At 59.8% G+C, this 112,154-nt stretch carries 109 protein-coding genes, 1 tRNA gene, 1 pseudogene and 1 riboswitch (1 of these 112 cut by a window edge); of the genes and pseudogenes, 53 read left to right on the forward strand and 58 right to left on the reverse strand.

Features of this window, described 5'->3' with window-relative positions:
• The 4 genes in view from purC to dapA are tightly spaced (at most 28 nt apart) and all read right to left on the reverse strand, a layout consistent with a single transcriptional unit that may run on beyond the window.
• Positions 1-76 carry the 5' portion of a phosphoribosylaminoimidazolesuccinocarboxamide synthase gene (gene purC, locus ACP3TY_RS18245; protein ID WP_077571533.1) on the reverse strand. Its footprint begins 638 nt before the window's first position, so the window shows 76 of its 714 coding nt (coding positions 1-76); its start codon is at positions 74-76; its stop codon lies off the left edge, out of view.
• Positions 77-104: 28 nt separating this feature from the next.
• Positions 105-866: an MBL fold metallo-hydrolase gene (locus ACP3TY_RS18250; protein ID WP_159814173.1), complete on the reverse strand. Its 762-nt coding sequence runs from the start codon at positions 864-866 to the stop codon at positions 105-107.
• Positions 867-872: 6 nt separating this feature from the next.
• Entirely contained in the window at positions 873-1,988 is a 1,116-nt protein-coding gene (gene bamC, locus ACP3TY_RS18255; protein WP_053118076.1) for an outer membrane protein assembly factor BamC, read from the reverse strand.
• Positions 1,989-2,005: 17 nt separating this feature from the next.
• Positions 2,006-2,884, reverse strand: a complete 879-nt coding sequence (dapA, locus tag ACP3TY_RS18260) for a 4-hydroxy-tetrahydrodipicolinate synthase (protein WP_007911392.1) — start codon at positions 2,882-2,884, stop codon at positions 2,006-2,008.
• 328 nt (positions 2,885-3,212) lie between these two features.
• On the opposite strand from dapA, the gene ACP3TY_RS18265 reads away from it, so the two are divergent.
• A complete protein-coding gene (locus ACP3TY_RS18265) occupies positions 3,213-3,773 on the forward strand; it encodes a glycine cleavage system protein R (protein WP_426618137.1) in 561 nt (186 codons plus the stop codon).
• A 10-nt stretch (positions 3,774-3,783) separates the two neighbouring features.
• Positions 3,784-4,257: a peroxiredoxin gene (locus ACP3TY_RS18270; protein WP_426618138.1), complete on the forward strand. Its 474-nt coding sequence runs from the start codon at positions 3,784-3,786 to the stop codon at positions 4,255-4,257.
• Positions 4,258-4,365: 108 nt separating this feature from the next.
• On the opposite strand, the gene ACP3TY_RS18275 is transcribed toward ACP3TY_RS18270, so the two are convergent.
• Positions 4,366-5,436, reverse strand: coding sequence for an AI-2E family transporter (locus tag ACP3TY_RS18275; protein WP_282356012.1), 1,071 nt, complete (start codon positions 5,434-5,436; stop codon positions 4,366-4,368).
• Between the two features lie 33 nt (positions 5,437-5,469).
• Positions 5,470-5,709: a sulfurtransferase TusA family protein gene (locus ACP3TY_RS18280; protein WP_053118067.1), complete on the reverse strand. Its 240-nt coding sequence runs from the start codon at positions 5,707-5,709 to the stop codon at positions 5,470-5,472.
• Between the two features lie 98 nt (positions 5,710-5,807).
• On the opposite strand from ACP3TY_RS18280, the gene ACP3TY_RS18285 reads away from it, so the two are divergent.
• On the forward strand, positions 5,808-7,241 hold the full coding sequence (locus ACP3TY_RS18285) for a M48 family metalloprotease (RefSeq protein ID WP_053118065.1): 1,434 nt from the start codon (positions 5,808-5,810) through the stop codon (positions 7,239-7,241).
• 82 nt (positions 7,242-7,323) lie between these two features.
• Here the strand turns inward: ACP3TY_RS18285 and ACP3TY_RS18290 are convergent, their stop codons facing one another.
• The 4 genes from ACP3TY_RS18290 to rpoE form a co-directional block, all read right to left on the reverse strand.
• The gene (locus ACP3TY_RS18290) at positions 7,324-8,757 is read right to left on the reverse strand and encodes a DegQ family serine endoprotease (protein WP_212545212.1); all 1,434 of its coding nucleotides are present in this window, start codon (positions 8,755-8,757) and stop codon (positions 7,324-7,326) included.
• 209 nt (positions 8,758-8,966) lie between these two features.
• On the reverse strand, positions 8,967-9,929 hold the full coding sequence (locus ACP3TY_RS18295) for a MucB/RseB C-terminal domain-containing protein (protein ID WP_053118061.1): 963 nt from the start codon (positions 9,927-9,929) through the stop codon (positions 8,967-8,969).
• 8 nt (positions 9,930-9,937) lie between these two features.
• Positions 9,938-10,525 carry a sigma-E factor negative regulatory protein gene (locus ACP3TY_RS18300; RefSeq protein WP_053118059.1) on the reverse strand — a complete coding sequence of 196 codons (588 nt, stop codon included), beginning with the start codon at positions 10,523-10,525 and terminating at the stop codon, positions 9,938-9,940.
• 30 nt (positions 10,526-10,555) lie between these two features.
• Positions 10,556-11,137 carry an RNA polymerase sigma factor RpoE gene (gene rpoE / locus ACP3TY_RS18305; RefSeq protein WP_003172477.1) on the reverse strand — a complete coding sequence of 194 codons (582 nt, stop codon included), beginning with the start codon at positions 11,135-11,137 and terminating at the stop codon, positions 10,556-10,558.
• 558 nt (positions 11,138-11,695) lie between these two features.
• Here rpoE and nadB point away from each other — a divergent pair.
• Positions 11,696-13,312, forward strand: a complete 1,617-nt coding sequence (gene nadB, locus ACP3TY_RS18310) for an L-aspartate oxidase (protein ID WP_426618139.1) — start codon at positions 11,696-11,698, stop codon at positions 13,310-13,312.
• On the opposite strand, the gene ACP3TY_RS18315 is transcribed toward nadB, so the two are convergent.
• Both ACP3TY_RS18315 and ACP3TY_RS18320 read right to left on the reverse strand, forming a co-directional pair.
• Positions 13,281-13,733: a protein YgfX gene (locus ACP3TY_RS18315; RefSeq protein WP_426618140.1), complete on the reverse strand. Its 453-nt coding sequence runs from the start codon at positions 13,731-13,733 to the stop codon at positions 13,281-13,283. The genes nadB and ACP3TY_RS18315 overlap by 32 nt on opposite strands.
• Complete coding sequence (locus ACP3TY_RS18320) at positions 13,717-13,971, reverse strand: succinate dehydrogenase assembly factor 2 (RefSeq protein WP_053118052.1); 255 nt, start codon at positions 13,969-13,971, stop codon at positions 13,717-13,719. The genes ACP3TY_RS18315 and ACP3TY_RS18320 overlap by 17 nt, the downstream gene beginning before the upstream one ends.
• Positions 13,972-14,121: 150 nt before the next feature.
• On the opposite strand from ACP3TY_RS18320, the gene ACP3TY_RS18325 reads away from it, so the two are divergent.
• Together ACP3TY_RS18325 and ACP3TY_RS18330 are read left to right on the forward strand one after the other, a co-directional pair.
• The gene (locus tag ACP3TY_RS18325) at positions 14,122-15,063 is read left to right on the forward strand and encodes a YgfZ/GcvT domain-containing protein (protein ID WP_426618141.1); all 942 of its coding nucleotides are present in this window, start codon (positions 14,122-14,124) and stop codon (positions 15,061-15,063) included.
• Positions 15,064-15,097: 34 nt separating this feature from the next.
• The gene (locus ACP3TY_RS18330; RefSeq protein ID WP_426618142.1) at positions 15,098-15,919 is read left to right on the forward strand and encodes an HDOD domain-containing protein; all 822 of its coding nucleotides are present in this window, start codon (positions 15,098-15,100) and stop codon (positions 15,917-15,919) included.
• Positions 15,920-16,041: 122 nt separating this feature from the next.
• On the opposite strand, the gene ACP3TY_RS18335 is transcribed toward ACP3TY_RS18330, so the two are convergent.
• Both ACP3TY_RS18335 and ACP3TY_RS18340 read right to left on the reverse strand, forming a co-directional pair.
• The gene (locus tag ACP3TY_RS18335; RefSeq protein ID WP_282355984.1) at positions 16,042-17,427 is read right to left on the reverse strand and encodes a sensor histidine kinase; all 1,386 of its coding nucleotides are present in this window, start codon (positions 17,425-17,427) and stop codon (positions 16,042-16,044) included.
• Positions 17,420-18,091: a response regulator gene (locus ACP3TY_RS18340; RefSeq protein WP_053118046.1), complete on the reverse strand. Its 672-nt coding sequence runs from the start codon at positions 18,089-18,091 to the stop codon at positions 17,420-17,422. Before ACP3TY_RS18340 ends, ACP3TY_RS18335 begins: the two co-directional genes overlap by 8 nt.
• Before the next feature lie 236 nt (positions 18,092-18,327).
• On the opposite strand from ACP3TY_RS18340, the gene ACP3TY_RS18345 reads away from it, so the two are divergent.
• The 5 genes from ACP3TY_RS18345 to ACP3TY_RS18365 all read left to right on the forward strand — a co-directional run bounded on the left by ACP3TY_RS18345 (position 18,328) and on the right by ACP3TY_RS18365 (position 23,752).
• The gene (locus ACP3TY_RS18345; protein ID WP_426618143.1) at positions 18,328-19,620 is read left to right on the forward strand and encodes an OprD family porin; all 1,293 of its coding nucleotides are present in this window, start codon (positions 18,328-18,330) and stop codon (positions 19,618-19,620) included.
• Positions 19,621-19,716: 96 nt separating this feature from the next.
• Positions 19,717-20,694, forward strand: a complete 978-nt coding sequence (locus ACP3TY_RS18350; protein WP_053118042.1) for a Bug family tripartite tricarboxylate transporter substrate binding protein — start codon at positions 19,717-19,719, stop codon at positions 20,692-20,694.
• 56 nt (positions 20,695-20,750) lie between these two features.
• Complete coding sequence (locus tag ACP3TY_RS18355) at positions 20,751-21,209, forward strand: tripartite tricarboxylate transporter TctB family protein (RefSeq protein ID WP_008083560.1); 459 nt, start codon at positions 20,751-20,753, stop codon at positions 21,207-21,209.
• 1 nt (position 21,210) lies between these two features.
• Positions 21,211-22,725: a tripartite tricarboxylate transporter permease gene (locus ACP3TY_RS18360; protein WP_400646629.1), complete on the forward strand. Its 1,515-nt coding sequence runs from the start codon at positions 21,211-21,213 to the stop codon at positions 22,723-22,725.
• The gene (locus ACP3TY_RS18365) at positions 22,718-23,752 is read left to right on the forward strand and encodes an AbrB family transcriptional regulator (protein WP_426618144.1); all 1,035 of its coding nucleotides are present in this window, start codon (positions 22,718-22,720) and stop codon (positions 23,750-23,752) included. The genes ACP3TY_RS18360 and ACP3TY_RS18365 overlap by 8 nt, the downstream gene beginning before the upstream one ends.
• Positions 23,753-23,897: 145 nt before the next feature.
• Here ACP3TY_RS18365 and ung read toward each other — a convergent pair whose 3' ends face one another.
• On the reverse strand, positions 23,898-24,593 hold the full coding sequence (gene ung / locus ACP3TY_RS18370; protein WP_053118204.1) for a uracil-DNA glycosylase: 696 nt from the start codon (positions 24,591-24,593) through the stop codon (positions 23,898-23,900).
• Positions 24,594-24,725: 132 nt separating this feature from the next.
• Between ung and ACP3TY_RS18375 the strand changes: the two genes are divergently transcribed.
• The gene (locus ACP3TY_RS18375; protein ID WP_426618145.1) at positions 24,726-25,838 is read left to right on the forward strand and encodes an enoyl-CoA hydratase/isomerase family protein; all 1,113 of its coding nucleotides are present in this window, start codon (positions 24,726-24,728) and stop codon (positions 25,836-25,838) included.
• A gap of 58 nt (positions 25,839-25,896) precedes the next feature.
• Here ACP3TY_RS18375 and ACP3TY_RS18380 read toward each other — a convergent pair whose 3' ends face one another.
• Positions 25,897-26,304: a hypothetical protein gene (locus ACP3TY_RS18380; protein WP_212550568.1), complete on the reverse strand. Its 408-nt coding sequence runs from the start codon at positions 26,302-26,304 to the stop codon at positions 25,897-25,899.
• Positions 26,305-26,621: 317 nt separating this feature from the next.
• Positions 26,622-26,722, forward strand: a riboswitch (guanidine-I (ykkC/yxkD leader).
• A gap of 63 nt (positions 26,723-26,785) precedes the next feature.
• Between ACP3TY_RS18380 and ACP3TY_RS18385 the strand changes: the two genes are divergently transcribed.
• From ACP3TY_RS18385 to ACP3TY_RS18465, 17 genes and pseudogenes are all read left to right on the forward strand, one after another.
• On the forward strand, positions 26,786-27,853 hold the full coding sequence (locus tag ACP3TY_RS18385; RefSeq protein ID WP_426618146.1) for a putative urea ABC transporter substrate-binding protein: 1,068 nt from the start codon (positions 26,786-26,788) through the stop codon (positions 27,851-27,853).
• 18 nt (positions 27,854-27,871) lie between these two features.
• The gene (locus ACP3TY_RS18390) at positions 27,872-28,687 is read left to right on the forward strand and encodes an ABC transporter permease (RefSeq protein WP_077571513.1); all 816 of its coding nucleotides are present in this window, start codon (positions 27,872-27,874) and stop codon (positions 28,685-28,687) included.
• Positions 28,684-29,472: an ABC transporter ATP-binding protein gene (locus ACP3TY_RS18395; protein WP_426618147.1), complete on the forward strand. Its 789-nt coding sequence runs from the start codon at positions 28,684-28,686 to the stop codon at positions 29,470-29,472. Before ACP3TY_RS18390 ends, ACP3TY_RS18395 begins: the two co-directional genes overlap by 4 nt.
• A 25-nt stretch (positions 29,473-29,497) precedes the next feature.
• Positions 29,498-30,223 carry an urea amidolyase associated protein UAAP1 gene (locus ACP3TY_RS18400; RefSeq protein WP_042704882.1) on the forward strand — a complete coding sequence of 242 codons (726 nt, stop codon included), beginning with the start codon at positions 29,498-29,500 and terminating at the stop codon, positions 30,221-30,223.
• A gap of 11 nt (positions 30,224-30,234) precedes the next feature.
• Positions 30,235-30,876, forward strand: a complete 642-nt coding sequence (locus ACP3TY_RS18405; protein ID WP_426618148.1) for an urea amidolyase associated protein UAAP2 — start codon at positions 30,235-30,237, stop codon at positions 30,874-30,876.
• 253 nt (positions 30,877-31,129) lie between these two features.
• Positions 31,130-34,777 carry an urea carboxylase gene (uca, locus tag ACP3TY_RS18410; RefSeq protein ID WP_426618149.1) on the forward strand — a complete coding sequence of 1,216 codons (3,648 nt, stop codon included), beginning with the start codon at positions 31,130-31,132 and terminating at the stop codon, positions 34,775-34,777.
• 24 nt (positions 34,778-34,801) lie between these two features.
• Positions 34,802-36,574: an allophanate hydrolase gene (gene atzF / locus ACP3TY_RS18415; RefSeq protein ID WP_426618150.1), complete on the forward strand. Its 1,773-nt coding sequence runs from the start codon at positions 34,802-34,804 to the stop codon at positions 36,572-36,574.
• 216 nt (positions 36,575-36,790) lie between these two features.
• Positions 36,791-38,278 carry a sensor domain-containing diguanylate cyclase gene (locus ACP3TY_RS18420; protein WP_426618151.1) on the forward strand — a complete coding sequence of 496 codons (1,488 nt, stop codon included), beginning with the start codon at positions 36,791-36,793 and terminating at the stop codon, positions 38,276-38,278.
• Positions 38,271-38,501: a cysteine-rich CWC family protein gene (locus ACP3TY_RS18425; protein ID WP_053118015.1), complete on the forward strand. Its 231-nt coding sequence runs from the start codon at positions 38,271-38,273 to the stop codon at positions 38,499-38,501. Before ACP3TY_RS18420 ends, ACP3TY_RS18425 begins: the two co-directional genes overlap by 8 nt.
• A 33-nt stretch (positions 38,502-38,534) precedes the next feature.
• Positions 38,535-39,227: a pseudouridine synthase gene (locus tag ACP3TY_RS18430; RefSeq protein ID WP_426618152.1), complete on the forward strand. Its 693-nt coding sequence runs from the start codon at positions 38,535-38,537 to the stop codon at positions 39,225-39,227.
• 318 nt (positions 39,228-39,545) lie between these two features.
• On the forward strand, positions 39,546-40,430 hold the full coding sequence (locus ACP3TY_RS18435) for an alpha/beta fold hydrolase (protein ID WP_053118011.1): 885 nt from the start codon (positions 39,546-39,548) through the stop codon (positions 40,428-40,430).
• A 158-nt stretch (positions 40,431-40,588) separates the two neighbouring features.
• A tRNA-Gly gene (locus ACP3TY_RS18440) sits at positions 40,589-40,662 on the forward strand.
• Between the two features lie 268 nt (positions 40,663-40,930).
• The gene (locus tag ACP3TY_RS18445) at positions 40,931-41,248 is read left to right on the forward strand and encodes a helix-turn-helix domain-containing protein (protein ID WP_159814210.1); all 318 of its coding nucleotides are present in this window, start codon (positions 40,931-40,933) and stop codon (positions 41,246-41,248) included.
• Positions 41,241-42,506, forward strand: a complete 1,266-nt coding sequence (locus ACP3TY_RS18450; RefSeq protein ID WP_426618153.1) for a type II toxin-antitoxin system HipA family toxin — start codon at positions 41,241-41,243, stop codon at positions 42,504-42,506. Before ACP3TY_RS18445 ends, ACP3TY_RS18450 begins: the two co-directional genes overlap by 8 nt.
• A gap of 225 nt (positions 42,507-42,731) precedes the next feature.
• Positions 42,732-42,912: pseudogene (locus ACP3TY_RS18455) on the forward strand (type II toxin-antitoxin system HicA family toxin).
• A 36-nt stretch (positions 42,913-42,948) separates the two neighbouring features.
• The gene (locus ACP3TY_RS18460) at positions 42,949-43,356 is read left to right on the forward strand and encodes a type II toxin-antitoxin system HicB family antitoxin (protein WP_426618154.1); all 408 of its coding nucleotides are present in this window, start codon (positions 42,949-42,951) and stop codon (positions 43,354-43,356) included.
• A gap of 72 nt (positions 43,357-43,428) precedes the next feature.
• The gene (locus tag ACP3TY_RS18465) at positions 43,429-44,157 is read left to right on the forward strand and encodes a class I SAM-dependent methyltransferase (protein ID WP_426618155.1); all 729 of its coding nucleotides are present in this window, start codon (positions 43,429-43,431) and stop codon (positions 44,155-44,157) included.
• A 222-nt stretch (positions 44,158-44,379) separates the two neighbouring features.
• Here ACP3TY_RS18465 and tam read toward each other — a convergent pair whose 3' ends face one another.
• On the reverse strand, positions 44,380-45,195 hold the full coding sequence (gene tam / locus ACP3TY_RS18470) for a trans-aconitate 2-methyltransferase (RefSeq protein ID WP_426620497.1): 816 nt from the start codon (positions 45,193-45,195) through the stop codon (positions 44,380-44,382).
• 139 nt (positions 45,196-45,334) lie between these two features.
• Between tam and ACP3TY_RS18475 the strand changes: the two genes are divergently transcribed.
• A complete protein-coding gene (locus ACP3TY_RS18475; RefSeq protein ID WP_426618156.1) occupies positions 45,335-45,745 on the forward strand; it encodes a low affinity iron permease family protein in 411 nt (136 codons plus the stop codon).
• 180 nt (positions 45,746-45,925) lie between these two features.
• Here the strand turns inward: ACP3TY_RS18475 and ACP3TY_RS18480 are convergent, their stop codons facing one another.
• The 4 genes from ACP3TY_RS18480 to fos form a co-directional block, all read right to left on the reverse strand.
• Positions 45,926-46,429: a DUF4142 domain-containing protein gene (locus ACP3TY_RS18480; protein WP_426618157.1), complete on the reverse strand. Its 504-nt coding sequence runs from the start codon at positions 46,427-46,429 to the stop codon at positions 45,926-45,928.
• A gap of 74 nt (positions 46,430-46,503) precedes the next feature.
• A complete protein-coding gene (locus tag ACP3TY_RS18485; RefSeq protein WP_082341401.1) occupies positions 46,504-46,662 on the reverse strand; it encodes a KGG domain-containing protein in 159 nt (52 codons plus the stop codon).
• 168 nt (positions 46,663-46,830) lie between these two features.
• Positions 46,831-47,469, reverse strand: coding sequence for a LysE family translocator (locus ACP3TY_RS18490; RefSeq protein ID WP_426618158.1), 639 nt, complete (start codon positions 47,467-47,469; stop codon positions 46,831-46,833).
• A gap of 60 nt (positions 47,470-47,529) precedes the next feature.
• Entirely contained in the window at positions 47,530-47,946 is a 417-nt protein-coding gene (gene fos / locus ACP3TY_RS18495; protein ID WP_401242510.1) for a fosfomycin resistance glutathione transferase, read from the reverse strand.
• A gap of 164 nt (positions 47,947-48,110) precedes the next feature.
• On the opposite strand from fos, the gene relB reads away from it, so the two are divergent.
• Both relB and ACP3TY_RS18505 read left to right on the forward strand, forming a co-directional pair.
• Positions 48,111-48,350: a type II toxin-antitoxin system RelB family antitoxin gene (gene relB / locus ACP3TY_RS18500; protein WP_426618159.1), complete on the forward strand. Its 240-nt coding sequence runs from the start codon at positions 48,111-48,113 to the stop codon at positions 48,348-48,350.
• Complete coding sequence (locus ACP3TY_RS18505; RefSeq protein ID WP_426618160.1) at positions 48,340-48,624, forward strand: type II toxin-antitoxin system RelE/ParE family toxin; 285 nt, start codon at positions 48,340-48,342, stop codon at positions 48,622-48,624. The genes relB and ACP3TY_RS18505 overlap by 11 nt, the downstream gene beginning before the upstream one ends.
• 7 nt (positions 48,625-48,631) lie before the next feature.
• Here ACP3TY_RS18505 and ACP3TY_RS18510 read toward each other — a convergent pair whose 3' ends face one another.
• Positions 48,632-49,546, reverse strand: a complete 915-nt coding sequence (locus tag ACP3TY_RS18510; RefSeq protein ID WP_426618161.1) for a LysR substrate-binding domain-containing protein — start codon at positions 49,544-49,546, stop codon at positions 48,632-48,634.
• Positions 49,547-49,623: 77 nt separating this feature from the next.
• Between ACP3TY_RS18510 and ACP3TY_RS18515 the strand changes: the two genes are divergently transcribed.
• Positions 49,624-50,109 (forward strand): DMT family transporter, encoded by a 486-nt coding sequence (locus tag ACP3TY_RS18515; RefSeq protein ID WP_282358342.1) that lies wholly within the window; start codon positions 49,624-49,626, stop codon positions 50,107-50,109.
• Between the two features lie 72 nt (positions 50,110-50,181).
• On the opposite strand, the gene ACP3TY_RS18520 is transcribed toward ACP3TY_RS18515, so the two are convergent.
• The 5 genes from ACP3TY_RS18520 to ACP3TY_RS18540 form a co-directional block, all read right to left on the reverse strand.
• Positions 50,182-51,177, reverse strand: coding sequence for an IS110 family transposase (locus tag ACP3TY_RS18520; RefSeq protein ID WP_426618162.1), 996 nt, complete (start codon positions 51,175-51,177; stop codon positions 50,182-50,184).
• A gap of 303 nt (positions 51,178-51,480) precedes the next feature.
• Positions 51,481-52,812 carry an MFS transporter gene (locus tag ACP3TY_RS18525; RefSeq protein WP_053117988.1) on the reverse strand — a complete coding sequence of 444 codons (1,332 nt, stop codon included), beginning with the start codon at positions 52,810-52,812 and terminating at the stop codon, positions 51,481-51,483.
• 168 nt (positions 52,813-52,980) lie between these two features.
• Complete coding sequence (locus ACP3TY_RS18530; RefSeq protein WP_426618163.1) at positions 52,981-53,907, reverse strand: hydroxymethylglutaryl-CoA lyase; 927 nt, start codon at positions 53,905-53,907, stop codon at positions 52,981-52,983.
• Positions 53,904-55,097 (reverse strand): CaiB/BaiF CoA transferase family protein, encoded by a 1,194-nt coding sequence (locus tag ACP3TY_RS18535; protein ID WP_053117984.1) that lies wholly within the window; start codon positions 55,095-55,097, stop codon positions 53,904-53,906. The genes ACP3TY_RS18530 and ACP3TY_RS18535 overlap by 4 nt, the downstream gene beginning before the upstream one ends.
• A 229-nt stretch (positions 55,098-55,326) precedes the next feature.
• Positions 55,327-56,229: a LysR family transcriptional regulator gene (locus ACP3TY_RS18540; RefSeq protein WP_053117982.1), complete on the reverse strand. Its 903-nt coding sequence runs from the start codon at positions 56,227-56,229 to the stop codon at positions 55,327-55,329.
• 223 nt (positions 56,230-56,452) lie between these two features.
• Here ACP3TY_RS18540 and ACP3TY_RS18545 point away from each other — a divergent pair, with 223 nt between their 5' ends.
• A complete protein-coding gene (locus tag ACP3TY_RS18545) occupies positions 56,453-57,697 on the forward strand; it encodes an aminotransferase class I/II-fold pyridoxal phosphate-dependent enzyme (RefSeq protein ID WP_426618164.1) in 1,245 nt (414 codons plus the stop codon).
• Between the two features lie 15 nt (positions 57,698-57,712).
• Positions 57,713-58,879, forward strand: a complete 1,167-nt coding sequence (locus tag ACP3TY_RS18550) for an MFS transporter (RefSeq protein WP_426618165.1) — start codon at positions 57,713-57,715, stop codon at positions 58,877-58,879.
• Here the strand turns inward: ACP3TY_RS18550 and yiaY are convergent.
• On the reverse strand, positions 58,876-60,024 hold the full coding sequence (yiaY, locus tag ACP3TY_RS18555) for an L-threonine dehydrogenase (protein ID WP_426618166.1): 1,149 nt from the start codon (positions 60,022-60,024) through the stop codon (positions 58,876-58,878). The two genes, ACP3TY_RS18550 and yiaY, sit on opposite strands and share 4 nt — an antisense overlap.
• A gap of 156 nt (positions 60,025-60,180) precedes the next feature.
• Here yiaY and ACP3TY_RS18560 point away from each other — a divergent pair, with 156 nt between their 5' ends.
• Positions 60,181-61,200 (forward strand): DUF4917 family protein, encoded by a 1,020-nt coding sequence (locus ACP3TY_RS18560; protein WP_426618167.1) that lies wholly within the window; start codon positions 60,181-60,183, stop codon positions 61,198-61,200.
• Between the two features lie 97 nt (positions 61,201-61,297).
• Here the strand turns inward: ACP3TY_RS18560 and ACP3TY_RS18565 are convergent, their stop codons facing one another.
• Positions 61,298-61,840 (reverse strand): helix-turn-helix domain-containing protein, encoded by a 543-nt coding sequence (locus tag ACP3TY_RS18565; protein ID WP_008076856.1) that lies wholly within the window; start codon positions 61,838-61,840, stop codon positions 61,298-61,300.
• Between the two features lie 106 nt (positions 61,841-61,946).
• Between ACP3TY_RS18565 and ACP3TY_RS18570 the strand changes: the two genes are divergently transcribed.
• Together ACP3TY_RS18570 and ACP3TY_RS18575 are read left to right on the forward strand one after the other, a co-directional pair.
• On the forward strand, positions 61,947-62,729 hold the full coding sequence (locus ACP3TY_RS18570; RefSeq protein WP_116254492.1) for an aldolase: 783 nt from the start codon (positions 61,947-61,949) through the stop codon (positions 62,727-62,729).
• Between the two features lie 23 nt (positions 62,730-62,752).
• Positions 62,753-63,634 (forward strand): dihydrodipicolinate synthase family protein, encoded by an 882-nt coding sequence (locus ACP3TY_RS18575; RefSeq protein WP_426618168.1) that lies wholly within the window; start codon positions 62,753-62,755, stop codon positions 63,632-63,634.
• Between the two features lie 295 nt (positions 63,635-63,929).
• Here ACP3TY_RS18575 and ACP3TY_RS18580 read toward each other — a convergent pair whose 3' ends face one another.
• The 3 genes from ACP3TY_RS18580 to ACP3TY_RS18590 form a co-directional block, all read right to left on the reverse strand.
• Entirely contained in the window at positions 63,930-64,274 is a 345-nt protein-coding gene (locus ACP3TY_RS18580) for a YegP family protein (protein ID WP_159815797.1), read from the reverse strand.
• 171 nt (positions 64,275-64,445) lie between these two features.
• Entirely contained in the window at positions 64,446-64,751 is a 306-nt protein-coding gene (locus ACP3TY_RS18585; RefSeq protein WP_426618169.1) for a ribbon-helix-helix domain-containing protein, read from the reverse strand.
• Between the two features lie 13 nt (positions 64,752-64,764).
• Entirely contained in the window at positions 64,765-65,346 is a 582-nt protein-coding gene (locus ACP3TY_RS18590; protein WP_426618170.1) for a DJ-1/PfpI family protein, read from the reverse strand.
• 282 nt (positions 65,347-65,628) lie between these two features.
• On the opposite strand from ACP3TY_RS18590, the gene ACP3TY_RS18595 reads away from it, so the two are divergent.
• Positions 65,629-66,519, forward strand: a complete 891-nt coding sequence (locus tag ACP3TY_RS18595) for a DMT family transporter (RefSeq protein ID WP_212545246.1) — start codon at positions 65,629-65,631, stop codon at positions 66,517-66,519.
• A gap of 190 nt (positions 66,520-66,709) precedes the next feature.
• Here ACP3TY_RS18595 and ACP3TY_RS18600 read toward each other — a convergent pair whose 3' ends face one another.
• The 4 genes from ACP3TY_RS18600 to ACP3TY_RS18615 all read right to left on the reverse strand — a co-directional run bounded on the left by ACP3TY_RS18600 (position 66,710) and on the right by ACP3TY_RS18615 (position 70,223).
• The gene (locus ACP3TY_RS18600; protein WP_426618171.1) at positions 66,710-67,927 is read right to left on the reverse strand and encodes a class I SAM-dependent methyltransferase; all 1,218 of its coding nucleotides are present in this window, start codon (positions 67,925-67,927) and stop codon (positions 66,710-66,712) included.
• A gap of 168 nt (positions 67,928-68,095) precedes the next feature.
• A complete protein-coding gene (locus ACP3TY_RS18605) occupies positions 68,096-68,713 on the reverse strand; it encodes a TPM domain-containing protein (RefSeq protein ID WP_426618172.1) in 618 nt (205 codons plus the stop codon).
• A 33-nt stretch (positions 68,714-68,746) separates the two neighbouring features.
• Positions 68,747-69,499 carry a TPM domain-containing protein gene (locus tag ACP3TY_RS18610; protein ID WP_426618173.1) on the reverse strand — a complete coding sequence of 251 codons (753 nt, stop codon included), beginning with the start codon at positions 69,497-69,499 and terminating at the stop codon, positions 68,747-68,749.
• A gap of 115 nt (positions 69,500-69,614) precedes the next feature.
• Complete coding sequence (locus tag ACP3TY_RS18615) at positions 69,615-70,223, reverse strand: LemA family protein (RefSeq protein ID WP_053117924.1); 609 nt, start codon at positions 70,221-70,223, stop codon at positions 69,615-69,617.
• A gap of 262 nt (positions 70,224-70,485) precedes the next feature.
• Here ACP3TY_RS18615 and bglX point away from each other — a divergent pair, with 262 nt between their 5' ends.
• Positions 70,486-72,777 (forward strand): beta-glucosidase BglX, encoded by a 2,292-nt coding sequence (gene bglX / locus ACP3TY_RS18620; protein ID WP_426618174.1) that lies wholly within the window; start codon positions 70,486-70,488, stop codon positions 72,775-72,777.
• Between the two features lie 125 nt (positions 72,778-72,902).
• Here the strand turns inward: bglX and ACP3TY_RS18625 are convergent, their stop codons facing one another.
• From ACP3TY_RS18625 to ACP3TY_RS18665, 9 genes are all read right to left on the reverse strand, one after another.
• Complete coding sequence (locus ACP3TY_RS18625) at positions 72,903-74,060, reverse strand: phospholipase D-like domain-containing protein (RefSeq protein WP_426618175.1); 1,158 nt, start codon at positions 74,058-74,060, stop codon at positions 72,903-72,905.
• A 1-nt stretch (position 74,061) separates the two neighbouring features.
• Complete coding sequence (locus ACP3TY_RS18630) at positions 74,062-74,652, reverse strand: YceI family protein (RefSeq protein WP_212545252.1); 591 nt, start codon at positions 74,650-74,652, stop codon at positions 74,062-74,064.
• Between the two features lie 156 nt (positions 74,653-74,808).
• Positions 74,809-75,579, reverse strand: a complete 771-nt coding sequence (locus ACP3TY_RS18635; RefSeq protein ID WP_426618176.1) for an IclR family transcriptional regulator — start codon at positions 75,577-75,579, stop codon at positions 74,809-74,811.
• A 59-nt stretch (positions 75,580-75,638) separates the two neighbouring features.
• The gene (locus ACP3TY_RS18640; protein ID WP_426618177.1) at positions 75,639-77,096 is read right to left on the reverse strand and encodes an amidase; all 1,458 of its coding nucleotides are present in this window, start codon (positions 77,094-77,096) and stop codon (positions 75,639-75,641) included.
• A complete protein-coding gene (locus ACP3TY_RS18645) occupies positions 77,093-78,403 on the reverse strand; it encodes a citrate-proton symporter (RefSeq protein WP_053117911.1) in 1,311 nt (436 codons plus the stop codon). The genes ACP3TY_RS18640 and ACP3TY_RS18645 overlap by 4 nt, the downstream gene beginning before the upstream one ends.
• A 78-nt stretch (positions 78,404-78,481) precedes the next feature.
• Positions 78,482-79,657 (reverse strand): M20 aminoacylase family protein, encoded by a 1,176-nt coding sequence (locus ACP3TY_RS18650; RefSeq protein ID WP_426618178.1) that lies wholly within the window; start codon positions 79,655-79,657, stop codon positions 78,482-78,484.
• 273 nt (positions 79,658-79,930) lie between these two features.
• The gene (locus tag ACP3TY_RS18655; RefSeq protein ID WP_401242564.1) at positions 79,931-80,227 is read right to left on the reverse strand and encodes an amidase; all 297 of its coding nucleotides are present in this window, start codon (positions 80,225-80,227) and stop codon (positions 79,931-79,933) included.
• A complete protein-coding gene (locus ACP3TY_RS18660) occupies positions 80,224-81,297 on the reverse strand; it encodes a serine hydrolase domain-containing protein (protein WP_426618179.1) in 1,074 nt (357 codons plus the stop codon). Before ACP3TY_RS18660 ends, ACP3TY_RS18655 begins: the two co-directional genes overlap by 4 nt.
• A gap of 151 nt (positions 81,298-81,448) precedes the next feature.
• Positions 81,449-82,330: an acyl-CoA dehydrogenase gene (locus ACP3TY_RS18665; RefSeq protein WP_426618180.1), complete on the reverse strand. Its 882-nt coding sequence runs from the start codon at positions 82,328-82,330 to the stop codon at positions 81,449-81,451.
• A 153-nt stretch (positions 82,331-82,483) separates the two neighbouring features.
• On the opposite strand from ACP3TY_RS18665, the gene olsB reads away from it, so the two are divergent.
• The gene (olsB, locus tag ACP3TY_RS18670; protein WP_008080112.1) at positions 82,484-83,239 is read left to right on the forward strand and encodes an L-ornithine N(alpha)-acyltransferase; all 756 of its coding nucleotides are present in this window, start codon (positions 82,484-82,486) and stop codon (positions 83,237-83,239) included.
• Complete coding sequence (locus ACP3TY_RS18675) at positions 83,239-84,033, forward strand: lysophospholipid acyltransferase family protein (RefSeq protein WP_426618181.1); 795 nt, start codon at positions 83,239-83,241, stop codon at positions 84,031-84,033. The genes olsB and ACP3TY_RS18675 overlap by 1 nt, the downstream gene beginning before the upstream one ends.
• A 223-nt stretch (positions 84,034-84,256) precedes the next feature.
• On the opposite strand, the gene ACP3TY_RS18680 is transcribed toward ACP3TY_RS18675, so the two are convergent.
• Positions 84,257-84,841, reverse strand: coding sequence for an ACP phosphodiesterase (locus tag ACP3TY_RS18680; RefSeq protein ID WP_426618182.1), 585 nt, complete (start codon positions 84,839-84,841; stop codon positions 84,257-84,259).
• Between the two features lie 169 nt (positions 84,842-85,010).
• Between ACP3TY_RS18680 and ACP3TY_RS18685 the strand changes: the two genes are divergently transcribed.
• The 4 genes from ACP3TY_RS18685 (at position 85,011) to ACP3TY_RS18700 (ending at position 88,485) form a co-directional block, all read left to right on the forward strand.
• The gene (locus ACP3TY_RS18685; protein WP_016771327.1) at positions 85,011-85,313 is read left to right on the forward strand and encodes an ArsR/SmtB family transcription factor; all 303 of its coding nucleotides are present in this window, start codon (positions 85,011-85,013) and stop codon (positions 85,311-85,313) included.
• Positions 85,314-85,347: 34 nt separating this feature from the next.
• A complete protein-coding gene (locus ACP3TY_RS18690) occupies positions 85,348-86,514 on the forward strand; it encodes an MFS transporter (protein WP_426618183.1) in 1,167 nt (388 codons plus the stop codon).
• Positions 86,515-86,544: 30 nt separating this feature from the next.
• Positions 86,545-87,594, forward strand: a complete 1,050-nt coding sequence (locus tag ACP3TY_RS18695) for an alkene reductase (protein WP_401242582.1) — start codon at positions 86,545-86,547, stop codon at positions 87,592-87,594.
• Positions 87,595-87,780: 186 nt separating this feature from the next.
• On the forward strand, positions 87,781-88,485 hold the full coding sequence (locus ACP3TY_RS18700; RefSeq protein ID WP_426618184.1) for a hypothetical protein: 705 nt from the start codon (positions 87,781-87,783) through the stop codon (positions 88,483-88,485).
• Between the two features lie 232 nt (positions 88,486-88,717).
• On the opposite strand, the gene emhR is transcribed toward ACP3TY_RS18700, so the two are convergent.
• Positions 88,718-89,350 carry an efflux system transcriptional repressor EmhR gene (gene emhR / locus ACP3TY_RS18705; RefSeq protein ID WP_401242588.1) on the reverse strand — a complete coding sequence of 211 codons (633 nt, stop codon included), beginning with the start codon at positions 89,348-89,350 and terminating at the stop codon, positions 88,718-88,720.
• A 266-nt stretch (positions 89,351-89,616) separates the two neighbouring features.
• On the opposite strand from emhR, the gene ACP3TY_RS18710 reads away from it, so the two are divergent.
• From ACP3TY_RS18710 to ACP3TY_RS18730, 5 genes are all read left to right on the forward strand, one after another.
• Complete coding sequence (locus tag ACP3TY_RS18710; RefSeq protein ID WP_053117889.1) at positions 89,617-90,774, forward strand: efflux RND transporter periplasmic adaptor subunit; 1,158 nt, start codon at positions 89,617-89,619, stop codon at positions 90,772-90,774.
• A gap of 3 nt (positions 90,775-90,777) precedes the next feature.
• Positions 90,778-93,930: an efflux RND transporter permease subunit gene (gene emhB / locus ACP3TY_RS18715; RefSeq protein WP_212545262.1), complete on the forward strand. Its 3,153-nt coding sequence runs from the start codon at positions 90,778-90,780 to the stop codon at positions 93,928-93,930.
• A complete protein-coding gene (emhC, locus tag ACP3TY_RS18720) occupies positions 93,927-95,387 on the forward strand; it encodes an efflux RND transporter outer membrane subunit EmhC (RefSeq protein ID WP_053117884.1) in 1,461 nt (486 codons plus the stop codon). The genes emhB and emhC overlap by 4 nt, the downstream gene beginning before the upstream one ends.
• A gap of 375 nt (positions 95,388-95,762) precedes the next feature.
• The gene (locus ACP3TY_RS18725; protein WP_426618185.1) at positions 95,763-97,022 is read left to right on the forward strand and encodes an OprD family porin; all 1,260 of its coding nucleotides are present in this window, start codon (positions 95,763-95,765) and stop codon (positions 97,020-97,022) included.
• Positions 97,023-97,331: 309 nt separating this feature from the next.
• On the forward strand, positions 97,332-98,141 hold the full coding sequence (locus ACP3TY_RS18730; RefSeq protein WP_426618186.1) for a methyltransferase domain-containing protein: 810 nt from the start codon (positions 97,332-97,334) through the stop codon (positions 98,139-98,141).
• Positions 98,142-98,236: 95 nt separating this feature from the next.
• Here ACP3TY_RS18730 and pcaC read toward each other — a convergent pair whose 3' ends face one another.
• The 11 genes from pcaC to pcaR form a co-directional block, all read right to left on the reverse strand.
• Positions 98,237-98,629 carry a 4-carboxymuconolactone decarboxylase gene (pcaC, locus tag ACP3TY_RS18735; RefSeq protein ID WP_011332825.1) on the reverse strand — a complete coding sequence of 131 codons (393 nt, stop codon included), beginning with the start codon at positions 98,627-98,629 and terminating at the stop codon, positions 98,237-98,239.
• Between the two features lie 13 nt (positions 98,630-98,642).
• Positions 98,643-99,431: a 3-oxoadipate enol-lactonase gene (gene pcaD / locus ACP3TY_RS18740; RefSeq protein ID WP_426618187.1), complete on the reverse strand. Its 789-nt coding sequence runs from the start codon at positions 99,429-99,431 to the stop codon at positions 98,643-98,645.
• Positions 99,432-99,443: 12 nt separating this feature from the next.
• Positions 99,444-100,808, reverse strand: a complete 1,365-nt coding sequence (locus ACP3TY_RS18745) for a 3-carboxy-cis,cis-muconate cycloisomerase (protein WP_426618188.1) — start codon at positions 100,806-100,808, stop codon at positions 99,444-99,446.
• Between the two features lie 45 nt (positions 100,809-100,853).
• The gene (locus ACP3TY_RS18750) at positions 100,854-102,149 is read right to left on the reverse strand and encodes an MFS family transporter (protein ID WP_053117871.1); all 1,296 of its coding nucleotides are present in this window, start codon (positions 102,147-102,149) and stop codon (positions 100,854-100,856) included.
• Positions 102,150-102,411: 262 nt separating this feature from the next.
• A complete protein-coding gene (gene pcaG / locus ACP3TY_RS18755) occupies positions 102,412-102,978 on the reverse strand; it encodes a protocatechuate 3,4-dioxygenase subunit alpha (protein WP_426618189.1) in 567 nt (188 codons plus the stop codon).
• Position 102,979: 1 nt separating this feature from the next.
• A complete protein-coding gene (pcaH, locus tag ACP3TY_RS18760) occupies positions 102,980-103,684 on the reverse strand; it encodes a protocatechuate 3,4-dioxygenase subunit beta (protein ID WP_426618190.1) in 705 nt (234 codons plus the stop codon).
• 36 nt (positions 103,685-103,720) lie between these two features.
• Positions 103,721-104,926, reverse strand: a complete 1,206-nt coding sequence (gene pcaF / locus ACP3TY_RS18765; protein ID WP_426618191.1) for a 3-oxoadipyl-CoA thiolase — start codon at positions 104,924-104,926, stop codon at positions 103,721-103,723.
• Positions 104,923-105,702, reverse strand: coding sequence for a CoA-transferase subunit beta (locus tag ACP3TY_RS18770; protein WP_426618192.1), 780 nt, complete (start codon positions 105,700-105,702; stop codon positions 104,923-104,925). Before ACP3TY_RS18770 ends, pcaF begins: the two co-directional genes overlap by 4 nt.
• Positions 105,702-106,559 carry a CoA transferase subunit A gene (locus tag ACP3TY_RS18775; protein ID WP_053117863.1) on the reverse strand — a complete coding sequence of 286 codons (858 nt, stop codon included), beginning with the start codon at positions 106,557-106,559 and terminating at the stop codon, positions 105,702-105,704. The genes ACP3TY_RS18770 and ACP3TY_RS18775 overlap by 1 nt, the downstream gene beginning before the upstream one ends.
• A gap of 273 nt (positions 106,560-106,832) precedes the next feature.
• Entirely contained in the window at positions 106,833-108,179 is a 1,347-nt protein-coding gene (locus ACP3TY_RS18780; RefSeq protein ID WP_053117860.1) for an MFS transporter, read from the reverse strand.
• A 293-nt stretch (positions 108,180-108,472) separates the two neighbouring features.
• A complete protein-coding gene (pcaR, locus tag ACP3TY_RS18785; RefSeq protein WP_007917109.1) occupies positions 108,473-109,315 on the reverse strand; it encodes a pca regulon transcriptional regulator PcaR in 843 nt (280 codons plus the stop codon).
• Between the two features lie 646 nt (positions 109,316-109,961).
• On the opposite strand from pcaR, the gene ACP3TY_RS18790 reads away from it, so the two are divergent.
• Both ACP3TY_RS18790 and ACP3TY_RS18795 read left to right on the forward strand, forming a co-directional pair.
• Positions 109,962-110,162, forward strand: a complete 201-nt coding sequence (locus ACP3TY_RS18790) for a hypothetical protein (RefSeq protein WP_053117858.1) — start codon at positions 109,962-109,964, stop codon at positions 110,160-110,162.
• A 373-nt stretch (positions 110,163-110,535) separates the two neighbouring features.
• A complete protein-coding gene (locus tag ACP3TY_RS18795; protein ID WP_212550611.1) occupies positions 110,536-112,011 on the forward strand; it encodes an inorganic phosphate transporter in 1,476 nt (491 codons plus the stop codon).
• Positions 112,012-112,154 lie beyond the last annotated feature (143 nt).

The raw sequence follows: 112,154 nt of genomic DNA on the forward strand, positions 1-112,154 counted from the left end.
GGATCAAGCGGTCAGCGTCGTCGGTCTTGTAAACCGATTTGGCTTTGCCGCGGTAGAGTTCTTCACGTTTTTCCATGATGGGCTCCGCTTGCTAAGTAGGTGGGCTAGGCGATGTGGCGCCAGTCGAGCCCTGAATCTTGATCGGCCAGTTGCAGCCAGTCCGGGTCGCACCCGAGGGTGTCGACAAAACATTGCCGGGCCAGCTGCGGCATGTTGTTCTTGCTGCTCAGATGAGCCAGGACAAGGTGTTGCAAGCCCTGCCAGCCCAACTCGGACACCAGGAAAGCCGCCTGATGGTTGTTCAAATGTCCCAGCTCGCCGCCCACCCGCTGCTTGAGAAAGTACGGGTAGTGCCCACGGGCCAGCATGTCACGACAATGGTTGGACTCGATCATCAACGCATCGAGATCCCGATAACCGTCCAGCACCCGCTCGCAGTAAGAACCCAGATCGGTCAGCAGGCCGAAGCGCCGCTGCTCTTGATCACTGAAGACATACTGGGTCGGTTCCTGCGCATCGTGGGCCACGGCAATGACCCCGATGTTCAGTGCACCGATCTGCAGTTGCTCGCCGCCGGCCAGCAAGCCTGCGGGTTCAATCGGTTTGCGCATCCCGCGCAGTGTGCCGCGACTGAGGTAGACCGGCAGATTGTAGCGCCGAGACAGTAAACCCACGCCATGCACGTGGTCGGCATGTTCGTGGGTTACGAGTATCGCGCTCAGTTGCGCCGGGTTCACACCCAGACGCAACAGGCGTTTTTCGGTTTCCCGCAGGGAAAAACCACAATCCACCAGCACATACGTATCAGCACTGGCGATCAGCGTGCCGTTCCCTTGGCTACCGCTGCCGAGAACGGCAAAACGCATGGTTGATCAGCCCAGGTTGTCCTGAATCACGCTCAGCACTTTACGCGCCACTTCAGCCGGCGCGACGGTGTTGATGTTTTTCTCGACGGTCACCTGAATGTTCTCGCCAACCTTGCTCAGGCGAACCTGATAACGCTCGGCACGGGATTCAACTTCTTCCTTGGTCGGCGCACTGCCGAACAGGCTGCTGAAGAAACCAGGCTTGTCGTCTTTCTTCTCGGCTTTTTCGGCCAGGTTGATGTAGTACAGACCGAGGCTGCGGTTGATGTCTTCAACGCGCCATTCGCCTTGTTCCAGTGCACGGCCAACGCTCGACCAGGCACGATCCAGATCGGTACCGACGTTCAACACCGGGTTGCCGCTGCCGTCTTCGCTGAGGCTGACGCGGCTCGGCGTATCGAAATCACGCGACGCCAGCATCGACACCGAACCGCCCTTCTCGGAGATTCGGCTCATGCTCGCGAGCATGTCGTCGACCAGCGCGGCGTCCAGGCCAGTGTTGACCGAGCGGTTGGTGAAATCGACATCGGCGGTGCTGCCGGCAGGACGCTCGGCGCTGACCACGTAGATTTCACTGGTGTTGCGCTGCACGCCTGGCTCGATGCGCACACGGACGCGGGTTTCGCTGTCGGTAGCGACGCCGGCCGCGCTCAGGCGCTTGGCCATCGACGCGGACAGCTCATCGGAATGCTGCCAGGTGGTGGTGAATTCGCCGGTTTGCGGACGCTGTTCATCCAGACGGAAACCGTTGTCCTGGAAGAATTGCACCGCCACTGGCCAGACTTCGGCCGGTGGATGCTGGGCCATGACCCAACGCGAATCGCCGCTCTTCTGCAGCGAGTAGTCGGTGGCATCGGCGATGGCCGACAGTGGCTGAGGACGTGGAACCACGTATTCGCCCTTGGCGGTGTCATCAGCGACGTTGCGCGGGATCGGCAGCAGCGGATCCAGACGCTTGGAGGTGCTGACATCCGGTGGCAGTTGCATCGGTGCAGTCTGTTGCGCTTCCAGGTAATCGCTACCACGGTCACGGAAATAACCTTCCGGGCCCCAGACCCATCCGCAGCCACTGGTGCTGGAGATAATCAAGGCAAGTGCGGAAAGTCCGGCCATTCGCTTCATGCGTTGTACTTCCTCAATTAAACCAGGACGCTGCACTGGCGCAGGGCCGAGCGCAGCGTTTCATGACAAGGTGTGCTCAGCCAGGTCAGCGGCAAGCGGATGCCTTCGTGCATCAGGCCCATTTCAACCAAAGCCCACTTCACCGGAATCGGGTTGGCTTCGATGAACAGGTCTTTGTGCAGCGGCATCAGTTTTTCGTTGATGGCCCGTGCGGTGTCGGCGTCGCCTTTCAGCGCGGCCTCACACAGATCGGCCATTTCGCGCGGTGCGACGTTGGCGGTCACGGAGATATTGCCTTTGCCGCCCAGCAGGATCAGTTCAACGGCGGTTGGATCATCGCCGGACAGCACGATGAAATCTTTGCTCACACCATCGATGATCGCTTTGGCGCGTTTCAGATCGCCGGTGGCTTCCTTGATGCCGATGATATTCGGCACGGTGGACAGGCGAATCACGGTCTCGGCCTGCATGTCGCAAGAGGTGCGGCCCGGAACGTTGTAGAGAATCTGTGGAATGTCGACTGATTCAGCGATGTGCTTGAAGTGCTGGTACAAGCCTTCCTGAGTCGGCTTGTTGTAGTACGGAACGACCAGCAGGCAGGCATCGGCGCCGGCTTCTTTGGCGTTGCGGGTCAGCTCGACGGCTTCGCGGGTCGAGTTGGCGCCAGTGCCGGCGATGACCGGGATGCGCCCGGCAACCTGTTTGACCACGGCTTTGATGACGGCGATGTGTTCTTCTACATCAAGGGTTGCCGACTCGCCGGTAGTACCGACCGCGACAATGGCATGGGTGCCGTTCTTGAGATGGAAGTCCACGAGTTTGCTGAGGCTGTCCCAGTCAAGACGCCCTTGTGCATCCATGGGAGTGACCAGTGCCACCATACTGCCCGCAATCATGAAACCGCTCCTGCCGGAAAAAGAGAGCGGTAATGGTACTGGCGCCAAGATGCTTGCACAAGCGAAGTACTGCGCTGCCGCCATTCCCCTTGGCCGCGCTTTTCGCTACCCTTCAGACTTTGATCGGTACCGATCAGCTTGTACGCCGGGTTCCTGCCTCCCTTTTCGGCCTCCCAGACCCCGTTCCTGCGTCGCATCGACGCGCTCCCGCTATAGTGGAGCGAGCCGCGAGCGCTTGCCGGGTCTATTGCATGGACAGCCAGAACAGGCGCGCCCCGGCCGCTAGCGTCCGTCACCTACCGACCGCTCATCGCTTTAGGAATGCTGCATGTCCACCCCCACAGTTCGCGAACAATTCCTTGTCATCAGTGCCCTCGGCGCCAACCCCATGGAGCTGACTAACGTCCTGTGCCGCGCCAGCCATGAAAATCGCTGCGCCGTGGTCACCTCCCGTCTGACTCGCCACGGCGAGTGCAGCGCGTTGATCCTCGAGATCACCGGCAGTTGGGACGCCCTCGCCCGCCTCGAAGGCAGTCTGCCGAGTCTGGCGAAGAAACACGCTTTCACCGCCAACGTGGTGCGCAGCGCGCCGCTGGAAAATCGTCCACAAGCCCTGCCGTACGTGGCTTATGTGAGTTCGGCGTATCGCCCGGACATCATCAACGAGCTGTGCCAGTTCTTCATGGATCACAACGTCGAGCTGGAAAACCTGACCTGCGACACGTATCAGGCGCCCCAGACCGGCGGCACCATGCTCAACGCCACGTTCATCGTGACCCTGCCGGCCGGCACCCAGATCAGTTGGCTGCGCGACCAGTTCCTCGATTTCTCCGATGCGATGAACCTGGACGCACTGATCGAGCCTTGGCGCCCACAAAACCCAATGTAAGGAAGCTTTCATGGCCGTTGTCATCGACCAACCGGTTGCGGATTTCGAAGCCCCTGCCACCAGCGGGCAAACTGTCAGCCTGTCTGCGCTGAAGGGCAAACAAGTGGTGATCTACTTCTACCCGAAGGACAGCACACCGGGCTGCACGACTCAGGGTCAGGGCTTTCGTGATCAACATGAAGCGTTCAAGGCTGCCAACACGGAAGTCTTCGGCATTTCACGAGATAGCCTGAAGTCCCATGAGAACTTCAAGGGCAAGCAAGCCTTTCCGTTCGAGTTGATCAGCGACAAGGACGAGGCGGTTTGCCAGCTGTTCGACGTGATCAAGTTGAAGAAGCTGTACGGCAAGGAATACCTGGGCGTTGATCGCAGCACCTTCCTGATTGATAAGGACGGTGTGCTGCGTCAGGAATGGCGCGGTGTGAAAGTGCCGGGGCATGTGGATGCTGTTCTGGCTGCTGCTCAAGAGCTGAACAAGGCCTAAGATCAAAAGATCGCAGCCTGCGGCAGCTCCTACAGGAGTCGTGCCATCGCGAAATATGCGATCGGGTATCGAATCTGTAGGAGCTGCCGAAGGCTGCGATCTTTTGCTTTAAAGCAGCGGCGCCACTTCCGGTTCCTTGCGCGGCCAAGCATCCAACACTGCTTTAAACAGCGTCGCCAGCGGAATCGCAAAGAACACACCCCAAAATCCCCACAACCCGCCAAACAACAGCACCGCGCAAATAATCGCCACCGGGTGCAAGTTGACCGCCTCGGAAAACAGCAACGGCACCAGCACGTTGCCATCCAGCGTCTGGATGATCCCGTACACCGCCATCAAATAGATGAACTGATCGCTCCAGCCCCACTGGAACAACGCAATCAACAGCACCGGCACGGTCACCACCACCGCACCCACATACGGCACCACCACCGAAATCCCGACCAGCAACGCCAACAGCGCCGCGTAATTAAGCCCGAGCGCGACGAAAGCGATGTAGGTCACGCCGCCGCAGATCACGATCTCGATGACTTTGCCGCGAATGTAATTGGCGATCTGTCGGTTCATCTCCTGCGCGACCCGCGTAATCAACGCGCGCTCACGCGGCAGATAACCGCGCACCCACTCGCCGATCATGGCCCGGTCTTTAAGGAAGAAGAACACCAGAATCGGCACCAGCACCAGATAGATCATGATGTTCACCAGCAGCGGCAGACTCGACAGCGAAAACGTCAGCGCCCATTGCCCGAACTTGCCGATCTCGCCGCGCGCCGCTTCGATGGCTTGCAGCACTTGCTCGTCCGAGACCAGATGCGGATAGCGCTCCGGCAGCAACAGCAGCAGCGACTGCCACTTGGCAAGCATGCCCGGTAGTTCGTTGAACAGCGTGATCAACTGATGCCAGAGCAGCGGCATGACCACGACAATAAACAGCATCAACACGCCCATAAACAGCGCAAACACCAATCCCACGGCTACGCCGCCCGGCACGCGCAGGCGTTCGAGCGTGACCACCAGGCCCTGCATCAGATACGCCAGTACCATCCCCGCCAGTACCGGCGCGAGCATGCCGCCGAGGGTGAGCACGGCGGTGAAGGCAAGAATCAGCAACACTGCCAGCACCACGGCTTCTTCGTCGGAGAAGTAGCGCTGAATCCAGTCGCGTAACACTTTGAACATCAATAATCCTTAGGTTGTTTTACGCTGTTGGCTTCAGGCTTTTTTCAACCAGTAACGGTAAACGCCCGCGTCGTCTTCTTCGAGCAGCAGCGTATGACCGGCCAACTTGGCAAAGGTGCGGAAGTCGCGTTGCGAGCCGGCATCGGTGGCAATCACCTTGAGCACCGCGCCGCTGTGCAGTTTATTCAATTCCATTTTCGCCTTGAGCAACGGCAACGGACAATTCAGGCCACTGGCGTCCAGTTCCACGTCATGGGCTACAGCGTCAGTCATTGCGTCACTCCGATCGAGATAGTCGAGCTGCCTAGAATATCTGGTCGCAAGCCCGGTGTCCGGCTACAGTAAGGTCTTTGTCTTCTAAGGCTTTGTGCATGACTTTTCTGCGCCCTACCCTGCTGACGCTCGCTTGCCTGCTCGCCTCACCAGGCTTTGCCGACGATCTGCCGTCACTCGGCGACGCCAGTTCTGCCATCGTCTCACCGCAACAGGAATACCAACTCGGCCGGGCCTGGCTGGCGATGTTGCGCAGCCAGGTCTCGCAGCTCAACGATCCGCAACTCAAGGATTACGTCGAGTCCAGCGTGTACAAGCTGGTCGAGACCAGCCAGGTCACTGACCGACGCCTCGAATTCATTCTGATCAACAGCCCGCAGCTCAACGCCTTCGCGGCGCCGGGCGGCGTGGTCGGGGTCAACGGTGGTTTGTTCCTCAATGCCCAGACCGAGGGCGAATACGCTTCGGTACTCGCGCACGAATTGGCTCACTTGTCGCAACGCCACTTCGCGCGCGGCGTCGAAGCCTCGCAGCGTATGCAAGTGCCGATGATGGCCGCGCTGCTGGCCGGTATCGTCATTGCAGCGGCCGGTGGCGGTGATGCCGGAATCGCGGCCATCGCCGGCACCCAGGCAGCGGCGATTCAGTCGCAACGCACGTTCTCGCGCCAGAACGAACAGGAAGCCGACCGCATCGGCATCCTCAATCTGGAAAAGGCCGGTTACGACCCACGCTCGATGCCGACAATGTTCGAACGCTTGATGCGTCAGTACCGTTTCGACGCCAAGCCACCCGAATTTCTGCTGACTCACCCGGTGACAGAATCGCGTATCGCCGACACCCGCAACCGCGCCGAACAGGCGAAACCGGGCGGGATCGAAGACACGATGCGCTATCAGCTGATTCGTGCACGCGTGCAGTTGATCTACGAAGAAACCCCGGGCCTTGGCGCCAAGCGTTTCCGCGCGCAGCTGGATGAAAACCCGAAAAACGATGTGGCGCGCTACGGTCTGGCCATCGCGCAGATCAAGGGTGGACAGTTGAATGAGGCTCGCGAGAACCTGAAACAACTGCTGGCCAAATCGCCGAACGAGATCATCTACAACCTCGCGCAGGTCGATCTGGACATCACCAACAATCGCCTGCCTGACGCACAGTCGCGTGTCGACCGCATGCTCACGCAGTATCCGGGCAACTATCCGCTGAATCAGGTTCGCGTAGATTTACTGTTGAAGCAGAATCGCTCTGCCGATGCCGAGAAAGCACTGGAAGGTCTGTTGAAGTCGCGCCCGAACGATCCGGACGTCTGGTACCAAGTTGCCGAGACCCGTGGTTTGTCGGGCAACATCATCGGTTTGCATCAGGCGCGCGCCGAATACTTCGCGCTGGTTGGCGATTACCGTCAGGCGATCCAGCAACTCGACTTTGCCAAGCGTAAGGCGGGTAACAACTTCCCGTTGTCGTCTCGCATCGATGCCCGCCAGCGCGAGCTGATGGAGCAGGAGCGCATGATCAAGGACATGATGGGCTGAGTTTCATCCAGCGACACAAAATCTTCGGACACAAAAAAAACCGCCTCTTTCGAGGCGGTTTCTTTTTGACCTTGCCGCTGGTTTATTCAGCCAGTTTGAAGGTGATGAAGCTCGCACGACCCTGACGCAGAACGCGCATCGACACCGAACGATTCTTCGGCAACGCTTTGGCGATCTCGCCGAACTCCTTGGTGGAGCCGATGGCCTGGTTGTTCAGGTGCGTGATGACGTCACCCGGTTGCAGACCGATCAGGGCAGCTGGGCCGTCCTGCACTTCCTTGATCACCACACCACCTTTGAGGTCGTAGGTTTTCTTCTGCTCGGCGGTCAGCTCGCCCACGGCAACACCGAGACGATTGCTGGTGGTTTCAGCGCCGGACTTCGGCAGTGCATCCAGTTCTTTGTCTTCGTCCGGGATGGCGCCAACAGTCAGTTCGACGTTCTTGCGCTTGCCTTCACGAATCACTTCCAGATTGGCTTTGGCGCCAGCCTTCAGTGCGCCAACCAGGTGCGGCAGGTCAGCAGACATAACGATCGGCTGACCATTCATGCTCAGAATCACGTCGCCGACTTGCAGGCCGCCCTTGGCTGCCGGGCCGTCATCCTGAATCTGTGCAACCAGCGCACCGGCCGGCTTCTCCAGACCGAACGACTCGGCCAGATCCTTGTTCACTTCCTGGATGACCACACCCAACCAGCCACGGCTGACCTTGCCACCGCTCTTCAGCTGATTGGAAACGTCCATCGCCACGTCGATCGGGATGGCGAACGACACGCCCATGAAGCCACCGGAACGGGTGTAGATCTGCGAGTTGATGCCGACCACTTCACCGTTCAGGTTGAACAGCGGGCCACCGGAGTTGCCCGGGTTGATCGGCACGTCGGTCTGGATGAATGGCACGTAGTTTTCGTTCGGCAGACTGCGGCCGACGGCGCTGACGATGCCTTGGGTCACGGTGTGGTCAAAGCCGAATGGCGAACCGATCGCGACAACCCACTGGCCGGCTTTCAGATCCTGGGATTTGCCGAGTTTGAGTACTGGCAGGTCTTTGCCTTCGATTTTCAGCAGGGCCACGTCGGAACGCGGGTCGGTGCCGATCAGCTTGGCTTTCATTTCGCTGCGATCAGCCAGACGCACGAGAATTTCGTCTGCATCAGCGATCACATGGTTGTTGGTCAGGATGTAGCCATCCGGGGAAATGATGAAGCCTGAACCCAGCGACTGCGCTTCACGCTGACGACCACCACCGCCCGGCGAGCGCTGCTGAGGCGGCATGCCGCGCTCGAAGAACTCGCGCAGCATCGGCGGCAAGCCTTCCAGATCCGGCATCTGCTGGTTCACTTTGCGATCCGGCAGTTTCTGCGTGGTACTGATGTTCACCACGGCCGGCGACGCTTGTTCGACCAGTTGCGTGAAGTCCGGCAGGTCGGCTGCTTGTGCAGCAGGCACCGCCTGACCGAGCAATAGCACGGTGGCAAAAATGGACAGATAAGATTTCAAGCTAGGTATCGACATACAGCTCCCGTTACGACGAGCAGGTTTAAGCGATATGGAACAAGAATCACCGGCAACCACAGGCTGGCGCTTTTATTCCAGGAACAACTACAAGGCCAGAGCCGTGAGGCTCTGACCTATAAAAAATTTTCGGCTTATTTGCAAATGAAAATGCTCAGCAAACATTTCATCTCCGTCTCGACGAAGAAGTGGTAGTGACTGGAATCAGCTCACTGCTTGCTGGTGGCGGCACTGTCGTTTCGCATCGACAAGGCGATCCGTTCGGCGGTGCCGATTGGAATCTCGCCAACCACGGTCACCATCATTTCGCCTTCGGGTGTAGTCAGGCGACGGGAAACGGCAACGGTCGGGCCCAGTTGAGTCCGGGTGTCGGTGACGGTCGCGCCGTTCAACGGTTCAAGGAACACCGAAAAACGTGCCAGGCCATCGTCATACATCAGGCTGTTGACCTGTGTTTTGGTTTGCGGATCTTTGTGCGAGGTGCTGCTGGTCAGTTCGAAACCGGGCGGCAACCAGTCCGAACGCCAGACCTGGGCGGTCTTGACGGCGGAGGCCTTGTCGCTGTCCAGCGTCACAGCCTTGCAACCGGCATCGGCTTGCAAGTCTTTGTCGGACGGGACTTCGTCGGTATCGAGACTGGTGAACTGGAAACGTTCGAGCAACTGACCCTTGTCATTCAACAGCAATGACTTGAGCGGCAGGCCCGTCTGTTTATCCAGATGCAATTCAAAACCGTAACGGTGCTGATCGCGAGGCGTCAGTGAAACAATCACTGCATCGCGACCGGCCACGCGCGACTTGCCGATGACAGCAAGGTCATACCAGTTTTTCAGCTTTTTAGGATCCAGGGCACGAGCGGTCGAGTTGGGAGAATCCCCCAGCCCCGCGATCAGGGTGCCGCTGACGCATTGAGTGTGTCCATCAATGCGCACGACCTCCTGAGCCGAGCCGTCGAGCTGAAGCAAACGCTCGCGGACTTGACCGTTCTGGACGCGATGCCAGATGTTATGGGTAGAAAAACTACCGTTACGCTCGTAAACAAAAGTACCGTGAAAGCTTTGCTGCTGCTCGGCCTGGCCCAGACGGGTCAACCAGTCCTGGGCCTCATCGGCATGGGCTGGAACAATGAACCAGCCACTGAGCAGAAGCGAAAGTAGAGGTATGGCGCGCATGATCCTCCTTAACGGTTTTCCAGGCTTGCGGCACGTGCGTATGGCAGCGCGCTTTCAGTACCTTTCAATGCAGCCTGCTGAGCGTGCTGACGCAGGTAACCTGGCAGACGCTGATCGTGCCAGCCTGGCTGACCTTGCAGTACGCCGTTGGCCATAGGGCCAGTGGCTTCCGAGCTCTCGCTGTAGCCTGCCAGAACAGCCGGGCCTTTCACCTGAGGGGTGGCCAGGGTTGTCTGGTTGCTTTGCTGAGCCAGTTCAACACCAGCGATTTCGTCCTGGTTGTACAGGCGAACACCGGCCAGAACGGCAACAGTTACCGAGGCTGCAACAGCCAGACGGCCAAGGTTGCGCCATGGGCTGCGGGATACTTTGGCCGGAGCCGTTTCGTCTTCCAGCGCAGCAGACACTGCCGCAGCGATATCCAGACGTGGCAGCAGCAGATCCTTGTGCATGGCTGCCCGAGCGATCTGGTAACGAGCCCAGGTCTCACGGGTTTCGACGTCATCAAGTGCATTAATCACTCGACGCAATTCCAGTTCGTCCGCTTCGTTATCCATCACTGCGGACAGCGATTCCTGCAGGGCTTCACGACTCATGGCGTTCCTCTCTTGGCTATCGCCGCTGTCTCAGTTTTCCTGCAACAACGGCTGCAGGGCTTTATCGATGGCCTCCCGAGCGCGGAAAATCCGGGAGCGCACGGTACCCACCGGACACTGCATGACGCTCGCAATGTCCTCGTAACTCAGACCATCGAATTCACGTAAAGTTAACGCCGTACGCAAATCCTCTGGCAGTTGCTGGATGGTTCGATGGACGGTGCCTTCGATCTCATCCCGCAGCAACGCACGTTCTGGTGATTCGAGATCCTTGAGGCCGTGATCGCCGTCGTAGAACTCCGCATCCTCTGAACTTACATCGCTATCCGGCGGCCGACGACCGCGAGAAACCAGGTAGTTCTTTGCCGTGTTAATGGCAATACGGTACAGCCACGTATAAAACGCACTGTCGCCGCGAAAGTTTCCAAGTGCTCGATACGCCTTGATAAAGGCTTCCTGAGCCACGTCCTGGGCTTCATGGGTGTCGTGCACAAAACGCACGATCAACCCGAGAATCTTGTGCTGATATTTCAGCACCAACAGATCGAAAGCTCGCTTGTCGCCGCGTTGAACGCGCTCGACCAGCTGCTGATCCTCTTCCTGGGTTAGCATGAACACTCCTCGATAAGCCCGAAGGAGACTTGCATAACTAAACGACCAGACTTGCAAACATAGACTCGGGCTTTTCGCAAAAGTTCTCCCCCTCCAGGCAAGTTTCCTGCGGGCTCTGATTTGGCACGCACGAAAAACGCAGCACGGGATGAACCGGCTGCGCGAATAATCTTGTTATCGGTTTCGCCGGGCAGGAATCCAACCGCAGATTCCGCACTGAAGCCGACACGTCCCTTGTTTCTGGCACCGACTATTGATCTTGGGCCTTTGGCAAAAGTTCCAATTATTTATAGCCGTACCCACCCGACATTGGGCAACCCTGGGCGGAAAAAAGCTGTTTCAGCGCCGATACAGTCGTCTTTTCCCAAAACCGGCGAAAAAAACTTCCGACGAAGCACCCGGTTTTTCCCGTCACAGTAGTTTCACAATGCCATATAGGCCCGGCTATTGTGCCGCCCCACCCCTCTATATACTAGTGGGCTGTGTGGCTGACTTGACTCGCCGATCCAGGCGAATCGCGCCACCCCCGACCCGGGTCGCTTTGAGCGGAATCCTGTAATGAGCCAACAATTCCAACATGATGTTCTGGTCATTGGCAGCGGCGCTGCCGGTTTGAGTCTCGCGCTGACCCTGCCGGGTCATTTGCGCATTGCCGTATTGAGCAAGGGCGATCTCGCCAACGGTTCGACCTTCTGGGCCCAGGGTGGCGTTGCCGCCGTGCTGGACGATACCGATACTGTCGAATCCCACGTCGACGACACCCTGAATGCTGGCGGCGGTCTGTGCCATGAAGACGCCGTGCGTTTCACCGTCGAACACAGCCGTGAAGCCATTCAGTGGCTGATTGACCAAGGTGTGCCATTCACCCGCGACGAACAGTCCGGCACTGAAGACGGTGGATTCGAATTCCACCTGACCCGCGAAGGCGGCCACAGTCATCGGCGCATCATCCACGCCGCTGACGCCACCGGCGCGGCGATCTTCAAAACCCTTCTGGCCCAAGCCAAAGAGCGCTCGAACATCGAATTGCTCGAACAGCGGGTTGCCGTTGATCTGATTACCGAGCGCCGCTTGGGCATGGACGGCGATCGTTGCCTCGGCGCTTATGTGCTGAACCGCAAGACTGGCGAAGTCGACACCTACGGCGCACGATTCGTGATCCTCGCGTCGGGCGGCGCCGCCAAGGTCTACCTCTATACCAGCAACCCCGATGGCGCTTGCGGCGACGGCATCGCCATGGCCTGGCGTTCGGGCTGCCGCGTGGCGAATCTGGAATTCAACCAGTTTCACCCGACCTGCCTGTATCACCCGCAAGCGAAAAGCTTCCTTATTACCGAAGCCCTGCGTGGCGAAGGCGCCCATCTGAAGCTGCCCAACGGCGAACGCTTCATGTACCGCTTCGACAAGCGCGCCGAACTGGCCCCGCGCGACATCGTCGCCCGCGCCATCGACCATGAAATGAAGCGTCTGGGCGTCGACTGCGTCTATCTCGACATCAGCCACAAACCCGAAGAATTCATCAAAAGCCACTTCCCGACTGTTTATGAGCGCTGCCTCGGTTTCGGCATCGACATCACTAAACAGCCCATCCCGGTCGTCCCCGCCGCGCATTACACCTGTGGCGGCGTGATGGTCGATCAGCAAGGCCGCACCGATGTGCCGGGTTTGTATGCGATCGGCGAAACCAGTTTCACCGGCCTGCACGGCGCCAACCGCATGGCCAGCAACTCGCTGCTGGAATGCTTCGTCTATGCCCGTTCGGCGGCGGCGGACATTCTTGCGCAACTCGACGATATCGATGCGCCAAGCGCCCTGCCCGTCTGGGATGCCAGCCAGGTCACTGACTCCGACGAAGACGTGATCATTGCGCACAACTGGGATGAGCTGCGCCGATTCATGTGGGACTACGTCGGCATCGTGCGCACCAACAAGCGTCTGCAACGGGCGCAGCACCGCGTGCGTTTGCTGCTGGACGAGATCGACGAGTTCTACAGCAACTATAAAGTCAGCCGCGACCTGATCGAGCTGCGCAATCTGGCGCAAGTGGCGGAATTGATGATCAGCTCAGCCATGGAGCGCAAGGAAAGTCGCGGTCTGCATTACACCCTCGACTACCCGAATCTGCAGCCCGAAGCGCTCGACACTATTCTGATACCGCCCACCTACGCCGGCTGAACTTGAGCCGCACTCGCAGGCGTCGATGCACATCGGCGACCTGCGAATCTCGCGGCACACAGATCGATCTGACCCGCCACTCGCCGCGCAAACGAAAGCGCAGCACCACGATCAATGGCAGCGCCAGACTGTCCGGGCGCAGCTGCACCGCTTGCCAGCCATCCGCACGATTCCACAATTGCCAGCCATCGGCATCACGGCGCAATCCGCAGAATGCTCGTGGATGACTCAGCAGGATCTGCCGTGGCAACACCCAAACGCCATGCAGCAGACAAGCAGAAGCCCCGAGCAGATGGGCCCAGAGTGGAATAGATAGAAGAAACAACGAACCCAAGGCTAACGCCTGGGCCAACAGATACGCCGCCAGCAACTGCCGTGAGGCATGCCAGCGGCATTCGAACGTATTACTTGGGCTGGACACGATCCAGGATCATGCGAACCATGCGCTGCAGTTCCGGATCTTCAGACTCGCTGCGCTCCATGAACCAGCCGAACATGTCCTGATCCTCGCACGTCAGCAGACGCACATACAGATCGCGATCCACCTGATTCAACGTCGCGTAGACCTCCTTCACGAACGGCACCAGCAACACGTCAAGCTCAAGCATGCCGCGACGGCTGTGCCAAAAGAGGCGATTCAGTTCAACTTGTTCGACCATGGGGCCCTCCTCAAATTTGGCGGCAAGTATACAGCCCCCAAGCGGGTCGCACAGTCGGCTTTGGTCGGGCACCACCGATCCTTTATCAACTACCCATTTCAACAACGCACCCTTATGATGTGCCCCAGACTTTTTACCCTGCGAAGACCCATGGCCGATTCTGCTTTTTTCTGCACCCTGTCTCATGAAGGCGTTCTCGCGGTTCGCGGCGCGGATGCTGGAAAATTCCTGCAAGGCCAGCTGACCTGCAACCTCAATTACCTCAGTGACACCAAGGCCAGCCTTGGCGCGCGCTGCACGCAGAAAGGCCGGATGCAGTCGAGTTTCCGCATTCTGCTCGAAGGTGACGGCGTGGTGCTGGCGATGGCCAGTGAGTTGCTCGAGCCGCAACTGGCCGATCTGAAAAAATACGCGGTGTTCTCCAAATCGAAACTGAACGACGAAAGCGCCGCTTGGGTGCGTTTTGGTCTGGCGCACGCTGACGCTGCCCTGAGCAGCCTTGGTCTGGACTTGCCGGCAGAAACCGACAGTGTCGTGCGCAACGAAGGGTTGATTGCGATTCGCGTCTCGCCGGATCGCGCCGAACTGTGGGTACCGGCCGATCAAGCCGATGCAATCAAAACCAAACTGTCCGCCGCACTGCCAGAAGCCGCATTGAATCAATGGCTGCTGGGCCAGATCCGCGCCGGCATCGGTCAGGTCATGCCGAGCACCCGTGAGCTGTTCATTCCGCAGATGCTCAATCTGCAAGCCGTCGGTGGCGTGAGCTTCAAGAAAGGCTGCTACACCGGCCAGGAAATCGTCGCGCGCATGCAGTACCTCGGCAAACTAAAACGTCGCCTGTATCGCTTGAGCCTGGACGCGAGCGAACTGCCAGAGCCTGGCACACAGCTGTTCGCGCCGAGCCACAACAGCTCCATCGGTGAAGTGGTGCTGGCCGCCAACGCCGAGCAAAACATTGAACTCCTGGCGGTGCTGCAGGCCGAAGCTGCCGAAGCGGGCGATCTGCATCTGGGCAGCCTTGAAGGGCCTGCGTTGCAAGTGCTCGATTTGCCCTACGAACTGGATCGCGACCGCGAAATCCAGCGTTGATCGCAGCCTGGTTGCAACACCCTAGAGAGTCCAAATGAGCGAACTGGCGGAAAAGGTCCAACGGGATTTGGTTGAGGCCATCGATAACGATGACCTGGTTCTGCCAACGTTGCCGGAAGTGGCCCTGCAAATTCGCAAGGCTGCTGAAGATCCGGAAATCAGTGTCAGCGACCTGAGCAAAGTCATCGGTCGCGACACCGCACTGTCGGCGCGCCTGATCAAAGTGGTCAACAGCCCGCTACTGCGCGCCGCGCAGGAAGTGACCGACCTGCACACCGCAATCACGCGGCTGGGCATCAACTACAGCAGCAACCTGGCGATCGGTCTGGTGATGGAGCAGATTTTCCATGCCCGCTCCGAAGTGGTCGAACAGAAAATGCGCGAAGTCTGGCGCAGCAGTCTGGAAATCGCCGGAGTCAGCTACGCGCTGTGCCGCCGCTACACCCAGCTCAAGCCGGATCAAGCGGCGCTGGGCGGGCTGGTGCATCAGATTGGTGTGCTGCCGATTCTGACTTATGCCGAAGATCACTACGAGTTGCTGTCGGATCCGGTCAGCCTCAACCATGTGATCGAGCGCATTCATCCGTTGCTCGGTGACAAATTGCTGCGGGTCTGGGAGTTTCCGGAACGGCTGGTGGAATTGCCAGGGCGTTATCAGGATTTCAAACGCGATTCGACGCAGATTGATTATGTCGATCTGGTGCAGGTGGCGAATCTGCATTGCCGTAAAGGCACCGATCATCCGTTTGCGCGGATTGATCTGGCGAGTGTGCCGGCGTTCAGGAAGTTGGGGATTGATCCGGAGAACAGAGCGCTGTGCGTGGATCTGGAAGAATCGCGGTCGATGTTTTACTGATCTGATCCAGGACCGAGGCGCGCCCTTCGCGAGCAGGCTCGCTCCCACATTGGATCTGTGTCGTACACAAAACCCCTGTGGGAGCGAGCCTGCTCGCGAAGGGGCCATCAAAGGCGCCGCAATCACCCGGCAACAAAACTCACCCGCACCTTCAACCCCGCCTCCTCGCCATCATGCAGACTGATCTGCGCCAGATGCGCCCGGCAAATCTCGCCGACAATCGCCAATCCCAACCCTGACCCGGCCACCTGCTGATTGCGCCGGTAAAACCTTTCAAACACGCGATCACGCTCTTCCAGCGGAATTCCCGGCCCGTCGTCTTCAACCTCAAGCACCGCCGGCGCCGTCACGCGCAGAATCACATTGCCGCCCGGCGGTGTGTGCGCCAACGCGTTATCCACCAGATTGCTCAGCAACTCATTGAGCAACGTCGGCTCACCGCGCAACCACACAGGCTCGTCCGCTTCCAATGCCAACGCAACACCGCGTTTGTGCGCTAGCGGTGCCATGGCCATGCCCAACTCTCGCGCCAACTGGCTAAGGTCGAGTAACTGCGCGCCACCCTCGGCAATCGCCCGCGCACCGTTTTCAACACGGGCCAGCGACAGCAACTGGTTGGCCAGATGCGTCAGGCGATCGGTGCTTTGCGCTGAAGATTCCAAGGTCGTGCGCCACGTCTCGGGCTCGTTCGAGCGCAGGCCCAACTCAAGTCGCGCCTTCAGTGCGGCCAACGGTGTGCGCAACTCATGCGCGGCATCGGCAATGAACTGCGCCTGACGCTCGAACTGCACGCGCAACCGCTCGGTGAAATGGTTGAGCCCGCGCACCAACGGCCACAACTCATGCTGCACTTCAACCAGCGGCAATGGCCGCAAATCATCGGGCTGACGCTCTTCCACCGCCGTGCGCAGACGCTCCAGCGGGCGCAACGCCGCACTGACAGCAAACCAGACCAACAACAATGCGCCAATCGCCAACATGCCCAGACGCAGCAAAGTATCGGCGGCCAGACTGCGCGCCATGCTCACGCGCGCCTCGTCGGTTTCGGCCACACGGATTTCCGCCATGCCGTTCATGTTCGGTTCGGTAACGGCTTTCAGCAGGCTGACCACGCGTACGTTTTGGCCTTTGTAGGTGGCGTTGTAAAAACGTGCCAGCGCCGGATAACTGTCAGTTCGAGGCGTGCCCGGTGGCGGGCCGGGCAGATTCTCATAACCGGAAATCAGCTTCTGATGGATGTCGTTCACCTGGTAATAGATACGCCCGGCGCTGTCGTAGGCGAAGGTATCGAGGGCCACGTAAGGCACATCGGCACTGAGGCTGCCATCGCGTTGCGACAACCCTGCGGCGATGGTGCGCGCCGAGGCCAGCAGCGTGCGGTCGTAGGCAGTGTCGGCGGCTTCGCGACCGTTCCAGTAAGCGCTCAATCCGCTGGCGAGCATCAACACCACCAGCAACAACGCGAGGTTCCACAGCAACCGCCAGCGCAGGCTGCTGGGCTTATGCATCACGGCTTTCCAGCAGGTAACCGAGGCCGCGGAAGGTGACGATCGCTACGGGTTGACCATCGAGTTTTTTGCGCAAGCGATGCACGTAGATTTCGATGGCGTCGGGGCTGGCTTCTTCGTCGAGACCGAACACCTGCGCGGCCAATTGTTCCTTGCTCATCACGCGGCCCGGTCGGGCGATCAGCGCTTCCAGTACGGCTTGCTCGCGGGAGGTCAGCGTCAGCAATTCTTCGCCGAGACTGAAGCGTCGCGTGTCGAGATCATAGGCCAGCACGCCGCAGCGCTGCTGACGCTCGCCACCGAGCACACTGCGGCGCAGCAAGGCTTTGACTCGCGCCTCGAGCTCTGTCAGTTCGAACGGTTTGGCGAGGTAATCGTCAGCGCCGAGATTGAGACCGTGCACGCGATCTTTCACATCACTGCGCGCGGTCAGCATCAGCACCGGCAGGTTTTTGCCGCGTGCGCGCAACCGCGCCAGCACTTCAAAACCGTCCATGCGCGGCAGGCCGACATCGAGGATCGCCACGGCGTACTCCTCGCTGCTCAAGGCCAGATCAGCGGCCACGCCATCGTGCAACACGTCCACGGTCAGACCGGTGCTCTTGAGCGCCTGGGCAACACTTTCGGCCAGTTGCAGATGGTCTTCGACGAGCAGGACACGCATGGATTTTTACCTCGTTCAGGGATGGCCGACGCCACTCTTTGCCGCGGAGTTTACAGCCGCAACCGCCGCTGTGAAGCCCGAAAACCGTGAAAGTCAGCTGAAAGGTTAGTGAAAGGTTAGCCGGTTAGAGTCGGCCCACGGACAGTCCCGACTGCCGTCGCTGCTGCCACACAGCGATACGAAAAACGCCACGAAGCGTTTTCGACCAATAAGAACAATAAACGGAGTACACCCGCATGCCGTCCATGCAGCCTCAGGCATTCACGCCTGTTCGCCCTTCCCGTTTCAGCCACACCGCCCTCGCCAGTGCCGCCGCCCTTGCCGGTTTTTCGCCGCTGAGTTTTGCCGACTTCATTGAAGACAGCAGCGCCACCTTCGAAACCCGCAACATGTATTTCAACCGCGACTTCCGCGATGGCACCAGCGCCCAGCAATCCAAGCGTGACGAATGGGCTCAGGGCTTCATGCTCAATCTGCAATCGGGATACACCGACGGCACCGTCGGTTTTGGTGTCGATGCGCTGGGCATGCTCGGCGTCAAACTCGATTCCAGCCCGGATCGCACCGGCACCGGCCTGCTGCCGACCCACGATGACGGACGCGCGGCGGACGAATACTCCAAGCTCGGCCTGACCGGCAAAGTGAAAATCTCCGCCACCGAACTGAAAATCGGCAGCCTGATTCCTGAGCTGCCGATCCTCAAACCGAACGACGGACGCATCCTGCCGCAGACCTTTGAAGGCGGTTTGCTGACCTCCAAAGAGATCAAAAACCTGACCTTCACCGGTGGCCGACTGGAGAAGGCCAAGGATCGAGACAGCACCGATTTCGAGGACATTGCCCTCAACAACAAGAACAGCCGTTTCGCCGGTACCGCTGCCGGCAAGCACTTCGACTTTGGCGGCGTCGATTACAAGTTCACCGACAAAATCACCGGCAGTTACCACTTCGCGCAACTCGACGAAGTCTACAACCAGCACTTCTTCGGCCTGGTCGCCTCGCGGCCGATGGGCCCGGGCACGTTTGCCACTGATCTGCGTTTCGCCGTCAGTGATGATCAGGGCGCGGCCCGTGGTGGCGAGATCGACAACCGCTCGCTCAACGGTCTGGTCAGCTATGCACTGAGCGGCCACAAGTTCAGCGCCGGTTATCAACACATGTCCGGCGATAGCGCGTTCCCGTATGTCGATGGCAGCGACCCGTATCTGGTCAACTTCGTGCAGATCAACGACTTCGCCGGCGCGGAAGAACGCTCCTGGCAGGCACGTTACGACTTCGACTTCGCCAAACTCGGCATCCCCGGCCTGACCTTCATGAGCCGCTACTTGGGCGGTGACAACATCAAGCTCAAGACCGGCGAGGAAGGCAAGGAGTGGGAGCGCAACACCGAGATCAAATATGTAGTACAAAGCGGCGCTTTGAAGGATGTCGCCGTGCGTTTGAGGAATGCCACTTACCGTTCCAATTACTCGGCTCGCGATGCGGATGAAGTGCGGTTGCTGGTGAGCTATAGCGTTGCTCTTTGGTAATTGATTGAAATGTTGGGGGTTGAAAGATCAACAGATCGCAGCCTTCGGCAGCTCCTACACAAAAAGTCCTTACAACAAGAAATCGTGGAGAGACCAATGAATTTTTCACTGCGTAAAGTTGCTTTAGCGGCCGGCATGATGCTGGTGGCCGGGCAGTTGATGGCCGAACCGAAACGTCCGGAGTGTATCGCCCCGGCCTCGCCCGGCGGTGGTTTTGACCTGACCTGCAAACTGGTGCAGAGCGCACTGGTCAATCAGAAACTGCTGAGCAAACCGATGCGCGTGACCTACATGCCCGGCGGTGTCGGCGCGGTGGCGTACAACGCGGTGGTCGCTCAGCGTCCGGCCGATGCCGGCACGCTGGTGGCGTGGTCGAGCGGTTCGTTGTTGAACCTGGCCCAAGGCAAGTTTGGTCGTTTCGATGAAACCAACGTGCGTTGGCTGGCAGCCGTCGGCACCAGCTACGGCGCCATCGCAGTGAAAAACGATTCTCCCTACAAGACCCTCGACGATCTCGTTCAAGCGCTGAAGAAAGATCCAGGCTCGGTGGTGATCGGTTCCGGCGGCACCGTCGGCAGCCAGGACTGGATGCAAACCGCGCTGATCGCCAAGGCAGCCGGGATCAACCCGCGTGAGTTGCGTTACGTCGCCCTCGAAGGTGGTGGCGAAATCGCTACCGCCCTGCTCGGCGGCCACATCCAGGTCGGCAGTACCGACATCTCCGACTCCATGCCGCACATTCAAAGTGGCGACATGCGTTTGCTCGCGGTGTTCTCCGACAAGCGCCTCGACGAGCCGGAAATGAAAGACATCCCGACCGCTCGCGAGCAAGGCTACGACATCGTCTGGCCGGTGGTGCGCGGGTTCTACCTGGGGCCAAAAGTCAGCGACGAAGACTACGCCTGGTGGAAAGACTCGTTCGACAAACTGCTGGCATCCGACGAGTTCGCCAAGCTGCGCGATCAGCGTGAACTGTTCCCGTTCGCCATGACTGGCCCGGAGCTGGACACCTACGTGAAGAAGCAAGTTGCCGACTACAAAGTGCTGGCCAAAGAGTTCGGCCTGATCCAGTGATCGCCTCTGTCTAGCGGCTGCGTTCCCGATTGCGGGGACGCGGCACAGGAGCTCCCATGCTTATTCAACGCATTTTCGCCTCGGTGCTGTTGCTGGTCTGTGTCGGCCTGGCACTGATGGCATGGCCGTACCAAGCGGCTTTTTCCTACGAACCGGTCGGCCCGCGCGCCTTCCCGCTGCTGATGCTCGGTCTGATGGGCGCGGCACTGTTGTACATGGTATTTCGCCCGGCGCCGATCAAACACAGCGATGACGAGCCGCCACTGGATCGCGAAACCCTGACCAAGATTGCTATCTGCGTCGCCCTGCTGCTGGTGTTCGCCGGTCTGTTCGAACCGCTGGGTTTCATCCTCAGCAGCATCCTCATCGGCATTCCGATGGCGCGCCTGTATGGCGGTCGCTGGATGCCGAGCATCGTGGTGACCACGCTGATGGCCATCGGTCTGTACCTGCTGTTCGACCGTGTGATGGACGTTCCGCTGCCCCTTGGCCTGCTCGACGTGCTGGAGAACTGATATGGATACCCTCGGTTATTTGGGCCAAGGCTTCGGCGTCGCGCTGAGCCCGTACAACCTGGTCACAGCCCTGACCGGCACGCTGATCGGCACCGTCGTTGGCTTGCTGCCGGGCCTCGGCCCGATCAACGGCGTGGCACTGCTGATCCCGATTGCCTTTGCTCTTGGTTTGCCGCCGGAATCGGCGCTGATTCTGTTGGCAGCGGTGTATCTGGGCTGCGAATACGGCGGGCGGATCAGCTCGATCCTGCTGAACATTCCGGGCGAAGCATCGACGGTGATGACCACCCTCGACGGTTACCCGATGGCCCGCAAAGGTCTGGCCGGTGTAGCGCTGTCGTTGTCGGCGTGGAGTTCGTTCATCGGTGCATTTATCGCCACTTGCGGCATGGTGCTGTTCGCCCCGCTGCTGGCGAAATGGGCGATAGCCTTCGGCCCGGCGGAATACTTCGTGTTGATGGTGTTTGCGATTGTCTGTCTCGGCGGCATGGCCGGTGATCGACCGTTGAAAACCTTCATTGCGGCGTTGATCGGCCTGTTCCTGTCGAGCGTTGGCATCGACGCCAACAGCGGCGTTTACCGCTTTACCGGCGACAACATTCACCTGACTGACGGCATTCAATTCGTCGTGCTGGTGTTGGGCCTGTTTTCGATCAGCGAGATTCTGTTGCTGCTGGAGAAAACTCATCGCGGTCAGGAAGCGGTGAAAGCCACCGGGCGGATGATGTTCAACTTCAAGGAAGCCTCGTCGGTGTTCGTGGTGAACATTCGCTGCGGCCTGCTTGGCTTCATCATGGGCGTGTTGCCGGGTGCTGGCGCGACGCTGGCCAGCGCCGTGGCGTACATGACCGAAAAACGCATCGCCGGTGCCAGCGGCAAATTCGGTCAGGGTGATGCCCGTGGCCTTGCCGCGCCGGAAACCGCCATCGGTGCTTCGGCCTGTGGCGCACTGGTGCCGATGCTGACACTGGGTGTGCCAGGTTCGGGCACCACAGCGGTGATGATCGGCGCGCTGTCGCTGTACAACATCACCCCGGGCCCGCTGCTGTTCCAGCAACAACCGGACATCGTCTGGGGCCTGATCGCTTCGTTGTTCATTGCCAACATCATGCTGGTGATCCTCAACATCCCGATGATCCGCATATTCACCCGCATCCTTGCCGTGCCGAACTGGGCTCTGGTGCCGGTGATCGCGATCATCACCGGGATCGGCGTTTATGCGGTACACGCCACTACGTTCGACCTGTTCCTGATGGTCGGCATCGGCATCTTCGGTTACATCCTGCGCAAGCTCGACTTCCCGTTGTCGCCGGTACTGCTGGGCTTCATCCTCGGCGGTCTGATGGAGCAGAACCTGCGTCGTGCGTTGTCGATTTCCAACGGTGCGCTGGAGATCCTCTGGTCGAGCCCGATCACCTTCGGTGTCTGGGTGCTGACCGCGCTGATGCTGGCCTTCCCGCTGATCCGCATCTGGCGCAAACGTTCGGTCGCGCGTCGCGCCATTGCCGATGTTTGATCGCGCCTCACTGAAATCCTGGTGGGGAACCCCGCTGGTCGGTCTGCTCGGCGGTTACCTCGCCAGCCAGATCGGCTGGCCACTGCCGTGGATGGTCGGCTCGTTGCTGGCGATCATCCTCGTGCGCTGCCTGACGCCGTGGCAGCTCACCGAGATTCCTGGCGGCCGCAAGTGTGGCCAGTGGATCGTCGGGATTGGCATTGGCCTGCACTTCACCCCGGTGGTGATGGAGCAGGTGCTCAGTCATTTCGGCTTGATCTTCTTCGGTGCGCTGGTCACCAGTGTGTCGGCAGTGGTCGGCGTGTGGTTGATGCGCCGCACCGGTGAGGATCGCGCCACGGCGTTTTTCTCGAGCATGCCCGGCGGTTCCGGCGAGATGGTCAACCTCGGTGCGCGCAATGGCGCGATGCTTAGCCATGTGGCGGCGGGGCAAAGTTTGCGGGTGTTGGTGGTGGTGCTGTGCGTGCCGGCGGCGTTCAAGTATTTGCTCGGCGACGGCAACCCGATTTCTCATGCTGGCAGCGTCGATTGGCGCTGGCTGGCGATTCTGTTTCCGGCGGGCGGTTTGCTCGCTTGGCTTTGGCAGCGTTTGCGCCAACCCAATCCGTGGCTGTTCGGGCCATTGCTGGTGAGTGCGACGGTGAGCATCGCCTGGGATTTGCACATTGGTTTGCCGGATGGCGGCAGTCAGATTGGCCAGTGGTTGATTGGTAGTGGCTTGGGTTGCCACTTCAACCGGCAGTTCTTTCGGCGTGCGCCTTCATTCATGGGGCGGACGTTGATCGGCACGGCGCTGACCATGTTGATTGCGACACTGGCGGCACTGGGTTTGAGTGCGCTGACCCATCTGGATCTGCGCTCGCTGACGCTGGGCATGATGCCGGGCGGGATTGCCGAGATGAGTCTGACGGCGGAGACGCTGCAATTGTCAGTGCCGCTGGTGACGGCGATGCAGGTGATGCGGTTGTTGTTTGTGCTGTTTCTGGCGGAGCCGTTGTTCAAGTACTGGAATCGCAATCCCGAATAAAACCGAGTTGCCCCCATCGCGAGCAGGCTCACTCCTACATGATCGTTCCCACGCTCTGCGTGGGAATGCAGCCCGGGACGCTCCGCGTCCCAAGCGGACGCAGAGCGTCCATTGAGGCATTCCCACGCAGAGCGTGGGAACGAGATTACGCGACAGGCGGCAAGCGCCACTCAATCGGCGTTTCGCCATTCTGCTCAAGAAACTTGTTCGTCCGGCTAAAGTGCCCACACCCCAAAAACCCGCGATAAGCCGACAACGGCGACGGATGCACCGACGTCAGCACCAGGTGCTTGGTCGCGTCGATCAGCTTCTGCTTGCTCTGTGCATGCGCGCCCCAGAGCATGAACACCAGATGCGGTTGGCGCTCGCTGACCAGTTCAATGATCCGGTCAGTGAAAAACTGCCAACCCTTGTCCTTGTGCGCATTGGCGTTGGCGCGTTCGACGGTCATCGTCGTGTTGATCATCAACACGCCCTGATCGGCCCAGCTCTGCAGGTAGCCGTGAGTGGGAATGTCGATGTTCAGGTCGCGTTTCAACTCTTTATAGATGTTGACCAGCGACGGCGGCGCCGGCACGCCCGGTTGCACCGAGAAGCACAGGCCATGGGCCTGACCCGGGCCGTGATACGGATCCTGGCCGAGGATCACCACCTTCACTTTTTCCAGCGGCGTCGAGTTCAAGGCATTGAAAATCATCGGCCCCGGCGGGTAGATTTCCTTGCCGGCCGCCCGCTCCTGCTGCAGAAAATTGCGCAACTCTGTCATGTAGGGCTGGTCGAACTCAGCACGCAGTGCCTCCTTCCAGCTAGGTTCGAGTTTGATACGGTCGTCAGCAGTCATGGTCATACCCGGCAAAAACAATGGGGCGAACCCTAGGAAAGCCGACCACGCTTGTCAATTGATCTGATGCAGATCCGGCACTTTCCCCCACAACGATCATACTGATCGTTCAAATTCCCGATCGAGGTCACGATGAATCTGCACTTCGAAGAACTCACCGGCACCGACGGCGCCCGCATCGGTATCGCCAGCCTGGATGCTGAAAAGTCGCTGAACGCGCTGTCCCTGCCGATGATTAACGCCCTGAGCGACAAACTCGACACCTGGGCCAAGGATCCACAAATCGTCTGCGTATTGCTGCGCGGCAACGGCACCAAAGCCTTCTGCGCCGGCGGTGAAGTGCGCAGTCTGGTTGAAGCCTGCCGCGCCCACCCCGGCGAAGTGCCGCCACTGGCCGCGCAGTTTTTCAGCGCGGAATATCGATTGGATTACAACCTGCATACTTATCCGAAACCGCTGATCTGCTGGGGCCACGGTTATGTGCTGGGTGGCGGTATGGGCCTGTTGCAAGGCGCGAGCACGCGGATCGTCACGCCGAGCAGCCGTTTGGCGATGCCGGAAATCACCATTGGTCTGTATCCGGATGTCGGCGCCAGTTGGTTTCTCGCGCGGCTGCCGGGCAAGCTCGGTTTGTTCCTCGGCCTGACCGGCGCGCACATGAATGGGCGCGATGCGATCGATCTGGATCTGGCCGACCGCTTCCTGCTCGACGAACAGCAACCGGAACTGATCGAAGGCCTGCTGCAGCTAAACTGGCAGGAACAGATCGATCGGCAGCTCAACAGTCTGCTCAAGGCTTTGCAGCAGGAAGCCGTGGTGCAAATGCCCGAAGCGCAGTGGCTGCCGCGTCGTCAGCAGATCGACGAACTGCTCGACGTCAGCGACGTGGCCTGCGCCTGGAAAGCCATCAGCCTGCAACGCGACAGCAGCGATCCATTGATCGCCCGGGCCGCGAAGACCATGAGCGAAGGCTCGCCGCTGACCGCGCATCTGGTCTGGGAACAGATCATTCGTGCGCGGCATCTGTCGCTGGCCGAGGTTTTCCAGATGGAATACACCCTGAGCCTCAATTGCTGTCGGCACCCGGAATTCAGCGAAGGCGTGCGCGCGCGGTTGATCGATAAGGATCAGAAACCGCACTGGCACTGGCCGGACATCAACAACGTGCCGGACGCGGTGGTCGAGGCGCACTTTCACAAGGTTTGGGAAGGTCGGCATCCGTTGGCGGATTTAACCGCTTACTGAGTCAATCGCAGGCACAAAAAAAGCGGCGCTTCATGCGCCGCTTTCTGTTTGCGGGTGATTACCAGCGGTTGCCACGTCCGTTGTGGTCGCCGCGGCCGCTATGTCGGTCGTAGTTGCCACGACCGCGGCGATCATTGTCCCAACCGCCGCGACGGTGGCCGTCCCAGTTGCCGCGGTCATTGCCGTGCCAGCGACGGCTTTCGTAGTAGCGTGGGGCCGGTTGATAGTGGCGCGGCGCCGATTGGTAATAACGCGGTTGCTGGTAGTACCGCGGTGCCGGTTGGTAGTAACGCGGCTGGGCGTAATAGCGGCTGCCGCCGTTGTAATAAGTGCCGCCTGTGTTGTAGTAGGCCGGTGCCGGTGACGTGTAAACCTCGGAGCTGTAATACGAGTCCGCGTAGGAGTAAGGGGCGCAACCGGCAACGGAAAACATCAACGCAGCAAGCAGAAGAATTCGTCTATACATGGCGGCCTCCTGGACCGCGAGTTGGCCGCACCAGCGACGCTGGCAGGCGACAGTCATTTAATCGGTGACTGTCGAAAAATCAGACAGCGTTTTCCGAATCTGGTGCGACTCTGCAACAAGTTGAAACAAGTGATTGGTGCGGTATCCACGCTGCATCGCAGTGCATCGGCGCACCAACACAAAGCGCCGCCCCGTCCTCGCGTCAAATCCGATCCGACCCACAGCCCCGTGCCAGAGCGCTCTCCGTGACTTGGCACGCCTCTCGCTTTAGCAAACCCGTGCAGGAGTCATATCACAGGTTCGCGGCACCACAATTTGCAATGGCTGACTAGGGTTCCGGCTCGCAATCGCGAGTGGCTGGTCCGAGAGTTGGCGACCTCCAGTTGAGGTTACACGGCGGGACAAAAGCCCGGGAGACAAGCCACCGTTCGCGGTGCCGCGTTGCCTTCCTGTCCGCCCTTGATCAACTGGAGAATCCGCCATGACCCGACTACGTTTGCCCGCCCTGCTCGCCGCCGCGTTCGCCGCGCTTATCAGCAGCCAAGCCCCCGCCGCTCAGAAAGATCACTTCAGCGTCTGCTGGACGATTTACGCCGGCTGGATGCCATGGGAATACGCCGGCAGCCAGGGCATCGTCGATAAATGGGCGAAGAAATACGGGATCAAGATCGACGTCGTGCAGCTCAACGATTACGTCGAATCGATTAATCAATACACCGCCGGCCAGTTCGACGGCTGCACCATGACCAACATGGATGCGCTGACCATTCCGGCCGCCGGCGGCGTCGACAGCACCGCGCTGATCGTCAGCGATTTCTCCAACGGCAACGACGGCATCGTCCTCAAGGGCGACGGCAAAAAGGTCGCCGACCTCAAGGGCATGGACGTCAATCTGGTTGAACTGTCGGTCTCGCACTACCTGCTGGCCCGCGCGCTGGATTCGGTCGACCTCACCGAAAAAGACCTGAAAGTGGTCAACACGTCCGACGCCGACATCTCCGCCGCTTTCAACACCGACCAGGTCAACGCAGTGACGACCTGGAACCCGATGCTCTCGGACATCAAGGCCAAACCGGGCGTGACCGAAGTGTTCAATTCCAGCCAGATTCCAGGCGAGATCATGGACATGATGGTGGTCAACAGCGCCACCCTCAAAGACAACCCGGCGCTGGGCAAAGCGCTGACCGGCGCGTGGTTCGAAGTGGTCGAGTTGATGAACGCCAAGAACGCCGCGAGCAAGGCTGCGCTGGAGCACATGGCCAAAGCCTCGGGCACCGATCTCGCTGGATTCCAGGCACAACTCGACACCACCAAACTGTTCGCCACGCCAAGCGAAGCGCTGAACTTCGCCACCAGCCAACAGCTGCCGGAAACCATGCGCAAAGTCGCCGAATTTTCCTTCCAGCACGGCTTGCTCGGTGAAGGCGCAAAAGACACCAGCGCGGTCGGCATGGCCTTCGCCAACGGCGTGACCAGCGGCGACACCGGCAACCTCAAGCTGCGTTTCGATCCGACTTACGTGCAGATGGCTGCCGACGCCAAGCTGTAAGCCACGGAGGATTTGGCCATGCGCCTGATCAATCGCCACCCGGATCGCCCCAGTCGCCTGTTGTTGGTGATCCTGCCGTTCGCTCTGCTGCTGTTCGCCTATTTCATGGGCTCGGCCGAGCGCCTGGCGGACAACCCTAACGACAAACTGCTGCCCAGCGCCGTGCAGATGACCGATGCGGTCAAACGTCTGGCCTTCAATGCCGACAGCCGCACCGGTGACTACCTGTTGTGGCAGGACACCGCGTCGAGTCTGCGGCGCTTGGCCATTGGGCTCGGCATCGCTGCACTCGCCGGGCTGTGCCTGGGCATCGCCGCCGGCACACTGCCGCTGTTCGGCGCGCCGTTGTCGCCATTATTGACGGTGTTGTCGATGGTGCCGCCGCTGGCGATCCTGCCGATTCTGTTCATCGTTTTCGGTCTGGGCGAGTTGTCGAAAGTCATGCTGATCGTGATCGGCATCACCCCGGCGCTTGCTCGTGATCTGGAGCAGCGTGCCCGAGAAATCCCGGTCGAACTGCTGATCAAGGCGCAGACCCTCGGTGCTTCGACCTGGACGCTGATGCTGCGCGTGGTGTTGCCGCAGTTGCTGCCGCGCTTGCTGATCTCGTTGCGGCTGATGCTCGGCTCGGCGTGGTTGTTCCTGATTGCCGCCGAAGCAATCGCCTCCACTGACGGCCTCGGCTACCGGATTTTTCTGGTGCGGCGTTATCTGGCGATGGACGTGATTCTGCCGTACGTGGTGTGGATCACCCTCCTCGCCTGGCTGATGGATTGGGGCCTGAAATACCTGACGCGGCGGGCGTTCCCTTGGTATGAAGGGGCGGCCAAATGAGCTTCATCACCGTGAAAAACGTCTGGCAGCAATACGCCGATCAAGTGGTGCTCGAAGGCTTGAACCTGAATGTCAACGAAGGCGAATTTTGCACCTTGGTCGGCGCCTCCGGTTGCGGCAAATCGACCTTCCTGCGTCTGCTGCTCGGTCAAGAAACGGCGAGTCGCGGCGAGATTCTGCTCGACGGTCAAGCGCTGGCCTGCGAACCGGATGCCAGCCGTGGCGTGGTGTTTCAGCGCTACTCGGTGTTCCCGCATTTGAACGTGCTCGACAACGTCGCCCTCGGCCTCGAATTGCCGCGTGCGCCGCTGCTGGGGCGGTTGTTCGGCAGCGCCAAACGTGACGCGCGCGAACAGGCTGCGGCGCTGCTGCACAAAGTCGGCCTCGGTCATGCGCTGGACAAGTATCCGGCGCAGTTGTCCGGCGGCATGCAGCAACGGCTGGCGATTGCTCAGGCGCTGATCATGAAACCGCGCGTGTTGCTGCTCGACGAACCGTTCGGCGCGCTCGATCCGGGCATCCGTAAAGACATGCACGCCTTGCTGCTGGAGCTGTGGCGCGAGACCAGACTGACCGTGTTCATGGTCACCCATGATCTGTCCGAAGGCTTCAGCCTCGGCACGCGTCTGCTGGTGTTCGACAAGGTCCGCCTCGACCCGCACGCCCCCGGCGCCTATGGCGCACGCATCACCTACGACATCCCTTTGAACAGCGACCGCCGCGCCCAACGCGCCGCCGTCGACGCCCTGCCGTTGCCACTGGCAGGCGCCCTTCGCACCGCTTGAGAGGACTGCTCTGATGAATAAGCCGATGACTGATTCGACCCAACTGTTTCCACCGTTCGCCGAAGAAATGCTCCCCGGTGGCGGCCACCGTTCCTTCGTGTTGAAGCGCGGCCAATTGCTGCGCCTGACCGATCTGCGCGGCGGCGCCAACGTCAGCCTGACCCTGCTCAACGCCAACGAAAAAACCGAGAGGCTGAACCTGCCCGACAGCCTCAAATGCCAACACACCGCCAAGCTCACCAGCGGTCACTGCCTGTACTCGGACATGGGCCGCGTGCTGGCCGCAATCACTGCTGACACCTGCGGCTGGAGCGACAGCCTCGGCGGTGTGCTCTGCGCCGAAGAGGTCGCAGAAAAGTACGGTCAGGGCCGCTATCAGGAATTGCGCAACGGCTTCTTTCGCAACGGCACCGACAACCTGTTGGTGGAACTCGGCAAGTGGGGTTTGGGCCTGTCCGACCTGTTGATGACCCTCAATTTGTTCAGCCGCGTCAACGTCGATGAGGCCGGGCGTTTCCACTTCGTCGAGGGCAATTCCAAGGCCGGCGACTACATCGAACTGTACGCGCCGATGGACACGCTGGTGGTGCTCACCGCGCTGCAACACCCGATGGATCCGGCGCCGGAATATGCACCAAAACCGCTGAAGCTGAGCTGGATGAACGCCGACGCCAGCGTCGCCGAACACTGCCGCACTTCGCGCCCGGAAAATGAGCGCGGCTTTATCAACACCGACCGTTTGTTTGCCTGAGGATCGCTGCCATGTCAGTTGCTATCGCCACTTCGCAAAAACAACCCGACGCTGCGGTGTACCGCGCCACGATCCCGGTCGGTGAGCCGTGGCTGATGGAGGTCAAGGCCGGGCAGACCCTGCGCATCCTTGATCTGGAAGGTAATCAAGCGGTCGATACGTTGTTCTACAGCGTCGCCAATCCCAAGGAACGCTACGACGTGCAACGCACTTTGCGCCGGCAGAACAGCGTCTATCTGAGCACCGGCAGCGTGCTCTATTCCAACCTCGGCCACGCGATGCTGACCATCGTCGCCGACACCTGCGGACGCCACGACACCCTCGGCGGTGCCTGCGCGCAAGAGAGCAACACCGTGCGTTACGCCCTGGAAAAACGCTACATGCACAGCTGCCGCGACAACTACCTGCGCGCCTGTGTGCATGACGGGCGACTGGGCAAAAGCGACATCGGGCCGAACATCAATTTCTTCATGAATGTGCCGGTCACGGCGGACGGCGGACTGACGTTTGAAGACGGCATTTCGGCGCCGGGCAAGTATGTGGATTTGCGCGCGGAGATGGACGTGATCGTGCTGATTTCCAATTGTCCGCAGTTGAATAATCCGTGCAATGCCTACAACCCGACACCTGCGGAGCTGCTGGTATGGAACTGACTATCCGCCGTTTACGCCGCTTGCTTTTCGCCCTGTGCCAGGCGCGTTCCGGGCAGTGCATCAAATAACCGCTCCCCTGTAGGAGCTGCCGCAGGCTGCGATCTCTTGATTTTGCTTTTTGAAAATTCAAGATCAAAAGATCGCAGCCTGCGGCAGCTCCTACAGGTGCAGCGTGGATTTAAGTCATCCGGGACGGCCCGGATGTCTGTCAAAAAACGGCGGGACGGCCCGCTTCCCCTTCAGGGGTTATGCCATGTTCGAAAAAATCCTCATCGCCAACCGTGGCGCCATCGCCTGCCGCATCCTGCGCACCCTCGCCTCATTGCAGGTCAAAGGCGTGGCCGTGTATTCCGAAGCCGACGCCGCCAGCCTGCACATCCTGCAAGCCGATGAAGCGCACAGCCTCGGTGAAGGCGCCGCTGCCGGCACGTATCTGGCCGTCGACAAGATCCTCGCCATCGCCAAGCACAGCGGTGCCACGGCGATCCATCCCGGCTACGGGTTTCTGTCCGAGAACGCCGCGTTCGCCGAAGCGTGCGCAGCACAGAACATCGCCTTCATTGGCCCGACGCCAGAGCAGCTGCGCGTGTTCGGCCTCAAGCACACCGCTCGCGCCCTGGCCAAACAGCACGGCGTGCCGATGCTCGAAGGCACCGAACTGCTCGACAGCCTCGACGCTGCGCTGATCGCTGGCGAACAAGTCGGCTACCCGGTGATGCTGAAAAGCACCGCTGGCGGTGGCGGCATCGGCATGCGCGTGTGCCGCAGCGCCAGCGAATTGAGAGAATCGTTCGAGGCAGTCAAACGCCTCGGTCAGAACAACTTCAGCGACGCCGGCGTGTTCATCGAGAAGTACATCCAGCGCGCCCGCCATTTGGAAGTGCAGGTGTTCGGCGACGGTCGCGGTGAAGTCATCGCCCTCGGCGTGCGCGACTGCTCGGTGCAACGGCGCAATCAGAAAGTCCTCGAAGAAACCCCGGCACCAAACCTGCCCGACGGCATGGCCGAAGAGCTGTGCGCGGCGGCGATCAAACTGGCGAAAGCCGTTAACTACCGCAGCGCCGGCACCGTGGAATTCGTTTTCGACAGCGAGGCGCAGCGCTTCTATTTCCTCGAAGTGAACACGCGCTTGCAGGTCGAGCACGGTGTCACCGAACAGGTCTGGGGCGTGGATCTGGTGCGCTGGATGGTGGAGCTGGCCGCCGGTGATCTGCCGCCACTGAACGAGTTGTCTCGTCAGTTGAAACCCGAAGGCCATGCGATTCAGGCGCGGCTGTATGCGGAGGATCCAGGACGTGATTTTCAGCCGAGCCCGGGCCTGCTGACGGCTGTGCAGTTTCCGCCGTCCAACGGCATTCAACTGCGCATCGACACGTGGGTTGAGGCGGGTTGCGAGATCCCGCCGTATTTCGATCCGATGATCGCCAAGGTCATTACCTGGGCGCCCACCCGCGAGCAGGCACGGGCCGAATTGCATCAAGCGCTGGGCGACAGTCTGTTGTACGGCGTGGAAACCAACCGTGATTACCTGCGGCAGATTCTGCTCGACACGCCGTTCGCCAGCGGTGAGCCGTGGACGCGTTGTCTGGAAGGTCTGGACTATCGCGCCAACACTTTTGAAGTGCTCAGCGCAGGCACGCAAACCAGCGTGCAGGACTATCCCGGTCGCCTCGGTTACTGGGCGGTCGGTGTGCCGCCGTCGGGGCCGATGGACAGCCGCGCGCTGCGTCTGGGCAATCGCTTGCTCGGCAATGCTGAAGGCGCGGCGGCGCTGGAAATCACCATGAGCGGGCCGTTGCTGCGCTTCAATTGTGCAGCGGTGATCGCGGTGACCGGTGCGCCGATCGCGCTGACGCTTGAGGGTGACAGCGTGCCGATGAATACCGCCCTGCTGATCCCGGCGGGTGCGACGTTGCATCTGGGTAGCATCAGCGGTGCCGGGGCGCGCAGCTATCTGTGCCTGCGCGGTGGCTTGCAGGTGCCGGATTATCTGGGCAGCAAAAGCACTTTCACGTTGGGTCAGTTTGGTGGCCACGTTGGTCGCGCGTTGCGCGCGGGTGACGTGTTGCATGTGCCTGCTCTGACTGATCGCAGCAGCGGTCAACAACTGGCTGAAGAACACGTCACCGCGTTACCTGCGGTGCGGCAGATTCGGGTGATTTACGGCCCGCACGCTGCGCCGGAGTATTTCACTGAGAACTACATCGGCACGTTCTTTGAAACCCAATGGGAAGTGCATTTCAACTCGAGCCGCACCGGTGTTCGGCTGATTGGGCCGAAGCCGGAATGGGTACGCGCGGACGGAGGTGAAGCCGGGTTGCATCCGTCGAATATTCACGACAATCCGTACGCCATTGGCGCGGTGGATTTCACCGGGGACATGCCGGTGATCCTCGGCCCGGATGGCCCGAGCCTTGGCGGATTTGTCTGCCCGGTGACGGTGATCGAGGCGGATTTGTGGCAGCTGGGGCAGCTCAAGGCGGGCGATAAAGTCCAGTTCATTCCGATCGACCTCAAAACCGCCCGCAACCTCGCCCTGAAATGGGATCTCCACTGTGGGAGCGAGCCTGCTCGCGAACGCGATATTTCAGACAACTCAGTATTGATTGATCCACCGCATTCGCGAGCAGGCTCGCTCCCACAGGGTTTGGTGTCGCCTGTAGTGTTGTCGTTGGGTCAGGGGGATGTGCGGCTTGTTGCGCGTGTCTCTGGGGATACGCATCTATTGCTGGAAATCGGCGAGCCGGAGCTCAATCTCGTCCTGCGTTTTCGCGCCCACGCGCTCATGCAAGCCTTGGAACACAAAGCCCTGCACGGCGTGATCGACCTCACCCCCGGCATCCGCTCGCTGCAAATCCATTACCAGCCGGAGCAACTGCCGCTCGCCGATATCCTCGGCATCATCGCCGGCGAATGGGACGCGGTGTGCGCCGCCAACGACCTGCAAGTGCCGTCGCGCATCGTCCATCTGCCGCTGTCCTGGGATGATCCGGCCTGCCAATTGGCGATTGAGAAATACATGACCACCGTGCGCAAGGACGCGCCGTGGTGCCCGAGCAATCTGGAGTTCATCCGCCGCATCAACGACCTGCCGAACCTCGACGAAGTGCAGCGCACCGTATTCGATGCGAGCTACCTGGTGATGGGCCTCGGCGATGTCTACCTCGGTGCGCCGGTGGCCACGCCGCTCGATCCGCGCCACCGTTTGGTGACCACCAAATACAACCCGGCGCGCACCTGGACGGCCGAGAATTCGGTGGGCATCGGCGGCGCTTATATGTGCGTGTACGGCATGGAAGGCCCGGGTGGTTATCAGTTTGTCGGGCGTACCTTGCAGATGTGGAATCGCTACCGCGAAGTGGCGGCGTTTGACGGTAAACCGTGGCTGCTGCGCTTCTTCGATCAGATCCGTTTCTACCCGGTCAGCGCTGAAGAACTGCTGCGCATCCGCCGCGATTTTCCGCTGGGGCGCTTCGATCTGAACATCGAACACAGCCACCTCAACCTCGCCGATTACCAAGCGTTTCTCAGTCGTGAAGCCGAGGGCATCAGCGCCTTTCGCGCTCAGCAACAGGGTGCCTTCAATGCCGAACGCGAACGCTGGATCGCCAGTGGTCAGGCGCATTTCGACAGCGAAGAAGCGGTGGTCGAATCCTGCGAGGACGCGCTGCTGGCGGAGGGTGAACACAGCGTCGACAGCCACATCGCCGGCAATCTCTGGCAGGTGCAGGTCGAGGCTGGCAGCCGTGTTGCGGCCGGCGATGTGCTGGTGATTCTCGAGTCGATGAAGATGGAGATTCCGCTGCTCGCGCCGATGGCCGGCGTGGTGCGCGAGATCCGTGTGCAACCCGGTTCGGCGGTGCGTGCGGGACAACGGGTCGTGGTGCTGGAACTCGACTGAAGCCAATTGAATAAGGATCAACTCATGAATCTGCAACTCGATGTTCTGCGCCAGGCCTATCGCAATGGCGACACCACACCGCGTCAACTGCTGCCGACACTGCGCGACAAAGCAGCCGCGCTGAACCCGGATTATCACCTGTTCATCCACCTGCTCAGCGTCGCCGAACTGGAGCCGTATCTGGCGGCGCTCGATGGTCGTGATCTCGACAGTCTGCCGCTGTACGGCGTGCCGTTTGCGATCAAGGACAACATCGATCTGGCCGGCATTCCGACCACCGCCGCGTGCCCGGATTTTGCTTATGTGCCGGAGCGCTCGGCGACCATCGTCGAGCAACTGATCGCGTTGGGGGCGATTCCGCTGGGCAAGACCAACCTCGATCAATTTGCCACGGGCCTTAATGGCAGCCGCTCGCCTTACGGCGCCTGCCCGAACAGCGTATTGCCGGAATATCCATCGGGCGGTTCCAGCGCCGGTTCGTCGCTGGCGGTGGCCTTGGGCGTGGCGAGTTTTGCTTTGGGCACCGACACCGCAGGTTCCGGTCGGGTGCCGGCGGCGTTGAATAATCTGCTCGGATTGAAGGCCAGCAAAGGGCTGATTTCCACCGCCGGTGTGGTGCCCGCGTGCCGTACGCTGGATTGCGTGACCACGTTTACCGCAACGGCGCGTGAAGCCAGTCAGTTGCTGGCGCTGACGGCGAAACTCGATCCGCGCGATGAGTACAGCCGCCGCAATCCGTCGTGGAATGATGGCTCGGCGTTTGGTGCGCCGCGGCCATTTCGTTTCGGTGTGCCGCGTGCGCAGGATCTGCAGTTTTTCGGTTGTGTTGAAGGGCCGCTGTTGTTCGGCGATGCCATCGACCGACTCAAGGCCTTGGGTGGCGAAGCGGTTGAACTGGATCTGACGCCGTTCCTTGAAGCCGCACGTTTGCTTTACGAAGGACCGTGGGTCGCCGAGCGTTACAGCGTTGCCGGCGAATTGATGGAGCAGAATCCGCAAGCCGTTTTACCGGTGATCCGCGCCGTACTGGCCAAAGCCCCGGCGGTGAGCGGCGTGCAGACTTTCCGCGCGCAGTACCGGCTGCAAGCGTTGAAAGCGCTGTGCGATCAAGCGCTCGAAGGTCTCGACTGTGTACTGACGCCGACCATCGGCCGCCCGGTGACACTCGCCGAACTGCACGCCGAACCGGTGCTGCGCAATTCCGAACTGGGTTACTACACCAACTTCATGAACCTGCTCGACTACGCCGCCGTCGCCGTACCGAGCGGGTTTATGGCCAATGGATTGCCGTGGGGCGTGACGTTGTTTGGGCGGGTGTTTACCGATCAATATCTGTTGAGTGTGGCGGATGCGATGCAGCGTCAGCAGGACACTGCATTGCCGACGCCCGCGAACGTAGCGCGCAATGATCGTGCGCGAATCGTCGTGTGTGGCGCACATCTGCAAGGGTTGGCGTTGAACTGGCAACTGACGCAGCGCGGTGGGCGGTTGCTGGAAACCACGCTGAGCTCGCAGGATTATCAACTGCACGCCTTGGCCGGCGGCCCGCCATTGCGTCCGGGAATGGTGCGGGTGAAAGACGGCGGCGTGGCGATTGCGGTGGAGGTGTGGGAGTTGCCGAGCAGCGAGTTGGGTTCGTTTCTGACCGGGATTCCGGCACCGTTGGGATTGGGCAAGGTGCAATTGGCGGACGGGCGCTGGGAGAGTGGGTTTATCTGTGAGCCGTATGGTCTTGAAGGCGCCAAAGACATCAGCCATCTCGGCGGCTGGCGGGCCTACCTGAAAACCCTGGCCTGACCGCGCCCCCTGTGGGAGCGAGCCTGCTCGCGAAAGCGCAGTGCCAGACACTTCAATGTTGACTGACCCGGCGCCTTCGCGAGCAGGCTCGCTCCCACAGGTTCTTGTATAACCCTGCCGAAGACAGGAACGACCATTCGCGCCGCACATGGAGCAGTTATTTCCCCGCAGTCCCACTAGAATGCATGCCATCGGGCCACTGCCAACGGAACTGCCATGCCGCATCGATCTGCGCTGTACTCCCAACGCTCGCTGGTACTCACGCTGATCGCCCTGCTCGGCGCCGGTTTCCTTGCCACGTCCCTGCTGAGCTACTACGCCTCGCGCGCCTCGATCCGCGACAACATCGTCAACACCGAGCTGCCGCTGACGTCCGACACGGTCTATTCGGAAATCCAGAAAGACCTCGTCCGACCGATCCTGATTTCCTCGATGATGTCCCGCGACACCTTCATGCGCGACTGGGTGGTCAACGGCGAACAAAACCCCGAGCAAATGACCCGGTACCTCAACGAGGTCATGACCCATTACGGCGCCTACACCGCGTTTTTCGTCTCCAATAGCACCCTCACCTACTACCACGCCAAAGGCGTGCTCAAGCAGATCAAAGTCGAAGAACCGCGCGACGCCTGGTACTTCCGCGTGCGCGACATGAAGGATCCGTACGAGATCAACGTCGACCCCGATCTGGCCAACAAGGACAACCTGACCTTTTTCATCAACTACAAAGTCTACGACTACCACGAGCGTTTCATCGGCGCGGCCGGCGTCGGTTTGACCGTCGACGCAGTGATCAAGTTGATCGACAAATACCAGCAGCGCTATCAACGCAGCGTGTACTTTGTCGACACCTTCGGCCGACTGGTGTTGACCGGCGCCGAGGGCGGCCCGGAAGGCGCGCACATCGGCCAGAGTCTTGGCGAAATCGAGAGCATGAAAAGTCTGGTCAGTCAGTTGCCGAAACCGCACAGCGGCAGCTATGAGTATTCCGCTGAAGGCCAGGGACATTTTCTCAACGTGCGCTTCATTCCCGAGCTGAACTGGTACCTGTTCGTCGATAAACGCGAAGACGGTGCATTGAGCGAAATCCGTCAGTCGCTCTATCTCAATCTGTTGATCTGCTTGCTGGTGACGCTGAGCGTGTTGGCGTTGCTCAATCGCGTGATCAAACGCTATCAGCGCAAGATCCAAACGCAGGCAACCCTCGACAGCCTCACCGAACTGCCCAACCGTCGCGGCTTCGACCTGCTTGCCGCGCAAGCCCTGCACGAAGCACAACGCGAGACCAAACCGCTGACGGCGTTGCTGATCGACCTCGATCACTTCAAAGCGCTAAACGACACCTACGGACACATGGCCGGTGACCAGGTGTTGATTGGCTTCGCCCGCGATCTGCAAAGTTGCCTGCGCCACGCCGACATCGTCTGCCGTTGGGGCGGTGAGGAATTTATCGTGTTGCTGAAGGACACCGACGGCGACACCGGTCAGAACATCGCCGAGAAAATTCGTCAGCACGTCGAACAACAGGAATATGCCTACAACGGTCACACCCTGAATCTGACGGTGAGCATCGGCGCCACCACCCTGCAACGCGATGACACCTTGCACAGTCTGCTGTCGCGGGCCGATCATGCGATGTACCGGGCCAAACAAACCGGCCGCAACCGCACCTGCGTGGAAATGCCTCACTCGACTTATGCCTGATTCCGACGTTAAACCCGACCATTGCCCGGCCTGCGGCGCCCGCAACGACTGCAGCCTGGCCGACCCGCGCACTGCCGACCGCGAGTGCTGGTGCTACGGCGTGAGCATCGACCCGGCGGTGCTCGAAGCGCTGCCGCCAGCACTGCGCAACCAATCGTGCCTGTGCCCGCGTTGCGCGCAGGTCGAGGCGCAACTGCAAGCGGCCAAGCGGCCGATCCCGTAAGATGCGCGCCCCTTCATTGATCGAACACTGAACATGCGCGTCGACCGTTTCCTCAGCAATCTACCGCGCTTCAACCGTCAGCAGGTGCGCCTGTTACTGGTGGAAAAGCGCGTGCGGATTGACGGAAAAGTCGTCAGCGATCCGCACAGCGAGGTGCTGGAGTTCAGTCGCGTAGAGGTTGATGACGAAGTGCTGCAAGTCGGCAAACCGGCGCGCTATTTCATGCTGCACAAACCGCCCGGCTGCGTCAGCGCCACCCGCGATCCGCAGCATCCGACCGTGCTCGACCTGATCGATGAACCGGACAAGGACGACCTGCACATCGCCGGGCGCCTGGACTTCAACACCACCGGGCTGATGCTGATCACCAACGATGGCGCGTGGTCGCGGCGCTTGACCCAGCCGCAGACCAAACTGCCGAAGGTCTATTACGTCGAGACCGAGCAGGAAATTGGCGCGGAATATGCGATCACCTTTGCCGAGGGGATTTACTTCGCGTTCGAGGATCTGACCACGCAGCCGGCGCAACTGGAGCTGCTCGGCCCACGCTCGGCGCGGCTGAGCATCGTCGAGGGGCGTTATCATCAGGTGAAGCGCATGTTTGGTTTCTTCAACAACAAAGTCCTGCGCTTGCACCGTGAATCCATGGGGCGGTTACAGCTCGATGACGCGCTAAAACCGGGCGAGTACCGCGCTTTGCGCACCGAAGAGATTCATTTGTTCTAAGCCCGCGACCGCTGAGCAGAAGTTGTCGAACAATTTACCAACGGCACTTGCGCGATCCTGCCTCCCCTGCTTGAATCAGGACGTCGGCCGAAATGTGACCGACGAGTCACAACATACCTCTAAGAAACTTTTTGTCGGTCGTCAGCCCCAAGGGCTGCGCCTCAGCCGACAAACTGCCCGCCAATAACAATACCCGTCGACCTGCCTTATCGGATCGACATGGGCCAAGCAAATTCCAGGCGTATGCCTACCTGTCACAAAGCTCGTGCAATCTCACCATTGCGCGCATACCCGCTTGCTTGCCAGGAGTCTTATGACATGAGGCCAGAAATCGCTGTGCTGGATATACAGGGTCAGTATCGGGTTTACACGGAGTTCTATCGCGCAGACGCCGCAGAAAAGACCATCATTCTGGTCAACGGCTCGATGGCCACGACTGCGTCGTTTGCACAAACCGTGAAGAACCTGCACCCGCAATTCAACGTGGTCTGCTACGACCAGCCCTACGCGGGTCGGTCAAAAGCCCACAACCGCCACGAGAAACATCTGACAAAGGAAGTCGAAGGGCAAATCCTGCTGGAGCTGATTGACCACTTTGGCGCAGAGCACGTGCTGTCGTTTTCCTGGGGCGGTGCTGCGACTCTGGTCGCCCTCGCCCACCAGCCTCGGCGTATCGAACGGGCGGTGATCAGCTCGTTCTCGCCGGTGATCAACGCGCACATGCTCGACTACCTTGAACGTGGCGTCGACTACCTCGGCCAGCGCGACGGCGACCGCGTCGGCCATCTGGTCAACGACACCATCGGCAAACATTTGCCTTCGCTGTTCAAGCGCTTCAACTACCGCCACGTCAGCAGCCTGGCCGAGCACGAATACGGGCAGATGCATTTCCACATCAGCGACGTGCTGCACAGCGACCGGCAGTGCTACTTGAACGCGGCGAAAAAGATCAACGTGCCAGTGCTGTTTTTAAACGGCGAATGGGACGAATACACCGCCGCCGACGATGCGCGCCTGTTCGGCAACCACGTCGCGCAGAGCACCTTCACCACCCTGCAAGCCACCGGGCATTTTCTCGATATGGAGCACAAAGCGGCGTGCCGCGATAGCCAGAACGCCTTGCTCGGCTTTCTGAAACCGGCGCAGCAAACCAGCCGAACGCGTTACTCGTTTGTTCAGGATCAACATGCATTGGCTATTTGAAAAAGTGTCGTCGCGCGCGAGCCTGCGGGGTTGAGCTTTTGATTTGCGACCCGCAGTGCTCGCCCGCGATTGACCGTTTTCAACGATACAAAGCGCTCTTTTGCAAAAGAAAAACTTCAAATCCGTGGCCGAGTCTGGTACAAAGTCAGCCGCTCTGAGCGGGTATAGTTTAATGGTAGAACAGTAGCTTCCCAAGCTTCCGACGAGGGTTCGATTCCCTCTACCCGCTCCAATCAAATTTTGTCTCACGTCGTGATTTTTTTGACGGGGGATGCAGGAATACAGAAAACCGGCCTATAGGGCCGGTTTTTTTGTGTCCGGGGTTTGGCAAGTGCAGTGAACACGAGGCGTCCCACCTTTATTTAATTCCCTTATTTTGTGAGTTATTGCTAATTTCAGAAGATAAGCCACAATATTCAGGAGTTATCGTTTCTCGCTAAACGATTTTGAGTGATCGCACCTTTCATTCGTTGAAGCATTCTCCAGGCAGTACACACATCATGTTGGACTTAAGCCTCAGCACGCCTGACGAAATCATTAAAAAACTGGGCTCACGTCTACGTACGGAGCGCTTGGCGCTTGGCATGTCGCAAGCCGATGTGGCCTCACGCGCCGGCGTCGGTGGCAACACAGTGTCCAGCATGGAAGCCGGGCGCAATGTGAGTTTCGAGAGCCTGGTGCGAGTGGCCATGGTGCTTGGACGTGGTAAAGAACTTGAAGGGTTGTTCCAGCCAAAGCTCGATACCCTCGATGACATCTTGCGCTACGAAAAAAGCGCCAAGCGTCATCGCATCAAAAGGAAATCCGACGATGCTTGAACAGGTTGATGTCTTCTACGATGGCTGGGGCGAACGCTGGCGGTGGGGCACGCTCGTTTCCACAACGGCCTTGACCGGCCGGCCGCTCATTGCGTTTGAGTTCAGTGATGAGGCCAAAAAGAAAGGACTGGAATTATCGTCCTTGCGCCTTCCACTGGAGGGAGCCCGGCTGCGACGGGATTTTCCGTCTCATCAAATGAGTCTGCCCGGCCCGGTCTATGATTCCCTGCCTGACGGCTGGGGCATGCTTTTGATGGATCGCTTGTTCAAACGTCGCGGGCTCAACCCGGCGCGAATCGGCCCTTTGGAGCGACTGGCCTACATCGGCAACAATGCCATGGGCGCCATGTCGTTTGAGCCGGTTGCACCCGAAGCGCTGGAACCGCAGATCCACGTTCCCATTGCCCTGCTGGCAGCCGAAGTACGCGAAGTGCTCAAAGGCGAAGGTGGCGAACTCCTGCAAAAACTGCTGCTGGTAGGAGGCTCTCCGCAAGGCGCCAGACCCAAGGCTTTGGTTTATCGCGACCCTGAAACCGAAATCTTTACCACTGCGGCCACGCCGGGGTTTGAAGCCTGGCTGGTGAAATTCCCCGCACAGCAAGAACACCCCGAAGTCTGCGCCATAGAAATGGTTTACGCCGAATGCCTGCGCATGTGCGGCATCCAGACACCTGACACTCAGTATTTCAGCCTGCCTGACGGAATGGCCGCCTTCGCCAGCAGACGCTTCGATCGACAAGATGGCTTACGCGCGCCCATGCAACGTCTCGCGGCTTATACCGGCGCGGATTTCCAATCCCCGGGTGCATTGGATTACGTCAATTTCTTGCGCGCCACTCACAAATGCACCAACGACGTTCGAGAAAAAGCACTCGCATTCGAACGCGTGGTTTTTAATGTCGCCTTCAACAACCGCGACGATCACCCGAAAAACTTCGCCTACCTCATGACTGCCAGCGGCGATTGGAAGCTGGCGCCGGCTTACGACGTCACTTTTTGCGAGGGGCCTGGTGGATATCATCAGATGGACGTGATGGGTGAAGCCCTGGAGATTGACCGCAAGGCCATGCTCAAGCTTGCGCAGGAAGCAGAGGTTCCAGCCAATAAAGCCGCTGAAATGATTGATGGGGTTTGCGACATTGCCAGTGAGTTTTCAGTGACGGCCGAACGTCTTTATCCCGGTTTGATCACCCGGGAGACACTGCTCACTATCCAAAACCGGATCGACAATAACGTCGCAAATCTGCGTCGGAAATAAGCTGGGACTTCTGCGATATGAACCCGCTATTCGGCTGGTTTCTAGTGAGTTGCTGCGCGCGGACGCAACCCTTTGCAACACACTCTCCGCTCGCCTTTTCCTACCCTTCCTAGACTGCATAAACCATTGAGGTCATCAGCGGACGATGACCTTTCGGTGGCTCCACTGTTGATCACAAAAAACCAGTAGGTATAGTAACTACCAAGCACACCACAAGGAGGTGTTGTGAATAGCCGTTTTTTAATCGGCCAACTCGTCGCAGACGGTTGGTATCTGGTGCGGATCAGAGGCAGTCACCATCACTTCAAGCATCCGAGCAAACCCGGATTGGTCACTGTGCCGCATCCGAAGAAGGATCTTGCTCAAAAAAACGGCCATCAGTATTTTGCAGCAGGCGCTGCTTTGACTCACTCAGTCAGTTGCGCCATGGAGGACAACACACATGCTTTATCCGATTGCGATTTCAATAGGTGATGACGAACACGCCTGGGGCGTGGAAGTGCCGGACATTCCTGGCTGTTTTTCCGCAGGTGATGACCTCGACGATGCTGTCGCCATGGCTCGCGAAGCGATCGAAGGCCATTTCGAGATTCTGGCCGAGGACGGTGCGCCTATCCCGTCCGCCAGCAAACTGGGCGTGAATGTGGCCAATCCGAAATACGCCGGTTGCGCGTGGGCGGTGGTGGACATCGACGTGGTCAAATATTTGGGCAAAGCCCAGAAGCTCAACATCACCCTGCCGGGGCACCTGCTTAATCGTATTGATGAGTATGTGTTGCACCATCCGGAAGAAAGGAGCCGCTCGGGGTTTCTCGCGTCGGCGGCTTTGAAGGTGTTGCAGCAGGGTTGAATTCGTCTTTGTCTTAAGGGCATTGGAAATGAGCCATTCACTGCGACAACATTTTGAAAGAGCACTCATCCCATGACGCAAAACATCTACGACGATCCCGAGTTTTTCCAGGGCTACAGCCAGATGAACCGCTCCATCGGCGGGCTCGATGCCGCGCCGGAATGGCCGGCGCTCAAGGCGTTGCTGCCGGTCATGCATGGTTTGAATGTGGTCGATCTGGGTTGTGGTTATGGCTGGTTCAGCCGTTGGGCCAGTGAGAGCGGCGCCGCCAATGTGCTGGGTCTGGATGTTTCGGAGAAGATGCTGGATCGCGCGCGGCAGACTACGGTGGCGACGAATATTCGTTATGAACGTGCCGATCTTGAGCAGCTCGACCTGCCGGTTTGCAGTGTTGATCTGGCGTACAGTTCACTGGCGCTGCACTACATCAAGAACTTGTCAGGGCTGTTTGCTCATCTTTATGCGGCGTTGAAACCGGGTGCGCACTTTGTGTTTTCCATCGAGCATCCGATTTTTATGGCCCCGCGTAATCCGGGGTGGTTGGTTGATAGCGGGGGCAACAAGCGTTGGCCGCTGGACAGTTATCAGATGGAAGGTGAGCGGGTGACCCATTGGTTGGCCGAGGGCGTGATCAAGCAGCATCGTACGATCGGGACGTTGCTCAATTCGTTGATTGAGGCGGGGTTCACCATTCGTCATGTCAACGAATGGGGGCCAAGTGATGCCGAGGTGGCGGCGCAACCGGCACTGGCGGAAGAGCGGGAGCGGCCGATGATGATGCTGGTCGCGGTGCAGCGTTGAATGGATTCAACCTTGGAATAGCCCCTCACCCTAGCCCTCTCCCAGAGGGAGAAGGAACTGACCGAGATGCCGTCCAAAGCTACGTCGACCTGCGATATCGAGCCGAACTCAGGATTTGAAAAGCCCCCAAATCAGCTCCCTCTCCCTTGGGAGAGGGCTGGGGTGAGGGGCTCGCTTGACGCCATCCCACCGCTCTCAAGTCGAACAAAGCATTCGTTCGTTTCAGCGAGTCGCAACGATAAACAATCGCGGAAACGGCAACAGCACCGACCCATCCGCCAACGCCGGATAAGCCTTCGCGACTTCCCTCAGGTATTGCTCCAGATATTCCGCCCGCTCCGCTTCAGTCAGCGGACTCAAAAACGGAATCAACCCGCTACCCTTGAACCACTCAACCACCCCTGCTGCGCCAGCCGACAATTGATGGTGATACGTCGTGCGCCAGACATCGACCCGCGCGCAGTGCGGGCGCAACATCGAGAAATAATCGCTGGCACTCGCCATGTCCGTCCGCTGTCCCGCCGCGCCGGCGAGCTTCGCGGCCCACGGGCCATTGGCGGCGACTTTACGCATCAAGCGGTGGGACGGTTCGTTGAGGTTATCCGGCATCTGAATCGCCAGACTGCCGCCCGCCGACAACTTGTTGGCCAACGCGGGCAACAACGCTGCGTGATCCGGCACCCACTGCAACACGGCATTGGCGAAGATCACATCAAACGGCCCGGCGTCCGCCCATCGATCAATCTCTGCCACCTCGAACTGCAACTGCGGTAAACGCTTGCGTGCCGCGTCGATCATGTCGGCCGAGCTGTCCAGCCCGCAGATTTTCGCCTCAGGAAAACGCTGCAGCAGAAGCTCCGTCGAATTGCCCGGGCCACAACCGATATCAACCACCGCTCGCGCCTCTGCCGTGGGAATCGCCGCCAGCAGATCGCGGGCCGGACGGGTGCGTTCATCTTCGAAAGCGACGTATTGCTTGGCGGACCAACTCATTGCGTTCTCCTGTAAGGCGTTTGCTTCAAAACCTGGAAAAAACAGTTGCCGCTACCATACCGTGATCCGACTGGCCGGCGCTGCCCTACCAACGTCCGGTTCCATTCGCTGATTTGTAATTAGAATTTTCACAACGCCGTCAGTGTCTGAATTTCATGCACTCCCCCCAATAAGGAATACGGCTATGAAATTCGCGAAGATTTCCCAGAAGCTTGCTCTGTGGGCCGGTAGCCCGAAGACGTTTATGGGGGCGTTGATCCTGATCGGGCTGTGGGGGATGAGTGGGCCGATTTTTGACTACAACGATACGTGGCAACTGATCATCAACACCTCGACCACGATCATCACGTTCCTGATGGTATTTCTGATTCAGAACACGCAGAACCGCGACACCGACATTCTGCATTTGAAGATTGATGAGTTGCTACTGGTGACAAAGGAAGCGCAGAACGCGATGCTCGGGCTGGAAGCGCTGGATTTGAAGCAACTGGAGGCGTTGCGCAGGCATTACCGCTCGTTGGGCGAGGGCGAGGTGTTTAACCTTGAAGGGCTGGGTGAGAAGAGCAAGTCGAAGCAGGATTTGAATGAGTGCTAGGTTTATCGGGCGAATAAAAACACTTGTGGCGAGGGGATTTATCCCCGTTGGGCTGCGAAGCAGCCCCATTTCTTGCTGCCGAATTCAGCCTGACACACTGCATTGAATGGTTTAACGACTGCTGCGCAGCCGAGCGGGGATAAATCCCCTCACCACAGGGGATCTGTGTTGTCTGTGAGATTAGCGGCTGGCCTGTAAGGCTCTCGCCATTTCCAGGTGATTCTGCAGTTTCGGCAGGGTCTCGTCGGCGAAGGCTTTGATCTCAGGCACGTCAGTGGTCTGCGCTTCCTGCTCGATCTGCTGAATGGCCTCTTCGGTGGCTTTGACCTGACTCGCGGCATAGGCCTGATCAAACGTTGCGCCGTCCTTCACCTCTGGAATCAGCTCTTTAGCCTTGTCGGCGGTTTCTTCGCGCGGCGCGATCGGCAAATCGAGCTTCTTGGCAATTTTCGCCAGATGCTGATTGGCGGTGGTGCGGTCATTGATCACCACGATGGTGTAATCCTTGACCTCTTTGGATTCAGTTTTCCCGTGGGCCAAGCGGCTGGCTTCGATATCAGCCATGCCTTTGGCCGACGCATCGTTGATGAAATCGGCAGGCGACTGGGCAAAAGCACTGGTGGCGCACAGGCTCAACAGCGAAACAACACTCAAATTGCGTAAACGGGTGGCCATCCGGCTCATGGTCGCGCCCTCCTTTTCTCAAAATTCAAGCGGGAGCTTACGCCCCCGCCTCTCAATCAAAACGACTTCACTGACTACTTCGATTTCTGACCGGGCTTGCGGCCCATTTCTGTTTTCGCAGGGTCTTTGTCGACAGTCGTTGTAGTGGTTTTCCCACCTTTGCGACCGGCTTCAGACGCCTTCGTTCGATCGTTAGCGAAGTTTCCCGAGTTCGAGTTTCTTGAATTAGGCATGATTCTCTACCTCTTGGTAATGATCGTGGCGAGCAGGTGCCCGCCTAGATTGAGAATTTTCTGGCCGGCAAAGGTTTAGAAAAGTTGTCGATGCACTGACGAACGGTGAAGCGCAATCAGCTAATGCAGCGCCCGATGATTGCCGCGCTGCGCGATGTACAGTCACCCTCAAGCCTTGTTCGGCATCAGCCCCGGCAACGCATGCACCAACGCGTTGATGGCGAAACCGATGAACATCACCCCGCACAACCGGGTGATCAGCAACTCGTGGCGCTGATACAGCGTGCGCACCCGCTGCGCGCCGACAACACCGATGAGAATAGCGTAGGCGAGCAGCCCGCCAAGGAAGCTCAGGGCGATCAGCGCCGGCAGCATCGACCAGTTGAGCAGCTCGGCACGGCTCGACAGCAGCGCAGTAAACGTCGCCACCGCCACCGGGTAGGCTTTGGGATTGGTCAGCCCGAACAGAATGCCGTGCCAGAATGGATTGCGCGCCGCGCCCTGCGGCTCATTCGTATTGCGTCGCTGCGCCCGCACCGCGCGCCAGCCGAGCCAGAACAAGTATAGACCGCTGAGCACGCCGAGCACGTCGAATGCCGTGCTGCCGATTTCCCGAGCGCCAACAATCGCGATCAGCGCCGTGCTGCACCAGACCACATCGCCGAGCAGATGCCCGCAGAGAAACCCCGCCCCGGCCCGTCGCCCATGGGCCGCGCCAATACCGAACACCGCCAGCACACCCGGCCCCGGCGTGATGCCGTAAATGAAACCCGAGGCCAGAACGGCCATTAGCAACGATAGAGTCATGGAAAACCTGCAAGCGCCAGAACACGTGGCGGCCAGTCTATATCAGCCGATTGCGCCTGATCACTGCCCGTCGTAAAAACGCATGCCGGCGTACGGTTTCTGCCGACACGCTGCGAGTCGCGAGGCCAGATCGCCGACGTGAGCTTCGAGCTTGTGGCCATCCGGATCGAGAAAATAGAACGACGCACCTTCGCTGCGGTTATCGCGCCATTCCCGCACGTTTGCTGCTTTTAGCGTTTGTACGAATAGCGCAAAATCCGCAGCGTTGAGGCTGAAGGCGTAATGGGTGTAGTCGGCGCCCGGCTCGCTAGTGCGTAATGGATCGAACGAGAGGCACAGCCACAGTCCCGGAAGCGAAAGATAGGCACCGGCGTCCCACGTCGCCTCGACGCGCAACTGCAATACGTCACGATAAAACGCCAGACTGCGGTTCAGATCGCTGACGGCGAGGGTCAGGTGGTTGAGGCCGGTGAGCATCGGATCAGTAACCTCTGAAGGTTCGGGAGAGAGTCGGCGGATTTGTAAATACAGCTTAATTCGAACCGAATCCTTGCCCGATGTTGTTGGATAGACGAACGGCTGATCTTCGTGAGTATGACGCTGTAGTATGTTGCACTACAAATCACTACATCGAGACCACCATGTCCGTCATGTCTCTGCGTATCCCGGATGAAATTGCCGATACTCTTGCCAACCTCGCCAAAGCTACCGGCCGCAGTAAGTCATACTTGGCGGTGGATGCATTGCGTGAATATCTCGCAAGAGAAGCGTGGCAAATTGAAGAGATCCAGCAAGCACTGAAAGAAGCCGATGCAGGTGATTTCGCGACTGCTGATGAGGTTCGGGCGATCGCTGAAAAATGGAATGCAAATGCGCGTTGAGTGGCTGAAAACCGCATTAAAAAATCTCGATGACGAAGCTGCCTACATTGCAATTGAGAATCCCAAGGCCGCTTCGGAGTTTGTTCAGGCCATTTTTGCCAGCGTCGATAATCTCACTCGATTTCCCAGCTCAGGGCGCGAAGGACGCTTGCCCGGAACTCGGGAGTGGGCAGTCCCTGATCGCCCCTACTTGATTCCGTATCGTGTTCGTCAGGGTCGATTGCAAGTTTTACGCATCTTCCATACCCGACGCCTCCCGCCAAAAAACTGGTAGCAAGTACTCACACGAACTGCCCTATCCCCTCATCAATCTTCCGATTCAACCAATTCAACGCTTGATCCCCACCCCGTCGCTTGTGCCAAGCCAGCACAAACGTAAACGCCGGAATATCAAACGGTGGCGGCACAACAATCAAATCCCCATGCACCAAATCGCGCACGCTGCGCGATGACACGGTGAGAATCAAATCCGTGCCACTGATCAACTGCGGCGCGACGTTCCAGTGCGGCAGGCTGATCGCGACGCGACGGCGTTCGCGCAGTGTCGTCAGGGCTCGCTCGATTTCCGGTGTGCCACTGCCGCGCATTTCCAGCAAGACATGCGGGCGCGACAGGTAGGTGGGCAGATCGAGCACGCCGTTGGCCGGCAGGGTCTGGCGGTCGAGCAGGCAGACGTAGCGTTCTTCGAACAGCAGCGTGCTGCGCAATTCGTGGGGCATTTCCGGGAAGACGCCGGCGGCGAGGTCGATATCGCCATTGAGCACGCCTTCGAGCATGCCTTCGCGGCTGGCGTGGCTGATTTGCAGGTCGATGCCCGGCGCTTCGCGGCGCAGGGTTCGGATCAGATCGGGGAGGATGATCGCCGCGCCGTAGTCCGACATCGCCACGCGAAAGGTGCGTCGGGCGCTGGCGGGATCGAAGGTGTTTGGTGCCAGCAGCGATTGCACTTGAGCGAGTACTTCAGCGAGCGGTGCGACCAGTTCCAGCGCTCGTGCGGTGGGAGCCAGGGTTGCACCGGCGCGCACCAGCAACGGGTCGCCGAGCAAATCGCGCAGACGCGCCAGCGCATGGCTGACCGCCGGTTGGCTGAGGTGCAGGCGCTCGGCGGCGCGGGTGACGTGCTGCTCGCTGAGCAAGGCGTCGAGGATCACCAGCAGGTTGAGGTCGATGCGGCGCAGATCATTCATTTGATGCATGTTCTGGATGACGAAACGGAATTTAAATCTGCGCGACGAATACTCTAGAGTCCAGCAAAACCTGTTGGAGAATGATCATGAGTACGTTGCAGTGGGCCGGTTTGTTGGCGTTGGCCGCGTTTGCCGGGGCGGTGGTGCCGTTTCAGAGCGCGATCAACAGCAACCTGGCGCGCGGATTGGGCCATCCATTGTGGGCGACGTTGGCGTCGCTGTTGGTGAGTGTGCTGGTGTTGCTGCCGGTGATTTTGGCGTTGCGGTTGCCGCTGCCGTCGCTGGCGTTTATCAGCAAGGCGCCGATGTGGATGTGGGCCGGCGGTGCGTTTGGGGTTTGTTTTGTCGCGCTGGCGGTGGTGTTGCTGCCTAAGCTCGGGGCTTCGGGGTTTGTGGCGTTGGCGTTGGCGGGTCAAGTGTTGGCGTCGATGCTGCTGGATCACTTTGGCTTGTTTGGGTTGGTGGAGAAACAGCTGACATTGCCGCGGGTGTTTGGCGCGGTGTTGTTGATTGCGGGGGTAGTGTTGATTCAGTTTGGCAATTCGCCGGGAAGAGTCTTGGCACCGCAATAAAGATCAAAAGATCGCAGCCTTCGGCAGCTCCTACAGGATTGGATTCGCACTCTGTAGATACTCTGTTTACGGTCAAGCTTTTGCGAGGTCTTTTGCGCTAAAAAGCTTGGCCGTATCGAAATCTTCTCCGGCTTGCATGCAAGCCCACAGGCCGGTCAGGTATTTGCGCATCACGGCGACGATGGCCTGCATCTTTCTCTTTCCTCGCCCGATCAGCGCTTCGTAAAAGGCTTTCACGTTGCTGTCGCAACGAATGGCGGTCAGCGCTGGCATGTACATCGCTGAGCGTAGGTAGGCGTTTCCGCCCTTACTTATCCGTCCAGGTTTATCGATGCTGGTACCTGATTGCGTAAGCCGCACATCGAGTCCTGCATGTCGGCTGACCTGCGCGGATTTAAGCGTCACCGGCAAAGTCGTCAATTCAGCCAGTGCCGCAAATACTGAAATTTCGCCCATCCCCGGCGCCGCGATCATGTGCCCGAACTGGGCGCTTAACGTCGGGCAATTGTCGATCAGTGCCCGGCCTGCGAGCCTGAAACGCTCGATTCGCTTGTCGAAGGCCTCAATGGCTTCTTCTTCGTCTTCAATCAACATCGTCAAGGTTGTTTGAGTAGCCTTCAGCGCATGCAGCTCGTTCTTGGCTCGGGTGCGATGACATGTCAGACGATTGATATGCCTTCCGATAGCCCGCAACTCCAGCTGTATGGCTGTAGGTGGAGTCCACAATCTTGGGCTCATGCGCTCGCCGTATTCAGCTAGCAATTGGGCATCGATTGCATCGGTTTTGCTGTTTTTCAGCATCAGCTTGGCGAAGTTATGAAAGCTCTTCGGATTGATAACCGAAACGGGCAAACCCGCCGCAGCGAGCTCCATGGCCAAATCCAGGTAATAGATGCCGGTGGCTTCCATCACCACGGATAAAGGCTTGAGTTCGAGCAACTTGTTGACCGCCGCCTTACGCCCTGCGGGTGTTTGGTCGATGTTGCAGGCGCCTGCAAAACGACCGTCGTTACGCCAACCCATGGCGGTCGTGCGAGACCCCACATCTAAACCGACATGCATGCTCATGCTTTCAACTCCGAGTGAACTGGGTTAAAAATGCTTCCTGGTTCCCCTGACCTCGAACTTCATGCCACTGCAACCTTGTAATGCGAAGTCCGACTCGTCGGCTTCTCGATACTCTTCGTGGTGGGCAATGAGGCGGGGGGACCTCTCTACAGACAAGGTCAGGAGCAAGTCCTGCCTTTAGGAGCGATCGGTCTCCCCCAGAAAAACATCTTCGTATGTCCGCACCAGTGAGCCTAGATCTCAATTGACTGGTGTGAGGGCAACATACAAGGAGCTGCCGAAGGCTGCGATCTTTTCAGCGGCTCAATATTTATCGAGCGTGCGCAGTTTCTGCGGCAATCCCCACAGCAACAACGCCGCTGCGATCAACGCCGCCACGCCAATGACATACAGCGCCGGCGTGGTGCTGCCGGTGAGATCCTTGATCCGCCCGACCATCACCGGGCTGACGATGCCGCCGAACTGCCCCAGCGTATTGATCACCGCGATCCCGCCCGCCGCACCTGCGCCGGCACCGGCCAGCAACTTCGGTGGCAGCGTCCAGAAGCTCGGAATAGCGGCGATGATGCCGGCGCCTAGCAAGCCGAGGGCGACGATCAGGAACGTGGTGTGATCAGCAAAAATCCCCGCACTGAAGAATCCGATCGCGCCAACCACCACCAACCCCGCGACAAACTTGCGGCGCTCGCCGGTTGCGTCCGACAACCGCCCGATCACGATCATGGTGATCGCACCGCAGATGTACGGAATGGCGGTCAGCAGACCGATCATCACCGGGCTCTCGGTACCGGCGCTGCGGATCAATTGTGGCGCCCAGAAATTCAAGCCGTAAGACGCGACCTGGATCAAAAAGTAGATCAGCCCCAAGGTCAGAAAACCCGGAATCCGTAGCGCCGCCAGCAACGAACCGCCGCTCTTGTGCGGTTCGTGATGGGCAATGCGGCTGGACAGCAATTTTTTCTCGTCAGCGGTCAGCCAGTGCGCGTCCTCGATGCGATCCTTGAGCAGCATCAGCACCAGAAACCCGAGGCCGATGCATGGCAGACCACCGAGCAGAAACAGCCAATGCCAGCCGCGCATTTGCAGAACGCCGTCGAGGTGTTCCAGCACCAGCCCGGAGAACGGTGCGCCGACCAGACCGGCAAACGCCGAGGCCAGAAACAGCATCGAAGTGATGCGTCCACGGAAGTGCTGCGGGAACCACAGTGTCAGGTAATACAACACGCCCGGGGCGAAACCGGCTTCCATCGCGCCGATCAAAAAGCGCAGCGCGTAGAACTGCCATTCGCTGGTGACGAAGACCATCAGCGCCGTCGCCACGCCCCACGACATCATGATCCGCGCGATCCAGCGGCGCGCGCCGACCTTGTAGAGCATCATGTTGCTCGGCACTTCGAACAGCACGTAACCGACCACGAACAGCCCGGCACCGAGGCCGTAAGCGGTGTCGCTCAGACTCAGGTCGGCTTGTAGCTGGAACTTGGCGAAGCTGATGTTGATGCGGTCGAAAAAGGCGAACAGGTAGCAGACCATGATCAACGGCATCAGGCGCCAGGCGACTTTGCTGACCAGGGCTTTTTCGGCGTCGTGATCGACAGACGAGCTCGCGCCCGCCTCCATTACATTGAGGCTCATAGCTTTTCTCCAGGCGGACTGCCGGTGGGCGTCCGATTGTTTTTGTTGTCTGGTTATGACGCTGTTCCTGTAGGAGCCGAGCTTGCTCGCGAAGGCGTCAGGGCAGTCGCATCACTGCTGAATGACACACCGCGTTCGCGAGCAAGCTTTGCTCCTACAGAGGGAGATTCAGGTGGGGATCGGGTGCAGGTCGCAATTGCGCCCGGCCTTGGCCAGTTGGCCGGGGACTTCGTGGCCGAGGAGATCCGGCAATCCGCGCGAGAGCGTCAACAGCAGCGGCAAGTCGATGCCGGTGTGAATGCCGATCTCATCGCACAAATTCACCAAGTCCTCAGTGCAAATATTGCCCGACGCCCCGGGTGCAAACGGACAACCACCGAGACCGCCCAGCGCCGCATCAAATCGCCGCGCTCCTGCCTCGTAAGCCGCCAGCACATTGCACAACCCCAAACCCCGGGTGTTATGGAAATGCAGGGTCAGATCCGCGGCCGAAAGCCGCTGCAAAACCCGCCGTACCAAGCGATCCACCTGACGCGGATTAGCCATGCCAGTGGTGTCGGCGAGGGTGATGCCTTGAATGCCGATCTCCTGATAAGCGTCGACAATCTGCAACACGCGATCCTCGTCAATCTTGCCTTCGAACGGGCAACCGAACGTCGTCGCGATACTGCTGTTGAGCCGCACACCCGAGCCATCGGCAAAAGCAACAATGTCGGCAAACGCCGCCAGCGAATCCTCGCAACGCATGCGCATGTTGGCGAGGTTGTGGCTCTGACTGGCGGACATCACCAGATTCAGCTCATCTGCGCCCGCCTTCAATGCGCGCTGCGCGCCTTTGAGATTGGGGATCAGCGCGACGTAAATCACCCCCGGTTGACGCTGAATGCCTTGGAACACCTGCTCGCCATCACGCAGCGCCGGAATGGCTTTCGGCGACACGAACGAACCCGCTTCGATGCGGCTGAAACCCGCCAGCGACAGTTGATCGATCAGCGCGATTTTGTCGACGGTTTCCACCCACGTCGGCTCGATCTGCAAGCCGTCGCGAGGCGAGACTTCCTGGACGATCAAGGTTTGCGAATAGTCGGAAATCATTGCACTACTCCCTGGCTTTTCAGGCGTTCGATGTCGAGTTCAGTCAGGCCGAGACCGGCGAGAATACCGTCGGTGTGCTGGCCGAGGGTCGGCCCAGACCAGTTCACGCCGCCGGGGGTTTCCGAGAGTTTCGGCACGATGCCGGGCATCTTCACGGTTGCGCCGCCGGGCAGTTCGGCGTCGAGCAGCATGCCGCGCGCCTGATAGTGCGGATCGGCGACGATGTCGGCCACCGAATAGATGCGCCCGGCCGGGACTTCGGCAGCTTCGAGGGCGGCGAGCACGTCGTTGATCGGCAGGCTGCTCGTCCAGTGAGTGATCGCGGCGTCGAGCATGCCACTCTTGGCCGCACGGCCGTCGTTGTGGGCGAATTCTTCGGCGTCAGCCAGATCATCGCGACCGATGGTTTGCATCAAACGCTTGTAGATCGGATCGCTGTTGCCGGCGATCACCACGTAAGCGCCGTCAGCCGTAAGGTACGTGTTGGACGGTGCGATGCCCGGCAACGCGCCGCCGCTGCGTTCGCGAACGTGGCCGAGCATGTCGTATTCCGGCACCAGACTTTCCATGACGTTGAACACGCTTTCGGCCAGCGACACATCGACGATCTGGCCACCGCCCTGCCCGGTTTTGACCCGCAGCAGCGACATCAACGCGCCGATCACCGCGTGCAAGGATGCCAGCGAATCGCCGAGGCTCACGCCCACTCGCGCCGGTGGCGAACCGGGGGTGCCGGTGGTGTAGCGGATGCCGCCCATCGCCTCGCCAATCGCGCCGAAACCGGGGCGATCACGGTAGGGGCCGGTCTGGCCGTAACCGGAAATACGCACGAGGGTGAGGTTGGGGTTGAGCGCGTGGAGTACGTCCCAGCCCAGGCCGAGTTTTTCCAGCGCGCCGGGGCGCAGGTTTTCGATGATCACGTCGGCGTCGGTCGCCAGTTGCTTGACCAGTTCGATGCCTTCCGGGGATTTCAGATTGAGCGCCAGCGACTGCTTATTGCGCGATTGCAGGTACCACCACAGCGACGTGCCTTCGTGCAGCTTGCGCCATTTGCGCAGCGGGTCGCCCTGACCCATGGCTTCGATCTTGATCACCTCGGCGCCGAACTCGGCGAGCATGCGCGCGGCAAACGGCGCGGCGATCAGGGTGCCGATTTCGATCACTTTGATCGCACTCAGGGGGGCAGTCATCGCGGGGTACCTCTTGTTCTTGGAATATGCCGGCAAGACTAGAGGTGCGATGGTGGAAGAATCCAACCTTCGTTCGGCAAAGGGCGTTCGCGAAATGCGAACGCACCGCCCCTGTAGGAGCTGCCGAAGGCTGCGATCTTTTGATCTTGCTCTTAAAACAACAGATCAAAAGATCGCAGCCTTCGGCAGCTCCTACAGGGGGGTATCTGCGACACAAATGATAGGCATATCAGCCTCGCAAATGCTCAAACAACAACCGGCTCACCGGCGACAACCCCGCCTCATCGCGCACCACCACAATCAACGCGCGATCCGACCAGTCATCGGTCAACGGCACCGCGTGCAGCCCCAGCGCCTGACCAAACAACTCATACGCCCGCTGCGGCAAAATTCCGATGCCCATGTTGGCCTGCACCATCCGGCACACCGCATCAAACCCCGGCACATGAATGCGAATGCGCAGCACCTTGCCCGCCTGCCGCGCCGCCGCGTGGGTGCGCATGTTGATCGAACTGGCCGCGTGCAACCCGACGTAATCACTGTCCAGCGTTTCGGCAAAAGCCACCGATTCACGCGCGGCCAACGGATGCTCCGGCAGCATCACCACCACCAGTTTGTCCTCGCGGTACAACACGCTGTGCAGGCCCTTGATGTCGCTGTCGTTGGAGCAAATACCGAGATCCGCGACGCCATCGAGCACGCCCTGAATCACCCCGGCACTGGGCCGTTCTTCAAGGTCAGTCTTGACCTGCGCATGCCGCGCGGAAAAGTCGCGCAAGTCTTCCGGCAGAAACTGAATGATCGCCGACAGGTTCGCCAGCATGCGCACATAGCCGCGCACACCGTGGCTGTGCTCGCCCAGTTCCAGGCCCATCTTCTCGACGTTAAACAACATCTGCCGCGCATGGTGCAGCAGCGTTTCCCCCGCCGGCGTCAGCGTCATGCCCTTGGCCTGGCGCACGAACAGGCTGATGCCCAGCGCCTCTTCCAATTCCATCAAGCGCTTGCTCGCCGCCGACACCGCAATGGCTTCGCGCGCGGCGGCGCGGGTCAGCGTGCCCTCTTCATGCACGGCGACAAACAGTTGCAGGGTGATCAGGTCGAGGCGGCGAATCAGGCTTTTTTGCAGCATGGAAGTCTCGCTGGCGGGGACATTCGAGTCGGCAGGATAGCCCGGTTTTCGTTGAAGTCAGACATGTGATTAATCCGCCGACGTTCGTGGCTTCGCCCTACAAACAAAACTCTGTTGCCTCTCAGGATTCGCGGAATCGGCCTATTTTTGTCCGACTTTTCGCTCTGTAAAGTCTGGCAACACACACAAATTGCAACACCCCATGGATCGCTACGCTCAAGGAATGTCGCCTGTGAATCTTCCGTTGCACACCCCGAATCTGTATTCCAATTTTCGCAAGATCATTGCCCTCGCCGACTACGATTGGGACATCGCCGAACAGGGCAAAGTCGCCGGTCTCAATGTCGAAGTAAAAAGCCCCAACCACCTGCTCGATCAGTACGGGCGTGAATTCCATCACTTCTGCACGACCTCTTATCTCGGGCTCGATCACCACCCGGCCCTGCTCGAAGGCGCCATCGCCGCCCTGCGTGAAACCGGCAGCTTGCGTGTCGCCAACTCGAAAAATCGCTGCAAACTGGCGATTCTCGAGCAGTACGAAAACGAGCTGTCGCAACTCTTTGATACGGTCTGTCTGAGCACTTTGTCTTGCAGCGCCGCCAGCGCGGGGATCCTGCCGTTGCTGGCCAGCGGCATCTTCACCGAAGGTCAGCCGCCGGTGATGGTCTTCGACCGCCACGCGCACTACTCGATGAATCATTTGAAAGCCGCGTGCGCCGATGAAACCCGCGTGGTCACCGCGCCGCACAACGACATGGATTTTCTCGAACGCGCCTGCCAGCAACATGGCCGCGTGGCGTATGTCGCCGATGGCGCGTACAGCATGGGCGGCGTCGCCAACATGGAAGGTCTGTTGTATCTGAAGGATCGCTACGGGCTGTTTCTGTATCTGGATGATTCCCATGCGTTGTCCGCGGTCGGTCAGCACGGCGCCGGCCTGGTGCGGCCGCGGGTGGCGGCGCTGGAAGAGGATTGTCTGATCGTCGCGTCGCTGGCCAAGTCGTTTGGCGCCAGCGGTGGTTTGGTGATGCTGGGCAATGAGCGGCAGAAAACCCTGATCCAGCGTTACGGCGGGCCGAGCAACTGGTCGCAGAGTCTCAACTGCGCGGCGATTGGTGCCGGCAGAGCGTCGATCCGCCTGCATCGCAGCGCTGAATTCGCCGCGCTGCAAAGCAACCTTCAGGCTAATATCCGCCTCTTCGACAGCCTGATCAGCACCGATCAATGCCACAGCAACATGGCCATCCGCTTGATCAAATGCGGGCAGGCGGCGGTGGCCAATCAAGTGGCCAGCGAATTGGCCGAACAGGGATTTTTCACCAGTGCGGTGTTTTTTCCGGTGGTTGCACAAGGCAAGGCAGCCATCCGCATTACGCTGCGCGCCGACATGCCGCCAGCACTGATCCGCCGCTTCTGTGAACTGATCACCGAGCTGTTGCGCACCCACCGTTGTGATCTCGACGACTGAAAACAGGGACGAATCATGAACGCCAGCGTCACTCTCCTGATCACCTGTAGCACGGTTTTTCTCGCCCAGTTGGGCATGAGTATTTATTTGCCGGCGCTGCCGGAAATCGCCCGCTATCTGGCGGCGGATCCTGCGCAGGTGTCGTGGGGCTTGTCGCTGTACCTGATCGGCATGGCGCTGCCGATGTTGTTCTGGGGCAGTCTGGCCCAGCGCATCGGCCGCAAACCGGTGTTGCTGGCGGCGCTGGCGATTTACGGCCTGGCCAATCTGGCCTTGCCGCTGGGTTCGACGCTTGAGTGGTTTTTGCTGCTGCGACTGCTGCAAGGCGTCGGCGCCAGCGGTATTTCGGTGATGGCGCGGGTGCTGATCCGCGACAGCTTTCGCGGCGATCTGCTGGCCAAGGCGTTGTCGTGGATTTCGATCTCGTTCGTAGTGGCGCTGGGCATCGGCCAATACCTGGGCTCGATCATCGAGGTGACGCTGGGCTGGCAGGCGATTTTCTACCTGCTCGGCGTGGTCTGCCTGGTGATGGCGCTGATCGTTTCGCGGGTGGCTTTCCCTGCTCTCGCTGACGAACCGGTCAGCGCTTCATCGTGGTCGGCTTATCGGCTGATTCTGCTGCATCGGGCATTTCTTTTGCCGGCGCTGGCCGGTGGTTTGGGCTACGGCGTGATCATCGCCTTCAACACCGCAGCGCCGCTGGTTTTGCAGGGGCCGTTCGCCTGGTCGACGGTGGATTACGGTTTGCTCGGCTGGCCAATCAGCGCGGCGTATTTTCTGGGTGCGCTGGCGGTCAATCACTTCGTGTTGCGCACCGGTCAGGCGTGGTTGATGACCGTTGGCGTCGGTCTGGTGCTGGCCGGTAGCGGCGTGATGTTGCTGGGCAGTCTGGCGGCCAGTTCCATCGCGCTACTGTTTTGGCTGCCGTATTGCGTGGCGGTGTTCGGGCAGTCGTTGAACTACCCGATCAGCCTGTCACGCGCCAACGATGGCGCGCCGATTGCCGGTGCATATGCGATGGCGCTGAGTGGCTTCATTCATCAATTGATGGCGGCGATCATTGGCGCGATGGCCAGTCTGATCGCCAGTCCACAGGCTTGGCCATTGTCGCTGCTGTGTACGTTGCTGGCCGTCGGCGCGATGCTTTGCGTGAAGTTCGCGCCGGGGGATGGCAAGCGTTAGAAGGCGTTGCGGAAGATTTCCTCGATTTGCCGTTGATCCGCCGCGCGCGGGTTGGTAATGCCGCAAGCGTCTTTCAGTGCATTGGTGGCGAGGATCGGGATGTCGCTGAGTTTGGCGCCGAGTTCGCGCAGACCGCTCGGGATGTCGACGTCTTTGGCCAAGGTGCGGATCGCGGTGATCGCCGCTTGCGCGCCCTCCTCGGCGCTGAAACCACGAATGTCAGCACCCATGGCGTGGGCGACATCGGTCAGGCGATCGGCGCAGACCAGCGCGTTGAAGGTCTGCACATGCGGCAGCAACACGGCGTTGCACACGCCGTGGGGCAAGTCGTAGAAACCGCCCAACTGGTGCGCCATCGCATGCACAAAACCGAGCGAGGCGTTGTTGAAAGCCATGCCGGCGAGGAACTGCGCGTAGGCCATGTTCTCCCGCGCGGCGAGATCTGTGCCGTCGCGCACGGCCAGGCGCAGGTTGTTGCTGATCAGGGTGATTGCTTTCAACGCGCAGGCGTCGGTGATCGGGTTGGCGGCGGTCGAAACGTAAGCCTCGATGGCGTGGGTCAATGCGTCCATGCCGGTGGCGGCGGTCAGGCTTTTGGGCATGGCGACCATCAGTTCCGGGTCGTTGACCGACAGCAGCGGCGTGACATTGCGGTCGACGATGGCCATTTTCACGTGACGCGATTCGTCGGTAATGATGCAGAAACGGGTCATCTCGCTGGCGGTGCCGGCGGTGGTGTTGATCGCGATCAGCGGCAGTTGTGGCTTGCTCGATTGATCAACACCTTCGTAATCACGGATTTCCCCGCCGTTGGTCGCACACAAGGCAATGCCCTTGGCGCAGTCGTGGGGCGAACCGCCGCCCAGCGACACGACGAAATCGCAGCGGGTCTCCTTGAGCAAACCCAGCCCGGATTCGACATTGGCGATGCTCGGGTTCGGTTTGGCGCCGTCGAAAATCACCGAATCGATGTCCTGCATCGCCAGCTTCTCGGCAACCATCGTCGCCACACCGGCCTTGGCCAGACCCACGTCGGTGACGATCAGCGCTTTGCGAAAACCGTAGTTGCGGATCGCGACCATGGCTTCGTCGAGGCAGCCGTTGCCCATGATGTTTACCGCCGGAATGAAAAAGGTGCTGGTCATGCGCGCGTCTCCTGACAGGGGCCGAATCGACTGCTCCGATTCAGCGGATAAGCACAGCATCGACCGATCGGTCAGCGCCGATGTTGATCTGGCTCAATGCCCGCTCGTGATAAAGTCGCCGCCCATCAGCCCCTATGTTTTGAGACCGCCTACGCAATGACCGATTTTCTGGATGTCGACGCCAGCCTTGAAGACTGGAACACCCTGCGCGCCGCGACCGAGTTCAACGGCCTGCTGGTGGGCAATGGCGCCAGCCGCGCGGTGTGGGACGATTTCGGCTACGACTCGCTGTTCGAAAACGCCCGCACCGTGGAGGAGAAACCGCTGAGTGCGTCGGAACTGGCGGTGTTCGACGCTATGCAGACGCGCAGTTTCGAGCAGGTGCTCGGCGCGCTGAAAACCACCAGCCGGGTCAACAAGGCGCTGGCCGTCAGCTCCGCCGCCCCGCGCAATCGCTACTACGCGATCAAGGAAGCCCTGATCAACACGGTGCACGCCGTGCACATTCCGTGGCGACTGGTGAAAGCCTCGACGCTGGCGACTTTGAATGAAGAACTGGCGCGCTATCGCACAGTGTTCACCACCAATTACGACTTGCTCAACTACTGGGCGCTGCAACACCAAAGCGATGCCATCGACGACCTGTTCAACGGCGCCAACGCGAGTTTCGATCTGGCCGAAAGCGCCACTGACAAACCGCGTCTGCTGTACCTGCACGGTGGCCTGCACCTGGTGCGAAATCAGGACGGCACCGCGCGCAAACTGACCTCGACCGAAGGCACGCTGCTCGGCAGCTTCGCGATCAACAATACGATCAAGACGCTGGATGACGTGCCGCTGTTCGTCACCGAAGGGCCGAGTGCGGACAAGCTCAAAACCATTCGCAGTTCGGATTATCTGTCGTTCTGTTATGAGCAATTGCTCGGGCATGGCGACAGTTTGTGCATCTTTGGCCACGCGTTGGCCGAGCAGGATGCGCACATTGTGCGGGCGCTGCGCTTGGCGAAACCGAAGAATGTGGCGATCTCGATCTATCCGCGCAGTGCGGCGTTTGTGCAGCACCAGAAGCGGCACTACGCGCAGGTGTTTGACGGGACGGGGGCTGAGTTGCGGTTTTTTGATGCGAAGACGCATGCGCTGGGCAGTCCGAAATTGTCGGTGCCGGTCGAGGTTTGAAGCAAGATCAAAAGATCGCAGCCTTCGGCAGCTCCTACAGTTAGAATGCGTTCTCCTGTAGGAGCTGCCGAAGGCTGCGATCTTTTGATTTCAGGGTTCATTCCTCAGCGCTGTGCACCACCACCAGCAACTGCGCCTGCACCTCCCCTACCGACCGGATTCGGTGCGGTTTCTGTGCATTGAAGTGCAGCGCATCGCCGCGTTGCAGCAGCACTTTCTCGTTCATGAAATCCACTTCAACTTGCCCTTCGTGAACGAACAAAAACTCCTCGCCCAGATGCTCCTTGAAGGTCTTGTCGCTGAATTCGCTCGGCGGATAGATGATGAACGGCAGCAAATTGCGCTCGCTGACCTGATGCGCCAGCACCGCATAACCCGGGCTCTGATCATTCGCCGCCAGTGACTGCCGCTCGTGGCTGCGCACCAGGCTGTAGCTGTCGAGGCTGACGTTGTCTTCCGAGAACAATTCCTCGACCTTCACGTTCAGCGCTTTCGCCAGCTTCAACGCGGCAGCAATCGACGGGGTATTCAGCCCGCGCTCGACTTTCGACAGATAACTCTTGGTCATGCCGGATTTTTCGGCCAATGCCTCAAGGGTTACGCCAAGTTTTTTTCTCAATAATTTCAAACGGATAGACATGCGCAGCGGTTATTCCATGAAGGAAGCGACGATTTGTGCTTGCCAATGACACTTTGTGTCATATAGCCTCTTTCGTGTCATTTGCAATCACCCAAAGGACACAGACATGGCCAAGACATTAGCATTACCCAAAGACCAACTGGTCAAGCAAGCGCTGACCCAGATGCAAAAAAGCCTTGCGGATAATACGTGGACAGACCGGCAAAAGCTGGCTTTGACTTGCCGGATTCTTTTCGAAAACGGTCACGACTCCGGCCTGGCCGGACAAATCACTGCCCGTGGCCCGCAGCCCGGCACCTATTACACTCAGCAACTGGGCCTGGGTTTCGACGAAATCACCGCGAGCAATCTGCTGCTGGTCAACGAGGATCTGGAGGTTCTCGAAGGTCACGGCATGGCCAACCCGGCCAACCGTTTTCACAGCTGGGTGTACCGCGCTCGCCCGGACGTGAACTGCATCATCCACACCCACCCGACGCACGTTGCCGCGCTGTCGATGCTGGAAGTGCCGCTGCAGATTTCCCACATGGATCTGTGCCCGCTGTACGACGACTGCGCGTTTCTCGAAGGCTGGCCGGGCGTGCCGGTGGGCAATGAAGAAGGCGAGTTGATCGCCGGTGCGCTGGGCGACAAACGCGCGATTGTGCTTTCGCACCACGGTCAGCTGTCGACCGGCACGACGATTGAAGAGGCGTGTGTCATCGCCCAATTGATCGAACGCGCGGCGAAGTTGCAGCTACTGGCGATGGCGGCAGGCACGATCAAACCGATCATCCCCGCGCTGGGCCGCGAAGCCCATGACTGGATCGCCAAGCCGAAACGCCACGCCGCCGCCTTCAACTATTACGCTCGGCAGAACCTGCGCCAACACGCCGATTGCCTGAACTGAAACCTCATTACGGAGACGCTCCCATGTCCAACATTCACGGCATCATCGGCTACACCATCACCCCGTTCAGCGCCAATGGCGAAGGGCTCGATCTGCCAGCACTCGGCCAATCGATCGACCGCCTGATCGCCAGCGGCGTCCACGCCATCGCACCATTGGGCAGCACCGGCGAAGGCGCGTACCTGAGCGATGCGGAGTGGGATCAAGTCGCCGAATTCAGTATCAAGCACGTGGCCAAACGTGTGCCGACCATCGTCAGCGTGTCCGACCTGACCACCGCCAAAGCCGTGCGCCGCGCACGCTTCGCCGAAGCCCATGGCGCCGACGTGGTGATGGTGCTGCCGGCCTCGTACTGGAAACTCACCGAAGCGGAAATCCTCGCCCACTACCGCGCGATTGGCGAGAGCATCGGCGTGCCGATCATGCTCTACAACAACCCGGCCACCAGCGGCACCGACATGTCGGTCGAGCTGATTCTGCGCATCGTCAATGCCGTGGAAAACGTGACCATGGTCAAGGAGAGCACCGGCGACATCCAGCGCATGCACAAGCTGCAATTGCTCGGCGAAGGTCAGGTGCCGTTTTACAACGGCTGCAATCCACTAGCGCTGGAAGCGTTCGCGGCCGGGGCGAAGGGCTGGTGCACGGCAGCGCCGAACCTGATTCCGCAGTTGAATCTGGATCTGTATGAAGCAGCGATGGCGGGCGATCTGGATCGCGCGCGGGATCTGTTTTATCGCCAGTTGCCGCTGCTGGACTTCATTCTGAAGGGCGGCTTGCCGGCGACGATCAAGGCCGGGTTACGCCAGACCGGGCTGGAGGTGGGTGATCCACGCCTGCCGGTATTTGCATTGAGCGCGGCAGGCCAGACCCAACTACAAACAATCCTGAAAACCCTGCGCTGATCCCCCGGCAATCAAAACCCCTGTAGGAGCTGCGGCACGCTGCGATCTTTTGATTTTGATCTTCTAAAAATCAAGATCAAAAGATCGCAGCGTGCCGCAGCTCCTACAGGGGATGTGTGCGACGGGGCAGAGCCAAATGCACCATCCTGAACGCCTACGCTGATCTCTCGAAAAACGCAAAACCCCGTAGGAGCAAGGCTTGCCCGCGAAGAGGCCCTATCCTTCAACATTGATGTTGAGAGATACACCGCCATCGCGGGCAAGCCTTGCTCCTACAAGTGCCAGGTATCGAGGGTTATAGGACTGGCAGGGTTTTGTCCTTGATGGCTTTTGTCGGCCCGTTCGCCTTGACGCTGGCGATGCCTTTGTCGCACGCCGCATCCGATGAATACGCCTCGCTGCTGCCAATAATCTGATGGTTGGCCGCCTTGAGGTTGAAGTACGGATGGCCGTCCTTCGTCGATTTTTTCTCGTAACGGTCATCCAGCGCGCTGTTGGTTTGCACCGAGGCGATGCCGCCTTCGGCTGCCGCGCGAGTGGTGTACAACTCGCTGGTCAGGATCGTTTCGGCGTTCGCCGCTTTCAGGACGAACCTGAACTGGCCGTTGCTGCTTTTACTCAACTCGTACCATCCGGACATGTCGCTGCTCCTGGGCAATTAAGAGATTTCGCGCTTCAGAGTAAAGACCAGCCAAGCGTATCTGTCGCCCATACCGGCCCCATCGCGGGCAAGCCCGCTCCCACAGGGTTCGAGGCACACACGATACCTGTGGGAGCTGGCTTGCCAGCGATAGGGTCAACCCGGTCTGGACTATTTCACTTGCGCCCGCACCACCGATAATTCCGGAACCACCCCCCGCCGCTGACTCAAATACCGCGTACAACTCACCCGCAAGAACGACGCAAAATTCACCACCTCCCCGCGATAATCCATCACCTCTTCATACAGCTTGGCGATCAATTGGTTGGTGGTCATGCCGTCGACCTCGGCGATCTCGCTGAGGATGTCCCAGAACTGATTCTCCAGACGCAACGTCGTCACCACGCCGCAGATGCGCAGCGAGCGCGAGCGTGATTCGTAGAGAATCGGGTCGGCCTTGACGTAGAGCTCGCACATCGGCGAATCCTCGTTACAGGGTGATTTTAGTGCCGAGCAAGCCGAGGAAACCGGCCAGCCAGTTCGGGTGCGCCGGCCATGCCGGGGCTGTGGCCAGATTGCCTTGAACGTGGCCATCCGTCACGGCGATGTCGATGTACGTACCGCCCGCCAGTCGCACTTCCGGGGCGCAGGCCGGATAGGCGCTGCATTCGCGACCTTCGAGCACGCCGGCCGCTGCCAGCAACTGAGCACCGTGGCAGACGGCAGCGATCGGTTTGCCAGCCTTGTCGAAGGCGCGCACCAGGTCGAGGACTTTTTCGTTGAGACGCAGGTATTCCGGGGCACGACCGCCGGGGATCAGCAGCGCGTCGTAATCGCCTTCGCTGACCTTGGCGAAGTCGAAGTTGAGGGCGAACAGGTGACCGGGTTTTTCGCTGTAAGTCTGGTCGCCTTCGAAGTCATGGATCGCAGTGCGTACGGTGCCGCCGGATGGCTTGTCCGGGCACACGGCGTGGACGGTATGCCCGACCATGTGCAGGGCCTGGAACGGCACCATCACTTCGTAGTCTTCGACGTAATCGCCAACCAGCATCAGAATCTTTTTCGCGGCCATGGGGAGGACTCCTCTGGGAAATGCTTGGGAGTGTTCAAGGTAGACCTATTCGACAGTGACGGGTAACAACGGGCTACTACTGTAGGAGCTGCCGAAGGCTGCGATCTTTTGATCTTGCCGTTAAAAACAAAATCAAAAGATCGCAGCCTTCGGCAGCTCCTACGTTGCGGGGATTACCCGCAACTGTACGGATAAGTAAGTGCCTAGCTGTAACAGCCACAAGCCCCCGGTTTATGGCTTGATGAGGTCATTCCCAATTCTCTACGATTCTGGTCTCCCCTCATGTCCTCGCGCGAAAACACCGGCATGGCCCTCGGCCTGCTCGGCGTGGTGATTTTCAGCCTCACCCTGCCCTTCACCCGCATCGTGGTGCAGGAACTGCATCCGCTGCTCAACGGCTTGGGCCGCGCGTTGTTCGCGGCGATTCCGGCGGCGATGCTGTTGTTGTGGCGCCGCGAAAAGTGGCCAACGTGGCAGCAAGTCAAAGGCCTGAGCCTGGTGATCGCCGGGGTAATTCTCGGTTTCCCGGTGTTGTCGGCGTGGGCCATGCAAACGCTGCCGGCGTCGCACGGGGCATTGGTCAACGGTTTGCAGCCGCTGTGCGTGGCGCTGTATGCCGCGTGGCTGTCTCATGAGCGTCCGTCAAAAGCCTTCTGGGCCTGCGCCGCGTTGGGCAGTGCGTTGGTGCTCGGTTACGCGTTGTACACCGGGGCAGGGAGTATTCAGGCGGGGGATTTGCTGATGCTCGGCGCGATTGCCGTGGGTGGGCTGGGCTATGCCGAAGGCGGCCGGTTGGCCAAGGAGATGGGCGGCTGGCAGGTGATCTGCTGGGCCCTGGTGCTGTCGACGCCGTTGTTGATCGGGCCGGTGGTTTACTTGGCGCTGCAACATCACGGCGCAGTGTCGGCCAAGGCTTGGTGGGCGTTTGGCTATGTCGCGCTGTTTTCGCAGTTTCTTGGATTCTTTGCCTGGTACGCCGGACTGGCGATGGGCGGGATCGCTCGGGTCAGTCAGATCCAGTTGTTGCAGATCTTCTTCACCATCGCGTTTTCGGCGCTGTTCTTTGGCGAGCATGTCGAGCCGATTACCTGGGTGTTTGCGTGTGGTGTCATCGCAACGGTCATGCTCGGCCGCAAAACCACGGTGCAACCGGCCCGCATTGCCACCGTATGAACGGTTGAACGGTTGAACGGTTGATTATGTAGGAGCTGCCGAAGGCTGCGATCTTTTGATTTTGTTTTTAAGATCAAAAGATCGCAGCCTTCGGCAGCTCCTACAGGGTGTGTATTCCAAGGCAATAATCGTCAGGGTGTGTGTCCCCAGGCAATGATCGTCGAGGTGTGTATTCCAAAGCAGATGGCCGTCAGGAGAGGTAACCGTCGGCGCGCAGCAGGGTTTCCAGGCAGTGTTCGCTGATGTGGTAGAACGCTTTCAATTCCTCAATCTTTACCAACAGCTGAGCCGGATCGACCGGCTCGGCGCGTTTAACCGCGAGAATCATCTTGTTCTTGTTGGTGTGATCGAGCGAGATGAACTCGAACACCTTGGTCTCGTAACCACAGGCTTCCAGGAACAGCGCACGCAGACTGTCGGTAACCATTTCCGCCTGCTGACCGAGGTGCAAACCGTATTGCAGCATCGGCTTGAGCAGCGCCGGGCTCTGGATTTGCAGGCGGATCTGTTTGTGGCAGCACGGCGAGCACATGATGATCGACGCGCCGGAGCGGATGCCGGTGTGGATCGCGTAGTCAGTGGCGATGTCGCAGGCATGCAAAGCGATCATCACGTCCAGTTCGCTCGGCGCCACGCTGCGCACGTCACCGCACTTGAACACCAGCCCCGGATGATCAAGCTTCGCCGCGGCGGCGTTGCACAGGTTGACCATTTCTTCGCGCAACTCGACGCCGGTGACTTCGCCCTCGGCCTTCAAGGTGTTGCGCAGGTAATCGTGAATCGCGAAGGTTAGATAGCCCTTGCCCGAGCCGAAATCCGCGACGCGCACCGGTTTGTCCAGCGCCAGCGGCGAGGTGGTTAGCGCATGGCTGAACACTTCGATGAATTTGTTGATCTGCTTCCACTTGCGCGACATCGCCGGGATCAGCTCTTGCTGCGCGTTGGTCACGCCCAAGTCCTTGAGGAACGGTCGGCTCAACTCAAGAAAGCGGTTTTTCTCACGGTTGTGCTCGGCGGACGGTGCTTCACGCAATTGCTGAGGTTTGCTCTTGAACAGCGAACTCTTGCCCTTTTTGCTGTATTCGAGCTGAGCTTCGTCAGTCACGGCGAGTAAATGCGCATTTTTGAACGAGGCCGGCAACAGCGCGGCAATCGTCGCCACGCCTTCGCTCAGCGGCAGGTTTTTGGTGATGTCGCGGGTTTTGTAGCGATAGACGAAGGACAGGTTCGGCTGCGCTTTGACGGTGACCGCTTTGATGATGACCCGCTGCAGCTCCGCCTCTTCACCGACGTACTTGGCCAGCACCAGTTTGATGAAGCCGTTCTGCTCGAGGCTGGTTTGCAGCAGCTCGATGAACTGGGCGTGGTGATCGGGCGCGGGCTGGGTGGACGGGGCGGTAACGGACATGAAAAAGCGGCCTCGGACGGGCGAAATCGGGAATGGCGGGTATTTTAGGGGGGATGGGGGTTGGGGACACGCTCTTATTTACCGAACGGCACAAATCATGAGATCGCAGCCTTCGGCAGCTCCTACAGAGGCCAATGTAGGAGCTGCCGAAGGCTGCGATCTTTTGATCTAGGCCAACACCACTAACCGATTCGGCAATTCGTTCCTCACCTGCGTCACCGGCACATGCACTTTGAGCAATTCCCCACACGCCTCAATGCACGTCACAAACCCTTCCAGCGTGCGCCCCTGCCGCACCTGCTCGGTAAACGCCGCGACAATCACATCCCAGCTCTTGTTATCCAGCCGCGTGGAAATCCCCTCATCAACCAGAATCTCCACATAGCGCTCCGCTTCACAGACAAAAATCAGCATCCCGGTGCTGCCCACCGTGTGATGCAGGTTCTGTTCGAGAAACTGCCGTCGCGCCAGGTTCGACGCCCGCCAGTGGCGCACGCGACGCGGGATCAAATGCGTGGTGATTTTCGGCAAACGAAACAGCAGGCACAGCACGATAAACGCGCCCCACTGTACCAACAGCAGGCTGTGCATGGTCAGCCAGCCGGTCAGGTAGTGCACGACGCCCGGCACCACCAGCGCCAGCAAACTCGCCCACAGCAGCGGGATGTACGCGTAGTCGTCGGCGCGGGCGGCCAGCACTGTCACCAGTTCGGCGTCGGTGTCGCGCTCGACCCGGGCGATCGCTTCGGCGACTTTGCGTTGTTCGTGTTCGGTCAGTAATGCCATGTTGAAAAGTGCCTGCTCATTATTCTTTTAATGTCACCAGCCGCCGGACGATCCACCGCCGCCGAAACTGCCCCCGCCGCCGCTGAAGCCCCCGCCTCCACCGCCGCCACCAAAACCTCCACCGCCAAAGCCGCCGCCTCCGCCACCTCCGCCCCGGCCGGCGGGCAGGATACCGAGCATCTGGAAGACAAACACGGTCAGGATGAACAACATCAGCAAAAATACGAACAAACCGGGATGCCGCGAGATGAAATCATCGGACGGATCACCGCTCGATTCATACACCGTCGACGGCTCGTCCAGCGGATTGCCGCCGAGCACCACCAGCATCGCCGCGACGCCGTCGCTGATGCCTTTGCTGAAATTGCCGGTCTTGAACGCGGGCGTGATGACTTGATGGATGATCACTGACAACTGCGCATCGGTCAGCCGATCCTCCAGACCATAACCGACTTCGATGCGCAGTTTGCGCTCGTCACGGGCGACGATCAGCAGCGCGCCGTTGTTTTTGTCCTTCTGGCCGATGCCCCAGTGCCGGCCGAGCTGAACGCCGAAATCCTCGATGGTGGTGCCCTGCAGATCCGGCACAGTGACGACGACCAATTGCTCGCCGGTCGCCTGCTCGTGGGCCTGCAACTGCTGGCCCAGTTGCGCGCGCACCGACGGCTCGATCATCTGCGCTTCGTCCACCACCCGCCCGCTCAGCGCCGGGAACGTCAACTCGGCCCGGGCGCTGAGGGCGAATACCCACAACAGCACCACCAGCCCCATCTTCAACACACGCATCTATTACCCCCACCAATCCTTGTAGGAGCTGCCGCAGGCTGCGATCTTTTGATCTTGTTCTTACGGTCAAAATCAAAAGATCGCAGCCTTCGGCAGCTCCTACACAGGTGTGTTTTCAGAATTTGACCTGGGGTGCCTTATCGGCATCCGGCGTGGTGGCTTCGAAGGTTTCGCGGATTGGCAGGTCGCTGTACATCACGCTGTGCCAGAGGCGACCGGGGAAGGTGCGGATTTCGGTGTTGTATTTCTGCACCGCCAGAATGAAATCGCGGCGCGCCACGGCGATGCGGTTTTCCGTGCCCTCAAGTTGCGATTGCAGGGCGAGGAAGTTCTGGTTGGCCTTCAGATCCGGATAGCGCTCGGAGACCACCATCAACCGGCTCAACGCACCGGTCAGTTGATCCTGCGCCTGCTGGAACTGCTTGAGCTTCTCGGGATTGTCGAGGGTGCTGGCGTCGACCTGAATCGACGTGGCTTTCGCCCGCGCTTCGATTACGGCGGTCAGGGTTTCCTCTTCATGCTTGGCGTAACCCTTCACCGTTTCCACCAGATTGGGGATCAGGTCGGCACGCCGCTGGTACTGGTTCTGCACTTGCCCCCACGCGGCTTTGGCCTGTTCGTCGAGGGTCGGGATATTGTTGATGCCGCACGCGGTCAACAGCGTGGCCAGCATCAGCAGGGTGACGACCTGCAAACGCGAGCGATTGGTTGGGCTTACATTCATCGCAGTGATGCTCCTTGGCACATTTCATTATAAAAACCGAGCGCGAAACACTCTGCGCCGGCTCTTGGGGCATAATCGGCCGCGCCGCTGGATTACGACGCGCCAATGGGCTAAAAAGTGCCCTGCGCGATCACGCTGCCGCAGTGTCGGCTGTCGTTTTTGGCTCTGGTTTTTTGAGCCTGCACCCGAACAACAATAGTCGCTCCCTAAATTTTGGCTGGCCGGCGTTGCATCGCCGCTTGGGCCCTTGAGAAAAACATTCATGAAGAAACTGTGTTTGCTGGGTCTGTTCGTCAGCCTGGCCAGTCATCAAGTATTGGCCGCCACGACCCCGGTACCCCTGGAAAACAAGGACGCGTTCATCAGCAACCTGATGAAGCAAATGACCCTCGACGAGAAGATCGGCCAGTTGCGCCTGATCAGCATCGGCCCGGAAATGCCTCGTGAGTTGATCCGCAAAGAGATCGCCGCCGGCAACATCGGCGGTACGTTCAACTCGATCACCCGCCCGGAAAACCGCCCGATGCAAGACGCGGCGATGCGCAGCCGTCTGAAGATCCCGATGTTTTTCGCCTACGACGTGATCCACGGTCACCGCACGATTTTCCCGATTCCGCTGGCGCTGGCGTCGAGCTGGGACATGGACGCGATCGGCAAATCCGGCCGCGTGGCTGCCAAAGAAGCCGCCGCCGACAGCCTCGACATCACTTTCGCGCCGATGGTCGACATCTCCCGCGACCCGCGCTGGGGCCGCAGCTCCGAAGGTTTCGGTGAAGACACCTACCTGACCTCGCGCATTGCCGGCGTGATGGTTCGTGCCTATCAGGGCGCCACCCCGAGCGCGGCCGACAGCATCATGGCCAGCGTCAAACACTTCGCCCTGTATGGCGCGGTTGAAGGCGGTCGCGACTACAACACCGTCGACATGAGTCCGGTGAAGATGTACCAGGATTACCTGCCGCCGTACCGCGCCGCGATTGATGCCGGCGCCGGTGGCGTGATGGTTGCGCTGAACTCGATCAACGGCATTCCGGCCACCGCCAACACCTGGCTGATGAACGATCTGCTGCGTCGCGACTGGGGCTTCAAAGGCCTGGCGGTCAGTGACCACGGCGCGATTTTCGAACTGATCAAACATGGCGTCGCCCGCGACGGTCGTGAAGCGGCGAAGCTGGCGATCAAGGCCGGCATCGACATGAGCATGAACGACACCCTCTATGGCAAAGAACTGCCGGGGCTGCTCAAGGCCGGCGAGATCGAACAGAAAGACATCGACAACGCCGTGCGTGAAGTGCTCGCCGCCAAGTACGACATGGGCCTGTTCAAGGATCCGTACCTGCGCATCGGCAAGGCTGAAGACGATCCGGCCGACACCTACGCCGAAAGCCGTCTGCACCGCGCCGAGGCCCGCGACGTCGCGCGTCGCAGCCTGGTGCTGCTGAAGAACCAGAACGAAACTCTGCCACTGAAGAAAGACGCGAAAGTCGCGCTGGTCGGCCCGTTGGCCAAAGCGCCGATCGACATGATGGGCAGTTGGGCAGCGGCGGGTAAACCGACGCAATCGGTCACCCTGTTCGACGGCATGAGCTCGGTCATCGGCAACAAGGCGAACCTGATCTACGCCCGTGGCGCCAACATAACCAGCGACAAGAAGGTGCTGGATTACCTGAACTTCCTCAACTTCGATGCCCCGGAAGTGGTCGATGACCCGCGCCCGGCCAACGTGCTGATCGACGAAGCGGTGAAAGCGGCGAAGGATGCTGACGTGATCGTCGCGGCTGTGGGCGAATCCCGTGGCATGTCCCACGAATCGTCCAGCCGCACCGACCTGAACATCCCGGAAAACCAGCGCGAGCTGATCCGCGCGCTGAAAGCCACCGGCAAACCGCTGGTGCTGGTGTTGATGAACGGCCGCCCGCTGACCATTCTCGAAGAGAACCAATCGGCTGACGCGATTCTGGAAACCTGGTTCAGCGGCACCGAGGGCGGCAACGCCATCGCCGACGTGCTGTTCGGCGACTACAACCCGTCGGGCAAACTGCCGGTAACCTTCCCGCGTTCCGTGGGCCAGATCCCGACCTACTACAACCACCTGAGCATTGGCCGGCCGTTCACGCCGGGCAAACCGGGCAACTACACCTCGCAGTATTTCGATGACACCACCGGGCCGCTGTTCCCGTTCGGTTATGGCCTGAGCTACACCCATTTCGCCCTGAGCGACATGGCGCTGTCGTCGACCACGCTGAACGCCACCGGCAAGCTCGACGCCAGCGTCATGCTGAAAAATACCGGCAAGCGTGACGGCGAAACCGTGGTGCAGTTGTACATTCAGGACGTTACCGGCTCGATGATCCGTCCGGTCAAGGAACTGAAGAACTTCCAGAAAATCATGCTCAAGGCCGGCGAACAGAAAGTCGTGCACTTCACCATCACCGAAGATGACCTGAAGTTCTACAACGCCCAGCTCAAATACGCGGCCGAGCCTGGCAAGTTCAACGTACAGATCGGCCTGGATTCGCAGGACGTCACACAGCAGAGCTTCGAGTTGCTGTAATTTTCAGGCAACACACCTGATCGTTCCCACGCTCTGCGTGGGAATGCCTCAAGGGACGCTCCGCGAACGATCAATGGTGTACACCCTGTAGGAGCTGCCGAAGGCTGCGATCTTTTGATCTCGCTCTACCCGCGGCGGTCGAGGATGTTCACCACCACCCGATCCACCCACCCCCAGATCCGCTGCTTCACCCGCCGCCACAACGGCCGGCGCTGCCACTCTTCCAGACTGACCCGCTGACTCAGCCCGAAGTCCTTCACAAAACTCGCCTCTACCGCTGCCGTCAACGACGGGTCCAGCGCCTCCAGATTCGCCTCCAGATTGAAGCGCAGGTTCCAGTGATCGAAGTTGCACGAACCAATGCTCACCCAATCGTCCACCAGCACCATTTTCAAATGCAGGAAGCACGGCTGATATTCGAAGATCTGCACCCCGGCCTTGAGCAGGCGTGGGTAGTAACGATGCCCGGCGTAACGCACCGAGGGGTGATCGGTGCGCGGCCCGGTCAACAGCAAACGCACATCGACACCGCGCGCGGCAGCCTTGCGCAGGGAGCGGCGGATTTTCCACGTTGGCAGAAAATACGGCGTGGCCATCCAGATACGTTGCTGGCCGCTGTTCAACGCGCGGAACAACGACTGCAAAATATCGCGATGCTGGCGGGCATCGGCATACGCCACGCGGCCCATGCCCTCGCCCTTGTCCGGCACGCGCGGTAACCGTGGCAGACCGAAATGCGCAGCCGGACGCCAGGCGCGGCGGTAGCGGTTGGCAATCCATTGACGATCAAAGAGCAATTGCCAGTCGATCACCAACGGGCCGCTGATCTCGACCATCACTTCGTGCCATTCGCTGGTGTCGTGCCCCGGCGTCCAGAACTCATCGGTGACGCCAGTGCCGCCGACCACTGCCAGACGCTGATCGACCAGCAGCAACTTGCGGTGATCGCGGTAGAAATTACCGACCCAGCGCCGCCAGTTCAGCCGATTGTAGAAACGCAGTTCAACCCCGGCATGGGTCAGGCGCTGACGCAGATTGAGGGTGAAGGCGAGGCTGCCGTAATCATCGAACAGACAGCGCACGCGCACCCCACGCTCGGCCGCCAGCACCAGCGCTTGCACGATGGTTTCGGCACAGGCACCGGCCTCGACCAGGTACAGCTCAAGTTCGATCTGCTCCTGCGCGCCAGCGATCTGCTCGAGCATGCGCGGGAAGAATTGCGGGCCGTCGATCAGCAGCTCGAAACGGTTGCCGTCACGCCATGGGAACACCGCGCCGCGCATGTCAGCGCGCCGTGAAAATCAGCACCGCACCCACCGGTACCGACAGACTGATGGCCGACAGGTCGGCGAGTTTGCGCAGACTTTCCAGGCCCGGTGCCAGATCAAAATCTTCGGCGTTGATCACCAGCGGTTCCAGAGTAACCACCTGAAAGCGTCGATCATCGAGCCGCGTCGCCAGCAATTCGGCGGGGTATTCGTGTTGCTTGCCATGCAGGTTGACGGTCAGTGGCAGACGCAATTCCAACTGCGCGCCGGGCGCCAGATCGTTGATCGGGCGCAGGTCGATCTGCGTGGTGATGGTCGCTTCGGGGAATTGCTCGATCTGGAACAGCTCCTTGCGCATGCGCTCATCGCGCAGCGGGATGCCGCTGTTGATCGAGTCCAGTTCGACTTCGACTTCGGCGCGACCGTTGGGGTCGACCTTGCCATGCAGCACCAGAAAGCGCTGCACTTCAGAAATGTTGGCGTTTTTCGTGCTGACGAACGACAGCCGCGACGACTCGCCGTCCAGATACCAATTGGCCTGCGCCGGCAACGCGACAGCGGCGAGCAGCAGGCTGGACAGGGATGCAATGAGGGAGCGGTTGAACATTGAGGACTCGTGGGGCCGATAAACCTGCACGAACCTTAACTGGCCATGGGGTTATTGCAAACATCAAGATCAAAAGATCGCAGCCTGCGGCAGCTCCTACAGGGGAATGCATTTCAAATATTGTAGGAGCTGCCGCAGGCTGCGATCTTTTGGCTGTCAGGCCAATACCTGCTGCACATCGCCAATCGTCGCCGCCAGACTGTTCAAATGCAGGCTCAACACCCGCTCCACCGGCGCCTGATCCATCGGCCAGTGCAGCGCCATGCTGCCCACCAATTTGCCTTCAGCACGAATCGGCAACGCCACCGCGCGAATCAGAAACGGCAGGCGCACCGGGTACTCCCAATAACCCTCTGTGCGCTGGCCAAAGCCCTGCTGCAACGCCTGCTCTGTCGCACTGAACAAACTTTCCGCGCTCAACTGCTCACGGTGGGCCAGCCGCTCGACCTCATCACTGCCCAACTCGCCAAGGCACGCCCGGCCCATCGCCGAATGAAACAAACTCGCGTGATGCCCGACGATCTGGCAGTTGTTCGGATAACGCTTGCGCAACACCTGCGGAATCGCGCTTTCCATCACTTCAACCCGCTCGCCATCGAAGCACGACAGATCCGCCACCAGCCCGGTGCGCTCGCACAACTCCACCAGCATCGGCGCCGCGCTCTCCACCAGATGCCGTTTGAAACGTTGCTGACGATCACCAAACAGACGCTTGGCGCACAGGCGATAACGCCGGTCGCTGAGGCCACGATAGATCCAGCCCTGCTCCTGCAACGTCGCGAGCATCCGTGACACCGTGGCCTTCGGCAGGCTCGTGAGGTAGTGCAATTCCTCCAGCCCCAGCGCCTGATGCTCGCCGAGCAATTCGACGATCGCCAGCGCGCGTTCGACGGAACGCACGCTGCCGGTATCTGCTTTGCTGCCCATGTGTTCGATCTCCCTGCGCACAGATGGATGAACACTTTTTGCAGCAAAATGCGGGCCGCTCAAGCCGATTGCAGGCATGGCGGTGGTCGTCGTTCGACCCAACGGGTCAGTTGTTCATGGGCATAAGCCAGTTGCAGAACCGCGCGATCCGCCTGCGCCGGGCCGATGATTTGCAGGCCCATCGGCAGCCCTGCCGGGTTGAAACCGACCGGCACGCTGATGCTCGGCAACCCGGCCAACGTCGGGCCGATAACCACCTCCATCCAGCGGTGATAGGTGTCCATGGTTTGCCCACCGACCACGCGCGGCCATGACTGTTGTGCATCAAAAGGGAACACTTGTGCGGTAGGCAACAGCAGGAAATCGTAACGTTCGAACAATTCACTCAGCGCCCGATACCACTCACTGCGGTCGACCGAGGCCTTGTAGACATCGGCAGCTCTCAGACGCAGACCGCCCTCGATTTCCCATTGCGCTTCCGGTTTGAGCAACTCGCGTTTGTGCGGATCGGCATACGCGGCACCCAGACTGCCCTGCACTAGAAAGTGCCGATGGGTCAGCCAGGTTTGCCACAAACGCTCCATGGAAAAATCCGCCTGACAGGCTTCGACCTGACAGCCCAGCGCGGTGAAATCTGCCAGCGCCGATTCGCACAAACTGAGCACACCGTCGTCCATCGGCAGATAGCCGTTGTAGTCGCCGAGCCAGCCGATGCGCACGTCGCTGAAATCCCGTTGCAGGCCTTCGGCAAAGTTGCGCGGCTCATCTTTCAGCGACAGCGGCACGCGAGGATCGTAGCCAGCCTGCGTCGACAGCAATCGTGCGACGTCGGTGACGCTGCGGCCCATCGGCCCTTCGGTGGCCAGTTGCTGGACGAACACTTCCGGCGTCGGCCCGTGCGGCACGCGGCCCTGGGACGGGCGAAAACCGAAGACGTTATTGAACGCCGCCGGGTTGCGCAGCGAGCCCATCATGTCGCTGCCATCGGCCACCGGCAGCAAACGCAGAGCCAACGCCACCGCCGCCCCGCCGCTGCTGCCGCCGGCGATCCGGCTGGCATCGTAGGCATTGGTGGTGGTGCCGAACACGCTGTTGTAGGTCTGCGAACCGAGGCCGAATTCCGGCACGTTGCTCTTGCCGATGATGATCGCGCCGCAATTGCGCACCCGCGCCACGCTGATTGCATCGTGCTGCGGCACCTGCTCGGCGAACAACGGCGAACCCATGGTCGTGCGCAGTCCAGCGGTGGCGGCCAGATCCTTGATCGCCTGCGGCATGCCGTGCATCCAGCCCCGGGATTCGCCGCGATCGAGTTGCCGATCGCATTCATCGGCCTGGCGCAAAACCTCCTCCGCCGGACGCAACGACACCAGCGCGTTGACCTGCGGATTGAAACGCTCGATGTGTTGCAGATACGCCTGCATCACTTCACGGCACGAGACTTTGCGGGCATGAATCGCGCGGGATAACGCATCGGCGTCCAGCGCGACAATCGGATCGATGGCTAACGGACTCAAGATTTCACTCCAAGGTTGAGCGCGCTGGGGGCTTTGGCGCGGGGCGCCTCTTGCATGCAATAAATCCCGAGCAAGGTCAGCAGGCAAGCGAACAACACATAAAACGAAGGCGCCACCGGGGTTTCCAGCACCTTGCTCAACCAGGTCACGATCAGCGGCGCGAAACCGCCGAACACCATCACCGAAATGTTGTAGGCAATCGACACGCCGGTGGAGCGCACTTCGATGGGGAACTGCTCGGCCAGCGCCGTCGGTGCCGGGCCGAAAAAGCCGCCAATCGCGCCGCACAGCAGCAGTTGCATCACCAGCAAACGTTCGATTGAAGGCGCTGCCGCGACCCACACGTACAGCGGATAAATCATCACGAAAAACGCCAATGTGAACGCCATCAACACCGGTCGCCGGCCGACCCGATCAGACAGCGCGCCGGAGAACGGAATCACCACGGTCATCAGCGCCACCGCGAGCATCTGCACCAGCAACACCTGATCCAGCGGCAAGCCGAGGTTGGTGTGGGCGAAGGTCGGCATGTTCACCAGCACCACGTAAAACGCCACCGTCGCACCACTGGCCAGGCCCATCGACACCAGCAGGCTGCGGCGATGTTCGCGAACTACTTGCCAGAGGCCCGGCGCTGCGCCTTTGGCTTTTTTGCGCGCTTCGAGAAACTCTTCCGGCTCTTCCATGTGCTTGCGAATCCACAAGCCGACCGGGCCGATCAACAGGCCGAGCACGAACGGAATCCGCCAGCCCCAACTGTCGAGCGTCTCAGGGGTAAACAGGTGGGTGACCAACGCCACCATCGCCGCGCCGGCAAACACCGCCAGGCATTGCCCGACCAGTTGCCACGAACCGTACAAACCTTTGCGATGGGCCGGCGCGCTTTCCACCAGAAACGCCGTGGCGCTGGCGTATTCGCCGCCAGTGGCGAAGCCCTGGAGCATCCGCGCGACCACAATCAGCAACGGCGCGCCCATGCCGATGGCGGCGTAACTTGGCGCGAAAGCGATCATTGCAATGGACACGGTCATCAGACGAATGATCATCTGCATCGCCGCTTTGCGACCTTTGCGGTCGGAATACATGCCGAGCAGGATGCCGCCCACCGGGCGCATGAAGAAGCCGACGCCGAAGGTCGCCAGCGCCATCAGCAGCGAGGCGTAGCTGTCTTCGGAGGGGAAGAATTGCCGGGCGATGATGCTCGCCAGAAAGCCGTAAACAATGAAGTCATACCATTCCAGCGCGTTGCCGATAACGGCGGCGACCACTTGCCGGGTACGCGAAACACCTGTGCCTGAAGCCTGCATGGGAGATTCTCCAAAAGCTGTTGGGTGAGCCCGTGCGCCGGTGCGCTCGGGATTCAGCGGCAGCAGAACGTGAAGAAATCAGGCCGGCTTGAGCCAGCTCTCGGTGAGCGCGCCCCAGTAGGCGGCGCCAGTCAGCAGGATGTCGTCGTTAAAGTCATAGGCGGGGTTGTGCACCATCGGCCGCAACACGCCGTTGCCGATAAACAGATAGGCGCCGGGGCAACGCTGGAGCATCCAGGCGAAGTCTTCGCTGCCCATCAATTTTGGCGTGTTGCCATCGACGGCATCAGCACCGACCAATTCGACGCCAATGTTGCGGGCGAACTCGGTTTCGGCAGCGTGGTTGACCAGCACCGGATAGGCCGGGCGATGTTCGATTGTCGAAGTACAGCCGAAACTCTGCGCCTGGGTTTCGATGATGTTGCGCACGCGATTGAGGGTTTGCTCGCGCACGTCGGCATTCAGTGCGCGCAGGCTCAGGCGCAGGATTGCCTGTTGCGGGATGACGTTGGCCGCCTCCCCCGCTTGCAGTGCGCCGACGGTGACCACCGCCGCTTGCTGCGCATCGATGTTGCGGGCGACCACGGTTTGCAGCGCCATCACCACACTCGACGCAGCGACCAGCGGATCGACGGTCAGGTGCGGCATCGAACCGTGGCCGCCGACGCCTTCGATGACCACGTTGAGCAGATCCTGCGAAGCCATCATCGGCCCTTCGCGAAAGCCCAGATGCCCAGCGGGCAGGCCCGGCATGTTGTGCATGCCGAATAGCGCATCGCAGGGGAAACGTTCAAGCAGACCATCGGCGAGCATCGCTTCGGCGCCGCCCTGACCTTCTTCGGCGGGTTGGAAAATCAGCGTGAGGGTGCCGTCGAACTGACGCGTCGCCGCCAGATAACGCGCGGCGCCGAGCAGCATGGTCGTGTGTCCGTCGTGACCGCAGGCGTGCATGCAGCCCTTGTGCTGGCTGCTGTAGGCGACGCCGGTGTTTTCGATGATCGGCAAGGCGTCCATGTCGGCACGCAAGCCGAGTTTGCGCGAGCTGCTGCCGTTGCGCAGCACACCGACGACGCCGGTTTTGCCGATGCCGGTGTGGACTTCGTAGCCCCAGCTTTCGAGGGATTTGGCGACCAGCGCCGAGGTGCGGCTTTCTTCAAAGCCGAGTTCGGGGTGGGCGTGGATGTCCTGGCGGGTGGCGTGCAGGTCGCTGGCGACGTCGCTGAGCCAGGCCAGAATGTGCTGATGTCGGGTCATGACGGTTCTCCTCGCGCGGGTTTTCCCGGTCTTGTTGTTCGCAATGAATTCACGACACGTTGGAAGGCAGGTCGTGCTCACCGCCAGATAACCGCGAGACGCGCGCGAGGACAATCGAATGTGGTTCCACAGAGTGGAACCCCGCTTCCGTGATCAACCCAACCCCTTGTAGGAGTGAGCCTGCTCGCGATGGCGGTGTATCAGAAACAATTATGTTGACTGACACACAGCCATCGCGAGCAGGCTCACTCCTACAGGGACGATTCGGTGTGATCAGGGATTCAGGCGGCAGCCCTGGCGTTCGTTTTGCCACTGGGCGCTGTTGCTGCGGCCCATGCCGCTGACGGTGATGGTTTTGCGGGCAGGGTCATCGCTGAACTGGCTGGTCGGCAGCCATTGTTTTACGTAGCCACGGCAATACTCGGCATCGTTGTTCATCACGTACCGGCACGAACAATATTCCTTGGCAGTGTAGGCGCTGATGATGTCCGGGAAGGCCCACAGATTTTCGCGCTCATAGACGATCCAGCCGAGCAACAAAACCAGCAGCAACAGCAAAAAGCGCTTCATGGCCGCACCGCCTGCAGCACGCGTTTGAGCAGCTCGTTATGCCGATAACTGCCGTCGCGATCATCGCCATAACGGACGATCACCAGTTTCTCGCTGGGAATCACATACATCGCCTGGCCCCAATGGCCAAGGGCGGCGAAAGTGTCGGGCGGTGCATCGGGCCACGGAGACGCCGCGCCATCCGCCGCACGGTTGAGCCACCATTGTCCGCCAGGCACCGCTTCGTCTTGATGCGCCTTGTAACCGGCGAACGGTTTGAGGTTGAACGCGAGCCAATCCTTGGGCAATAACTGCCGATCATTCCAGCGCCCATCGCGCGCCATCAACAGACCCACTCGCGCTAGATCGCGCGCGGTGAGATAGGCGTAAGACGAAGCGACAAAGGTGCCCGTCGCATCGGTTTCCCACACGGCGTGGCGGATGCCCAAGGGTTCGAACAGCGCCGTCCATGGATAGTCCGCATAGCGCTGCGGGCCGACGATGTTTTTCAGTGCGGCGGCGAGCAGATTGCTGTCGCCACTGGAATAACGGAAAGCCTGACCCGGTGGCGCGTAGCTGTCGTGATCCGCTGTAAAAGCCGCCATGTCGCGGTGACCACGGGTGTAGAGCATCGCCACCACCGAGGATTTCAGCGGGGCGTATTCGTAGTCTTCTTGCCAGTCGAGGCCTGAGGCCCAATGCAATAAGTCGGCGATTTTTATCTGCGGGTGTTTAGCCAGCGGCGGGTAAAACTTTGCGGCGGGGTCTTCGAGTTTGAACAGGCCTTCGCCATACGCCACACCGAGGACGGCGGCCATCAGGCTTTTGCTGATTGACCAGGTCAGGTGCGGGGTTTGCGCATTGGTCGGGCCGGCGTAGCGTTCGTAGATGATCTGCCCGTCGCGGATGATCAGCAGCGCATCGGTGCGGATGCCTTTGCGGCTGGTGTCGTCGCGGGGTGGGAAGGCGTAGTTTTCCAGCGCTTGAGTATTGGTGATTATCGCGCCAGTCGGCCACTGCTCACCGGGCCATGGTTCGGCCTGAATGGTGGCGCTGATCAGCAGCAGAAGCAGGGTCAGGCCTTTGAACATGGTGAGGGCTCGCTAGACAGATCTGCAAATCCTAGCCCAGAAAAATGACAATCTGCGATCCGATGCCTCCTGTAGGAGCTGCCGCAGGCTGCGATCTTTTGATTTTGCCTTTTAAAAAACAAGATCAAAAGATCGCAGCCTGCGGCAGCTCCTACAGGGAGGTGTGCAAGGCTTTGGTCAGGCGTTTGGCTCTGGCGATAGAGGCCAACTGCATCACTCCCTGATCCCGCGCCCACATCTGCGCCCACTCCGAACCACCCTCCGCCAACGCCTGATCGATCTCAGGCTTGAGCGCATCAAACTGCGCAAACAGCCCAGCCAACAACACATGCCCGGCCGGATTATTCGGCGGCTGCCGGCTCGCCTCGGCACACCCGGCCAACAGCGCCAGCAAACGCAATTGCAGCGTCTGCGGCCAATCGCTGTCCTGCCCAACGCCATACAGCCACGCGGTCATCGCACTCAGCACATAAACATCTTCCAGGGTGCGAAACGGCTTCACGTAAGCATCCCAACCATCCCCGGCCAACAACTCACACAGCGCACCATCGAGCAATAGCCGACCAGGACTGATGTCCGGCATCAACGGCAGCGCCGGCAATTTCTCCACGCTCACGCCGGGCTCGCCGGGGTAGACCACGGCCAGACTCAGGCGCGGACTTTCGCCGGGCTCTTCACTGCGCGCCGCAATCAACAACCAATCCGCCGCATCACCGGCGGTGACGAAATCCTTGCGTCCACTCAGACGCAAATCCGTCAGCCGCGTCTGCATGTCTGCCGGGCGCAGACTGCGCTGTTCAGTCGCACACAAAGCGCCAAGGCTCAGCGGTGCACTCGGCCACAACATGCGCAACGCCGCCTGATAACCGACCAGAAACGCCAGCCCCGGCGTCGCCATCCGCCGCCCACCGGCGACCGCCAATTCGAACGGCGTGAGGTTGCCCAACTGCTGCAACAACGTCGCAAAACCCTCGGCAAGGTCAGCAACGGCGGGCAGTCGTTCAGGGCTGTGCAGCAGATCTGGCCAGGGCATAAGAGGCTCCTTGTGGGCTGTCATATAAGCATCACCGAACGTTCATGGCGATGACACCGGGGCTACATAGCCTGACTTTGCACAACACGGCTGCATAAAGAAAGTCGATCGGCTGCAACCCACGACGGGTTCAAGGCCCGTACGGAGATTCACATGACTCAGATCGCCCGCATCAGCGACACCGGCAATGAACGCCGCCTGCAAGCCGAACGCCTGATCGGCGCCGAGGCCTTGCAGCAAGCCCAGGCCCTGCGATTCAACGTGTTCAGCGGCGAGTTCAACGCCAAGCTGAAAGGCGCGGAACTGGGTCTGGACATGGATGATTATGATGTTCACTGCAGCCACATCGGCGTGCGTGATTTGAACACCGGGCGTCTGGTGGCGACCACGCGTTTACTCGATCACACCGCCGCCAGCAGCCTCGGCAAGTTCTACAGCGAAGAAGAATTCAGCTTGCACGGCCTCGCGCATCTGCAAGGCCCGATCCTCGAAATCGGCCGCACCTGCGTCGACCCGGCGTACCGCAATGGCGGCACCATCGCCGTGTTGTGGGGCGAGTTGGCCGAGGTGTTGAATCAGGGAGGCTACAGCTATCTGATGGGCTGCGCGAGCATCCCGATGCAGGACGGCGGCGTGCAGGCGCACGCGATCATGCAGCGTCTGCGCGAACGTTATCTGTGCACCGAACACCTGCGCGCCGAACCGAAAAAACCGCTGCCGACGCTGGATATTCCATCGAACGTGATCGCGGAAATGCCGCCGCTGCTCAAGGCCTACATGCGTCTGGGCGCGAAGATCTGCGGCGAGCCGTGCTGGGACGAAGATTTTCAGGTCGCCGACGTGTTCATCCTGCTCAAGCGCGACGAACTTTGCCCGCGCTACGCCAAGCACTTCAAGGCGGCCGTGTGATGAGCCGGTTGCGGGTGTACGCGCGGATTGCGCGAGTGCTGATCGTGGTGACACTGGGGCTGACCATGGCCGGTGTCTTCGGCGTTTTTGAACGGATTGGTCTGGCGCATTCGATGGAACGTCGCCAGCGTTGGTCGCGCTTTTTCATGGCGCGCTTGGGCAATGCCCTGCCCTTTCGCGTGACCGTGCACGGCGAGCTGCCGAAGCGGCCGATGTTGTGGGTGAGCAATCATGTGTCGTGGACGGATATTCCGCTGCTCGGCATGCTCACGCCGCTGTCGTTTCTGTCCAAGGCTGAAGTGCGCACCTGGCCGGTCGCCGGTTGGCTCGCGGCGAAGGCTGGCAGTCTGTTTATCCGTCGCGGTTCGGGCGATAGCCAGTTGATTCGCAAGCAAATGAGCCGTCACCTGCAAACCGCGCATCCGCTGCTGATGTTCCCGGAAGGCACCACCACGGATGGCCGCTCGCTGCGCACCTTTCACGGCCGCTTGCTGTCGGCGGCGATTGATTCGGAGGTGATGCTGCAACCGGTGGCGATTCGTTATCTGCGTGATGGCGAGATTGATGCGCTGGCGCCGTTTATTGGTGACGATGATTTGCTCTCGCACTTGATGCGTTTGTTCAGCAATGATTGCGGCGACGTTGAAGTGCACCTGCTCAAGCCGATTGCGTGTCAGGGGCGCGAGCGTGCAGCGCTGGCATTTGAAGCGCAGCAGGCGGTGCAGAAGGTGTTGTTTGGTGAGGTGGCGAAACCTGCCGAACCGCGTCGCACCGGCGACCTGATCGCCGCTTGAAAAGCAAAAGATCGCAGCCTTCGGCAGCTCCTACACCGATCCCTGTAGGAGCTGCCGAAGGCTGCGATCTTTTGATCTTGCTTAATCCCGCAACCCAGCAAAATCCTGGAGAACTGCCTGAAACACAAATCCCCTGTAGGAGTGAGCCTGCTCGCGATAGCGGTACATCAGGCAACATCAACGTGACTGACCCACCGCTATCGCGAGCAGGCTCACTCCTACATTAGATATTCGGTGTCTGGGGAATTTGGGCGAAGCCCTGGAGATGTGGGTAGAACAATCTGAAATCTTCACTCAACGGCTCATACAACCGCCGCAACTCCTGCATCGCCCCCGCCAGTTCCTCGGGCCGGCTCAACCGCCGCGAGATCCCGCGCAACACCTGCTCCAGCACTTCAAATTCCTGATACGAACCCAACCAGTCATTGGCAACCATATGCGGCGCAATCTTCGCCAGTCGCTCGGGCAGCTCCCGCTCGTGGGTCAGCACCCGATACACATCAGCCGTGAAAACCGCCAACGGCTGTTCGGCATACAACCGCCAATCCCGCGCCAGACAGTGATCAAAAAACACATCAAGCACGATCCCGGCATAACGCCGCCGCGTCTCGGTAAACCGCCCCAAGGCGACATCCACCAAGGGATGGCGATCGGTAAACACGTCAATCCGTCGATGCAGCTGAATCGCCGCTTCCACCTCCGGCGCAAACTGCCCTTGCAGCCGGCCTTTGACGAAGTCGCCATACAGGCTGCCGAGTAATTGCCCGGGGCGCTGGCCACCGAGGTGCAAATGTGCGAGATAGTTCATGGGCGCAGCTTAGCACCGCGCCCCGCAATCGACACCTCACCATATCGTTATAACCCGATATACCGATTTATGCGCTCATCAGACCAAAATCATATTGGTATATCGCGAAGTACCGATTTAAAGTTCGCCTCATCGCGATATAGCGTTGTACACAACCGAGCACCCTGCCATGAACCTTGACCTCGACGAAATAATAAAAGCCCTGGCGCACCCAGTACGGCGAGACATCCTCAACTGGCTGAAAGACCCGAAAGGCGAATTCCCGGAACAGCTGCACAACCACGAGTACGGCATCTGCGCCGGACAGATCGATCAGCGCTGCGGCCTGTCGCAGTCGACCGTTTCTGCCCACCTCGCGACGTTGCAACGCGCAGGACTGATCAGCAGCCAGAAGGCCGGGCAATGGCACTTTTTCAAACGTAACGAGGACGTGATCCAGGCGTTCCTCAGCACCCTCAGTAAAGAGCTCTGACCCTTAACGTCAGCCAGCCGACAAGGAAACCCGCATGCCCCTCTCGCTACTCATCCTCGCCTTGAGCGCCTTCGCCATCGGCACCACCGAGTTCGTCATCATGGGCCTGCTGCCCGATGTCGCGGCTGACCTCGGTGTGTCGATCCCCGGCGCCGGCTGGCTGGTGACTGGTTACGCCTTGGGCGTGGCCATCGGTGCGCCGTTCATGGCACTGGCCACCGCCAAACTGCCGCGCAAGGCGGCACTGGTCGCGTTGATGGGCATCTTTATTGTCGGCAACCTGTTCTGCGCCATCGCCAGTGACTACAACGTGTTGATGTTCGCCCGTGTAGTCACGGCCCTCTGCCACGGCGCTTTCTTCGGTATCGGTTCGGTCGTTGCCGCCAATCTGGTGCCGGCCAACAAACGCGCTTCCGCCGTCGCATTGATGTTCACCGGTCTGACGCTGGCCAACGTGCTTGGCGTTCCACTGGGCACTGCGCTGGGTCAGCAATACGGCTGGCGCTCGACTTTCTGGGCGGTGACCGTGATTGGCGTGATCGCGCTGATCGGCCTGATCCGCTTCCTGCCGGCCAAGCGTGATGAAGAAAAACTCGACATGCGCGCCGAACTCGCCGCCCTCAAAGGTGCCGGAATCTGGCTGTCGCTGAGCATGACCGCGCTGTTCGCCGCTTCTGTATTCACCGTGTTCACTTACGTCGCGCCGCTGCTTGGCGAAGTCACCGGCGTCTCGCCGCGTGGCGTGACCTGGACGCTGATGTTGATCGGCCTCGGTCTGACTGTCGGCAACATCATCGGCGGCAAACTCGCCGACAAAGGCATGGCCGCCACGTTGATCGGCGTGTTCATCGCCATGGCGGTGATCTCCACCGTGCTGACCTGGACCAGCGTCGCGCTGATTCCGTCTGAAATCACCCTGTTCCTTTGGGCTGTCGCCTGCTTCGCCGCCGTGCCGGCCCTGCAAGTCAACGTGGTGACCTTCGGCAAAGCCGCACCGAACCTGGTGTCGACCCTGAACATCGGCGCTTTCAACGTCGGCAACGCCCTCGGCGCCTGGGTCGGCGGCAGCGTCATCGCCCACGGTTACGGCTTGACCAGCGTGCCGCTCGCCGGCGGTGCCCTCGCGTTACTGGCGCTGTTGGTGACCCTGATTACTTTCCGTCAGAACGGCAATGCCGATCTGGCCCCCGCGACTCACTGATTAACTTTCACTTTTACGAGGGTTGTAGACATGGCAACTATTTTTGATCCCATCAAACTCGGCGACGTCGAACTGGCCAACCGCATCATCATGGCCCCGCTGACCCGCTGCCGCGCCGATGAAGGCCGCGTACCGAACGCGCTGATGGCTGAATATTATGTACAGCGCGCTTCCGCCGGCCTGATCCTCAGCGAAGCCACTTCGGTAACGCCAATGGGCGTGGGCTATCCGGACACCCCGGGCATCTGGTCCAACGACCAAGTGCGCGGCTGGTCCAATGTGACCAAAGCCATTCACGGCGCTGGCGGCAAGATCTTCCTGCAACTGTGGCACGTCGGCCGCGTCTCCCATCCGTCTTACCTCAACGGTGAAGCGCCGGTTGCACCGAGCGCCATCCAGCCAAAAGGCCACGTCAGCCTGGTTCGCCCAATGGCCGACTATCCAACCCCGCGTGCCCTGGAAACCGCTGAAATCGCCGACATCGTCGACGCTTACCGCACCGGCGCCGAGAACGCCAAAGCCGCCGGGTTTGACGGCGTGGAAATCCACGGCGCCAACGGTTACCTGCTCGACCAGTTCCTGCAAAGCAGCACCAACCAGCGCACCGACCACTACGGCGGCTCCCTGGAAAACCGTGCGCGCCTGCTGCTGGAAGTGACTGACGCTGCGATCGAAGTCTGGGGCGCTGGCCGCGTTGGTGTGCACCTGGCACCACGCGCCGACTCCCATGACATGGGCGACGACAACCTTGCCGAAACCTTCACCTACGTCGCGCGTGAGCTGGGCAAGCGCGGTATCGCGTTCATCTGCTCCCGTGAGAAAGAAGGCGCCGACAGCCTCGGCCCGCAACTGAAAGAAGCTTTCGGTGGCCCGTACATCGCCAACGAACGCTTCACCAAGGACAGCGCCAACGCGTGGCTGGCGAGTGGCAAGGCTGACGCTGTGGCATTTGGCGTGCCGTTTATTGCCAACCCGGATCTGCCGGCGCGTTTGCAGGCTGATGCGCCGTTGAATGAAGCGCGTCCGGAGTTGTTCTACGCTAAGGGGCCGGTCGGTTACATCGACTATCCGACGCTGTAAGCCGTACTACGAAGAAAAACAAAGCCCCGACGTGTAAACGTCGGGGCTTTTTTATTAGCCTCCCTCCATGCAACTTACCACTGCCTACATAACGGGCAACCACTCTACATATCCGCAAATACAAGCCCGGATGAACTTCTTGTTGATGAATGATAGTTTTATTCAAACCTCAAAAGGAGCTGCACCATGGATGGTAATACCGGTATCAACATTGATGACTACGAAGATTTTGAAGAATACGAAATCATTGAGCAGATCGACCTGGCTTCGGTGAATTCAACACTGGTGTTTGCATTGGCACAGATCAACCCGATCGCCGCGGCTATTCTGCAGACTGCACTGGCGGGCCTTTCTCCTGAGAAAGTCCTTGCTCTGGAGGATAAATCGCAGATCCCTCCGGCATTTCTCGACTACCTCAAGGAGGCGAGTGAAGCCGAACAGGATGAATGGAACAGCATCTCGCGCATTGGCTCTTATACGAGCATCCTGTTCAACATTTATAACAACACCAACGAAGTGTTCACATTGCGCCATGCCAATTGGGATCACAGTAACTTTGCCACTTCCGACTTCGATATCCAGCCCATGCAACATATGAACTTTACTTTACGCCATGAGGTACCGGTGGTCAAAGTCAGTTCAAAAACCAAAGGTCCGACAACGATCAATCATGGTTTTTCGTTTGCCAGCGAGTCTTACGGCTTCGAGTTCTCGACGCTGCTGAAACTCAAGAAAAAGTACTCTTCGTTTTCGTTCTCGCCACCGACCATTCCTCATCGCGAGCATAAAATCGCCTCGACGGGACGCAAGGCTTTGCCCTGCAGTTCGAAAATCTCGCGCGCGCTGCCGAATCGCCCTTACAGCTACGCGGTAGCCATCACCCTGGGCTGACAGATCACCGACAGTGAAAGGTGCCTCGCAACGGGGCACTTTTTCATCATCTGTGCGCGTATTGCCGCGATAGCTGCCGATGAGGCCCGAGCGATCACATCCGGGCAACAATTTACCTACAAAATAGCCCGGCATCCGGCTGTCAACGGACAAACCGAGCGTATATAAATGCACTCTTGCTCAACCCCACACGTGGTAAAACTCTGTTCACCTGCTCAGGCTGTCATTACTTTCATTTGCGTAGGCTAGGGCTCAGGCGCAGCATATCCAACCCTGTATCGACCCAACGCTCGGCCTCGGCATGCAGCTCAAAGCTGTCCGGTGCCAAAAGCCATCCGTACAGGAGGCCATCAATATAGGCATGAATGCTGATGGCCGCGCGGGCAGTGTCGAGATCTTCCGGCAACTGGCCGCGATTCACCGCATTACGCAGGGTCAGCCCGATGCGATCGTTGCATTCGAGGCTGGCCGTCCGGCGCTGCTGGCGCAAATCGCACATTTCATCGGTGAATTCGCACTTATGAAACAGAATTTCGTTGATACGCCGGGTTTTCGGGTCCAGTGCAATTTGATGAAACAAATGAATCAACAGCTTGCGCATGCAGCCCAGCGGATCGAGTTCGTCCTCGCTCTCGCTGGCCTTGGCCAGCTCATCCAGCGTTTCGTGCAGGGTGTCGAGCATGGCCTGAAGCAGGTCGGCTTTATTGCTGAAATGCCAATAAATAGCGCCACGCGTGACGCCGGCAAGGGTCGCGATGTCCGCCAGCGTCGTACGAGCGACGCCCCTTTCATAAAAGGCTTTCTCCGCCGCTTCCAGAATCTGGTTGCGGGTTTCCTGAGCTTCCTCTTTGGTACGACGGACCATGGCAGTAAAACCTCAAACAGGATGTTTCAGGGATGGCTGAATATCCGCTGAATAAAGAGGGGGTGATCTCTCGCGGATCGGCTCCCCGGCCTACAATTTCTTACCTTGCGACGACTTTTGTAACAGGGTGGGTACGACGCCAAGGTGTTTACAAACAACCATGAACGTAAGTATATTCCTTAGCAAGCTACTTATCCACCCGGTACCCTTTTTTTACCCTTCCACACTTCTTGTGCGCTTTTTGCGCGCCTGACCCGAGGATTTTCATGCAATTCAAGCCAGCTGTTACCGCTCTGGTCACTGCCGTCGCCCTGGCATCGCTGCTCAGCGGATGTAAAAAGGAAGAAGCGGCACCGGCCGCTCCGCCCCCTCAGGTCGGCGTCGTTACCCTGCAACCACAAGCCTTTACCCTCACCTCGGAACTGCCGGGCCGCACCAGCGCGTTCCGCGTTGCCGAAGTTCGACCACAGGTCAATGGCATCATTCTCAAGCGTCTGTTCAAAGAAGGTGGCGACGTCAAAGCCGGCCAGCAGCTGTATCAGATCGATCCAGCCGTGTACGAAGCGACCCTGAAAAGCGCCGAAGCCAACCTGCGTTCGACCAAGTCGATCTCCGATCGCTACAAGCAACTGGTCGATGAACAAGCCGTCAGCCGTCAGGAATACGACACCGCCGTGTCCAACCGCATGGAATCGGAAGCGTCGTTGCAGAGCGCGCAGATCAACGTGCGTTACACCAAGGTTTACGCGCCGATCTCCGGCCGTATCGGTCGCTCTTCGGTCACCGAAGGTGCGCTGGTCAACAATGGCCAGACCGACGCCATGGCAACGATCCAGCAGCTGGACCCGATTTACGTCGACGTGACCCAGTCTTCGGTTGAATTGCTGGAACTGCGCCGCGAGCTGGAAAGCGGTCGCCTGCAAAAATCCGGCGAGAACTCGGCAGCGGTCAAGCTGACCCTGGAAGACGGCAGCCAGTACAAGCTCGACGGTAAGCTGGAGTTCTCCGAAGTGTCGGTCGACCCGACTACCGGTTCCGTGACCCTGCGCGCCGTGTTCCCGAACCCGGATCACACCCTGCTGCCGGGCATGTTCGTCCGCGCTCAATTGCAGGCCGGTGTTAACGCTGCAGCGATTCTGGCACCGCAACAAGGCGTGACCCGCGACCTCAAAGGCACCCCGACCGCACTGGTCGTTGGCGCCGACAACAAGGTCGAGCTGCGTCAGCTCAAGGCCAGCCGCACCGTCGGCAGCCAGTGGCTGATCGAAGACGGCCTGAAAGCCGGCGATCGTCTGATCACCGAAGGCCTGCAATACGTTCGTCCGGGCGTGCAAGTGAACCCGACCGAAGCCACCAACGTAGCGAAAAAGAACCCGGCCCCCGCTCAGCCTGCTGACAAAGCCGCTGGCGGCAAAGGGGAGTAACTCATGTCAAAATTCTTCATCGACCGTCCGATTTTCGCTTGGGTAATTGCCCTGGTGATCATGCTGGTCGGGGCACTTTCGATCCTGAAATTGCCGATCAACCAGTACCCGAGCATTGCGCCACCGGCCATTGCGATCTCCGTGACCTACCCGGGCGCTTCGGCGCAAACCGTGCAGGACACCGTGGTCCAGGTGATCGAGCAGCAGCTCAACGGTATCGACAACCTGCGTTATGTGTCGTCGGAAAGTAACTCCGACGGCAGCATGACCATCACCGCGACCTTCGAGCAAGGCACCAACTCCGACACCGCGCAGGTTCAGGTTCAGAACAAGCTGAACCTGGCCACCCCGCTGTTGCCGCAGGAAGTGCAGCAACAAGGTATCCGTGTGACCAAGGCAGTGAAAAACTTCCTCTTGGTGATCGGCGTGGTATCGCGTGACGGCAGCATGACCAAGGACGACTTGTCCAACTACATCGTGTCGAACATGCAGGATCCGATCTCGCGGACCGCCGGTGTTGGTGACTTCCAGGTCTTCGGTGCCCAGTACGCGATGCGCATCTGGCTCGACCCGGCCAAGTTGAACAAATTCAACCTGACCCCGGCCGACGTCAGCTCCGCGATCTCGGCGCAGAACGTCCAGGTCTCCTCCGGTCAGCTCGGCGGTTTGCCGGCGCTGCCTGGCCAGCAACTGAACGCCACGATCATCGGCAAGACCCGTCTGCAGACTGCCGAGCAGTTCAAGGCGATTCTGCTGAAGGTCAATCAGGACGGTTCGCAAGTTCGCATTGGTGACGTCGCCGATGTCGGTCTGGGTGGCGAAAACTCGACCATTTCGGCTCAGTTCAACGGCAAGCCGTCGTCCGGTCTGGCGGTGAAACTGGCCAACGGCGCCAACGCCCTCGACACCGCCAAAGCCCTGCGCAAGACGATTGACGAGCTCAAGCCGTTCTTCCCGGAAGGCATGGAAGTGGTGTTCCCGTACGACACCACCCCGGTGGTGACCGAGTCGATCAAGGGTGTGGTTGAAACCCTGGTTGAGGCGATCGTGCTGGTATTCCTGGTGATGTTCCTGTTCCTGCAAAACTTCCGCGCCACCGTCATCACCACGATGACCGTGCCGGTAGTATTGCTCGGTACATTCGGCATCCTCGCGGCGTTCGGTTTCAGCATCAACACCCTGACCATGTTCGGTATGGTGTTGGCCATCGGTTTGCTGGTGGACGATGCCATTGTTGTGGTGGAAAACGTCGAACGGGTGATGAGCGAAGAAGGCTTGTCACCGAAGGAAGCGACCAAAAAGTCCATGGGCCAGATCCAGGGCGCACTGGTCGGTATTGCGCTGGTGCTGTCGGCGGTATTGCTGCCGATGGCGTTCTTCAGCGGTTCCACCGGTGTGATCTACAAGCAGTTCTCGATCACCATCGTCTCGGCCATGGCCCTGTCGGTATTGGTTGCGCTGATCTTCACCCCGGCGCTCTGCGCCACCATGCTCAAGGCGATTCCGAAGGGCGAGCACGGCACACCGAAAAAAGGCTTCTTCGGCTGGTTCAACCGTAACTTCGACCGTGGTGTTCGCAGCTACGAGCGCGGCGTTGGCAACATGCTGTCGCGCAAAGCCCCGTACCTGCTGGCGTATCTGCTGATCGTGGTTGGCATGATCTGGCTGTTCACCCGCATTCCGACCGCGTTCCTGCCGGAAGAAGACCAGGGCGTACTGTTCGCCCAGGTGCAAACCCCGGCCGGTTCCAGTGCTGAACGTACCCAAGTCGTCATCGACGAAATGCGTTCTTACCTGCTGGAGAAAGAGTCCGGTGCGGTGGCCTCGGTGTTCACCGTGAACGGCTTCAACTTCGCCGGTCGTGGGCAGAGCTCGGGCCTGGCGTTCATCATGCTTAAACCGTGGGACGAGCGTGACGCCAGCAACAGCGTGTTTGCCCTCGCCCAGCGTGCGCAGCAGCACTTCTTCACCTTCCGCGACGCGATGGTGTTTGCTTTCGCCCCGCCAGCGGTACTGGAACTGGGTAACGCCACCGGTTTCGACGTGTTCCTGCAAGACCGTGCCGGTATCGGTCACGACAAGTTGATGGAAGCGCGTAACCAGTTCCTCGGTCTGGCCGCGCAGAGCAAGGTGCTCTACCAGGTACGTCCGAACGGCCTGAACGACGAGCCGCAATACCACCTGGAAATTGATGACGAGAAAGCGCGCGCCCTGGGTGTGAGCATTTCCGACATCAACAGTACCCTGTCGATTTCCTTCGGTAGTAGCTACGTCAACGACTTCATCGACCGTGGTCGGGTGAAGAAGGTGTACGTGCAAGGTCAGGCCGGTGCTCGCATGAGCCCCGAAGACATGAAGAAATGGTACGTGCGCAACAGCGCCGGAACCATGGTGCCGTTCTCCGCATTCGCCAAGGGCGAGTGGATCTATGGTTCGCCGAAGCTGGCGCGTTACAACGGTGTAGAAGCGATGGAGATCCTCGGTTCTCCGGCGCCGGGTTACTCCACCGGTGATGCGATGGCCGAAGTCGAAGCGATTGCCAAGAAGCTGCCGGCGGGTGTCGGTATCTCCTGGACCGGTCTGTCGTATGAAGAACGTCTGTCTGGTTCGCAAGCGCCGGCGCTGTACGCCCTGTCGCTGCTGATGGTGTTCCTGTGTCTGGCGGCGCTGTACGAGAGCTGGTCGATTCCGATCGCCGTTATGCTCGTGGTGCCGCTGGGGATCATCGGTGCGCTGCTGGCCACCAGCCTGCGCGGTTTGTCCAACGACGTGTACTTCCAGGTGGGTCTGTTGACGACCATTGGTCTGGCGGCTAAAAACGCCATTCTGATCGTCGAGTTCGCCAAGGAACTGCATGAACAAGGGCGTAGCCTGCGTGATGCGGCGATCGAAGCCTGCCGCATGCGTCTGCGACCGATCATCATGACGTCGCTGGCCTTCGTCCTCGGTGTTGTACCGTTGGCGATCTCCACCGGTGCCGGTTCGGGCAGCCAACACGCGATCGGTACCGGCGTAATTGGCGGTATGCTCACAGCCACGATCCTGGCGGTCTTCTGGGTTCCACTGTTCTTCGTTACGGTTTCGTCCATCGGCCAGCGTAAAATCGCCGATCCAGATGACGAAGCTAAAGAAACTCCTAAAGAGGCTGGCCAATGAGCAAGTCGCTACTCTCCATCGCAGTCGCCGCCTTCGTGCTGAGCGGTTGCTCGCTGATACCTGATTATCAGCAGCCTGAGGCTCCGGTCGCAGGCCAGTACCCGCAAGGGCCGGCGTACTCGCCGGCCCAGGCACCGGCGCAAGCCGCTGCCGAGCAGGGCTGGAAGCAGTTTTTCCACGACCCTGCCCTGCAACAGCTGATCCAGGTGTCGCTGGAAAACAACCGTGACCTGCGTGTCGCGGCACTGAACATCGACGCTTACGCGGCTCAATACCGCATTCAGCGTGCTGACTTGTACCCGGCGATTTCGGCCAATGGTTCCGGCAGCCGTCAACGTCTTCCGGAGCGCGCTTCGCAGACCGGCGAGTCGATGATCAGCAGCTCGTACTCGGCCACCGTTGGCATCAGCGCCTACGAACTCGACCTGTTCGGTCGCGTTCGCAGCCTGAGCGAACAAGCGCTGCAACAATACTTCGCCACGGAAGAAGCGCGTCGCAGCACCCAGATCAGTCTGGTCGCCAGCGTCGCCAATGCTTATCTGACCTGGCAAGCGGACAAGGAACTGCTCAAGCTGACCCAAGACACCCTCGGTGCCTTTGAAGAAAGCTACAAGCTGACCAGCCGCAGCAACGAAGTCGGTGTCGCTTCGGCACTGGATCTGGCGCAGTCGCGTACCTCGGTGGAAAACGCCCGTGCGCAACTGGCGCGCTACACCCGCCAGGTCGCTCAGGACGAAAACAGCCTGACCCTGCTGCTCGGCACCGGTATCCCGGCCAATCTGCAAGCGGCCAAACCGCTGTCGGATGATCTGCTCAGCGACGTACCGCCGGGTCTGCCATCGGATCTGCTGCAACGTCGTCCGGACATTCTGCAAGCCGAGCACAACCTGAAAGCGGCCAACGCCAACATCGGCGCGGCCCGTGCAGCGTTCTTCCCGAGCATCAGCCTGACCGCCAACGCGGGCACCCTGAGCCCGGATCTGTCCGGTCTGTTCAAGGGTGGTTCGGGGACGTGGCTGTTCTCGCCGCAGATCAACCTGCCGATCTTCAACGCCGGCAGCCTGCGCGCCAGCCTCGACTACGCCAAGATCCAGAAGGACATTGGCGTGGCGAACTACGAGAAGTCGATTCAAACCGCCTTCCAGGAAGTCGCCGATGGCCTGGCCGCCCGCCAGACCTACACCGAGCAGCTGCAAGCGCAGCGTGACTTCGTTCAGGCCAACCAGGATTACTACCGCCTGGCCGAGCGTCGTTACCGCATCGGTGTCGACAGCAACCTGACCTTCCTCGATGCCCAGCGTCAGCTGTTCAGCGCGCAACAAGCGCTGATCACCGACCGCCTCGCGCAGCTGACCAGTGCGGTCAACCTGTACAAGGCTTTGGGTGGCGGCTGGAATTCGCAAACCGCGAAGAACGAGCCGGTGAAAGAAGAAGCGCCGAAGATGAGATTGTTCTGATCATCTGCTGAACACAAGAAGCCCACCGATTGGTGGGCTTTTTGTTGCCTGAAGATCAAAAGATCGCAGCCTTCGGCAGCTCCTACATTTGAAATGCGATCCCCTGTAGGAGCTGCCGAAGGCTGCGATCATTTGATCTTCAATGCTGTTCGATAATCGCCCAAAACCCGCTTCTCCCGATTGAATCCCCACCACCGCCCCCCGCACCATTCGAGCCACAAAACCAATAACAACAGGTTCGCCACATGCTCCCACACCCTGCTCCGTCCGGCTGATCGCCGCCGCTCCGCCCCCTGAATCCATCGCATTTCTGCGCCACAAAAACGGCCGCAGCGCATTCCGTTTGCCCCAAAAAAACACAAGAGAGACCCAGCTATGAGCACCTCCCCTGCGCCCTACGCATTTCCCGGCCTGATCGCCCTGGCCCTGGCGGGTGCCGCCCTCCCCGTCGCGGCTGAAGAAGCGGGGTTTATTGAAGGGGCCAAGGTCAACCTCAACCTGCGCAACTTCTACATCAACCGCAACTTCACCAACCCGACCAAGGCGCAGGGCAAGGCTGAAGAGTGGACGCAGAACTTCATCCTCGACGCCAAATCCGGCTTCACCCAAGGCACCGTCGGCTTCGGCATGGACGTGCTGGGTTTGTATTCGTTGAAACTCGATGGCGGCAAAGGCACGGGCGGCACGCAGTTGTTGCCACTGGATCACGACGGTCGCCCGGCGGATAACTTCGGCCGCACCAACGTCGCGTTCAAGGCGAAGTTTTCCCAGACCGAAGTAAAGGTCGGCGAATGGATGCCGGTGCTGCCGATCCTGCGTTCGGACGACGGTCGCTCGCTTCCGCAAACCTTTCGTGGCGGCCAGATCACCTCGAAAGAAATCGACGGACTGACCCTCTACGGCGGCCAGTTCCGCGCCAACAGCCCGCGCGACGACAGCAGCATGAGTGACATGTCGATGACCGGCAAAGCGGCGTTCGCCTCGGATCGTTTCAACTTTCAGGGCGGCGAATATGTGTTCAACGAAAAACGCACCCAGATCGGCTTGTGGAACGCTGAACTCAAGGACATCTACAGCCAGCAATACGTCAACCTGACGCACAGCCAACCGCTGGGCGACTGGACGCTGGGCGCCAACCTCGGTTTCTTCTACGGCAAGGACGACGGCAGCGCGCGCGCCGGCGAGCTCGACAACAAGACCTGGTCGGGGATGTTCTCGGCCCGATACGGCGGCAACACCTTCTACGTCGGCCTGCAAAAACTCACCGGCGACAGCGCATGGATGCGCGTCAACGGCACCAGCGGCGGCACGCTGGCCAACGACAGTTACAACGCCAGTTATGACAACGCGCAGGAACGCTCGTGGCAGCTGCGCCACGACTACAACTTCGCCGCGATGGGCGTGCCCGGCCTGACCCTGATGAACCGCTACATCAGCGGCGACAACGTACACACCGGCACCATCACCGACGGCAAGGAATGGGGCCGCGAATCGGAACTGGGCTACACCGTGCAGAGCGGCACGCTCAAGGATCTCAACGTCAGATGGCGCAACTCGACCATGCGCCGGGATTTCAGCAATAACGAATTTGACGAGAATCGTTTGATTGTCAGTTACCCGATCAGCCTCCTCTAAAAACCGATCCGACCCTGATGGCGTTGGATCTGATCCCTGCGGCCTCTGTAGGAGCTGCCGAAGGCTGCGATCTTTTGATGTTGTTTTTAAGATCAAGATCAAAAGATCGCAGCCTGCGGCAGCTCCTACAGGGATTTGTGCCATTGGTCTGGATGAGTGGTGATTTGCCGGCCGGCAGGTAAAGTTACAAAACCTGAAGGACTCAGGTGTACGCCCCTTCCCACTTCCGTTATCTGTTGATGTTGGTCCCCTAAAGACTTGAGCCAGGCTGTCATCGGAAGACACTGTTGATCACCAGAGGACGACCTCATGATCACCCGACTCAAAGAAGCAGCAACTGACTGGAACGCCAAGGCGTACCAGCAGTTTTCCCGCCTCAGGCAACGCCCGGTCAATGAATTGCTCGACCGCGTCGACCTGCACCATCCCAAACGTATGGTTGACCTCGGTTGCGGCACCGGCATCGCCACCCGCTTGTTGGCCGAGCGCTGGCCGCAGGCGCACTTGCTGGGCATCGACAGTTCAGCGCAAATGCTCGACGAGGCACGCGCCCTGCCGATCAACGCCTCATGGCAACAGTGCGACCTGCTCGACTGGCAGCCTGAACAACCGGCAGATCTGCTGTTTGCCGCCGCCGTGCTGCACTTTATTGATGGCCATGAAACGCTGCTGCCGCGCCTGCTCGGCCAGCTCAACGCCGGCGGCTGCCTGGCCGCGCATATGCCGGACTGGCGCGATGCGTTGTGGTATCGGCTGATGCTGGAAACACTCGAAGACGGCGGTGTCGGCGGCACGCCACTGGGCACGCCGGAACTGCGCCAGCGTATGGCGGCGCGACCGTTGTTGGCGCTGGAGGATTACTACCGTTTGCTGGCGCCGCTGACCACGTCGCTGGATATCTGGGAGACCGAGCAGTTGCAGGTGGTCGACGGCAAATCGCCGGTGTATGACTGGGTGAAAGTGTCGGCGCTGCGGCCGGTGATGCAGGCGCTGGATTCAGCGGAGCAGGCGCGGTTTATTTATCACTATCTGATGCGGGTACATGCGCAGTATCCGCAGGAGGCGGACGGGCATACGTTGTTTGCGTTCAAGCGGATATTTATTGTTGCCACGGTTTGAAGAGCGAAAGATCGCAGCCTTCGGCAGCTCCTACAGGGGAACGCATTCCAAATGTAGGAGCTGCCGAAGGCTGCGATCTTTTTCGGTTTCAACCGTCACTCGCGGGATTCGGTACCCAACTCATCCCACACCGATTCCGCCAAATGAAACGTCGCATTCGCCGCCGGAATCCCGCAGTAAATCGCGCTCTGCATGATCACTTCCTTGATCTCACCGCGACTCACGCCATTATTTGCCGCCGCGCGCAAATGCAGTTTCAGCTCGCCTTCGCGGTTCATGCCGATCAGCATGGCGATGGTAATCAAACTGCGCGTGTGCCGAGGCAAGCCCGGACGTGTCCAGATATCGCCCCAGGCATGCCGGGTGATCATCTCCTGAAATTCCGAGTTGAACTCGGTCAGCGTGGTCAGGCTGCGATCGACATGCGCATCGCCCAACACCGCGCGGCGCACTTGCATGCCGTCGTCGTAACGTTGTTTCTCGTCCACGAAAATCCCCTTGTCAGGCGTTTAGAAACGCCAATACGCGATCACTGAAATCAGCACCGGCCTGCACGTTGGACAAATGCGCCGCATAGAACTCGGCGTACTCGGCACCGCGTACATGCTCCTGAATGAAATGCCCACCGGCCGGCGGCGTCACCGCATCTTCGGTGCCGGCAATCACCAGCAACGGCACGTTGATCGAAGCCAGTTGCTCGCGGAAATCGGCATCACGCACCGCCGCGCAATTGGCCGCATACCCTTCAGGCGAAGTCGCCGCGAGCATGTCGGTAATCTGCTTGGCTGCGGCCGGATGTGCAGCGGAAAAATCCGGGGTAAACCAGCGAGCAATCGATGCATCGCGCAGAGCAACCATCGCCGCCGCGCCATCACGCAGCACGGTTTCGATGCGCGGATTCCACACCGTCGGATCGCCGATTTTTGCCGCCGTGTTGCAGACGATCAGCTTGTGCAGACGATGCCCGGCATTGATCCCCAGCCATTGCCCGATCAGCCCGCCCATCGACAGTCCGCAGAAATGCGCGCGATCAATGTGCAACGCATCCAGCAAACCGAGTACGTCGTGACCGAGTTGCTCGATGCTGTACGGCCCCGGCGTCACCAGTGATTTGCCGTGACCGCGGGTGTCGAAACGCAGCACGCGGAAATGCTCGGTGAACGCCGGCATCTGCACGTCCCACATGTGCAGATCAGTGCCCAACGAGTTGGACAGCACCAGCACCGGCGCATCGACCGGGCCGTCTATTTGATAGTGCAGTTCGCCATCGGCGAGTTGAACGAAAGCCACAGCCTTCTCCTTTCAGACAGACAATGCGTTGTGTTCGGCCACCGCACGCTCGACCCAGGTTTTCGCCTGGCCGAGGTAATGGGCGGGGTTCAAAAGATGATCGAGTTCAGCACTGCTCAATTCGGCGGTGACTTGCGGTTCGTCACCGAGTACGGCGCGCAAATGACGCTGCTCGGCCACCGCGCGTTTGCAGCATTGTTCGAGCAGATGATGCGCGGTGTCGCGGCCGACCCGTTGCGCGAGGACGATGCTCACCGCTTCGGCCAGCACCAGCCCTTGGGTCAGTTCGAGGTTGCGCGACATGCGTTCGGCGTCGACTTCCAGACCCTCAGCGAGCAATTTCGCCTGTTGCAGCGAACCGGAAACCAGGCAGCAGATTTCCGGCAAAGTTTCCCATTCGGCATGCCACAAACCGAGGCTGCGTTCGTGCTCCTGCGGCATCGCGCTGAACAGCGTCGAGACCAGACCCGGCACACGCGTCGCCGCACCGATCAGCACCGCTGCACCAACCGGATTGCGTTTGTGCGGCATGGTCGACGAACCGCCCTTGCCCGGCGCTGATGGCTCGAAAACCTCAGCGGCTTCGGTCTGCATCAACAGGCTGATGTCGCGGCCGAATTTGCCGAGGCTGCCGGCGATCAAACCGAGCACCGCGCCGAACTCCACCACGCGATCGCGTTGGGTGTGCCACGGTTGTTCCGGCAAGGTCAGTTGCAGTTCTTCGGCCAGCGCTTCGGCAATCGGCATCGCTTGCTCACCCAACGCCGCGAGCGTCCCCGAGGCGCCGCCAAATTGCAGCACCAGCAGACGCGGTTTGAGTTCGCGCAGACGCTGACGGCTGCGAGTCACGGCCCCCAGCCATCCGGCGATTTTCATGCCGAGGGTAACCGGCGTCGCATGTTGCAGCCAGGTACGTCCGGCCAGCGGCGTCGCTGCATGACGTTGCGCTTGGGTAGCGAGCGAATCGGCCAACTGCGCCAGATCACTTTCAATCAATTCCAGCGCCTGACGCAATTGCAACACCAGCCCGGAATCCATCACGTCCTGACTGGTCGCGCCCAAATGCACATAACGCTCAGCCTCGGCATTGGTCGCGGCGATCTGTTTGCCCAACGCCTTGACCAGCGGAATTGCCGAATTGCCGGCCGTGGCAATCGCCTCGCCCAGTGCTGCGAAGTCATACAGACCAGCGTTGCAAGCCGCCGCAATCGGCGCCACCGCAGTGGACGGAATCAAGCCGACCCGCGCCTCGGCCCGAGCCAGCGCCGCTTCGAAGTCGAGCATCGCCTGCACGCGGCCCTGATCGCAGAACACCTCACGCATATCGCGGGCAGTGAAGTAGGCATCGAACAATTGATTGCCCGGTCGCTGAGTCATAAAAATCCTTGCAGGCGCGGGCCATCACGGCCCGCGCGCATCGGGTTAGAGATCGTGGTGCAAATACGCCGCTTGTTTCGGCAAGCGCAGACTGAACAGGAACGCGATCGCCATCATCGCCGTCACGTACCAGTAGAAGGAGTTTTCCATGCCGATGTTCTTCAGGCTCAGCGCGACGAACTCCGCCGAACCGCCGAAGATCGCATTCGCCACCGCGTACGCCAGACCAACGCCGAGGGCGCGGACTTCCGGCGGGAACATTTCGGCTTTCACCAGGCCGCTGATCGAGGTGTAGAAACTGACAATCGCCAGCGCCACGGTGATCAGTACAAACGCCAGAAACGGACTGCTGACGCTCTTCAGGCTCAACAGAATCGGCACGGTGAACAGCGTGCCGAGCGCGCCGAACCAGAGCATCGAATTACGTCGACCGATCTTGTCGGCGAGCATGCCGAACAGCGGCTGCATGCACATATACAGAAACAGCGCGCCGGTCATGATGTAGCTGGCGGTCTTGGCGTGCATGCCGGCGGTGTTCACCAGGTATTTCTGCATGTACGTGGTGAAGGTGTAGAAGATCAGCGAGCCACCGGCGGTGTAACCGAGCACGGTGATGAACGCGGCTTTGTGATCGCGGAACAACGCGCGGATGCTGCCGGCGTCTTTGTGTTCGCGAGTTTCCTTGTTGGTGGTTTCTTTCAGCGAGCGACGCAGGAACAGCGAAATCACCGCCGCAATTGCACCCACAACAAACGGGATACGCCAGCCGTAGGCACGCAGGTCTTCTTCGGTGAGGAACTGTTGCAGGATCACCACCAGCGACACCGCCAGCAGTTGCCCGCCGATCAAGGTCACGTACTGGAACGAGGCGAAAAATCCGCGCTGGCCCTTGAGCGCAACTTCGCTCATGTAGGTGGCCGTGGCGCCGTATTCACCGCCGACCGACAGGCCTTGCAGCAGACGCGCGAACAGCAACAGGATCGGCGCCCAGACGCCAATGCTGTTGTAAGTGGGCAGACAAGCGATCAGCAACGAACCAAAGCACATCATCAGAATCGAGATGAGCATGGATTTCTTGCGCCCATGCTTGTCAGCGATCCGACCGAAAATCCAGCCACCGATCGGACGCATCAGGAAGCCGGCAGCGAACACGCCAGCCGTGTTGACCAGTTGCACCGTCGGGTTATCGGAGGGGAAAAACGCCGGGGCGAAATAGATCGCGCAAAAGGCGTAAACGTAGAAGTCGAACCATTCGACAAGGTTGCCGGACGAGGCGCCGACAATGGCAAAGATGCGCTTGCTGCGCTCTTCACCGGTGTAATGGGAGGTGGTGGTTGTCATTGTTTTTCACTCGATAGGGACAGTGAGAGTCTAGACATACTTTGCAACAGTCCCGTTCCACAAGGCGAAACATCAAAAGATCGCAGCCTTCGGCAGCTCCTACATGGGTCTGCATCCCCTGTTGATCGTTCCCACGCTCTGCGTGGTAACGCATCCGGTGACGCTCCGCGTCACGGTGGACGCGGAGCGTCCATGGCGGCATTCCCACGCAGAGCGTGGGAACGATCATGTAGGAGCTGCCGCAGGCTGCGATCTTTTGATCTTAATAATCGAAGAACACCGTCTCGGCATCAGTGCCCTGCAAAATCACATTCCACTGGTAAACACCCGATTCATCCTTCTTCGCCAGCAAGGTCGCGCGGCGTTCAGCCGGCACACATTCGAGCAACGGATCATCAACGTTGGCCGGCTCGCCTTCAAAGTAGATCCGCGTCAGCAAATGCTTCACCAAGCCACGGGCAAACACCAACACCACCAAATGCGGCGCCTGGGTCGAGCCCTTCAGCCCTTCAACCGTGCCCGGTTTGATCGTGGTAAAGCGAAAGCGCCCTTCAGCATCCACCGGCACCCGGCCAAAGCCTTCGAAGTTCGGGTCGAGCGCTTTGTTCTGCTCGTCTTCCGGGTGGTCGTACTTGCCGGCAGCATTCGCCTGCCAGACTTCGAGCATGGCGTCGTTGACGACATCGCCGTTGCCATCCACCACTTGCCCGGTGATCGCCACGCGCTCGCCGAGGGTTTGTTCGACGGTGAGGTCTTCGCGGTTCAGCCAGGTCAGGCCGATGTGGTAATACGGCCCGACGGTGTGGGACGTGGTCGCAGTCAGCGTCATCTTATTTCTCCATCGGCGTGGCTTCACGCCCGCGCAGCACGATGTCCCAGCGATAACCGAGGGCGTAGGACGGAATGGTTTTTTCCAGATCGAAACTGGCGATCAGGCGTTCCTTGGCCGAAGTGTCCGACACGCAGTTGTAGATCGGGTCGTAGGCCAGCAGCGGGTCACCCGGGAAGTACATCTGCGTGACCAGGCGCGTAAGAATGCTCGGACCGAACAGCGAAAAGTGAATGTGCGCCGGGCGCCAGGCGTTGTGGTGGTTGCCCCACGGATAGGCGCCAGGCTTGATGGTCTGGAACTGATACCAGCCGTCGGCGTCGGTCACGGTGCGGCCGGTGCCGGTGAAGTTCGGGTCGAGCGGCGCATCATGCACGTCGCGCTTGTGGTTATAGCGGCCAGCGGCGTTGGCCTGCCAGATTTCCACCAGAATCCCCGGCACCGGCAGACCGTTTTCGTCGAGCACGCGGCCGTGAATGATGATGCGCTCGCCCTGTGGTTCGCCTTCGTGCTGGGCGGTCAGGTCGTTATCGGTGTCGCCTACACGTTCGGCGCCGATGGTCGGGCCGGTGATTTCCGACAGCGAGTGCGGCAGAAACACCAATGGCTTCGACGGCGAGCGCAGGTTGGTGGATTGATACGTCGGGTGCAGGTACTCAGGCTGAGTGCCTTCCTGCGGACGACGGTAACCAGGCTTGTCAGACATGTCGCTTTCCTCTGTTCTTTTTCGTCACGGCTTGCGTCAGACGCGTTCGATGGCCAGGGCCAGACCTTGGCCGACACCGACGCACATGGTCGCCAGACCTTTCTTGCCACCGGTCTTTTCCAACTGATGCAGCGCGGTCAACACCAGACGCGCACCGCTCATGCCCAACGGGTGACCGAGGGCAATCGCACCGCCGTTCGGGTTGACCTGCGCGGCATCATCCGCCAGACCCAATTCACGCAGCACCGCCAAGCCTTGGCTGGCAAACGCTTCGTTGAGTTCGATCACGTCGAAATCGCTGACCGCTACGCCGAGGCGTTCGATCAATTTGCGCACCGCTGGCACCGGGCCGATGCCCATTACCCGCGGCGCGACACCGGCGCTGGCCATACCGAGCACTTTGGCGCGGGCGGTCAGACCGTGTTTTTTCACCGCTTCGGCAGAAGCCAGAATCAGCGCCGCGGCACCGTCGTTGACGCCGGAGGCATTGCCGGCGGTGACGGTTTTGTCCGGGCCATTGACCGGTTTCAATTTTGTCAGCGCTTCAATCGTGGTGTCGGCGCGCGGATGTTCATCCTGGCTGACCACGGTTTCACCCTTCTTGTGGGCAATCCGCACTCCGACGATTTCTTCAGCGAAAAATCCTGCAGCCTGCGCGGCGGCGGTGCGTTGCTGACTGCGCAGGGCGAAAGCGTCCTGATCGGCGCGCGAGACTTTATAGTCGTCGGCGACGTTGTCGGCGGTCTGCGGCATCGCGTCGACGCCATATTGCGCCTTCATCAGCGGGTTGATGAAACGCCAACCGATGGTGGTGTCTTCCAGTTTCATGTTGCGCGAGAACGCCGCATCAGCCTTGCCCATCACGAACGGCGCGCGGGACATCGATTCGACGCCGCCGGCAATCGCCAGCTCCATCTCGCCGCTGGCGATGGCGCGGAATGCCGTGCCGATCGCGTCCATGCCCGAAGCGCACAGACGATTGAGGGTCACGCCCGGCACGCTTTCCGGCAGGCCGGCCAACAGCAGGGCCATGCGCGCAACGTTGCGGTTGTCTTCGCCAGCCTGGTTGGCGCAGCCGAGGAACACTTCGTCGATGGCGTTCCAGTCCACCGATGGATTGCGCTCCATCAGGGCCTTGATCGGCACGGCGGCCAGGTCATCAGCGCGAACGGCGGACAGTCCGCCGCCGAAACGGCCGATCGGCGTGCGAATCGCGTCGCAGATATAAACGTCACGCATCATGCTTCTCCCGGTGCCTGACCGTGGGCGGCGGCGGTGCGCGCTTCGAGATCGCGCAGCGCGGTCAGTTCGACGTCAGTCGGCTCCGCGGTGGTCTCAACGCTGTCGGCAAAACGAATCGCCCAACCGGTGGCCGCGACCACTTGCTCGCGGGTCACGCCCGGGTGCAGTGCGGTGACCACGAATTCGCGGGTGCCCTCTTCCGGCTCCATGATGCACAGGTCGGTGATGATCCCGACCGGGCCGGCGCCCGGCAGGCCCAGACGTTTGCGCGAATCGCCGCCCTCGCCGTGACCGACCGAGGTGATGAAGTCGAGCTTGTCGACAAACGAACGCGCCGACTGTTTAAGGATGATCAACACGCTTTTCGCCGAGCCGGCAATTTCCGGCGCGCCACCGGCACCCGGCAGGCGCACTTTCGGCGAGAAGTAATCGCCGACCACGGTGGTGTTGATGTTGCCGAAACGGTCGACCTGCGCGGCGCCGAGAAAACCGACGTCGATGCGTCCGCCCTGCAACCAATAGCGAAAAATCTCACCGGTCGGGACGACGGTGTCGGCGGTTTCCGCCAGTTCGCCGTCACCGATGGACAGCGGCAGCACGCTCGGCTTGGCGCCAATCGGGCCCGATTCGTAGATCAGCACCACGTCCGGCGACGAAGTCAGGCGCGCGAGGTTGGCGGCTTTCGACGGCAGGCCGATACCGACGAAGCACACCGAGCCGTTCTTCAGGCGACGGGCCGCAGCGACGGTCATCATTTCATTGGTGGTGTAAGTCATTACTTGGCCTCCGAAGCAGCGGCCAACTTGGCCTGGAACTCGCTGAAGTCAGCGCAGCCATGGATGTATTCGTTGATCCACGCGGTAAACGTCTCACGGTCGCGGGCGATCGGATCCCACGCCTGATAGAAACGATTGTCGCGCTCGTTGTAACCGTGGGCGTAGGACGGATGTGCACCGCCGGGTACATGGCACACTGCGCTCAAGGCCCAGGTCGGCAACACGCAGGAGTTCATTGGCGCGTTGAGGTTGTCGACGATTTCTTCGACGGTAACGATGCAGCGCTTGGCGGCCAGTGCAGCTTCTTTCTGCACGCCGAGAATGCCCCACAGCAGCACGTTGCCTTGGCGGTCGGCTTTCTGTGCGTGGATCACGGTCACGTCCGGGCGCACCGACGGCACGGCCGCCAACACTTCACCGGTGAACGGGCAGGTGACGGTTTTGATCAGCGGATTGACCTTCGGCAGGTCGGAACCGGCGTAGGCACGCAGCACCGCGAATGGTAGGCCGGAAGCGCCGGCGACGTAGGCATTCGCCAGGTCGGCGTGGCTGTGTTCTTCGATCTCCAGCGGCTGCGGCCATTGCTTCTCGACCGCGTCGCGCAGACGGTGCAGCGAACCCACGCCAGGGTTGCCGCCCCAGGAGAAAATCAGTTTGCGTGCGCAACCGGCGCCGATCAGTTGGTCGTAGATCAGGTCAGGCGTCATCCGCACCAGCGTCAGATCTTTCTTGCCCTGACGAATGATTTCATGACCTGCGGCCGTAGGGATCAAGTGAGTGAAGCCTTCGAGTGCGACGGTGTCGCCGTCGTTGACGAATTGCTTCACCGCGTCGTGCAGCGAAAGGATCTCAGCCATGGAGCGGGCTCCTGTTTTTGTAATGAATCGCCAGTGATAAAAAGGCGCGAGGTTCAGCGCCGGAGTCACTGCAGATTAAGCCTGGGAAAAGTGCCAAACAATCCGATAATCGACTGAGTGTTCGTTTATCGAACAGATTGTTGTTTGCCTAACAATCAAGAACAAAGGCTTCGCGAGCAAGCTCGCTCCCACATTTTGAAATGCATTCCAATGTGGGAGCGAGCTTGCTCGCGAAGGGGCCAGAACATTCAAAGGAGATTCTGACAGTTGTACTCAAGTGGCATCCGCATGACTGACCATGCCCTTGATCACCACCGCAGCCGTCGCCACCGCCGCCGGAATCACCAACGCCGTCAACACCTGCTCAAAATTCCAGCCCAAGCCCAACAACGTCGCGCCCATCCACGCCCCGAGAATCGCGCCAAAGCGGCCAATCCCCAGCATCCACGACACGCCGGTCGCCCGCCCCTGCGTCGGATAAAACCTCGCCGCCAGCGACGGCATTGCCGATTGCGCGCCGTTCACGCACATCCCCGCCACCAAAACCAAAGTCGCCAGCAAGGTGATATTGCCCAGGCTCTGCCCCACCGCGTAGGCAAACACCCCGGCCAGCAGGTAGAAAATGCCGATAACCTTGTGCGGATTGAAGCGATCCATCGCCCATCCCACAGCGACCGCGCTCAATACCCCGCCGAATTGGAACAGCGCACCGATGAACGCGGCTTGCTCCATGCTCGCGCCACTGTCACGCATCAGCGTCGGCAGCCAACTGGTCAGCAGATAAACAATCACAAGGCCCATGAAGTAGGTCAGCCACAGCAGTAAGGTGCCGGTGCTGTAGGTGCCCGAGAAAATCACCGCGAACACGTTGCGTGCCTTCACGGTTTTTTGTTCCGGCACGCTGAAGCTCGAGGCTTGGGCAACGGTGACCGGATCGATCGGCGCCAGGGTTTTGCGCACTTTGTCGGTGCCACGGTTACGGACGACAAGGTAGCGCGCCGATTCCGGCAGCCAGAACAGCAGCACCACCGCGAGGATCAGCGGCAAAATCCCGCCGATCAGCAGCAGACTGTGCCAGCCGAACGCCGGAATCAGCTTGGCGGAAATAAACCCGCCACCGGCCATGCCGAGGTTGAAACCGCAAAACATGCTGGTCACCAGCAGCGACTTCTTGCGCTCCGGGGTGTACTCCGAGAGCAGCGTGGTGGCATTGGGCATCCCCGCGCCCAGACCGAGGCCGGTCAGGAAGCGCAGCACCAGCAGTTGTTCAACGTTAGTGCTGTAAGCCGACGCCAGGCTGAAGGCACCGAACAGAATCACGGCGCCGACGAGTACGACTTTTCGCCCGAAGCGGTCAGCCAAAGGGCCGGAACCGAGTGCGCCGAAGACCATGCCGATCAACGCGGCGCTCATTACCGGGCCGAGGCTGGCGCGGTCGATGCCCCAGTCCTGCGACAACGCCGGGGCAATGAAGCCCATCGCGGCGGTGTCGAGGCCATCGAGAAAGACAATCAGGAAACACAAGATCACCACCCGCCATTGATAGCGCGAGATCGGTTGGGCGTTGATGAAGGTCTGCACGTCGAGGCACTGACCCACAGCGGACTGAGGCTGGTTCATTATTTTTATCCACGCAAAAAACGCAGTCGAACGGCGGCCGGCCAGAGAGCGGCACAGCTACAAGAATAGAAGGTTGCAATCAGGCGTTGCGGTGAACCCGGCAACAGCGGTTGGAGCGGAGACAGTCGGGGAGCGTGCGCATGGTGAGTTGCCTCTTGTCATTATTATGGGAGTCGACAGTCCGGCGGGCTCATTCACAACAGCGCCGGATGACGCTGCCGCGACATTAATGATCCGAGGGTTTTAGCGTCAATTCGATAAACGCAACACTGTGCGTTTATCGAACAGCTTCATCAGGCAAACAACTGCGCGCTGAGGTCGCGGCTGGCGCTGAGCAGGCCCGGCAGAAAGCGCTGCTCAAGCTCGGTGCGGCTGACGCGACCGGCGTGGGTGCTGACGTTGAGCGCCGCCACCACTTGGCCCGAAGCGTCGTAGACCGGTACGGCAATCGAGCGCAGGCCTTGCTCCAATTCCTGATCGACGATGCACCAACCTTGCTGCCGCACTTCCTGCAAACATTCGAGCAACGCGTCGGGGGTGTGGATCGTGCGGCTGGTTTTAGCGACCAGTTCAGCGTGGTCGAGGTATTCGCGCAAGGACGTGTCGTCCAGCGCTGCCAGCAGAATCCGGCCCATCGATGTGCAATAAGCCGGCAGACGCCCGCCCACCGACAGGTCGACCGAGATCAGCCGCTGCGTGGTCGCCGACCGCGCGATGTAAAGAATGTCGTCGCCCTCAAGCGTGGCCATGTTGCAGGCTTCGTGCAGTTGCTCGCTCATGCGGTCGAGGTACGGCTGCGCGGACACGGCCAGCGGCGTCGATGATAGATAAGCGTGGCCGAGGGTCAGCACTTTCGGCAGCAGAGAATAGGTGCGTCCGTCGGTGGTGGCGTAGCCGAGTTTGATCAGAGTGTGTAGGCAACGGCGCACCGCGGCGCGGGGAATTTCCGTGCGGTGGCTGATCTGCGCGATGGTCAGATGACGTTTGCGCTCCTGAAACGCCTGCACCACCGCCAGGCCACGGGCCAGCGACGTCATGAAATCCGGATCACCGGTCAGTGCCTGAATCCGCTTGGCCGGCGAGGCGACGATCGGCGGCGCCACGGAAGTGAAGGAGTTGCGCATTTGATCGTTCATTTATTGTCCTTTTTACCCGACACGGATCAATGGCTATACAAACGGCTCGCGGGGAGATGCACAAGCGGCGGGCCATCAACATTGGGCGATTATCGAACCGTCGACCGATAATCGCAATCGCCCTCCTCTGCTGTGGTTTGCTATTTGAGACGCTTGTGCAACTTTGCCGGGGAACTCAATCAAGATTTAGTTGATCGACTAAATGGCGCCAAAAACAGATCGCGGCGAAGTAAACGTTTGCTTGCACTTCAACTACCCGAGAAAGTTGCGATTAACAAAACAATCACACATCCCGAACCGTTTTTAACTAGGCAACGATAGTCAATCCTGAATCGACCGCTATAATGCACCTCAGTGGCACCCGTTATTCATCGAGGTGGTCACCGGCTGAGGCGATGCCAATCGCTGCCAGCCCCGGCAAGCGTCTGACGCTCATGATTGATGTAACGCCAGCGCTCGCTAAAACAGGAACTGATGCTGCGTCCGTTTTAATCTGGTGTCGTAGCCGCCTGTAACATGGAAGTCTTGATCGCCCTGCCGAAGACATCAATGCCTGTTCTGGCGTTGAGTTCTCGACGGGCCCGCTCAATCGACTCGTTGCAGTGCGATTCACCAGACATTTATCTCAACTCATACAGGTAGCACTGTGACGAAAGACGAACTGCGCGCGGAACTTGAGCGCCAGGAACAACGTTACAAGGATGTTTACGGCGGGGAAGTCACCACCTACGCCGCTCAACCAGAACCGGAACGCAAGGCATGGCGCAAACGCCCTACCGTTCAGGATCAGGTCTTCAAGCAAGAAATCGAAAAGATCGAAAAGGAACTCAAAGCCGAAGAGCCATGAGCCACGGTTTTTGAAGGCCTTGAGCATCCGTGTACGCACCGGTTACCCACGCGGTGCCGAGACGATGCCTTGCGCGCCCGCTACCCGCGGGCAGCGGCTGATTCTGCGTAGAGCCGGCTAAAGGACAGCTTCGGAAAGTTTCACAGATATTTCAGACAAGCGTTTGAGCCCTCCAAACGCGGGTAAAACGCTTGTTCCAAAAAGCCTTTTTATAGACAAATCAAAGGCTTGAAAAACCCTGCACGCCGCTTGGTTTTCATGTGCTGCAACAAATTAAATCGAAGAAGTGCGTTACCGATGAGCACTGAGGGCATCGATTTCCAGTCTTTTCTGGCATAATCGCGCCCCCTTACGACCGGGTCAGAAAACCTTCATGATCGATTTATTCAGCGGACTGGATGCTTGGGTGCTTGTGAGCCTCTTGCTCGCCCTGACGTTTGTCCTCGCCTTCGAGTTCATCAATGGATTTCATGACACCGCTAACGCGGTAGCCACTGTTATCTACACCAAAGCCATGCCGCCGCACCTGGCGGTGTTCTTCTCCGGTGTGTTCAATTTCCTCGGCGTGCTGCTGGGTGGCGTTGGCGTGGCGTATGCCATTGTCCACTTGCTGCCGGTTGAGCTGCTGATCAATGTGAACACCGGCCATGGCCTTGCGATGGTTTTCTCGTTGCTCGCAGCGGCAATCGCCTGGAACCTCGGCACTTGGTACTTCGGTATCCCGGCGTCCAGTTCCCACACCCTGATCGGCTCGATCCTCGGTGTCGGCCTGGCCAACGCGTTGATCAACGACATTCCGTTGGCCGACGGCGTTAACTGGCAGAAAGCGATCGACATCGGCGCTTCGCTGGTGTTCTCGCCGATGGCTGGCTTCCTGATTGCAGCGCTGATCCTGATCGGCCTGAAATGGTGGCGCCCGCTGTCGAAGATGCACAAGACGCCTGAACAGCGCCGCAAACTCGACGACAAAAAGCATCCGCCATTCTGGAACCGTCTGGTTCTGGTGATCTCGGCCATGGCCGTGAGCTTCGTGCACGGTTCCAACGATGGCCAGAAAGGCATCGGCCTGATCATGCTGGTGTTGATCGGTATCGTGCCTGCGCAGTTCGTTCTCGACCTGAACAGCACCACTTACCAGATCGAACGCACCCGCGACGCGACCCTGCACCTGAGCCAGTTCTACCAGCGCAACGCCGATTCGCTGGGTGAATTCCTGGCCTTGGGCAAGAGCGTAGACGGCGACCTGCCGGAGAAATTCCGCTGCAACCCGCAGCAGACCGAACCGACTATCACCGCTCTGTTGCACACGCTTAAAGGTGTAGCGGACTATCATTCGCTGTCGTCGGATAGCCGCATCGAAGTACGTCGTTACTTGCTGTGCCTGGACGATACCGCGAAGAAAGTCAGCAAGTTGCCGGTTCTGGATGCCCGTGAAAAGGCTGACCTCGACAAGTTGCGCAAAGACCTGACCACGACCACTGAATACGCGCCGTTCTGGGTGATTCTGGCGGTTGCACTGGCGCTGGGTCTGGGCACCATGGTTGGCTGGAAACGTGTGGTTCTGACCATTGGCGAGAAGATCGGCAAGCAGGGCATGACCTATTCGCAGGGTATGTCGGCGCAGATCACTACGGCGAGTTTGATTGGTTTGGCCAACATCTTCAGTTTGCCGGTGTCGACGACTCATGTGTTGTCTTCGGGTGTGGCGGGTACCATGGTCGCGAATAAGAGCGGCCTGCAAGGTGGGACTGTTCGCACTATTCTGTTGGCTTGGGTGTTGACCTTGCCGGCTACCGTGGCGTTGTCGGCTGGGTTGTTCTGGTTGGCTTCGAAGGCTTTGGGTAGTTGATAGATAGCGATATATGAAGAAGGCGCGATTCTTTGGGATCGCGCCTTTTTTTTGGTTCGGGGGTTGGGGTTGGGATTGGGGGCATATCCGTTGCTGCGGTGATGGCTGCTGGCGGTTTCGCTCTTACAGCGAGTTACCTTTTC

The organism is Pseudomonas rustica (assembly GCF_049959085.1).
Lineage (GTDB): Bacteria > Pseudomonadota > Gammaproteobacteria > Pseudomonadales > Pseudomonadaceae > Aquipseudomonas > Aquipseudomonas rustica.

What these genes read in the sequence shown, in the direction of transcription:
- ACP3TY_RS18665 (WP_426618180.1), bottom strand. Translation starts at nt 82,330, where the DNA reads ATGCCCTGGCCAGATCTGCTGCACAGCCCTGAACGACTGCCCGCCGTT.
- ACP3TY_RS18265 (WP_426618137.1), top strand. Translation starts at nt 3,213, where the DNA reads ATGTCCACCCCCACAGTTCGCGAACAATTCCTTGTCATCAGTGCCCTC.
- ACP3TY_RS18585 (WP_426618169.1), bottom strand. Translation starts at nt 64,751, where the DNA reads ATGTGCGAGCTCTACGTCAAGGCCGACCCGATTCTCTACGAATCACGC.
- ACP3TY_RS18770 (WP_426618192.1), bottom strand. Translation starts at nt 105,702, where the DNA reads ATGACTTACACCACCAATGAAATGATGACCGTCGCTGCGGCCCGTCGC.
- ACP3TY_RS18430 (WP_426618152.1), top strand. Translation starts at nt 38,535, where the DNA reads ATGCGCGTCGACCGTTTCCTCAGCAATCTACCGCGCTTCAACCGTCAG.
- ACP3TY_RS18345 (WP_426618143.1), top strand. Translation starts at nt 18,328, where the DNA reads ATGCCGTCCATGCAGCCTCAGGCATTCACGCCTGTTCGCCCTTCCCGT.
- ACP3TY_RS18435 (WP_053118011.1), top strand. Translation starts at nt 39,546, where the DNA reads ATGAGGCCAGAAATCGCTGTGCTGGATATACAGGGTCAGTATCGGGTT.
- ACP3TY_RS18630 (WP_212545252.1), bottom strand. Translation starts at nt 74,652, where the DNA reads ATGTTCAACCGCTCCCTCATTGCATCCCTGTCCAGCCTGCTGCTCGCC.
- pcaF (WP_426618191.1), bottom strand. Translation starts at nt 104,926, where the DNA reads ATGATGCGTGACGTTTATATCTGCGACGCGATTCGCACGCCGATCGGC.
- ACP3TY_RS18425 (WP_053118015.1), top strand. Translation starts at nt 38,271, where the DNA reads ATGCCTGATTCCGACGTTAAACCCGACCATTGCCCGGCCTGCGGCGCC.
- ACP3TY_RS18690 (WP_426618183.1), top strand. Translation starts at nt 85,348, where the DNA reads ATGCCCCTCTCGCTACTCATCCTCGCCTTGAGCGCCTTCGCCATCGGC.
- ACP3TY_RS18710 (WP_053117889.1), top strand. Translation starts at nt 89,617, where the DNA reads ATGCAATTCAAGCCAGCTGTTACCGCTCTGGTCACTGCCGTCGCCCTG.
- bamC (WP_053118076.1), bottom strand. Translation starts at nt 1,988, where the DNA reads ATGAAGCGAATGGCCGGACTTTCCGCACTTGCCTTGATTATCTCCAGC.
- ACP3TY_RS18355 (WP_008083560.1), top strand. Translation starts at nt 20,751, where the DNA reads ATGCTTATTCAACGCATTTTCGCCTCGGTGCTGTTGCTGGTCTGTGTC.
- atzF (WP_426618150.1), top strand. Translation starts at nt 34,802, where the DNA reads ATGAATCTGCAACTCGATGTTCTGCGCCAGGCCTATCGCAATGGCGAC.
- ACP3TY_RS18595 (WP_212545246.1), top strand. Translation starts at nt 65,629, where the DNA reads ATGTCCTCGCGCGAAAACACCGGCATGGCCCTCGGCCTGCTCGGCGTG.
- ACP3TY_RS18725 (WP_426618185.1), top strand. Translation starts at nt 95,763, where the DNA reads ATGAGCACCTCCCCTGCGCCCTACGCATTTCCCGGCCTGATCGCCCTG.
- ACP3TY_RS18745 (WP_426618188.1), bottom strand. Translation starts at nt 100,808, where the DNA reads ATGACTCAGCGACCGGGCAATCAATTGTTCGATGCCTACTTCACTGCC.
- ACP3TY_RS18320 (WP_053118052.1), bottom strand. Translation starts at nt 13,971, where the DNA reads ATGGTCGAACAAGTTGAACTGAATCGCCTCTTTTGGCACAGCCGTCGC.
- ACP3TY_RS18615 (WP_053117924.1), bottom strand. Translation starts at nt 70,223, where the DNA reads ATGAATGTAAGCCCAACCAATCGCTCGCGTTTGCAGGTCGTCACCCTG.
- ACP3TY_RS18485 (WP_082341401.1), bottom strand. Translation starts at nt 46,662, where the DNA reads ATGCCTAATTCAAGAAACTCGAACTCGGGAAACTTCGCTAACGATCGA.
- ACP3TY_RS18635 (WP_426618176.1), bottom strand. Translation starts at nt 75,579, where the DNA reads ATGGGCAGCAAAGCAGATACCGGCAGCGTGCGTTCCGTCGAACGCGCG.
- ACP3TY_RS18590 (WP_426618170.1), bottom strand. Translation starts at nt 65,346, where the DNA reads ATGGCCGCGAAAAAGATTCTGATGCTGGTTGGCGATTACGTCGAAGAC.
- ACP3TY_RS18280 (WP_053118067.1), bottom strand. Translation starts at nt 5,709, where the DNA reads ATGACTGACGCTGTAGCCCATGACGTGGAACTGGACGCCAGTGGCCTG.
- ACP3TY_RS18610 (WP_426618173.1), bottom strand. Translation starts at nt 69,499, where the DNA reads ATGCGTGTGTTGAAGATGGGGCTGGTGGTGCTGTTGTGGGTATTCGCC.
- ACP3TY_RS18695 (WP_401242582.1), top strand. Translation starts at nt 86,545, where the DNA reads ATGGCAACTATTTTTGATCCCATCAAACTCGGCGACGTCGAACTGGCC.
- ACP3TY_RS18325 (WP_426618141.1), top strand. Translation starts at nt 14,122, where the DNA reads ATGGCCGATTCTGCTTTTTTCTGCACCCTGTCTCATGAAGGCGTTCTC.
- ACP3TY_RS18465 (WP_426618155.1), top strand. Translation starts at nt 43,429, where the DNA reads ATGACGCAAAACATCTACGACGATCCCGAGTTTTTCCAGGGCTACAGC.
- ACP3TY_RS18780 (WP_053117860.1), bottom strand. Translation starts at nt 108,179, where the DNA reads ATGAACCAGCCTCAGTCCGCTGTGGGTCAGTGCCTCGACGTGCAGACC.
- ACP3TY_RS18340 (WP_053118046.1), bottom strand. Translation starts at nt 18,091, where the DNA reads ATGCGTGTCCTGCTCGTCGAAGACCATCTGCAACTGGCCGAAAGTGTT.
- yiaY (WP_426618166.1), bottom strand. Translation starts at nt 60,024, where the DNA reads ATGACCAGCACCTTTTTCATTCCGGCGGTAAACATCATGGGCAACGGC.
- dapA (WP_007911392.1), bottom strand. Translation starts at nt 2,884, where the DNA reads ATGATTGCGGGCAGTATGGTGGCACTGGTCACTCCCATGGATGCACAA.
- pcaH (WP_426618190.1), bottom strand. Translation starts at nt 103,684, where the DNA reads ATGTCTGACAAGCCTGGTTACCGTCGTCCGCAGGAAGGCACTCAGCCT.
- ACP3TY_RS18530 (WP_426618163.1), bottom strand. Translation starts at nt 53,907, where the DNA reads ATGATTTCCGACTATTCGCAAACCTTGATCGTCCAGGAAGTCTCGCCT.
- ACP3TY_RS18275 (WP_282356012.1), bottom strand. Translation starts at nt 5,436, where the DNA reads ATGTTCAAAGTGTTACGCGACTGGATTCAGCGCTACTTCTCCGACGAA.
- ACP3TY_RS18270 (WP_426618138.1), top strand. Translation starts at nt 3,784, where the DNA reads ATGGCCGTTGTCATCGACCAACCGGTTGCGGATTTCGAAGCCCCTGCC.
- ACP3TY_RS18385 (WP_426618146.1), top strand. Translation starts at nt 26,786, where the DNA reads ATGACCCGACTACGTTTGCCCGCCCTGCTCGCCGCCGCGTTCGCCGCG.
- ACP3TY_RS18490 (WP_426618158.1), bottom strand. Translation starts at nt 47,469, where the DNA reads ATGACTCTATCGTTGCTAATGGCCGTTCTGGCCTCGGGTTTCATTTAC.
- ACP3TY_RS18645 (WP_053117911.1), bottom strand. Translation starts at nt 78,403, where the DNA reads ATGCAGGCTTCAGGCACAGGTGTTTCGCGTACCCGGCAAGTGGTCGCC.
- ACP3TY_RS18675 (WP_426618181.1), top strand. Translation starts at nt 83,239, where the DNA reads ATGAGCCGGTTGCGGGTGTACGCGCGGATTGCGCGAGTGCTGATCGTG.
- ACP3TY_RS18360 (WP_400646629.1), top strand. Translation starts at nt 21,211, where the DNA reads ATGGATACCCTCGGTTATTTGGGCCAAGGCTTCGGCGTCGCGCTGAGC.
- ACP3TY_RS18330 (WP_426618142.1), top strand. Translation starts at nt 15,098, where the DNA reads ATGAGCGAACTGGCGGAAAAGGTCCAACGGGATTTGGTTGAGGCCATC.
- ACP3TY_RS18750 (WP_053117871.1), bottom strand. Translation starts at nt 102,149, where the DNA reads ATGACAACCACCACCTCCCATTACACCGGTGAAGAGCGCAGCAAGCGC.
- ACP3TY_RS18395 (WP_426618147.1), top strand. Translation starts at nt 28,684, where the DNA reads ATGAGCTTCATCACCGTGAAAAACGTCTGGCAGCAATACGCCGATCAA.
- ACP3TY_RS18525 (WP_053117988.1), bottom strand. Translation starts at nt 52,812, where the DNA reads ATGAGCCTCAATGTAATGGAGGCGGGCGCGAGCTCGTCTGTCGATCAC.
- ACP3TY_RS18400 (WP_042704882.1), top strand. Translation starts at nt 29,498, where the DNA reads ATGACTGATTCGACCCAACTGTTTCCACCGTTCGCCGAAGAAATGCTC.
- ACP3TY_RS18600 (WP_426618171.1), bottom strand. Translation starts at nt 67,927, where the DNA reads ATGTCCGTTACCGCCCCGTCCACCCAGCCCGCGCCCGATCACCACGCC.
- ACP3TY_RS18570 (WP_116254492.1), top strand. Translation starts at nt 61,947, where the DNA reads ATGGCCAAGACATTAGCATTACCCAAAGACCAACTGGTCAAGCAAGCG.
- ACP3TY_RS18290 (WP_212545212.1), bottom strand. Translation starts at nt 8,757, where the DNA reads ATGTCGATACCTAGCTTGAAATCTTATCTGTCCATTTTTGCCACCGTG.
- ACP3TY_RS18450 (WP_426618153.1), top strand. Translation starts at nt 41,241, where the DNA reads ATGCTTGAACAGGTTGATGTCTTCTACGATGGCTGGGGCGAACGCTGG.
- ACP3TY_RS18660 (WP_426618179.1), bottom strand. Translation starts at nt 81,297, where the DNA reads ATGTTCAAAGGCCTGACCCTGCTTCTGCTGCTGATCAGCGCCACCATT.
- relB (WP_426618159.1), top strand. Translation starts at nt 48,111, where the DNA reads ATGTCCGTCATGTCTCTGCGTATCCCGGATGAAATTGCCGATACTCTT.
- rpoE (WP_003172477.1), bottom strand. Translation starts at nt 11,137, where the DNA reads ATGCTAACCCAGGAAGAGGATCAGCAGCTGGTCGAGCGCGTTCAACGC.
- ACP3TY_RS18795 (WP_212550611.1), top strand. Translation starts at nt 110,536, where the DNA reads ATGATCGATTTATTCAGCGGACTGGATGCTTGGGTGCTTGTGAGCCTC.
- ung (WP_053118204.1), bottom strand. Translation starts at nt 24,593, where the DNA reads ATGACTGCTGACGACCGTATCAAACTCGAACCTAGCTGGAAGGAGGCA.
- ACP3TY_RS18505 (WP_426618160.1), top strand. Translation starts at nt 48,340, where the DNA reads ATGCGCGTTGAGTGGCTGAAAACCGCATTAAAAAATCTCGATGACGAA.
- uca (WP_426618149.1), top strand. Translation starts at nt 31,130, where the DNA reads ATGTTCGAAAAAATCCTCATCGCCAACCGTGGCGCCATCGCCTGCCGC.
- ACP3TY_RS18700 (WP_426618184.1), top strand. Translation starts at nt 87,781, where the DNA reads ATGGATGGTAATACCGGTATCAACATTGATGACTACGAAGATTTTGAA.
- ACP3TY_RS18775 (WP_053117863.1), bottom strand. Translation starts at nt 106,559, where the DNA reads ATGGCTGAGATCCTTTCGCTGCACGACGCGGTGAAGCAATTCGTCAAC.
- ACP3TY_RS18380 (WP_212550568.1), bottom strand. Translation starts at nt 26,304, where the DNA reads ATGTATAGACGAATTCTTCTGCTTGCTGCGTTGATGTTTTCCGTTGCC.
- ACP3TY_RS18650 (WP_426618178.1), bottom strand. Translation starts at nt 79,657, where the DNA reads ATGACCCGACATCAGCACATTCTGGCCTGGCTCAGCGACGTCGCCAGC.
- ACP3TY_RS18605 (WP_426618172.1), bottom strand. Translation starts at nt 68,713, where the DNA reads ATGGCATTACTGACCGAACACGAACAACGCAAAGTCGCCGAAGCGATC.
- ACP3TY_RS18510 (WP_426618161.1), bottom strand. Translation starts at nt 49,546, where the DNA reads ATGCATCAAATGAATGATCTGCGCCGCATCGACCTCAACCTGCTGGTG.
- ACP3TY_RS18520 (WP_426618162.1), bottom strand. Translation starts at nt 51,177, where the DNA reads ATGAGCATGCATGTCGGTTTAGATGTGGGGTCTCGCACGACCGCCATG.
- ACP3TY_RS18405 (WP_426618148.1), top strand. Translation starts at nt 30,235, where the DNA reads ATGTCAGTTGCTATCGCCACTTCGCAAAAACAACCCGACGCTGCGGTG.
- ACP3TY_RS18375 (WP_426618145.1), top strand. Translation starts at nt 24,726, where the DNA reads ATGAATCTGCACTTCGAAGAACTCACCGGCACCGACGGCGCCCGCATC.
- ACP3TY_RS18535 (WP_053117984.1), bottom strand. Translation starts at nt 55,097, where the DNA reads ATGACTGCCCCCCTGAGTGCGATCAAAGTGATCGAAATCGGCACCCTG.
- ACP3TY_RS18625 (WP_426618175.1), bottom strand. Translation starts at nt 74,060, where the DNA reads ATGCGCGGCGCGGTGTTCCCATGGCGTGACGGCAACCGTTTCGAGCTG.
- ACP3TY_RS18580 (WP_159815797.1), bottom strand. Translation starts at nt 64,274, where the DNA reads ATGTCCGGATGGTACGAGTTGAGTAAAAGCAGCAACGGCCAGTTCAGG.
- ACP3TY_RS18575 (WP_426618168.1), top strand. Translation starts at nt 62,753, where the DNA reads ATGTCCAACATTCACGGCATCATCGGCTACACCATCACCCCGTTCAGC.
- ACP3TY_RS18300 (WP_053118059.1), bottom strand. Translation starts at nt 10,525, where the DNA reads ATGAGTCGTGAAGCCCTGCAGGAATCGCTGTCCGCAGTGATGGATAAC.
- olsB (WP_008080112.1), top strand. Translation starts at nt 82,484, where the DNA reads ATGACTCAGATCGCCCGCATCAGCGACACCGGCAATGAACGCCGCCTG.
- nadB (WP_426618139.1), top strand. Translation starts at nt 11,696, where the DNA reads ATGAGCCAACAATTCCAACATGATGTTCTGGTCATTGGCAGCGGCGCT.
- emhR (WP_401242588.1), bottom strand. Translation starts at nt 89,350, where the DNA reads ATGGTCCGTCGTACCAAAGAGGAAGCTCAGGAAACCCGCAACCAGATT.
- ACP3TY_RS18390 (WP_077571513.1), top strand. Translation starts at nt 27,872, where the DNA reads ATGCGCCTGATCAATCGCCACCCGGATCGCCCCAGTCGCCTGTTGTTG.
- bglX (WP_426618174.1), top strand. Translation starts at nt 70,486, where the DNA reads ATGAAGAAACTGTGTTTGCTGGGTCTGTTCGTCAGCCTGGCCAGTCAT.
- ACP3TY_RS18285 (WP_053118065.1), top strand. Translation starts at nt 5,808, where the DNA reads ATGACTTTTCTGCGCCCTACCCTGCTGACGCTCGCTTGCCTGCTCGCC.
- ACP3TY_RS18655 (WP_401242564.1), bottom strand. Translation starts at nt 80,227, where the DNA reads ATGAAGCGCTTTTTGCTGTTGCTGCTGGTTTTGTTGCTCGGCTGGATC.
- ACP3TY_RS18295 (WP_053118061.1), bottom strand. Translation starts at nt 9,929, where the DNA reads ATGCGCGCCATACCTCTACTTTCGCTTCTGCTCAGTGGCTGGTTCATT.
- ACP3TY_RS18250 (WP_159814173.1), bottom strand. Translation starts at nt 866, where the DNA reads ATGCGTTTTGCCGTTCTCGGCAGCGGTAGCCAAGGGAACGGCACGCTG.
- ACP3TY_RS18420 (WP_426618151.1), top strand. Translation starts at nt 36,791, where the DNA reads ATGCCGCATCGATCTGCGCTGTACTCCCAACGCTCGCTGGTACTCACG.
- ACP3TY_RS18545 (WP_426618164.1), top strand. Translation starts at nt 56,453, where the DNA reads ATGTCGCCTGTGAATCTTCCGTTGCACACCCCGAATCTGTATTCCAAT.
- ACP3TY_RS18515 (WP_282358342.1), top strand. Translation starts at nt 49,624, where the DNA reads ATGAGTACGTTGCAGTGGGCCGGTTTGTTGGCGTTGGCCGCGTTTGCC.
- ACP3TY_RS18475 (WP_426618156.1), top strand. Translation starts at nt 45,335, where the DNA reads ATGAAATTCGCGAAGATTTCCCAGAAGCTTGCTCTGTGGGCCGGTAGC.
- ACP3TY_RS18550 (WP_426618165.1), top strand. Translation starts at nt 57,713, where the DNA reads ATGAACGCCAGCGTCACTCTCCTGATCACCTGTAGCACGGTTTTTCTC.
- ACP3TY_RS18365 (WP_426618144.1), top strand. Translation starts at nt 22,718, where the DNA reads ATGTTTGATCGCGCCTCACTGAAATCCTGGTGGGGAACCCCGCTGGTC.
- ACP3TY_RS18560 (WP_426618167.1), top strand. Translation starts at nt 60,181, where the DNA reads ATGACCGATTTTCTGGATGTCGACGCCAGCCTTGAAGACTGGAACACC.
- ACP3TY_RS18685 (WP_016771327.1), top strand. Translation starts at nt 85,011, where the DNA reads ATGAACCTTGACCTCGACGAAATAATAAAAGCCCTGGCGCACCCAGTA.
- ACP3TY_RS18480 (WP_426618157.1), bottom strand. Translation starts at nt 46,429, where the DNA reads ATGAGCCGGATGGCCACCCGTTTACGCAATTTGAGTGTTGTTTCGCTG.
- ACP3TY_RS18445 (WP_159814210.1), top strand. Translation starts at nt 40,931, where the DNA reads ATGTTGGACTTAAGCCTCAGCACGCCTGACGAAATCATTAAAAAACTG.
- ACP3TY_RS18565 (WP_008076856.1), bottom strand. Translation starts at nt 61,840, where the DNA reads ATGTCTATCCGTTTGAAATTATTGAGAAAAAAACTTGGCGTAACCCTT.
- ACP3TY_RS18730 (WP_426618186.1), top strand. Translation starts at nt 97,332, where the DNA reads ATGATCACCCGACTCAAAGAAGCAGCAACTGACTGGAACGCCAAGGCG.
- ACP3TY_RS18335 (WP_282355984.1), bottom strand. Translation starts at nt 17,427, where the DNA reads ATGCATAAGCCCAGCAGCCTGCGCTGGCGGTTGCTGTGGAACCTCGCG.
- ACP3TY_RS18350 (WP_053118042.1), top strand. Translation starts at nt 19,717, where the DNA reads ATGAATTTTTCACTGCGTAAAGTTGCTTTAGCGGCCGGCATGATGCTG.
- pcaR (WP_007917109.1), bottom strand. Translation starts at nt 109,315, where the DNA reads ATGAACGATCAAATGCGCAACTCCTTCACTTCCGTGGCGCCGCCGATC.
- emhB (WP_212545262.1), top strand. Translation starts at nt 90,778, where the DNA reads ATGTCAAAATTCTTCATCGACCGTCCGATTTTCGCTTGGGTAATTGCC.
- ACP3TY_RS18680 (WP_426618182.1), bottom strand. Translation starts at nt 84,841, where the DNA reads ATGAACTATCTCGCACATTTGCACCTCGGTGGCCAGCGCCCCGGGCAA.
- fos (WP_401242510.1), bottom strand. Translation starts at nt 47,946, where the DNA reads ATGCTCACCGGCCTCAACCACCTGACCCTCGCCGTCAGCGATCTGAAC.
- emhC (WP_053117884.1), top strand. Translation starts at nt 93,927, where the DNA reads ATGAGCAAGTCGCTACTCTCCATCGCAGTCGCCGCCTTCGTGCTGAGC.
- pcaG (WP_426618189.1), bottom strand. Translation starts at nt 102,978, where the DNA reads ATGACGCTGACTGCGACCACGTCCCACACCGTCGGGCCGTATTACCAC.
- ACP3TY_RS18460 (WP_426618154.1), top strand. Translation starts at nt 42,949, where the DNA reads ATGCTTTATCCGATTGCGATTTCAATAGGTGATGACGAACACGCCTGG.
- ACP3TY_RS18540 (WP_053117982.1), bottom strand. Translation starts at nt 56,229, where the DNA reads ATGCTGCAAAAAAGCCTGATTCGCCGCCTCGACCTGATCACCCTGCAA.